101 protein-coding genes (1 of these 101 running past the window's edge) are annotated in these 115,343 nt (G+C 35.7%); 39 read left to right on the forward strand and 62 right to left on the reverse strand.

Annotated features, from left to right (window positions below; all coding sequences use genetic code 11):
• Positions 1–116 precede the first annotated feature (116 nt).
• The 10 genes from scpA to dnaA all read right to left on the reverse strand — a co-directional run bounded on the left by scpA (position 117) and on the right by dnaA (position 11,033).
• Complete coding sequence (scpA, locus tag B6A10_RS05310; RefSeq protein ID WP_188219999.1) at positions 117–2,273, reverse strand: methylmalonyl-CoA mutase; 2,157 nt, start codon at positions 2,271–2,273, stop codon at positions 117–119.
• A gap of 42 nt (positions 2,274–2,315) precedes the next feature.
• Entirely contained in the window at positions 2,316–3,683 is a 1,368-nt protein-coding gene (locus B6A10_RS05315) for a methylmalonyl-CoA mutase subunit beta (protein WP_188220000.1), read from the reverse strand.
• Positions 3,684–3,767: 84 nt separating this feature from the next.
• Positions 3,768–4,094 carry an FtsB family cell division protein gene (locus B6A10_RS05320; protein ID WP_188220001.1) on the reverse strand — a complete coding sequence of 109 codons (327 nt, stop codon included), beginning with the start codon at positions 4,092–4,094 and terminating at the stop codon, positions 3,768–3,770.
• Between the two features lie 137 nt (positions 4,095–4,231).
• A complete protein-coding gene (udk, locus tag B6A10_RS05325; RefSeq protein ID WP_188220002.1) occupies positions 4,232–4,840 on the reverse strand; it encodes a uridine kinase in 609 nt (202 codons plus the stop codon).
• A gap of 150 nt (positions 4,841–4,990) precedes the next feature.
• Positions 4,991–5,746: a hypothetical protein gene (locus B6A10_RS05330; RefSeq protein ID WP_188220003.1), complete on the reverse strand. Its 756-nt coding sequence runs from the start codon at positions 5,744–5,746 to the stop codon at positions 4,991–4,993.
• 197 nt (positions 5,747–5,943) lie between these two features.
• A complete protein-coding gene (locus tag B6A10_RS05335) occupies positions 5,944–6,825 on the reverse strand; it encodes an SDR family oxidoreductase (protein ID WP_188220004.1) in 882 nt (293 codons plus the stop codon).
• A gap of 176 nt (positions 6,826–7,001) precedes the next feature.
• Positions 7,002–8,129, reverse strand: coding sequence for a methionine aminotransferase (locus tag B6A10_RS05340; protein WP_188220005.1), 1,128 nt, complete (start codon positions 8,127–8,129; stop codon positions 7,002–7,004).
• Positions 8,130–8,378: 249 nt separating this feature from the next.
• Entirely contained in the window at positions 8,379–9,101 is a 723-nt protein-coding gene (locus B6A10_RS05345; RefSeq protein ID WP_188220006.1) for an SAM-dependent methyltransferase, read from the reverse strand.
• 29 nt (positions 9,102–9,130) lie between these two features.
• Positions 9,131–9,598, reverse strand: a complete 468-nt coding sequence (locus B6A10_RS05350) for a low molecular weight protein-tyrosine-phosphatase (RefSeq protein ID WP_188220007.1) — start codon at positions 9,596–9,598, stop codon at positions 9,131–9,133.
• A 7-nt stretch (positions 9,599–9,605) separates the two neighbouring features.
• On the reverse strand, positions 9,606–11,033 hold the full coding sequence (gene dnaA, locus B6A10_RS05355) for a chromosomal replication initiator protein DnaA (RefSeq protein ID WP_026713323.1): 1,428 nt from the start codon (positions 11,031–11,033) through the stop codon (positions 9,606–9,608).
• A 200-nt stretch (positions 11,034–11,233) separates the two neighbouring features.
• Between dnaA and B6A10_RS05360 the strand changes: the two genes are divergently transcribed.
• Positions 11,234–11,635 carry an acyl-CoA thioesterase gene (locus B6A10_RS05360; protein ID WP_188220008.1) on the forward strand — a complete coding sequence of 134 codons (402 nt, stop codon included), beginning with the start codon at positions 11,234–11,236 and terminating at the stop codon, positions 11,633–11,635.
• A 23-nt stretch (positions 11,636–11,658) separates the two neighbouring features.
• Here B6A10_RS05360 and B6A10_RS05365 read toward each other — a convergent pair whose 3' ends face one another.
• The 3 genes from B6A10_RS05365 to ribD form a co-directional block, all read right to left on the reverse strand.
• The gene (locus B6A10_RS05365) at positions 11,659–12,264 is read right to left on the reverse strand and encodes an IMPACT family protein (protein WP_188220009.1); all 606 of its coding nucleotides are present in this window, start codon (positions 12,262–12,264) and stop codon (positions 11,659–11,661) included.
• Between the two features lie 91 nt (positions 12,265–12,355).
• Entirely contained in the window at positions 12,356–12,967 is a 612-nt protein-coding gene (locus B6A10_RS05370; protein ID WP_188220010.1) for an HAD family hydrolase, read from the reverse strand.
• Positions 12,951–14,003 (reverse strand): bifunctional diaminohydroxyphosphoribosylaminopyrimidine deaminase/5-amino-6-(5-phosphoribosylamino)uracil reductase RibD, encoded by a 1,053-nt coding sequence (gene ribD / locus B6A10_RS05375; protein WP_188220011.1) that lies wholly within the window; start codon positions 14,001–14,003, stop codon positions 12,951–12,953. Before ribD ends, B6A10_RS05370 begins: the two co-directional genes overlap by 17 nt.
• A 103-nt stretch (positions 14,004–14,106) precedes the next feature.
• On the opposite strand from ribD, the gene prmC reads away from it, so the two are divergent.
• The gene (gene prmC / locus B6A10_RS05380; RefSeq protein ID WP_188220012.1) at positions 14,107–14,976 is read left to right on the forward strand and encodes a peptide chain release factor N(5)-glutamine methyltransferase; all 870 of its coding nucleotides are present in this window, start codon (positions 14,107–14,109) and stop codon (positions 14,974–14,976) included.
• A gap of 68 nt (positions 14,977–15,044) precedes the next feature.
• Here prmC and B6A10_RS05385 read toward each other — a convergent pair whose 3' ends face one another.
• Positions 15,045–16,286: an ABC transporter permease gene (locus tag B6A10_RS05385; RefSeq protein ID WP_188220013.1), complete on the reverse strand. Its 1,242-nt coding sequence runs from the start codon at positions 16,284–16,286 to the stop codon at positions 15,045–15,047.
• Positions 16,287–16,489: 203 nt separating this feature from the next.
• Here B6A10_RS05385 and hisS point away from each other — a divergent pair, with 203 nt between their 5' ends.
• From hisS to B6A10_RS05425, 8 genes are all read left to right on the forward strand, one after another.
• Complete coding sequence (hisS, locus tag B6A10_RS05390; protein WP_188220014.1) at positions 16,490–17,860, forward strand: histidine--tRNA ligase; 1,371 nt, start codon at positions 16,490–16,492, stop codon at positions 17,858–17,860.
• Positions 17,861–18,192: 332 nt separating this feature from the next.
• The gene (locus B6A10_RS05395; protein ID WP_026713331.1) at positions 18,193–18,771 is read left to right on the forward strand and encodes a nucleotide exchange factor GrpE; all 579 of its coding nucleotides are present in this window, start codon (positions 18,193–18,195) and stop codon (positions 18,769–18,771) included.
• Positions 18,772–18,824: 53 nt separating this feature from the next.
• Positions 18,825–19,940, forward strand: coding sequence for a molecular chaperone DnaJ (gene dnaJ / locus B6A10_RS05400; protein ID WP_188220015.1), 1,116 nt, complete (start codon positions 18,825–18,827; stop codon positions 19,938–19,940).
• 163 nt (positions 19,941–20,103) lie between these two features.
• Positions 20,104–21,033 carry an ABC transporter ATP-binding protein gene (locus B6A10_RS05405; protein ID WP_188220016.1) on the forward strand — a complete coding sequence of 310 codons (930 nt, stop codon included), beginning with the start codon at positions 20,104–20,106 and terminating at the stop codon, positions 21,031–21,033.
• Positions 21,034–21,097: 64 nt separating this feature from the next.
• A complete protein-coding gene (locus B6A10_RS05410; protein ID WP_188220017.1) occupies positions 21,098–22,414 on the forward strand; it encodes an ABC transporter permease in 1,317 nt (438 codons plus the stop codon).
• 73 nt (positions 22,415–22,487) lie between these two features.
• Complete coding sequence (locus tag B6A10_RS05415; protein WP_188220018.1) at positions 22,488–23,651, forward strand: sigma-54-dependent transcriptional regulator; 1,164 nt, start codon at positions 22,488–22,490, stop codon at positions 23,649–23,651.
• 86 nt (positions 23,652–23,737) lie between these two features.
• A complete protein-coding gene (locus B6A10_RS05420) occupies positions 23,738–24,397 on the forward strand; it encodes a DEAD/DEAH box helicase (protein ID WP_188220019.1) in 660 nt (219 codons plus the stop codon).
• Between the two features lie 6 nt (positions 24,398–24,403).
• Positions 24,404–25,201, forward strand: coding sequence for a Cof-type HAD-IIB family hydrolase (locus B6A10_RS05425; RefSeq protein ID WP_188220020.1), 798 nt, complete (start codon positions 24,404–24,406; stop codon positions 25,199–25,201).
• Between the two features lie 232 nt (positions 25,202–25,433).
• On the opposite strand, the gene B6A10_RS05430 is transcribed toward B6A10_RS05425, so the two are convergent.
• Both B6A10_RS05430 and B6A10_RS05435 read right to left on the reverse strand, forming a co-directional pair.
• Positions 25,434–25,925, reverse strand: a complete 492-nt coding sequence (locus tag B6A10_RS05430; RefSeq protein WP_188220021.1) for a YegJ family protein — start codon at positions 25,923–25,925, stop codon at positions 25,434–25,436.
• A gap of 25 nt (positions 25,926–25,950) precedes the next feature.
• Positions 25,951–26,382 (reverse strand): hypothetical protein, encoded by a 432-nt coding sequence (locus tag B6A10_RS05435; RefSeq protein WP_188220022.1) that lies wholly within the window; start codon positions 26,380–26,382, stop codon positions 25,951–25,953.
• 185 nt (positions 26,383–26,567) lie between these two features.
• On the opposite strand from B6A10_RS05435, the gene mtaB reads away from it, so the two are divergent.
• Positions 26,568–27,896: a tRNA (N(6)-L-threonylcarbamoyladenosine(37)-C(2))-methylthiotransferase MtaB gene (gene mtaB, locus B6A10_RS05440; RefSeq protein ID WP_188220023.1), complete on the forward strand. Its 1,329-nt coding sequence runs from the start codon at positions 26,568–26,570 to the stop codon at positions 27,894–27,896.
• 147 nt (positions 27,897–28,043) lie between these two features.
• Here mtaB and B6A10_RS05445 read toward each other — a convergent pair whose 3' ends face one another.
• Both B6A10_RS05445 and B6A10_RS05450 read right to left on the reverse strand, forming a co-directional pair.
• Entirely contained in the window at positions 28,044–28,760 is a 717-nt protein-coding gene (locus B6A10_RS05445; RefSeq protein ID WP_188220024.1) for a 3-ketoacyl-ACP reductase, read from the reverse strand.
• Positions 28,761–28,762: 2 nt separating this feature from the next.
• Entirely contained in the window at positions 28,763–29,599 is an 837-nt protein-coding gene (locus tag B6A10_RS05450) for a DUF6929 family protein (RefSeq protein WP_188220025.1), read from the reverse strand.
• Positions 29,600–29,761: 162 nt separating this feature from the next.
• Here B6A10_RS05450 and B6A10_RS05455 point away from each other — a divergent pair, with 162 nt between their 5' ends.
• A complete protein-coding gene (locus B6A10_RS05455; protein WP_188220026.1) occupies positions 29,762–30,640 on the forward strand; it encodes a PPK2 family polyphosphate kinase in 879 nt (292 codons plus the stop codon).
• Positions 30,641–30,703: 63 nt separating this feature from the next.
• On the opposite strand, the gene B6A10_RS05460 is transcribed toward B6A10_RS05455, so the two are convergent.
• The gene (locus B6A10_RS05460) at positions 30,704–31,246 is read right to left on the reverse strand and encodes a hypothetical protein (protein ID WP_188220027.1); all 543 of its coding nucleotides are present in this window, start codon (positions 31,244–31,246) and stop codon (positions 30,704–30,706) included.
• A gap of 565 nt (positions 31,247–31,811) precedes the next feature.
• On the opposite strand from B6A10_RS05460, the gene B6A10_RS05465 reads away from it, so the two are divergent.
• The 4 genes from B6A10_RS05465 (at position 31,812) to B6A10_RS05480 (ending at position 36,065) form a co-directional block, all read left to right on the forward strand.
• Positions 31,812–32,258 carry a protein-disulfide reductase DsbD domain-containing protein gene (locus B6A10_RS05465; protein WP_026713347.1) on the forward strand — a complete coding sequence of 149 codons (447 nt, stop codon included), beginning with the start codon at positions 31,812–31,814 and terminating at the stop codon, positions 32,256–32,258.
• 10 nt (positions 32,259–32,268) lie between these two features.
• Positions 32,269–34,239, forward strand: coding sequence for a protein-disulfide reductase DsbD family protein (locus B6A10_RS05470; RefSeq protein WP_188220028.1), 1,971 nt, complete (start codon positions 32,269–32,271; stop codon positions 34,237–34,239).
• A 188-nt stretch (positions 34,240–34,427) separates the two neighbouring features.
• A complete protein-coding gene (locus tag B6A10_RS05475; protein ID WP_188220029.1) occupies positions 34,428–35,804 on the forward strand; it encodes an MATE family efflux transporter in 1,377 nt (458 codons plus the stop codon).
• A 30-nt stretch (positions 35,805–35,834) separates the two neighbouring features.
• A complete protein-coding gene (locus B6A10_RS05480) occupies positions 35,835–36,065 on the forward strand; it encodes a hypothetical protein (RefSeq protein ID WP_026713350.1) in 231 nt (76 codons plus the stop codon).
• On the opposite strand, the gene meaB is transcribed toward B6A10_RS05480, so the two are convergent.
• Positions 36,062–37,129, reverse strand: a complete 1,068-nt coding sequence (meaB, locus tag B6A10_RS05485; RefSeq protein ID WP_238929365.1) for a methylmalonyl Co-A mutase-associated GTPase MeaB — start codon at positions 37,127–37,129, stop codon at positions 36,062–36,064. The two genes, B6A10_RS05480 and meaB, sit on opposite strands and share 4 nt — an antisense overlap.
• Positions 37,130–37,231: 102 nt before the next feature.
• Here meaB and B6A10_RS05490 point away from each other — a divergent pair, with 102 nt between their 5' ends.
• Both B6A10_RS05490 and B6A10_RS05495 read left to right on the forward strand, forming a co-directional pair.
• The gene (locus tag B6A10_RS05490; protein WP_188220030.1) at positions 37,232–38,143 is read left to right on the forward strand and encodes an AEC family transporter; all 912 of its coding nucleotides are present in this window, start codon (positions 37,232–37,234) and stop codon (positions 38,141–38,143) included.
• A 98-nt stretch (positions 38,144–38,241) separates the two neighbouring features.
• The gene (locus tag B6A10_RS05495; protein ID WP_188220031.1) at positions 38,242–38,880 is read left to right on the forward strand and encodes a peroxiredoxin; all 639 of its coding nucleotides are present in this window, start codon (positions 38,242–38,244) and stop codon (positions 38,878–38,880) included.
• A 104-nt stretch (positions 38,881–38,984) separates the two neighbouring features.
• Here the strand turns inward: B6A10_RS05495 and nudK are convergent, their stop codons facing one another.
• The 6 genes from nudK to B6A10_RS05525 form a co-directional block, all read right to left on the reverse strand.
• Positions 38,985–39,566 carry a GDP-mannose pyrophosphatase NudK gene (gene nudK, locus B6A10_RS05500; RefSeq protein WP_188220032.1) on the reverse strand — a complete coding sequence of 194 codons (582 nt, stop codon included), beginning with the start codon at positions 39,564–39,566 and terminating at the stop codon, positions 38,985–38,987.
• A 62-nt stretch (positions 39,567–39,628) separates the two neighbouring features.
• Positions 39,629–40,900, reverse strand: a complete 1,272-nt coding sequence (locus tag B6A10_RS05505; protein ID WP_055091433.1) for an adenylosuccinate synthase — start codon at positions 40,898–40,900, stop codon at positions 39,629–39,631.
• 70 nt (positions 40,901–40,970) lie between these two features.
• Positions 40,971–41,456 carry a Fur family transcriptional regulator gene (locus B6A10_RS05510; RefSeq protein ID WP_026713358.1) on the reverse strand — a complete coding sequence of 162 codons (486 nt, stop codon included), beginning with the start codon at positions 41,454–41,456 and terminating at the stop codon, positions 40,971–40,973.
• 125 nt (positions 41,457–41,581) lie between these two features.
• Positions 41,582–43,804 (reverse strand): RelA/SpoT family protein, encoded by a 2,223-nt coding sequence (locus B6A10_RS05515; RefSeq protein WP_188220033.1) that lies wholly within the window; start codon positions 43,802–43,804, stop codon positions 41,582–41,584.
• Between the two features lie 99 nt (positions 43,805–43,903).
• Positions 43,904–44,689 carry a TrmH family RNA methyltransferase gene (locus B6A10_RS05520; RefSeq protein ID WP_188220034.1) on the reverse strand — a complete coding sequence of 262 codons (786 nt, stop codon included), beginning with the start codon at positions 44,687–44,689 and terminating at the stop codon, positions 43,904–43,906.
• A 30-nt stretch (positions 44,690–44,719) separates the two neighbouring features.
• Entirely contained in the window at positions 44,720–45,403 is a 684-nt protein-coding gene (locus B6A10_RS05525; RefSeq protein ID WP_026713361.1) for a cell division ATP-binding protein FtsE, read from the reverse strand.
• Positions 45,404–45,568: 165 nt separating this feature from the next.
• Between B6A10_RS05525 and B6A10_RS05530 the strand changes: the two genes are divergently transcribed.
• The gene (locus tag B6A10_RS05530; protein WP_188220035.1) at positions 45,569–48,580 is read left to right on the forward strand and encodes a tetratricopeptide repeat protein; all 3,012 of its coding nucleotides are present in this window, start codon (positions 45,569–45,571) and stop codon (positions 48,578–48,580) included.
• Positions 48,581–48,704: 124 nt separating this feature from the next.
• Positions 48,705–50,459, forward strand: a complete 1,755-nt coding sequence (locus B6A10_RS05535) for a TonB-dependent receptor (RefSeq protein ID WP_188220036.1) — start codon at positions 48,705–48,707, stop codon at positions 50,457–50,459.
• A 174-nt stretch (positions 50,460–50,633) separates the two neighbouring features.
• Here the strand turns inward: B6A10_RS05535 and B6A10_RS05540 are convergent, their stop codons facing one another.
• Complete coding sequence (locus B6A10_RS05540; protein ID WP_188220037.1) at positions 50,634–51,179, reverse strand: DUF2911 domain-containing protein; 546 nt, start codon at positions 51,177–51,179, stop codon at positions 50,634–50,636.
• Positions 51,180–51,334: 155 nt separating this feature from the next.
• Between B6A10_RS05540 and B6A10_RS05545 the strand changes: the two genes are divergently transcribed.
• From B6A10_RS05545 to B6A10_RS05570, 6 genes are all read left to right on the forward strand, one after another.
• Positions 51,335–51,784 carry a hypothetical protein gene (locus B6A10_RS05545; RefSeq protein WP_188220038.1) on the forward strand — a complete coding sequence of 150 codons (450 nt, stop codon included), beginning with the start codon at positions 51,335–51,337 and terminating at the stop codon, positions 51,782–51,784.
• Positions 51,785–51,956: 172 nt separating this feature from the next.
• Positions 51,957–52,214: an Asp-tRNA(Asn)/Glu-tRNA(Gln) amidotransferase subunit GatC gene (locus tag B6A10_RS05550; protein ID WP_238929366.1), complete on the forward strand. Its 258-nt coding sequence runs from the start codon at positions 51,957–51,959 to the stop codon at positions 52,212–52,214.
• A gap of 1 nt (position 52,215) precedes the next feature.
• A complete protein-coding gene (locus B6A10_RS05555; RefSeq protein WP_188220040.1) occupies positions 52,216–53,613 on the forward strand; it encodes an amidase family protein in 1,398 nt (465 codons plus the stop codon).
• On the forward strand, positions 53,613–56,945 hold the full coding sequence (gatB/aspS, locus tag B6A10_RS05560) for a bifunctional amidotransferase subunit GatB/aspartate--tRNA ligase AspS (RefSeq protein ID WP_188220041.1): 3,333 nt from the start codon (positions 53,613–53,615) through the stop codon (positions 56,943–56,945). Before B6A10_RS05555 ends, gatB/aspS begins: the two co-directional genes overlap by 1 nt.
• Before the next feature lie 182 nt (positions 56,946–57,127).
• Positions 57,128–57,424, forward strand: a complete 297-nt coding sequence (locus tag B6A10_RS05565) for a type II toxin-antitoxin system HigB family toxin (protein WP_188220042.1) — start codon at positions 57,128–57,130, stop codon at positions 57,422–57,424.
• An 11-nt stretch (positions 57,425–57,435) separates the two neighbouring features.
• A complete protein-coding gene (locus B6A10_RS05570; RefSeq protein WP_188220043.1) occupies positions 57,436–57,804 on the forward strand; it encodes a helix-turn-helix domain-containing protein in 369 nt (122 codons plus the stop codon).
• Between the two features lie 126 nt (positions 57,805–57,930).
• Here B6A10_RS05570 and B6A10_RS05575 read toward each other — a convergent pair whose 3' ends face one another.
• A complete protein-coding gene (locus tag B6A10_RS05575; protein ID WP_188220104.1) occupies positions 57,931–58,389 on the reverse strand; it encodes an RNA methyltransferase in 459 nt (152 codons plus the stop codon).
• A 225-nt stretch (positions 58,390–58,614) separates the two neighbouring features.
• Here B6A10_RS05575 and gyrB point away from each other — a divergent pair, with 225 nt between their 5' ends.
• The 4 genes from gyrB to B6A10_RS05595 all read left to right on the forward strand — a co-directional run bounded on the left by gyrB (position 58,615) and on the right by B6A10_RS05595 (position 66,476).
• Positions 58,615–60,555, forward strand: coding sequence for a DNA topoisomerase (ATP-hydrolyzing) subunit B (gene gyrB / locus B6A10_RS05580; RefSeq protein ID WP_055091464.1), 1,941 nt, complete (start codon positions 58,615–58,617; stop codon positions 60,553–60,555).
• A gap of 90 nt (positions 60,556–60,645) precedes the next feature.
• Positions 60,646–61,581: a malate dehydrogenase gene (gene mdh / locus B6A10_RS05585; RefSeq protein WP_188220044.1), complete on the forward strand. Its 936-nt coding sequence runs from the start codon at positions 60,646–60,648 to the stop codon at positions 61,579–61,581.
• A 223-nt stretch (positions 61,582–61,804) separates the two neighbouring features.
• Entirely contained in the window at positions 61,805–64,783 is a 2,979-nt protein-coding gene (gene secDF, locus B6A10_RS05590; RefSeq protein ID WP_188220045.1) for a protein translocase subunit SecDF, read from the forward strand.
• 181 nt (positions 64,784–64,964) lie between these two features.
• Positions 64,965–66,476, forward strand: coding sequence for a T9SS type B sorting domain-containing protein (locus B6A10_RS05595; RefSeq protein ID WP_188220046.1), 1,512 nt, complete (start codon positions 64,965–64,967; stop codon positions 66,474–66,476).
• A 39-nt stretch (positions 66,477–66,515) separates the two neighbouring features.
• On the opposite strand, the gene B6A10_RS05600 is transcribed toward B6A10_RS05595, so the two are convergent.
• From B6A10_RS05600 to nhaA, 19 genes are all read right to left on the reverse strand, one after another.
• Positions 66,516–67,622: a hybrid sensor histidine kinase/response regulator gene (locus B6A10_RS05600; RefSeq protein WP_188220047.1), complete on the reverse strand. Its 1,107-nt coding sequence runs from the start codon at positions 67,620–67,622 to the stop codon at positions 66,516–66,518.
• Positions 67,600–68,172 (reverse strand): chemotaxis protein CheB, encoded by a 573-nt coding sequence (locus B6A10_RS05605; RefSeq protein ID WP_188220048.1) that lies wholly within the window; start codon positions 68,170–68,172, stop codon positions 67,600–67,602. The genes B6A10_RS05600 and B6A10_RS05605 overlap by 23 nt, the downstream gene beginning before the upstream one ends.
• Entirely contained in the window at positions 68,169–68,981 is an 813-nt protein-coding gene (locus tag B6A10_RS05610) for a CheR family methyltransferase (protein ID WP_188220049.1), read from the reverse strand. The genes B6A10_RS05605 and B6A10_RS05610 overlap by 4 nt, the downstream gene beginning before the upstream one ends.
• Positions 68,978–73,045 (reverse strand): response regulator, encoded by a 4,068-nt coding sequence (locus B6A10_RS05615; protein ID WP_188220050.1) that lies wholly within the window; start codon positions 73,043–73,045, stop codon positions 68,978–68,980. The genes B6A10_RS05610 and B6A10_RS05615 overlap by 4 nt, the downstream gene beginning before the upstream one ends.
• A 187-nt stretch (positions 73,046–73,232) precedes the next feature.
• Positions 73,233–73,943 carry a DUF4369 domain-containing protein gene (locus B6A10_RS05620; protein WP_188220051.1) on the reverse strand — a complete coding sequence of 237 codons (711 nt, stop codon included), beginning with the start codon at positions 73,941–73,943 and terminating at the stop codon, positions 73,233–73,235.
• A gap of 89 nt (positions 73,944–74,032) precedes the next feature.
• A complete protein-coding gene (locus tag B6A10_RS05625) occupies positions 74,033–75,889 on the reverse strand; it encodes a M61 family metallopeptidase (RefSeq protein WP_188220052.1) in 1,857 nt (618 codons plus the stop codon).
• A 94-nt stretch (positions 75,890–75,983) separates the two neighbouring features.
• Positions 75,984–76,262, reverse strand: coding sequence for a DUF2805 domain-containing protein (locus B6A10_RS05630; RefSeq protein WP_026713381.1), 279 nt, complete (start codon positions 76,260–76,262; stop codon positions 75,984–75,986).
• Between the two features lie 221 nt (positions 76,263–76,483).
• A complete protein-coding gene (gene aqpZ, locus B6A10_RS05635) occupies positions 76,484–77,191 on the reverse strand; it encodes an aquaporin Z (protein ID WP_188220053.1) in 708 nt (235 codons plus the stop codon).
• Between the two features lie 228 nt (positions 77,192–77,419).
• Positions 77,420–78,310, reverse strand: coding sequence for a DMT family transporter (locus B6A10_RS05640; protein WP_188220054.1), 891 nt, complete (start codon positions 78,308–78,310; stop codon positions 77,420–77,422).
• Between the two features lie 71 nt (positions 78,311–78,381).
• Positions 78,382–79,548: a DUF1501 domain-containing protein gene (locus tag B6A10_RS05645; RefSeq protein ID WP_188220055.1), complete on the reverse strand. Its 1,167-nt coding sequence runs from the start codon at positions 79,546–79,548 to the stop codon at positions 78,382–78,384.
• 26 nt (positions 79,549–79,574) lie between these two features.
• Positions 79,575–80,972, reverse strand: coding sequence for a DUF1800 domain-containing protein (locus B6A10_RS05650; protein WP_188220056.1), 1,398 nt, complete (start codon positions 80,970–80,972; stop codon positions 79,575–79,577).
• A gap of 275 nt (positions 80,973–81,247) precedes the next feature.
• Entirely contained in the window at positions 81,248–81,826 is a 579-nt protein-coding gene (locus tag B6A10_RS05655) for an REP-associated tyrosine transposase (protein WP_394354330.1), read from the reverse strand.
• 154 nt (positions 81,827–81,980) lie between these two features.
• Positions 81,981–82,733 (reverse strand): endonuclease NucS domain-containing protein, encoded by a 753-nt coding sequence (locus tag B6A10_RS05660; RefSeq protein ID WP_188220057.1) that lies wholly within the window; start codon positions 82,731–82,733, stop codon positions 81,981–81,983.
• Positions 82,734–82,896: 163 nt separating this feature from the next.
• Complete coding sequence (locus B6A10_RS05665) at positions 82,897–83,697, reverse strand: hypothetical protein (protein WP_188220058.1); 801 nt, start codon at positions 83,695–83,697, stop codon at positions 82,897–82,899.
• Between the two features lie 282 nt (positions 83,698–83,979).
• Complete coding sequence (gene hemN / locus B6A10_RS05670) at positions 83,980–85,344, reverse strand: oxygen-independent coproporphyrinogen III oxidase (protein ID WP_188220059.1); 1,365 nt, start codon at positions 85,342–85,344, stop codon at positions 83,980–83,982.
• Between the two features lie 228 nt (positions 85,345–85,572).
• Positions 85,573–87,549 carry a DUF349 domain-containing protein gene (locus B6A10_RS05675; RefSeq protein ID WP_188220060.1) on the reverse strand — a complete coding sequence of 659 codons (1,977 nt, stop codon included), beginning with the start codon at positions 87,547–87,549 and terminating at the stop codon, positions 85,573–85,575.
• A gap of 206 nt (positions 87,550–87,755) precedes the next feature.
• The gene (locus B6A10_RS05680; RefSeq protein WP_188220061.1) at positions 87,756–88,367 is read right to left on the reverse strand and encodes an alpha-ketoglutarate-dependent dioxygenase AlkB family protein; all 612 of its coding nucleotides are present in this window, start codon (positions 88,365–88,367) and stop codon (positions 87,756–87,758) included.
• Between the two features lie 18 nt (positions 88,368–88,385).
• On the reverse strand, positions 88,386–89,696 hold the full coding sequence (locus B6A10_RS05685) for a TIGR00341 family protein (RefSeq protein ID WP_188220062.1): 1,311 nt from the start codon (positions 89,694–89,696) through the stop codon (positions 88,386–88,388).
• The gene (nhaA, locus tag B6A10_RS05690; protein ID WP_055090856.1) at positions 89,680–90,858 is read right to left on the reverse strand and encodes a Na+/H+ antiporter NhaA; all 1,179 of its coding nucleotides are present in this window, start codon (positions 90,856–90,858) and stop codon (positions 89,680–89,682) included. The genes B6A10_RS05685 and nhaA overlap by 17 nt, the downstream gene beginning before the upstream one ends.
• A 381-nt stretch (positions 90,859–91,239) precedes the next feature.
• On the opposite strand from nhaA, the gene yaaA reads away from it, so the two are divergent.
• Positions 91,240–91,998: a peroxide stress protein YaaA gene (gene yaaA / locus B6A10_RS05695; RefSeq protein ID WP_188220063.1), complete on the forward strand. Its 759-nt coding sequence runs from the start codon at positions 91,240–91,242 to the stop codon at positions 91,996–91,998.
• A 112-nt stretch (positions 91,999–92,110) separates the two neighbouring features.
• Here the strand turns inward: yaaA and B6A10_RS05700 are convergent, their stop codons facing one another.
• Genes B6A10_RS05700 through B6A10_RS05715 form a run of 4 tightly spaced genes read right to left on the reverse strand, consistent with a single transcriptional unit; the run spans position 92,111 to position 96,730 of the window.
• A complete protein-coding gene (locus tag B6A10_RS05700; protein ID WP_188220064.1) occupies positions 92,111–93,688 on the reverse strand; it encodes an MDR family MFS transporter in 1,578 nt (525 codons plus the stop codon).
• A gap of 2 nt (positions 93,689–93,690) precedes the next feature.
• Entirely contained in the window at positions 93,691–94,770 is a 1,080-nt protein-coding gene (locus B6A10_RS05705; protein ID WP_188220065.1) for an HlyD family secretion protein, read from the reverse strand.
• Between the two features lie 12 nt (positions 94,771–94,782).
• Positions 94,783–96,114 carry a TolC family protein gene (locus B6A10_RS05710; protein WP_188220066.1) on the reverse strand — a complete coding sequence of 444 codons (1,332 nt, stop codon included), beginning with the start codon at positions 96,112–96,114 and terminating at the stop codon, positions 94,783–94,785.
• Entirely contained in the window at positions 96,104–96,730 is a 627-nt protein-coding gene (locus B6A10_RS05715; RefSeq protein ID WP_035141258.1) for a TetR/AcrR family transcriptional regulator, read from the reverse strand. Before B6A10_RS05715 ends, B6A10_RS05710 begins: the two co-directional genes overlap by 11 nt.
• A gap of 390 nt (positions 96,731–97,120) precedes the next feature.
• Here B6A10_RS05715 and B6A10_RS05720 point away from each other — a divergent pair, with 390 nt between their 5' ends.
• Positions 97,121–97,672 carry a DUF4494 domain-containing protein gene (locus tag B6A10_RS05720; RefSeq protein WP_055090850.1) on the forward strand — a complete coding sequence of 184 codons (552 nt, stop codon included), beginning with the start codon at positions 97,121–97,123 and terminating at the stop codon, positions 97,670–97,672.
• A 64-nt stretch (positions 97,673–97,736) separates the two neighbouring features.
• On the opposite strand, the gene B6A10_RS05725 is transcribed toward B6A10_RS05720, so the two are convergent.
• Entirely contained in the window at positions 97,737–98,465 is a 729-nt protein-coding gene (locus B6A10_RS05725; protein WP_188220067.1) for a sulfite exporter TauE/SafE family protein, read from the reverse strand.
• A gap of 133 nt (positions 98,466–98,598) precedes the next feature.
• Between B6A10_RS05725 and B6A10_RS05730 the strand changes: the two genes are divergently transcribed.
• On the forward strand, positions 98,599–99,063 hold the full coding sequence (locus B6A10_RS05730) for a hypothetical protein (RefSeq protein WP_188220068.1): 465 nt from the start codon (positions 98,599–98,601) through the stop codon (positions 99,061–99,063).
• A gap of 119 nt (positions 99,064–99,182) precedes the next feature.
• Here the strand turns inward: B6A10_RS05730 and B6A10_RS05735 are convergent, their stop codons facing one another.
• The 9 genes from B6A10_RS05735 to recF all read right to left on the reverse strand — a co-directional run bounded on the left by B6A10_RS05735 (position 99,183) and on the right by recF (position 108,500).
• Positions 99,183–100,574 carry an MFS transporter gene (locus tag B6A10_RS05735; RefSeq protein ID WP_188220069.1) on the reverse strand — a complete coding sequence of 464 codons (1,392 nt, stop codon included), beginning with the start codon at positions 100,572–100,574 and terminating at the stop codon, positions 99,183–99,185.
• Positions 100,575–101,094: 520 nt separating this feature from the next.
• Positions 101,095–101,916, reverse strand: coding sequence for a hypothetical protein (locus B6A10_RS05740; RefSeq protein ID WP_188220070.1), 822 nt, complete (start codon positions 101,914–101,916; stop codon positions 101,095–101,097).
• A gap of 198 nt (positions 101,917–102,114) precedes the next feature.
• Positions 102,115–102,666, reverse strand: coding sequence for an RNA polymerase sigma factor (locus B6A10_RS05745; protein WP_188220071.1), 552 nt, complete (start codon positions 102,664–102,666; stop codon positions 102,115–102,117).
• Positions 102,657–103,763 carry a glycosyltransferase gene (locus B6A10_RS05750; RefSeq protein ID WP_055090839.1) on the reverse strand — a complete coding sequence of 369 codons (1,107 nt, stop codon included), beginning with the start codon at positions 103,761–103,763 and terminating at the stop codon, positions 102,657–102,659. The genes B6A10_RS05745 and B6A10_RS05750 overlap by 10 nt, the downstream gene beginning before the upstream one ends.
• Before the next feature lie 123 nt (positions 103,764–103,886).
• Positions 103,887–104,900 carry a UDP-N-acetylmuramate dehydrogenase gene (murB, locus tag B6A10_RS05755; RefSeq protein WP_188220072.1) on the reverse strand — a complete coding sequence of 338 codons (1,014 nt, stop codon included), beginning with the start codon at positions 104,898–104,900 and terminating at the stop codon, positions 103,887–103,889.
• 145 nt (positions 104,901–105,045) lie between these two features.
• Positions 105,046–106,107, reverse strand: a complete 1,062-nt coding sequence (locus B6A10_RS05760; protein WP_188220073.1) for a glycosyltransferase family 4 protein — start codon at positions 106,105–106,107, stop codon at positions 105,046–105,048.
• Positions 106,108–106,113: 6 nt separating this feature from the next.
• Positions 106,114–106,791: a DUF2461 domain-containing protein gene (locus B6A10_RS05765; protein ID WP_055090834.1), complete on the reverse strand. Its 678-nt coding sequence runs from the start codon at positions 106,789–106,791 to the stop codon at positions 106,114–106,116.
• Between the two features lie 18 nt (positions 106,792–106,809).
• Positions 106,810–107,199 (reverse strand): rhodanese-like domain-containing protein, encoded by a 390-nt coding sequence (locus B6A10_RS05770; protein WP_055090832.1) that lies wholly within the window; start codon positions 107,197–107,199, stop codon positions 106,810–106,812.
• 221 nt (positions 107,200–107,420) lie between these two features.
• On the reverse strand, positions 107,421–108,500 hold the full coding sequence (recF, locus tag B6A10_RS05775) for a DNA replication/repair protein RecF (RefSeq protein ID WP_188220074.1): 1,080 nt from the start codon (positions 108,498–108,500) through the stop codon (positions 107,421–107,423).
• 245 nt (positions 108,501–108,745) lie between these two features.
• Here recF and B6A10_RS05780 point away from each other — a divergent pair, with 245 nt between their 5' ends.
• The 6 genes from B6A10_RS05780 to B6A10_RS05805 all read left to right on the forward strand — a co-directional run bounded on the left by B6A10_RS05780 (position 108,746) and on the right by B6A10_RS05805 (position 115,004).
• The gene (locus B6A10_RS05780; RefSeq protein WP_188220075.1) at positions 108,746–109,519 is read left to right on the forward strand and encodes a tetratricopeptide repeat protein; all 774 of its coding nucleotides are present in this window, start codon (positions 108,746–108,748) and stop codon (positions 109,517–109,519) included.
• Positions 109,520–109,618: 99 nt separating this feature from the next.
• Positions 109,619–110,194 (forward strand): 6,7-dimethyl-8-ribityllumazine synthase, encoded by a 576-nt coding sequence (gene ribH / locus B6A10_RS05785; protein ID WP_055090828.1) that lies wholly within the window; start codon positions 109,619–109,621, stop codon positions 110,192–110,194.
• Between the two features lie 175 nt (positions 110,195–110,369).
• Positions 110,370–112,259, forward strand: coding sequence for a DNA mismatch repair endonuclease MutL (gene mutL / locus B6A10_RS05790; protein ID WP_188220076.1), 1,890 nt, complete (start codon positions 110,370–110,372; stop codon positions 112,257–112,259).
• Positions 112,256–113,008 (forward strand): rhomboid family intramembrane serine protease, encoded by a 753-nt coding sequence (locus B6A10_RS05795; protein WP_188220077.1) that lies wholly within the window; start codon positions 112,256–112,258, stop codon positions 113,006–113,008. Before mutL ends, B6A10_RS05795 begins: the two co-directional genes overlap by 4 nt.
• 33 nt (positions 113,009–113,041) lie before the next feature.
• The gene (locus B6A10_RS05800; protein WP_188220078.1) at positions 113,042–113,914 is read left to right on the forward strand and encodes a rhomboid family intramembrane serine protease; all 873 of its coding nucleotides are present in this window, start codon (positions 113,042–113,044) and stop codon (positions 113,912–113,914) included.
• Between the two features lie 43 nt (positions 113,915–113,957).
• Positions 113,958–115,004, forward strand: a complete 1,047-nt coding sequence (locus B6A10_RS05805) for an endonuclease/exonuclease/phosphatase family protein (protein ID WP_055090821.1) — start codon at positions 113,958–113,960, stop codon at positions 115,002–115,004.
• 267 nt (positions 115,005–115,271) lie between these two features.
• Here the strand turns inward: B6A10_RS05805 and B6A10_RS05810 are convergent, their stop codons facing one another.
• Positions 115,272–115,343, reverse strand: the final stretch of a protein-coding gene (locus B6A10_RS05810) for a WbqC family protein (protein WP_188220079.1). Its footprint extends 552 nt past the window's final position; the window shows 72 of its 624 coding nt (coding positions 553–624); its start codon lies off the right edge, out of view — the gene reads right to left on this strand; the stop codon is at positions 115,272–115,274.

Genomic DNA, 115,343 nt, shown 5'->3' on the forward strand with positions numbered 1-115,343 from the left:
TCTTGTACACAACGAAGTTTAAATTCATAATTGTATTTGACTTTTCTTTCCATAAAAATGCCCCCAAATAGCGTCTAACTTTTTGGGGGCAGTTCATTTTAGTAATGACTCTTTTTTTATTCGTTTTTCTCTTCGATAAAAAAGCTTAAAATTTTTGAAGCAATTTTACTGATGTTTGTCCCCGGTCCAAATATGGCAGCCGTTCCAGAATCAAAAAGGAACTGATAATCCTGGGTAGGGATTACCCCGCCCACAACGACCATAATATCTTCCCGACCTAATTTTTTTAATTCTTCAATAAGCTGAGGAACTAAAGTTTTGTGAGCGGCGGCCAGTGAAGAAATGCCTAAAATGTGGACGTCATTTTCCATGGCTTGCTTGGCTGTTTCGGCGGGAGTTTGAAAAAGAGGTCCAATATCTACATCAAAACCAATATCGGCAAAGGCAGTTGCAACTACTTTTGCACCTCTGTCATGACCATCCTGTCCCATTTTGGCAATCATAATTCGCGGACGACGACCTTCCTGTTTGGCAAAAATATCGGCTAATTCTTTTGCTTTTTCAAAGCTCTTATTCTTTTTGATTGCTTTACTATACACGCCACTAAAAGATTTAATTGCTGCCTGATGTCTTCCGAATACTATTTCTAATGCCAGGCTAATTTCGCCTAAAGTTGCTCTTACTCTTGCTGCTTCAATAGCTAATTCCAGTAAATTACCATTTCCGCTTTGCGCACAAAGTGTAATTTTTTCTAAAGCTTCTTTTACTTTTAAACCGTTTCGGCTGGATTTTGCCTGATTTAATCGTTCGAGTTGTTGACTGCGAACTTTTTCGATATCAATATCCAGAATATTTAAAGGTACTTCTTTTTGGGCTTGAAATTGATTAACTCCCACAATTATATCTTGTTCGCTGTCAATTCTTGCCTGTTTTCGGGCGGCGGCTTCTTCAATACGTAATTTCGGAATTCCGCTGGCTAATGCTTTGGTCATACCACCAAGGGCTTCAATTTCTTCAATATGTTTCCAGGCTTTTTCGGCAATTTCGTTGGTTAAGCTTTCAATATAATAACTTCCGGCCCAGGGGTCAACGGTTTTGGTGATTTTCGTTTCTTCCAATAAATACAACTGCGTATTTCGGGCAATTCGTGCCGAAAAATCACTTGGTAAAGCAATGGCTTCATCCAAAGCATTCGTATGAAGGGATTGTGTGCCGCCAAAAACAGCTGCTGCGGCTTCAATACAAGTTCGGGTTACATTATTAAAAGGATCCTGAGCAGTTAAACTCCAACCGCTGGTTTGGCAATGTGTTCGTAATGTAGCAGATTTTGGATTTTGAGGATGAAATTGTTGCATTAGTTTGGTCCAAATCATTCTGGAGGCTCTCATTTTGGCAATTTCCATAAAATGATTCATTCCGATACCCCAAAAGAATGACAATCGGGGAGCAAAATCATCAATTTTAAGTCCTGCTGAAAGTCCGGTTCTTACATATTCTAAGCCGTCTGCCAAGGTGTATGCCAATTCAATATCGGCCGTTCCTCCGGCTTCCTGAATGTGGTAACCCGAAATAGAAATGGGATGGAATTTGGGCATATTTTTACTGGCATAGTCAAAAATAGCTGCAATAATTTTCATTGAAGTTTCTGGCGGATAAATATAGGTGTTGCGTACCATGAATTCTTTCAAAATGTCATTTTGAATGGTTCCTGAAAGTTGTTCCGATTTTACCCCCTGTTCCTCAGCTGCCACAATATAAAAAGCCATTATGGGTAAAACTGCTCCGTTCATGGTCATGGAAACCGACATTTTGTCTAACGGAATTTGGTCAAATAATATTTTGAAATCTTCAACGGTATCAATAGCAACTCCTGCTTTTCCAACATCCCCCACAACACGTTCATGATCGGAATCATAGCCGCGATGGGTAGCCAGATCAAAAGCAATAGAAAGTCCTTCCTGACCGGCTTTTAGATTTTTTCGGTAAAAAGCATTGCTCTCTTCTGCGGTTGAAAATCCTGAATATTGACGAATTGTCCAGGGTTTTTGCACATACATTGTGGTGTAAGGGCCACGTAGAAAAGGTGGAAAACCGGCTGCAAAATCCAAATGTTCCAAATCCTCAATATCCTTTTCGGAATAATTGGATTTGAGTTCGATACCTTCGGCTGTGACAAAATTTTCAGCAGTAGTATTTTCTTTGGCAAAAGAATATTCGAAACTGCTTACGGTTTCTGATTTTAGTTGAATATGTCGGAGGTCTTTTCGAATCATTTGGCTGTTTTTTACAAATGGATTTAGGCTTTTAGTCGTAGTTTATTTTTCGGCTGTCAGTCGTTCTTGTTCCGATTGCTCTGCCAGTCGTTTTTCAATTATAGGTGTAATCAGCGTTTTTCGTGGTTTTATTTTTACAAAAGGGTACAACTCAATGTTGTCCTTCATTTTGTCTTTTGAATTTTGGTATTTGTTGGTTCCAACTAGGATTTCTTTATTCGAATCAAATAATTGCTGTTCTTTATCGGCGCTTTCCTGAATTTTTCGTTTGATAATGCCTTCGTTCAGTTGTTTTAAAAAACCGCCGTTGGCTTCTATTTCTTTGAATAAAGCGAGTGCTTTTTCGGCTAGTTGATGGGTCAAAGTTTCGATGTAATAACTTCCATCAGCGGGGTTGTTCACCTTGTTAAAATAACTTTCATTTTTCAGAATTAACAATTGATTTCGAGCGATACGGTCGCTAAATTCATTGTTTTTATGGTAAATAGCATCATAAGGTAAATTAGCAATCGCATCGGCTCCGCCAATAATCGCCGACATAGATTCGGTAGTCGTGCGCAACATATTCATATTGTAATCGTATAGCGTTTTGTTACGTTTTGATGGTGTTACCAGTAAATAACAATCTTTATCGTGGTAATATTCTTTGGCAATGAGTTGAAAAAGTAATCGTAAAGCACGTAATTTGGCAATTTCAAAAAAATAATTGCTGGCAACGGCTACTTCAAAAACAATCGGCTGATGAATCGTAGGAATACGATTCAGGTATTCATTGGCATGCGCCAAGCCATAGGCTATTTGTTGCACCATATTGGCTCCGGCATTTTGATATAAAGCCATATTGATGCTTATCAATGAATGCTCACGTGTATTCTTTGATAGCAATTGCAGACTTTCAAAATTGTTTTTTTCTTTAGTAGTAAACCAATTTCCTTCTTTGGCTAATTGCCCTATAGGATCCAGATTGTAAAAAATACGGGCTTTTTTTGAAGCTACAATTTTGTTTACTTTTTCGATAAAATCCACCGAAAGAAATTTTAAATCAAAATAGATTGTGGTATTTTCTAAGGGTAAACTTTCAAGCAGTTTTTTGATGTCCAATGATTCGTTGTCAATGGTGAAGCGGAGACTTTCGGCACCTCTTTGCAGAGAATCTAGGGCTCTGTCAATTGATTTTTGAATGTCAAACACAAAGATATTTTGGCAAATTTTAAAGTCGGCCGCATAGGTTGGAGCGGTAGCTATCTGGCTAAAATCGTCTCCATGATAAAAAGGTTTTACTTTAATGTCTTCCGGTGAATTCCAAACTAAGTTTTCATTATAATCAGCGCCTTCCAATTCATACTGGATTCGTTGTTTCCATTGTTTGGAAGAAACAGGATCAAAATCTTCGAATAGATGAGTCGCCATTTTAGTTTGTTTTTTGAAGCGTTGTTTTTTTACCACAAATTACACAGATTTACACAAATTTTTAAGCTCTGTACGAACTCCGGGTTAGTTATTTTTTTCTATTGTGTCGCCTTCAAATTCAATAATATAAATATCCTCGCTGTCTTTTTTCATATAATATTTTTCGCGGGCATATTTTTCAACCTGATCCGGATTTTTAAGTTGCTTGATTTGAGCTTCGTCTTTTTTAATTTCTTCCTGATAATAGGTTTTATTGTCTTCCAGTTCCTCAATCTGATTGTTTAAAATCCTATGATCAAAATAAGAATAATTATCCAGAAATAACATCCAAACCGTGAAAAATAATAAGGACCAAATGTATTTATTGCTTAAAAATTTAAACCAGGTTTTTTCTTTATAGGGATTTGTCATGAGTTGTTGTTTGTTTAGGATTAAAAACGATTCCCGATATTTTTCTTAGATTATCCTGAAGCGTCAGTATAATCTGGTAAACACTCGAATTGATGTTTTTAATAGTCAGGTTTGGACGTTATAAAAATACAATAAAATTATCTGATTTTTTGATGAATTACTGTTCGTAACATATCTATAGCTACAGTATTGTAATTGTTGTTCGGGATAATAATATCTGCAAAAGCTTTAGTGGGTTCTATAAATTGTTCGTGCATCGGTTTTAATGTTTTCTGATAGCGGTTAAGTACTTCGTCCATATCGCGTCCACGTTCGGCGATGTCTCTTTTCAAACGGCGAATCAGGCGTTCATCGGCATCGGCATGCACGAAGATTTTGATGTCAAACAATTCTCTTAGTTCGGCATGCGCCAAAATCAAAATGCCTTCCACAATCATTACTTTTCGAGGATGCGTGCTTATGGTATCTTCTGTGCGGTTGTGAGTGACAAAAGAATAGACCGGTTGCTGAATGGTTTTGCCTTCTTTGAGCGCTTTCAAGTCGTTTACTAATAAATCAAAATCGATGGCTCTGGGATGGTCAAAATTAATTAAAGCACGCTCGTCATAACTGAGGTTTTCATTTTTTTTATAATAAGAATCCTGAGAAATTACGCCTACTTCGGCATCCGGTAATTGATTCATTATCTGGTGTACCACCGTTGTTTTTCCACTTCCGGTGCCGCCCGCGATTCCTATAATAAGCATAGTCTGTTTTTACTTTTATTATAAAACAAAAATAGGAATTTAATTGGGAGTTGATTTGAGTTTTTAGATGAAATGTTGGTTGGTTTTCAATAGAGGGGGACTGATTTTATTTATGCCACACGAAAGGATTCGTGCGGTAGCTGGGGTCTTTTAGTTATTACTTAATTGAAATCCATCTGAAGAATCCTTGTTTAAAATAAATGTTTTTTGGTTGTCCAGTGTGCTATATATGACCTTGTCACTAATAAAACCTATGAATTTTAAACATTTAGGATCATTTATTTGAGTTTTATTGTCTTTACTAATAATATCAAAATATCTAATTTCTTTTTTATTGTGATAAATTTTTAGACTTTCAATTTTGCCCACAGAAAAACAGCTTATGGGAAAAAATGTTAAAAAATGTCCTAAATAGAATCTAATGTATATGTTTGGGATGTATAATTTGACTGATGAAAAATTTACGAATTTGTATAATAAAAAATAAGAAAGAATTAAAGATGAAATTGACCAATAAAGTATGTTTTTTTCATGATTTGAAATTATTAATGGGAGGGAAAAAATAATTATAATTGGCCAAAGATCTTTAAGGGTTAAAAAAATTATTATTTTTTTCTTTTTAGGAGACCAATTCTCATTTATTTTGATAAAATTTTCTGTGTTGTTTTCTTGATTTATGAAAGATAATTGATGAAGTGATTGGCCTAACAGCATATTGATAAAATATGTTCCTTGAGAAATCATTAAAGGATATACAAAATTTTTAGGTATATCATATAGTGAAATTAAACTGAAAGCATCAATATTAAAAATACTCCAAAAACCAATTAGATAAAGTGATCCACAAACGAAAAGATAAGTTAATAAGATTGTAGTAACAGGGAAAAATTTTATTATTTCTCTCATGGGGTTTAAATGTTTTTACTAAATATTCTTAGTAGCTTTTTTTACTTTAGTTTATTTCTCAAATATATCAATAATTAGTTACAAATAATTTGTTTTTTGAGTTGTTTAAAATTTGAATGCTATAATGAGATTGCTTCGTCCCGAAGGCTCGGGACTCGCAATGACTAACGGGGAGGGGGAACGCCCCAAAATAAAAATCATTTATTCTTCTTCGCTTTAATCATGGATTCCAGTTGATCCCAAAGTTCCTCGGGAATGGCTTCCAGCATGTTGAATTGACCTGCGCCTTTGAGCCATTCGCCGCCATCAATGACAATAACTTCGCCATTGATATAAGCCGAGAAATCGGAAACCAAATATGCTGCCAGATTGGCTAACTCCTGATGGTCGCCCACTCGCTTAAGTGGAACTTTCTTGGCTAAATTAAATTTTTGAGCCAAATCTCCGGGAAGCAATCGATCCCAGGCGCCTTTGGTAGGGAAAGGTCCGGGAGCAATGGCATTGGTACGAATACCGTATTTTGCCCATTCTACGGCCAGACTTCGGGTCATGGCCAGCACACCTGCCTTGGCAGTCGCACTGGGCACCACATAAGCCGAACCGGTCCAGGCGTAAGTAGTGACAATATTCAGAACCGTAGCCGAGCTTTGCTTGCTGTCAATCCAGTGTTTTCCAAAAGCCAGCGTGCAGTTTTTAGTGCCTTTTAACACAATATCGATGATGGTATCAAAGGCATTGGCAGAAAGTCTTTCGGTAGGTGAGATGAAATTTCCGGCTGCGTTATTGAGCAATACATCAACTTTGCCAAAGGCTTTTAGAACCTGTTGTAGCATATTTTCGACTTCTTCATTATGACGAACATCACATTGCAACGGCAAGCAGGTTCCGCCGGTAAGACTTTCCAGTTCGCTTGCTGTATGGGTCAATTTGCTTAAATCACGGGAAGTAATGGCTACTTGGGCACCCAGTTCCAGAAAATATTGGGTCATGGCTCTTCCTAGTCCGCTACCGCCACCGGTTACTACAATTACTTTTCCTTGTAAGGCATCGTCGCGAAGCATTTTTTGGCTGAAGTTCATTTTGTTGAGGTTTTATGGTAAATATACGAAATACATTTTCTTTTTTGTTTGAGTGAGTCGTATAATGGGCCACGGATTAAACAGATTGAGCAGATAGAAACGGATTTTTTTGGGCTTTGCAAAACATAATCTGCGATAATCCGTAAAATCCGTGTAATCTGTGGCTAATAATAAATTTAGATTTTGCACAATCTTTTTGCGGCTTTTTCCAATGTCGCATTGTCCTTAGCGAAACAAAAACGAATCAGACGCAAGTCTTTACTGTTTTCGTAAAAAGTAGAAATCGGAATGGCGGCAACACTATGCTCGGTAATGAGTCGTTTGCAAAAATCCACATCATTTTCATTAGAAATCGCTTTGTAGGAAACCACCTGAAAGTATGTACCTTCGCAAGGCATTAATTCGAAACGGCTTTTACTTAGTAATGCTCTGAAATAATCTCTTTTTTGTTGATAGAAAGGACTGATTTCATCAACTGAAACAATATCTAAATACTCGCTGATTGCAGCTTGCGAAAGGCTATTTACACTGAAAACTAAAAATTGATGCACTTTTTTGATTTCGTACATTAGCTGTTCAGGAGCAATTAAATAACCTACTTTCCAACCGGTAACGTGAAATGTTTTGCCAAATGAAGAAGCGATGACGGCTCGGTTGCGAAGTAATTCTCTGGTGTTGACAGAAATGTGTTTTTGTTCAAAAGTGATGTATTCGTATACTTCATCCGAAAGTAAAATGATATTTGGGAATTTTTCTAAAATAGCTTCCAATTTTTCTATATCAGTAAGAGAAAGAATCTTTCCCGTAGGATTGTGCGGATTGGTAATGATAATCATTTTGGTGTTTTCATTGCAGGCTTTTTCTACCAAATCCCAATTGGTTGTATAGTCGTCATTTAATGGGATTCTGACTGGAATACCATTAGATAAAAGTACATTAGGTTCGTAGGAATCGTAACTTGGGTCTAATATAATAACTTCGTCTTTGTCCTTGACTATTGCCTGAATAGTGGTGAAAATTCCCTGAGTAGCCCCAGTAGTGACCAGAATTTCGGTTTCCGGATCTACGCTTCTTCCATAAGACTGAAGCGTGAGCTTGGCTATTTTGCTTATTAATGGCGGATAGCCGGCCATTGGGGTGTATTGATGCACGTCTTCCTTAGCTAATCGGGCCACAATTTCAGTTAGTCTTTCATCCACAGGGAAATTAGGAAAGCCCTGAGATAAATTAATTGCATTGTATTCTGCTGCCATTTTTGACATTATAGTAAAAATACTCGTGCCGATATGTGGGAGTTTTGACATCTTTTTGAAATTAAGAGTCTAAAAGTAAGGAAAGCTCTTGATTTTTGGAAGAAGAAAATTGAAGAAAGAGAAAAGAGGCAAGATTAGCCTTTTTTTAAAACATATAAGTCATATAAGGTTTAGATTAAGTTGCGTTCTTATGTCTTCTAAGTCCATATAAGATAAAAATGAAGCTTATATGGTCTGAAAATTTACTATTTAGAAAGTTTAGATGAACTTATATGACTTATATGTTTTAAAAAAAAGGAATTACATTTTGTGAATGATAAAAATCGTAGGACGTTTGTGTAAATCTACATTTTCTTTTTTCCAGGCCGAAATTTTCTTGGTTTTGATGTATTCCGTTGGTAATGTGATATCGGTGGCAATGCATAAATGTGTTTCCGGATTCAAAATACTGATTAAATCTTCTACTAATTTGTTGTTGCGATAAGGTGTTTCGATGAAAATTTGCGATTGGTTTTTTTCGAATGAAATACGTTCCAAAGCTTTAAGAGTAGCTCTTTTTTCATCTTTTTCAATCGGTAGATAACCGTGAAAAGTAAAACTTTGACCGTTCATTCCGGATGCCATCATGGCTAATAAAATAGAGGAAGGGCCAACTAGAGGCACTACCTGAATGCCTTTTTCATGGGCTAATTTTACAATTACAGCACCTGGATCGGCAACACCAGGACAGCCAGCTTCGCTCATCAAACCAACATTTTTTCCTTCTAATAAAGGTTGGATAAAGTCTTTATGTTCTTTTGAATCGGTGTGTTTGTTTAATGCAAAAAGCACCAAATCAGACTGTTTTTTCTCGGGATGAACTGCTTTGATCGATTTTCGGGCCGTTTTTTCGTTCTCTACAATATAATGGTCAATAAAATCAATTGTTCTTTTTACCGTCTGAGGTAAAACGTCCATTGGGTCGCATTCTCCCATGGTTGTTGGGATTAAATAGAGTTTTCCAAATTGTGGACTTGATTTCATATTGTGTTTTTTTGAGTATCTTGCTAAGATTAGCTGTGATTGGTTTTTAATTTTGTTGCGATGATTTCACAGGCCTCGTCAAGCATTTGGTATACCATTTCAAAACCATTGGTTATGCCGTAATAAGGATCCGGAACATCTACATTTTCATTCGGATATAATTCGTTCAGGATGATTTCAACTTTTTCTTTGTGTTCGTCTTTTTTGGCTAAACGAATTAGGTCTCTAAAGTTGGATTTGTCCATTACATAAATATAATCAAAAGTGTCAAAATCTTCTACTTTGAATTGTCTGGCTCTTTGATAAGAGATGTCTAAATTGTGACTTTTTGCAACGGCAATGGAACGGGAATCAGGTTGGTTTCCGGAATGCCATGCTCCTGTTCCTGCGGAGTCAACGAAGAATTTTTCTTTTGGTAGTTTAGATGCTAAAATACCTTCGGCCAAAGGCGAACGACAGATATTGCCCAAACATACCATTAAAATTTTGACAGACATAATGCTTTTATAGCGTTAGTTTTTTATGGATATCTTCGACAAATTTCTTGAATTGTTTGTCGGTTGCAACCAAATTATCTACGGTTTTACAGGCATGTAAAACGGTGGCGTGATCGCGATCTCCTATTTGTGAACCAATATTCGCTAAAGAGTTTTTAGTGAATTTTTTGGCGAAAAACATTGCCAATTGCCTCGCTTGAACCACATGTCTTTTCCTGGTTTTGGATTGCAGAGTTTCTACGTCTAATTGGAAATAATCAGAAACAATTTTTTGAATGTAATCGATAGAAATTTCTCGTTTTACATTTTTAACAAATTTTTCTACAACGCTTTTTGCCAGTTCGATAGTTACTTCTTTTTTGTTGAAAGAAGACTGCGCAATTAAGGAGATGATAGCACCTTCCAACTCACGAACATTTGATTTGATGTTACGGGCTACATATTCCACGATTTCATCCGGCATTTCTACTCCGTCACGGAACAGAATGTTTTTCAGAATTGAAACACGGGTGTCATAATCCGGTTGGTGTAACTCGGCAGATAATCCCCATTTGAAACGGGATAATAAGCGTTGCTCGATATCCTGCATATCCACAGGTGCCTTGTCGGAAGTCAGGATAACCTGTTTTCCGTTTTGGTGCAAATAGTTGAAAATGTGGAAAAATACGTCTTGCGTTCCTGATTTTCCGGATAGAAATTGTACGTCGTCAATGATTAAAACATCAATTAACTGATAGAAATGAATAAAATCATTTCGGGTGTTTTTTCTAACGGAATCAATATATTGTTGCGTGAAAATCTCGGCTGAAATATACAAAACCGTTTTTTCAGGGTATTTTTCTTTAATCTCTACCCCAATAGCGTGAGCCAAATGTGTTTTTCCTAAACCAACTCCTCCGAAGATTAACAATGGATTGAATGATGTTCCGCCCGGTTTATTGGCAACAGCCATACCAGCCGAACGAGCCAGTCGGTTAGAATCTCCTTCGAGGAAATTATCAAAACTGTAATTCGGGTTTAGTTGCGATTCAATCTTTAAATTTCTGATTCCCGGAATAACAAAAGGATTTTTTAATTCCGGATCTAAGTTTTTTAAAGGCGCATCTACATTTTGAGGTTTCATCGGAGAACGATTCGTACTTGGCAACTGTTCTGTAAACGGTTGTTTGTTGCCGTAAGTGTTCTCCATTTTGATTTTATAAAGTAACTTTGCGTTTTTTCCAAGTTCTTTAGTAAGGGCAACCTTCAATAATTTAACATAATGTTCTTCCAGCCATTCGTAAAAGAATTTGCTTGGAACCTGAATATATAATGCGTTATCGGTAAGTTCAACTGACTTGATTGGTTCAAACCAGGTTTTGTATGCCTGGTCCTGAATATTGTCTTTTATGAAAGACAAACAGTTATCCCATACTGATTGAGCAGTTTTGTTCATAAATTCTGTTAAATTATTATATTTTGTTATAGGTTGTCTGAAGTAAATAACAGCAAAAAAAGTTGTTATTTCTCGGGGTAACAAATATGTGAACAAATTTCGTTAAAAAAAAATTTTCAGGGGTTGATTTTGAAGAAATATTGTTGTAAGTATGAAGAAAAAGATTTCAAATTAATATTTAAAATAAGATAAAATTAGAGATGAAAACATACGAGTTTAATGTTAGGGTAAGGTATTCAGAAACGGATCAAATGGGGGTGGTGTATCACGGAAATTATGCCCAATATTTTGAGATGGGACGCGTGGAATGGCTTAGGAACATTGGGATTTCTTATAAATGGATGGAGGAAAACGGAGTGATGCTTCCAGTGGTTTCTTTGACAACAAATTATAAAAAACCGGCTCGTTATGACGATTTATTAAGAGTGAAAACTATCTTTAAAAGTCAGACTTCTGCTAAGATAGAATTCGATTATGAAATTTATAATGAACAGGATGAGTTATTAACAATCGGGAACTCAGTTTTGGTGTTTGTAAACATGAAAACAGGGCGTCCAATGGCAGCTCCGGACTATGTGAAAACGCAGCTTTTGCGAATATAAAAAATGAATGAAAAGGATATTGGTTATTCTTTAATTTTGATATCTATTTCGTATAAAGAATTAAAGATTTCGAACAGTATTTCGGCATTTTTTTTGCGGGTTTTAATTTCGATTTCGCAGCTCATTTCCATTTTTTGAGATACAATATCAATATTTTTTTCTTTAATCACCCGCATTACTTTATTCATATTTTTATAGTCAAAAGAGACTAAAAAATGAATGTCGATGGTTTTTTCGATTATTTCACAATTTTCCAGAGTAAGTTGGGCGGCAGTTTTATAAGCGGTAATTAATCCGCCAACGCCTAATTTAGTTCCTCCAAAAATACGGACAATAACAATAAGGGTGTTAGTGATGTCAAAAGACTGGATTTGTCCGTATATAGGAGTCCCTGCCGAATTACTGGGTTCGCCGTCATCATTGGCTCTGTAACTGATTTTTTCGGTGCCAATTTGGTAAGCGTAGCAGTAATGACAGGCCGTTGGATGTTTTTTTCTTAAAACTTCAATAATGGGTTTTACTTCTTCTTCGGAAGTTATAGGAAAAGCATAACCGAAAAATTTACTTCCCTTTTCTTTAAACAGAATTTCTTCGGGTGAAAAAGCAATGGTTTTGTAAGTGTCTTTCATTGTTTAATGGCAATGTCAAAAAACAATTTCAATGTCAAAAACAATTAATAAAAAAAATGCAATTGTTATTGATTTTTGAAATTGAAATTTTTTAAAGAATAACTTTTTCAAATAAGTCAATCACATCTTCTTTGCCTACCTGTAAATTCCAAACATGAATTCCTAAAGCGGCAGCGGCATCGGTATTTTCTTTTTTGTCATCTACAAATAAAGTGCGCTTGGCTTGCAGTTCGTGTTTATTTAAAACAGTTTGATAAATTTCGGCATCGGGTTTGCGCATCCCCATTTCAAAGGAAAAATAAACTTTTTCAAAACATTGGTAAAAATCACCATAAAAAGAAGAGCCAACTTTTTGTTCGAAAGTGTCAATATGAATAGAATCGGTATTGCTTAACAGAAACAATTTGTATTTTTTGGAAAGCATTTGTAAAAATTCCAATCGATAGAGTGGGAAATCGGCCAGAATGGCATTCCAAGCTTCTAAAATTTCCTCGATGCTGGCATTCGGCATTTGTTTTTGAAATCCGGCAAGAAATTCCTCGCGGGAAATATTTCCTTTTTCAAACTGAAAATTCAATTGGTCTAATTCATTGTTCCATTCTTTTAAACCTAATTTTTTAAAACCATCTATTGTGGCTTTTTTGTCCAGGTTGATGAAAATATCTCCAAAATCAAATATAATGGTGTTAATGGCGCTGGTCATGATTCTTTACTATTAGAAGTTCGTCTTCAAGGATGAACTGTTTTTTGGTTGTGTTTATTGTGAAAGTTGGTGCTTTTGTTCCGTTTTTAAAGTTGGATTTTCCTTTAAAAATGCGTGCTTCGTCCCAAAGGTTTTCGTCAATGAAAGCTTGCAGGGTTTGACGGCCTCCTTCAATTATAACAGACTGAATTTGATGCTGGTATAATTTGGTTAAGATTTGAGGGATTATATTTTGCTTAAAATCAATTACTTCAAAGATAAGATTTTCTTCGTTTGCTTTATCGTTTGACTGGCAAAAAACAATGGTTTTTAGTTTTTTATCGAATACAAAATGCGTTTTTGGAATGCGATTATTTTGGTCTAAAACGATTCTTACAGGCGAATTCCCGGTCCAGTCGCGCACGTCTAATTTTGGGTTGTCGTCAATAGCGGTTTGCGTGCCAATGAGAATTGCCTGTTCTTCACTGCGCCATTTGTGAACTAATTGTCTGGAATAAGGATTGCTAATCCAAACCGGTTTTTGCTCGTTTCTTTCACTCGGTGCAATAAAACCATCCTGACTTTCGGCCCATTTTAAAATAATATAAGGACGTTGTTTTTGATGAAATGTAAAAAAACGTTTGTTGAGTTCGTTGCATTCTTTTTCTAAAACGCCCACAGTAACGTTGATTCCGGCTTCAATCAGTTTTTTAATACCTCTTCCGGCCACTTTTTCGTTTGGATCGACGGTTCCAATAACCACATTCGGAATTTTGTTTTGAATAATTAAATCAGAGCAAGGCGGTGTTTTTCCAAAATGACTGCAAGGTTCTAAACTCACATAAATTGTCGCTTTTTCCAGCAAAGATTTATCTTTAACCGAATTTACGGCGTTTACTTCGGCGTGTCCTTCTCCGGCTTTTTTGTGCCAGCCTTCGCCTATGATACGGTCATCATAAACAATAACACTGCCTACCATCGGGTTAGGATAAGTGGTTCCTAAGCCGTTTTGAGCAAGTTGAATACAGCGTTTTAAGTATTTTTCATGTTTTTTCACAGGGCAAAAATAAAAATTTTTGAGTTTATGGTTTAGTTTTAAAAGCATTAAAAATAACCATAAAGTATTGTTATTTTTGCTTTTTTAAATTTTAGAAGGAAAAATGCAAGTCAAACAATACAGAAGTCAATTTATTCAGGAACTTTCATCGATTTACGATGCTGCCGAGGCGGAAAGCTTTTTCTATTTGATTTTAGAAACCAAAAAACAGTTGAAGCGAATTGATTTGGCTTTGCAGCCTGATTTGACTTTTACGGAAGAAGAAATTCAGGATTGGAATTTGATTTTTGAACAGTTGAAAAAGGAAATTCCGCTTCAGTATTTGTTGGGTAAAACGCAATTTTACGGATTGGAATTTGAAGTCAATGAGAATGTCTTAATTCCAAGACAGGAAACCGAAGAACTGGTAGATTGGATTATTGAAAGTCAGAAGTCCAAAGTCCCGATAGCTATCGGGAGAAGTCGGAAGTTAAGGATTTTGGATATTGGAACCGGAAGTGGTTGTATTGCAATTTCATTGGCTAAAAATATTCCGAACGCGCAGGTTTTTGCGATTGATGTTTCTGAAAAAGCTTTGGCTACAGCTCAAAAAAATGCTGTAAAAAATGCTGTAAATGTCACCTTTATTCATAAAAACATTCTGGAAACTGCTGATTTGGGGAAGGAATTTGATATTATTGTTTCTAATCCGCCTTATGTTCGTAATTTGGAAAAAGAGGAAATCAGGAAAAATGTTTTGGATTACGAACCGCATTTGGCACTTTTTGTAGAAGACGATAATGCTTTGGTTTTTTATCGAAAAATAGCTGAATTAGCTCAAAAGAATCTAAGTCCAAGCGGACAATTGTACTTCGAAATCAATCAATATTTAGGAAAAGAAATGATCGAAATGCTTGAGAAAATGAATTTCAAGAATATCGAATTGCGAAAAGATATTTACGGGAATGACAGGATGACGAAAAGCAGTGTTTAGTGAGCAGTATTCAGGTTACAGTGATTAGGTGCCGTGCGAACTGATCACTAAAAGCTGATCACTGAAAACTACTCATAACGCAACGCCTCAATCGGATCTAACATCGCAGCTTTGATAGCAGGATAAGAACCGGAAACGATGGCAACGACAAAACTAGTTAAAAAAGCTGCCATAATAGCTTGCCAGGGGATGACAAAAACAAAACTGAGCGCTGAGGCAATTCCGAAACCGATAAGAATTCCAAAAACAATTCCGGCGAGTCCGCCTAATTGACCAATAAGCAAAGTTTCAATAAAAAACTGAATGGCGATAGTTGAACGTTTAGCGCCTAAGGCTTTTCGAACGCCAATTTCTCTAGTGCGTTCGGTAACCGAAACAATCATAATATTCATCAAAGCAATCGAAGAGCCTAAAATGGTAATAATTCCGATAACCCAGGATGCCCAGCCTAAATATTGGGTGATACTGAGGATTCTATTGATTAAATCGTCACTTCTTACTACGGCAAAATTATTTTCTTTTACAGGGCTTAGTTTTCTAATGCGGCGCATGCTGCTGATGGCTTCGTCTATGGCGTGATCTAAAAAATCTTTGTTGTTAACCATGACACTGACGCTGTAATTGATGTTAGGGGAGGTGAATAAAGAGCGAGCCAACTGAATAGGGATTAAAACTCTTAAATCCTGGCTGTTGCCAAAAGTGGAGCCTTTTTCCTTTAAAACGCCAATGACTTTAAAACGTGCGCCACGAATGGAAATGATTTTGTTGATAGGGTTTACGTCTTTCAGAATTCCTTTCAAAAAGTCCGAACCTACGACACAAACATAGTTGTTATTGCTAATGTCGAAATTATTAAAGTTGCGTCCTGTGCTGGTTTCCAGGCCTGAATTGGTTACAAAATATTCATCCACTCCCAAAACGGAAATCTCCGGGTCAGTTTTTTCGTCTTCAAATTTTACTTCGGCAGTAGAAGTAGCTCTGAAGGAAAGGGAGGTTTGCGCCAGAGGAAAATTGTATTTGTTTTTGAAAGCAACTGCTTCGGGATAAGAAATTATCGGATTGATTACAGTGCGTTCCTCGCCGCCATGTCTTTTTATGGTATTTTCGTAGCGATTAATATTAAAAGTATTCGCGCCCATCGAGGCAAAATCAGAGGAAATAGTGTTTTCCAAAGCCGAAACTACAGTTAGAATTCCTACTAAGGCTGTAATTCCAATAGCAATAATGACGATGGTTAGTGTCGTTCTTAGAATTTGGGTTTTGATAGAGCCCAAGGCTATTTTGATATTTTCTTTTAAGAGGTTGCTCATCACGATAGTTTGATACGAAAATACAATTTTTGACAGAAGTTTGTTTTCGAGGCTGCTTATTTATTTTAAAAATAAGATATTTGCAGTCGAAATTTAAGATTTAAGTCCCGAAGTCTCGGGATTGATTTTAGATTTCCTGAATTAAAATGATTTTGGAATTATAAATCTAAAATCTGCAATCTAAAATCTGCAATTAAACAACAATGGCATCAAAACCAAGTATTCCTAAAGGAACCAGAGATTTTTCACCGGCTGAGGTGGCTAAACGTCAATATATTATTCAAACGATAAAAGTTAATTTTGAAAAATTTGGTTTCCAACCAATAGAAACGCCTTCGTTTGAAAATTCAGAAACCCTGATGGGAAAATACGGGGAAGAAGGAGATCGCTTGATTTTTAAAATATTGAATTCAGGGGATTATTTGGCGAAAGCCAATGCTGCTCATTTAGATGCTAAGGATAGTACAAAATTAACTTCCAGTATTTCCGAAAAAGCCTTGCGTTATGATTTAACCGTACCTTTTGCGCGTTATGTGGTGCAACATCAAAACGAAATTGAATTTCCTTTTAAAAGATATCAAATCCAACCGGTTTGGCGTGCTGATCGTCCGCAAAAAGGGCGTTTCAGAGAATTTTTTCAGTGTGATGCCGATGTGGTAGGTTCCAAGTCGTTATGGCAGGAAGTAGAATTGGTACAATTATATGATACTGTTTTTACGTCATTAGGTTTGAATGGAGTGACGGTAAAAATCAACAACCGTAAAATTTTATCCGGAATTGCTGAAGTAATCGGTGCTTCGGATAAACTGATTGATTTTACGGTGGCTTTAGATAAGTTGGACAAAATTGGTGAAGATGGTGTTAAAAAAGAAATGATTGAAAAAGGAATTTCGGAAGACGCTATTGTTAAAGTACAGCCACTTTTTAATTTTACGGGAAGTATTTCGGAGAAAATTGAAAAATTATCGCAGCTTTTAGCTACTTCTGAAGAAGGAATGAAAGGGGTAGAAGAGTTGCGTTTTATTTGTGACAAGGTGACTGATTTAGGTTTGTCAACGGCAATTTTAGATTTGGATGTGACTTTGGCACGCGGATTAAATTATTATACCGGAGCTATTTTTGAAGTTGCTGCCCCAAAAGGTGTAGCTATGGGATCTATTGGCGGCGGTGGAAGATACGACGATTTGACTAGTATTTTTGGGAAACCAGATACTAGTGGTGTTGGGATTTCTTTTGGATTAGACCGTATTTATCTGGTAATTGAAGAGTTAAATTTGTTCCCGGAAACAGTAACGGCAAGTTCTAAAGCTTTGTTTGTGAATTATGGAGATGCGGAAGCTTTTTATGCTTTGCAGGCTATTAAAAAATTAAGGGCAGCCGGAATAAAAGTGGAGCTGTATCCGGATAAAGCCAAGGTGGGAAAACAATTTCAATATGCTGATAAACGCAATATTCCTTTTGCAGTGGTAATTGGTGGTGAAGAGATGAATTCGAATACTTATTCGCTTAAAAATTTAGTTTCGGGTGAACAAATTAACCTGGATTTTGAAGGTTTAAAACAGGCTTTGAGCTAATTCTGGAAAGTAGAGAAATATAAAAAAAGCTTTGTCGGTAAGACAAAGCTTTTTTTAATATAAATAATCGCGAATTAATAATTGTTTAGAAATCAACCCTGATTTTGGTCTTAATTTGAGGTGAAAACCAGCGTTAGATTAGAACCTAATCGCAAACATATAGAAAGTATTTCAAATTTTCATTAAAAATTTATTAAAATTTTAATTTAAAGGTTGAAAAAATTAAATTCGGAAAAAATAAGGCTGGAAAAATAGCTATTAAGAAAAAGAGTGACAATTTGGCATTTAGTGCGCTTTGGCAGTACTTTTGCTATCCAAAGGAAAGTGTAAAAATGAAGTTTAAGAATATTTTTAAAAATAAAGGGAATATGAGTACTGAGAATACAGAAATCGATAAAGAAATGGATGAAGTAACGATGGAAAACAAGGCAGGCGAAGAGCAGGCAGTTACTGAGGAGTTAAGTGCCGAGGAGCAATTAGCAAAGGACTTAGCAGATGAAAAAGATAAATATTTACGATTATTTGCTGAATTTGAAAACTACAAAAGAAGAACTTCAAAAGAACGTGTAGAGTTGTTTAAAACTGCCAATCAGGAAGTTTTGTTAGCGATGTTGCCAATTTTAGATGATTTTGACAGAGCATTGGTTGAAATCGCAAAATTAGAAGACGAAACTTTTACAAAAGGAGTGGAGTTGATTCATGATAAATTAAAAAACACCTTGAATTCTAAAGGATTGGAATTAGTGGATGTGAAAGTAGGAGACGCTTTTGATGCTGATTTTGCGGAAGCAATTACTCAAATTCCGGCTCCATCGGATGATTTGAAAGGAAAAATTGTTGATGTTCTTGAAAAAGGATACAAACTAGGGGATAAAATTATTCGTTTTCCAAAGGTAGTTATTGGACAATAATTAAGTCGGTTTTGAGGCGATACAAAACAGCGCTTTTTTAAAAATAAATACAAATGAAAAAAGATTTTTACGAGATATTAGGTGTTTCGAAAAGTGCAGATGCTTCTGCAATTAAGAAAGCCTACAGAAAGAAAGCTATTGAATTTCATCCTGATAAAAATCCCGGAGATAAAGTTGCTGAAGAAAAATTTAAAGAAGCAGCTGAAGCTTATGAGGTTTTAGGAGATCCTGACAAAAAAGCAAAGTATGACCAATTTGGACATCAGGCTTTTGACGGTTCCGGAGGTTTTGGAGGAGGTCATCACATGAATATGGATGATATCTTTAGTCAGTTTGGCGATATTTTCGGTGGCGGTTTTGGCGGTTTCGGTGGCGGCGGAAGTCGTGGCGGAGTGCGTCGTCCAAAAGGAAGTAATTTGCGTATCAAAGTCAAATTGACTTTGGAGGAAATTGCCAATGGAGTAGAGAAAAAAGTAAAAGTAAAGCGTAAAGTTCAGGCTCCCGGAGTTTCATATAAAACCTGTTCTACCTGTAACGGACAGGGACAGGTAATGCGTGTTACCAATACGATTTTAGGAAGAATGCAATCGGCAACTACTTGTCCTTCTTGTGGTGGTAGCGGGCAAATTTTAGATAAAAAACCTTCTCATGCTGATGCGCAGGGAATGATTGTAGAAGACGAAACGGTTTCTATAAAAATTCCTGCCGGAGTTGTTGACGGAATGCAATTGAAAGTTTCTAATAAAGGAAACGATGCGCCGGGAAGTAATAGTGTTCCTGGTGATTTGATTGTAGCTATTGAAGAATTAGAACATGAATTCCTGAAACGCGAAGGAGAAAATCTGCACTACGATTTGTATATCAGTTTCCCGGAAGCAATTTTAGGAGTTTCTAAAGATATTGATGCGGTAAATGGTAAGGTGAGAATCAAATTAGAAGAAGGCATTCAATCCGGAAAAATTCTTCGTTTGAAAGGAAAAGGAATTCCAAGTATCAATGGTTACGGAAGCGGAGATTTGTTAGTGCATGTAAATGTTTGGACACCAAAAACATTGAATAAAGAGCAAAAACAATTCTTTGAGAAAAATCTTGAAGATGAAAATTTCTCGCCAAGTCCTGAAAAATCAGATAAATCATTTTTTGAAAAAGTTAAAGATATGTTTTCTTAAACTTTTTAAATAAGTTGAAAAATAGATTCAAAAACCCATCTTCTCATTTTGAAAGATGGGTTTTTTTATGATACAATTATCGTCTATTTCGCTCCTAATTATTTACTTTTACAGCCGCAAGGTCAAAATGACCTAACTGAAGAAGAAAATTCCAAAAATCAGTATGAATACCTTATTAGAAGTCAATAAAATAGTTAAGCAATACGGAGATTATGTGGCGCTTAACGAAGTTTCTTTGTCTGTTCCTAAAGGCAGTATTTACGGACTTTTAGGTCCTAATGGTGCCGGAAAAACTTCCCTTATTCGTATCATCAATCAAATTACGATGCCCGACAGCGGAGAGGTGATTTTGGATGGCGAAAAATTACAGCCTAAACACGTACAATATATTGGTTATTTGCCCGAAGAGCGAGGTTTGTACCAAAGTATGAAGGTGGGAGAACAATGTTTGTATTTGGCTCAAATGAAAGGTTTGTCAAAAGCTGAAGCCAAAAAACAACTGGAATATTGGTTTGACCGATTGGGAATTCAGGGTTGGTGGAACAAGAAAATTCAGGAGCTTTCTAAAGGGATGGCTCAGAAAATCCAATTTGTAGTTTGTGTTTTGCATAAACCAAAATTGCTGATTTTTGACGAACCTTTTTCTGGTTTTGATCCCGTAAATGCTAATATCATTAAAGATGAAATTCTGGCTTTGAAGGAACAGGGTTCTACCATTATTTTCTCGACACATCGTATGGAAAGTGTGGAAGAATTATGCGATCACATTGCTTTGATTCATAAATCCAATAAATTGATTGAAGGAAAACTGGAAGACGTCAAAAGACAGCATAAAAGCAATAGTTATGAAGTGGGAATTCTGACCGAAAATGTTGAAGGTTTGATGTATGATATTACACAAAAATTCAAGGTGAGTCCGGCGCATTTTAAATCGCTGAATAACGAATTAAAATTGGAAATTCAAATAGGAAATGCGTTGCCAAATGAATTGTTAAATGTTATTACACAACGCGGACAGTTGACTCATTTTGTAGAAAAAATTCCGAGTGTTCACGATATTTTTATTCAAACAGTAACTGAAAATAAAAATTAGATTTCAGAGTAAAAACCTAAAATCTATCCCGATAGCTATCGGGACTAAAATCTAAAATCAAGAAATGAGTATTATATCATTAATTATAAAAAGAGAATTTTTTGCCAAAGTGCGCAACAAATCTTTTATTGTAATGACTTTTTTAAGTCCGCTGCTGTTTGTGGCGATAGCGGTGATTGTGGGGTATTTAAGTTCTATAAAACCGGATGTAAAACGGGTAGCCATTCACGATGAAACCGGATTATTTGTTCATGATTTTATGGTCCAGAATAAAGAAGAGGAAAGCTATAAATATTTGGATTTATCGCAAATTGACAGTCAGTATTTAAAAGACAGTATTACAAATAACGGTTACGAAGGGATTCTAGTAATTCCTAAAACGGAGGATGTAAGCGAATTAGAGCATAAAATCGAGTTTATTTCAAACAGCAGTCCGAGTGTTTCTTTTATCGAAAATACTCAGGATATTATTGCTAAAAAGATAACCAAAATCAATCTGGAAAAGGCTCATTTGGATACTTTATCAATCAAAAAAGCGCAGGCACACGTAAATATTGCTATTGCTAAAACTTCCGGAGAACAGGGAGTAAAAGGCTTGAATGAAGCTAAAATAGCTATCGGAGGCGCTTTTGGTTACCTGATTATGATGTTTATTATCATTTATGGAAATATGGTCATGCGTTCGGTAATTGAAGAGAAAACCAATCGAATTATTGAGATTATTATTTCTTCGGTGAAACCTTTCCAACTGATGATTGGAAAAATTATCGGTACATCACTAGCCGGAATTTTACAATTTAGTATTTGGGTCGTTATCGGACTTTCGTTAATGTTTGCCAGTTCTGCTTTTTTTGGAGTAAATGTAGGAGCTACAACTCATTTACCTGCTGAAGTTATGGCACATTCGCAAACTGAAATTGTAGGAACAGCTCAAATGTATCTGCAGGAATTGTGGAATTTACCCATTGCGGCTATTTTGATTGGTTTTGTGGTTTATTTCATTGGAGGTTACTTTTTATACAGTTCGTTTTACGCGGCGATTGGTGCTGCGGTGGACAATCAAACCGATTCGCAACAGTTTCTCCTTCCGGTTATTATGCCTTTAATGCTGAGTGTTTATGTTGGTTTTTTTAGTGTGATTAATGATCCAAATAGTAGTATTGCAGTAGCTTTTTCCATATTTCCGCTTACTTCGCCTATTGTGATGCTTATGCGAATTCCTTTTGGTGTTCCCCTTTGGCAAATAGCCGTTTCGATGTTGTTACTTTTTGGAACTTTTTTATTGGTAGTTTGGTTTGCCGCTAAAATTTACCGGGTAGGAATTTTAATGTATGGAAAAAAACCAAGCTGGAAAGAGTTGTTCCGATGGTTAAAATATTGATAAAAAAGAATCTGTCTAAGTCAAAGCTTAAAAACTTTGTAACTTTGGATTTATCTCAAAAAAAAATAAAATTATGTCCAAAATATTATTAATCGAAGACGAAGCTGCTATTCGAAGAGTACTTTCAAAAATTCTTTCAGAAGAAAATGATAGTTATCAGGTGGAAGAGGCAGAGGATGGCGTTTCGGGTTTGGAAAAAATTAAAAATAACGATTACGACTTGGTAATTTGTGATATCAAAATGCCTAAAATGGATGGTGTCGAATTATTAGAAGAAGTCAAAAAAATAAAACCGGAAATTCCAATGGTCATGATTTCGGGTCATGGCGATATGGAAACGGCAATTCAGGCGATGCGTTTAGGGGCTTTTGATTATATATCGAAACCGCCGGATTTGAATCGTTTGCTGAATACGGTTCGCAATGCTTTGGACAGAAAACAATTGGTCGTTGAGAATAAAATTCTGAAGAAAAAAGTCAGTAAAAACTACGAGATGATTGGCGAAAGTGAAGCTATCAATCATATCAAAGTGATGATTGACAAAGTGGCGCAAACCGAAGCCCGTGTTTTGGTTACGGGACCCAACGGAACCGGGAAAGAATTAGTAGCCCATCAATTGCATGAAAAAAGCGAGCGCGCTGCTTTTCCTTTGATTGAAGTGAACTGTGCTGCGATTCCTTCGGAATTAATCGAAAGTGAATTGTTTGGTCACGTAAAAGGTGCTTTTACTTCGGCGGTGAAAGACCGCGCCGGTAAATTTGAAGCAGCCGATAAAGGAACTATTTTTCTGGATGAAATCGGGGATATGAGTCTTTCGGCTCAGGCCAAAGTGCTGCGTGCTTTACAGGAAAATATTATTACTCGTGTAGGAGCTGACAAAGACATCAAAGTCGATGTGCGTGTGGTAGCGGCGACCAACAAAGATTTGAAAAAAGAAATCGAAGAAGGACGTTTCCGTGAGGATTTGTACCATCGTTTGGCGGTGATTTTAATCAAAGTGCCACCGTTGAATGACAGACGCGAAGACATTCCGTTGTTAGTGAGTCATTTTGCCGAAAAAATTGCCTCGGAGCAAGGGACAGCCGTGAAGAAATTTACCGATGATGCCATCAAATTATTACAGGAGTACGACTGGACCGGAAATATTCGTGAATTGCGCAACGTGGTAGAACGTTTGATTATCCTTGGCGGAAGCCAGATTTCAGAGAATGATGTGAAGCTGTTTGCATCAAAGTAATTGAATAATTTAAAGATTAAATGATTTAAAAATTAGAAGAGCAATTTTTTAATTTTTCAATATTTAAATCTTTCAATCTAAAGTAAATGAAACTAAAAAAAATAAACGAAAAACTCCAACAGGCACTGGTTGAAAATGGATTAACCGAAGCTACTGAAGTGCAGCAGGAAACCTTTTCAACGATAAAAAGTGGTGCCGACTGTGTTATTTATGCCCCAAAAGGAAGCGGAAGAACAACAGCTATTGTGCTCAACGTGATTCAGAAATTAGCAGGAAGCAATGAAGAATCGCCACGTGCTTTGATTGTGGTGGAAGATAAGGAAAAGATGTTGGCCATGGAGGAACTTTTCGAGAAGTATAGTAAATATACCCATCTGGAAGTGTATGGCGTTCACGAAAAAGGAGACATGGATTATGATAAAAACTATGTTTCTACCGGAATTGATGTGTTGGTTGGGACACCAACGAAACTAAACGAAATGTTTTCAACGGCAGGCTATAATGTGAACCGATTGAAGATGTTTATCGTGGATGATTGTGATGCACTGTTAAAAATGCGTCACGAATCTAAGATCATGCGTATTTCCAATAGTATTGCAAAAACCCAACGCATTATTTTCTCGGATTTGTTTACCGAAAGAGTTGCAATTTTGGCTGATAAAATGTTGGTGGAGCCTTACGAATTTGATTTTGAAGAAACAGATGAAGAGGATGATGATTTTGAGGAAGATGAAGATTTAAACTAAAAAGTTATGAAATACAAAATGTTAGTTCTTGACATGGATGATACTTTGCTGAATGACAACCATGAAATCTCAGTTGAGAACAGAACAATGTTAGAAAAAGCTAAAGCAAAAGGCGTTCAGATAATTTTGGCTTCTGGAAGACCAACGCCTGCTATGATAGAATATGCCAGAGATTTAGGCTTAATGGATTCTTATATGATTTCCTTTAACGGAGCGGTAATTACTGATTTGAGTACCAATGAAGTGATTTTTGAACAAAGTTTGACTCAGGAACAAATTCATGCTTTGTACGATTACAGCAAAGCTAAAAATACTCATATTATTACTTATCTGGATGGAAAAGTAGTGAGTGAAACCCACTCGGAATATATTGATGTCGAAATAAATATTACAGGTTTGGAACATGAAGTGGTGCCTAATTTTAAAGAACGCGTGCAAACTTCTGCGATAAAATGTATTTTGCTGGAAGAACCTTCTTATTTGAAAGAAGTAGAAAATGATTTAAAGGCAGCGATGCCGCATTTAAGTGTGTGTATGTCGAAACCGTTCTTCCTGGAAGCAGCTCAAACAGGAATTGACAAAGGCGCCAGTGTGAAATTCTTGGCAGAAAAATTAAACATCGCTCAGGCAGAAGTTATCGCAGTGGGTAACGCCGGAAACGACCTTTCGATGATTGAATATGCCGGATTAGGCGTTTGGGTGGATAATGTGGATGCGCATTTGAGAGACAAAGGCAATGTGGTTGTCGCTTCCAATAACAATCACGGTGTGGCTGAGGTAATTGAACGATTTATTTTGGCTTAACGGTTTTTACCATTTTTTTGAACCATTAAGAAATTAAGGGAATTAAGAGTAGTTCTTAATCTTGATTTCTTGATGGTTTTTTGTTTATAAAATACCTCGTTGCAAACGCTTTAATTGGTATACAAAAAAGCTAGGTAGTAGATGCAATCGAGCACCAGAGGGGAATATCATAGTGGTAAACAGACATAAAAAAGAGATAATATTTACTTTAAAATAATACATCAAAAAAGGCTTAAAGTTTTATTCCACTATTTGTTTCAAAATCATTTCTTTCACTTTTGGACATTCTTTTTACTAGTAAACGAATAGTATAACCGCCATGTAATTTTGAATTTTTGAGATACATCCAATCACTAATTTCATTTTTATTTATTTCTACGGTGTCGCCTAGTTTTACATTTTTTATGATTTCTGGTAAATTGTCAATCACGCCTTTATATTTTTCGTCTTTAAAACCTTGAATATTGCCAATCCAAATATGTTCTATATTTCCGTTTTCTTCAAAACGTTTTTTTAAACTGAAAAATGTAAAAACACGACTGTTGTTTTTGAAAGCAATGTCAAAGCTATCCAAAGTTTTTTTGGCGTTTTCAATGGCTTGATTCATCTCCACATCTGAACTTTGAACTTCGTAAATGTCAGGTTCATTTTCACGTTCAATTTTTTTTGTATTACAACCAAAAAATATAATAAAAAAGGAAAGTAAAAGGATATTATTTTTCAAGTATTAATAGTATTTATATTGTTAGTTAATCAAATCCTACTTCAGAATAATACCATCTTTCTTCCAGTTTTTTAATGGTATAGGAAGCTTCAGGAATATCTTTTATTTTAAAGTCTTTTGGGATTTTATGGAAATCATAGATTATTCTTTTCTCTTTATCAAATGTGTTTTTTGCTTTTTTTATAAAAATAATCAGACTGTCATTTTCTTCTGTAAATCCAGAAAATGTTGGATTGTTTTTATTTCCGTTTTTAACTACTAAATCGATATCTAATTGCTTAATATCAGTTAAGATAAATTCATCGAATTCATCTGTATCATAAACCCCATCATTATATTTTTCAAATTTTGTAACTAAATTGTTTAGCTCTTTTTTATGTTTCAAAAATCTATTCTCACTAAATGGATTACAAGAAATAAAAACAAAAAAAATCAGAAATATTAGAAAATCTTTCATTTGAAAAGTACAATTTTGATTAGAGAACAAATTCTATCAGAAATTTATTTTTCTCAAATATATCAATAAATAACTACAAAATCGTTTAATGTAATAAAATATAAATAGATTGTACAATTCCCGTATTTGTTTGTAAATTTGCGCACGCTAATTTTTGACAACGATTTCATTATTAGCGATTACTTATGGAAAAACGCAAAAAAGTAGCCTTCTATACCTTAGGCTGTAAACTGAACTTTTCAGAAACTTCAACCATTGCCCGTAATTTACAGGACGAAGGTTTTGACCGAGTGGATTTTGAGGAAGTGGCTGATATGTATGTCATCAACACCTGCTCGGTAACCGAAAATGCCGATAAACAATTCAAACAAGTGGTTCGCAAAGCGATGAAGCTAAACGATAAAGCTTTTATTGCTGCGATGGGTTGCTATGCGCAATTGAAACCGGAAGAGTTGGCCAATGTGGATGGTGTGGATTTGGTGTTGGGTGCGACAGAGAAATTCAAACTGAACGATTACATCAATGATTTGTCTAAAAATGATATTGGCGAGGTGCATTCCTGCGAGATTTCCGAAGCCGATTTTTATGTAGGCAGTTATTCTATTGGTGACCGTACTCGTGCTTTCCTGAAAGTGCAAGATGGTTGCGATTATAAATGTACTTATTGTACCATTCCGCTGGCTCGTGGGATTTCACGAAGTGATGAATTGCAAAATGTCTTGAAAAATGCCTACGAAATTTCGCAGCAAGGCATCAAAGAAATTGTACTTACCGGTGTAAATATTGGCGATTACGGAAAAGGGGAATTTGGTAATAAAAAACACGAACATACTTTCTTGGAATTGGTTCAAGCATTGGATGAAGTTGAAGGAATAGAAAGGTTACGTATTTCATCTATTGAGCCGAATTTGTTGAAAAATGAAACCATAGATTTTGTTTCGAAAAGCAGAACTTTTGTGCCACATTTTCATATTCCGTTGCAATCAGGGAGCAATGACATTTTGAAATTGATGAAGCGTCGTTATTTACGTGAAGTGTATACCGAAAGAGTTTCTAAAATTCGTGAAGTGATGCCGCATGCTTGTATTGGTGTTGATGTGATTGTTGGTTTTCCGGGTGAAACCGATGAGCATTTCTTGGAAACCTACCATTTCCTGAATGATTTGGATATTTCGTATCTCCATGTTTTCACCTATTCAGAAAGAGATAATACTGAGGCAGCTGAGATGCCAGATGTTGTTCCGGGGAATGTACGTGCTAAACGCAGCAAAATGTTACGTAGTTTGTCAGTAAAAAAACGTCGTGCATTTTATGAAAGCCAGTTAGGAACGCAAAGAACAGTACTTTTTGAAGGAGAAAATAAAGAGGGATATATACACGGTTTTACCGAGAATTATGTGAAGGTAAAAGCTCCTTGGAATCCTGAACTGGTGAATACTTTACACGAAGTGAATTTATCACATATTGATGATGACGGAAGCGTGCGAATAGAATTCGTTTCGGCTTTAGTTTAGTCTTTTTAAAATATTTTTAAACCATTAAGGGATTAAGAAAATTAAGTGTTAGGCTTAAAAACTTAATTTCTTAATGGTTTTTGTTTTTTTATATTAGCCATGTAAGTTTCTTAAATGGACTTATATGACTTATATGGTTAGTTACAATTAAGGATTTGTAGACCAAATACTGCTGTTTTTGATAAACACGCGTCGATTGAGTTTTAGTTGCGCGATGATTAATTCGGCCATATCTTCGGCTTGCATCACTTTTTCAGGATTTCCATCGGTTAGATTTAATTCTTTAGCCATATCAGTAGCTACGGTGCTTGGCGTTAAAGCCGTTACACGAATGTTATGTTTACGCATTTCCTGCATTAAAGAATCCGTTAATCCCAAAACGGCAAATTTAGAAGCGCTGTAAGCACTGGTCATTGCATTTCCGGCTAATCCGGCTGTGGAAGAAATATTAATAATATCGCCCGTTTGTCTTTCTATCATATTTGGAACAACGGCGCGGGTCATATAGTAAGCTCCCATTAAATTTACCTTTATAATGCGCTCCCAGTCGGCAGGTTCCAGTTCTAAGAATTTACCAAAAGCGGCAATTCCGGCATTATTGATAAGAATATCAATGGTTTTGAATTCAGCTAAGGCTTTTTCTACCGCTGCGTTTACCGAATCCATGTCAGCTACATCAGCGGTTAAGGCTAAGGCTTTTACTCTTAACGAACGGGCTTTGGCAGCTACATTGTCAATTTCTTCCTGAGTTCTGGCCATTAAAATTACATTGACACCTTCTTTCGCTAAAGCTAAAGCAATGGCTTTTCCTATTCCTTTTCCGGCTCCTGTAATCAGAGCATTTTTATTTTTTAAATCGTTCATGTTTATTGTTTGTTTAAAGTGAGTTTGTAAATTGTACTTTGTAAGTTATCAGAATCACTGTCTTCGCAAAGTAAAAACTGAATTTTGTCTGGCGCTACATTGAAAACGGTTAGTCCTTCAAATTTATTGGTTGCACTGATTTTTTTTGTGAAATCAATTTTCATGGTTTCCAAGTCGATGCGTCCGATGATGCTTCCTAAGATTTCACCATCTTTATAGGTTGATTTGGTATTTTCGGCTGTGGCCAAAAAGTAAATTTTGTTTTCTACTAAAACAGCATCGGTAAAACTACAGCGAATACCTTTTATTTTAGGCAATTTGTAGTCGTTTGACATGAGTTTGAATTCCTCATTCAGTTTACGGGCTTCCACATGAAAGAGCGTATTTCTGGAATTTGGGCCATTGCCACGGTTCAGGAAATACCAGTTTTGACCATCGTAAATACTTCCTTCAATGTTAAAGTCTTCGGGAGCGATGGAAGCAAAATTTTGCATCACAGTATATAAATTTCCTAAATCGCTGGTTTGTGATTTTTTGTTTTGTTGTTTGTCAAATAGAATCATTTTGTTCCTTTTAGCAGAGGAGCCCGAACCAAAAACATAAATGCTGTCCTGAAATTCAGTGATGGATTCAAAATCGGCTTTGTCTTTTTTGGCTGTGTTTTCGGTTGGATTAGGGAGTAATTCGTGTTTTTTTAAATCTTTTGAATCCATTTGGTATTCATAGAGATAGCTGCTGTTGTCGCTTATAATGAAGAGTTTTTGGTCTTTGAAAATAAGTCCCGAAGCAGCTCCGATTCCGATGATGTGAAAAAGTATTTCCAGAGTGAATTTTTCCATAAATGATGTTGTTTACAGCTTTTGATTTTTAGCCCGGGTAGCAGCGGCATCCTTTGGCTACGTTTTTAAGTAGCCAAAGATATAGCGGATAACCGGAAACAGCTCCTTAAAAGTATGTTATTTATTTCTTATATTTGAGATTATAACGATAAAAGAATTCGTATGAAATCCATTGATCCGGCTGATTTTAAAGTAACAGCACCTATTCGACTTTCTGAAATTCCAACTAATTTATTCAATAAGGCCAGTGATGACGATAAAGAAGAAAAACTGGAAAAAGTGCAGGAAAAGTTAAGCGTATTGCAGGATGTAATGTATGCACACAACCGTTACGGAGTGTTGATTTGTCTGCAGGGAATGGATACTTCCGGAAAAGACAGTCTGATTCGCGAAGTTTTTAAGGAATTCAATCCGCGTGGGGTAGTGGTGCATAGTTTTAAAACGCCCAATTCAACCGAATTAGAACACGATTATTTGTGGCGCCATTATTTGGCTTTGCCGGAAAAAGGGAAATTTGCTGTTTTCAATCGCACGCATTATGAGAATGTTTTGGTGACCCGAGTGCATCCGGAATATATTTTAAACGAAAATTTGCCAGGAATAGAAAAGGTAGAAGATATTAAGCCTGATTTTTGGGAAAACCGCATGGAACAAATTCGGAATTTTGAAAAACATATTTATCAAAATGGGACGATTGTTTTGAAATTTTATTTTCATCTGAGTAAAGAAGAGCAAAGAAAACGTCTTTTACGCCGACTGGAAAATATGGAACACCATTGGAAATTTTCTCCGGGTGACCTGAAAGAACGCGAATTTTGGAATCAGTATATGGAATATTACGAGGAGGCAATCAATAAGACCGCTACTGAAAATGCGCCTTGGTACATTGTTCCTGCTGATGATAAGGAAATGGCGCGTTATATAGTTGCTAAGATTATTTGGGAAGAAATGCAAAAACTGACCGATATCAAAGTTCCGGATTTAGAAGAAAAAGTGAAAGCTAATTTTGCGATGTATAAGGAGCAATTGAGTAAAGAATAAAAAAAACACCTGACAGATTTCTAAAAAAATGTCAGGTGCTTTTTTTGAATGGATTATCCACTTTTATAATTTGAATCCGTACGCCAGACGAAGTCCAAACTGTCCGAAACCTTTCCCCTCAGTACCATCACTAAGCGTTTTTGGGAAATCAGAGTAATGTTCATAATGTACAGAAATATCAATGTATTTGGTTGCAAAACCAATAGTTGGCGCTAATAATAAGGAGGTTTTGTTGTAATTGTTAGTTACAGCAAATGCAGCTCCTGCTTCACCCATTACATAAAACTGGTTGTTCCACACAAAAGCTTTGAATCCGCCTTTGGCAGGAATAAAACCTAAATCCTGACCGTCATTTTCGCTTACAAATAAGCTGGTAAATCCTGTTGTTAAAGTGAAAGAATATCTTTTTGATAAGTCATATTGTAGTCGGACATCTCCTCCTAAAGTTAATTTATAAGGATCGTTGTTAGCATATCCGGTATTTAGGCCTAAACCGAGACGAAAACCCTGATCGTATTTAGGTGTTTCCTGTGCTTTAATTCCGTTGAAAGAGAATAGAGTCAGAGCCAGCATAAAAGCTGCGGTGATTTTTTTTGTTGTTTTCATGATTTGAGGGTTTTAATGTTTTTTAAAGAGATTATAAATTTTATAAACGAAGGTTGGATTTAAATGTTGTGATTGTTGGAATTTCAGTATGTTAAAAAAACTACAAATTTTAGGATGTTGTTGACTGTCTTTTTGTTATAAAAAAATAGGAAGAATAACTCTTTGTTTTGATTTGAAGTAAATAGTAAAGCTATGTCAAGCTAATTTTTTTTTAAAGATATTTTAGAGTTTAACAGTTCTTATAGTTTTGTTTTAAATTTTTTTTAAGATAAAAAAGTTATTTTTGCTAATAAGACACAAAAGTGAGTTGAGATAGTTTGAGTTTTTGGTTTGATGAGGAAAAAATGATTTGGTTTTGCTTAAAAGAATAAAAATAGTGCTAGAATCAGATTGTTTTAGTGTTTATTCTAACTGATTTAGTTGAAAAGTGGCATGATAAATGTTTTTTGATTATTACAGGTTCAGGAATTTCAGAAAATCAGGAAGAAGTAAAAATATAGCAGTTGATAATTTTAATTGAATAGGATTTAACCCAATATAAATATTGTAATTTAATAGAATAAGAATGAAAAAGATACTATTGCTTTTTGCCTTTATGATAGCTTTCATTGGTCAGGCACAGATATTAAAACCTGTAAAATGGTCCACTGCGGTGAAGAAAATTTCAGCAACCGAATATGAATTGATTGCTACGGCTACAATTGAAAAAGGATGGCATTTGTATTCTCAAGCGATTCCTGAAAACGGACCAAAACCAACAAAATTTGTTTTCCCTGCTAATCCAAAATTCCTTAAAAAAGGAAATACAATGGAAGAAAAAGGGCATACCGTACAAGATCCTATTTTTGAAATGCAAATTAAATATTTTGAAACCAAAGCTTCTTTCAAACAACGCATCCGTCTAAAAGGGAAAGCACCTTTTAAAGTAAAAGCGACAGTTGAATATATGGTTTGTGATGACAGCAGATGTTTGCCGCCAACAGAAGAAGATTTAGCATTTAGTATTAAATAAAAATAATTAGATGAAGAAGTTTCTTTTTGTATTCGCTTTCATTGTTTTTACAGCTCTGGGGTATTCTCAAAGTTCCGATCCGGTAAAATGGGCGACTTCTGTAGAGAAAATTTCGGATACCGAATACGATTTGGTTACCAAAGCGACTATCGAATCCGGCTGGCACTTGTACTCGCAGGTTATTCCTGAGGGAGGTCCTACCGCCACCAGTTTTATTTATGACGATAGTGAAGGAGGTTTTACCATAGTTGGAAATACAACCGAGGAAGAAGGAAAAACAGCAGAAGATCCTGTGTTTAAATTAAAAACAAAGTTTTTTGAGAACGAAGCTGTTTTTAAGCAAAGAGTAGAAGTTCAGGGAAAAGTAGCTTCTATACCTACTTTTATAGAATATGTTGCTGCAAATGCGACTCAAAGTTTAGAGGCAAAAGAGGTAGAGTTGACTTTTGATCTTGCTGCCGCGACAACTGCAACTGACACTAAAGCGGTTGAGGTACAAAAAGCAACCGCAGCTCCGAGTGATGTAAATACAACTGATACAGCTGCTAAAAAAGGACTTTGGTCGATCTTTTTTATTGCCTTTTTATCCGGTTTTGCAGCTTTGCTGACACCTTGCGTGTTCCCGATGATTCCCATGACAGTGAGTTTCTTTACGAAACAGAGTAAAAATAAAGCCGTTGGGATTAGAAATGCGATTATTTATGGTCTTTGTATCATTTTTATCTATGTTTTATTAGGAACAGCGGTAACGAGTATTTTTGGAGCTGATGCTTTGAATGCTTTGGCAACCAATGTTTGGTTTAATATCATTTTCTTTATCCTTTTAGTGGTATTTGCCGTATCATTTTTAGGAGCTTTTGAAATTATGTTACCCAATTCGTGGGCAAATAAAGTAGATTCTCAAGCCGACAGAGGAGGGATGATTGGAATCTTTTTTATGGCTTTGGCTTTAGCGATTGTATCTTTTTCCTGTACAGGACCTATTGTAGGAACCTTATTGGTAGAAGCCGCTTCTAAAGGAGGAATTGCTCCAATTATCGGGATGTTAGGATTTTCATTTGCGATAGCTTTACCCTTTGCCTTATTTGCTGCCTTCCCGGGCTGGTTAAACTCTTTACCAAAATCAGGAGGCTGGCTAAATACGGTAAAAGTTGTTTTGGGATTCTTAGAATTGGCTTTAGCATTCAAATTTTTATCTCAGGCCGATTTAGTATTGCAAACACATTTTTTGGAAAGAGAAGTGTTTTTAGCGATTTGGATTGCCATTTTTGGGGCTTTGGCATTTTATCTTTTTGGAAAAATCCAATTGCCGCATGATTCTCCGTTAACCCATATTTCGGTAGGAAGATTAGGTTTAGGATTGATTGTGATGTCATTTACCATTTATATGATTCCGGGATTATGGGGAGCGCCTTTAAATTTAATTAGTGCCTTCCCGCCACCTCAGGAATATAGCGAATCACCTTATGGAGTGGGTTATTCTAAAACCGGAGGAGCTTCCGAAGTGCCAACAGAATTGCCGGAAGGAGCTCATCTTTTAGCCCCGCATGATATTGTTGCTTTTGATGATTATGACAAAGGTTTGGCTTATGCTAAAGAAGTTGGTAAACCGGTGATGTTAGATTTTACAGGTTGGGCTTGCGTGAACTGCCGAAAGATGGAACAAAATGTTTGGCCCAAGCCGGAAATTTTGAAAATTCTGAAAAACGATGTGGTTTTAATTTCACTATATGTGGATGACAAGCGTCCGTTGGAAGCGGATGAAATTACCGAATCTAAATTGCAACCCGGTAAAAAGTTGAAATACATTGGTCAAAAATGGAGCGAATTACAAACACTGAAATATAAAGCTAATTCTCAGCCATTTTATGTGCTGATGGATCATAATGAAGAAAATCTTAATACTCCGGTTGGTTATACACCCGATGTAGAAGAATTTTACCAATGGCTTCAGGATGGGATTTTAAAATTTAAAAAATAAAATCGAATTTTTTGTTGATTTTGTAATATAGTAAAGCTGTAAAAAAATACTCTGTTTTTAATATTGAACAATCCTTTCTGTTTTCAGGAAGGATTTTTTTCTTTTAGGAATTTTACAAGAATATTAGCAGTATTGATGATTACTATCGCAGTACTTCTGCTTACCTTTGTCGCCCATAAAAAAGAAAAATGTCCTTAGCTACTTATACCAAAGAGTTCTCCTATAATTTACGATTAGCCTATCCTATTATTTTGGGAATGTTAGGTCATACTGTTGTGGGAATTGTCGATAATGTGATGGTGGGTAAATTAGGCCCTGCTGAATTGGCTGCCGTTTCTTTGGCTAACAGTTTTGTGTTTATAGCCATGTCTTTGGGAATTGGTTTTTCAACAGCCATTACACCTCTGGCTGCCGAAGCGGATGGCGAACAAAATATTGAAAAAGGCAGGAGTGTTTTTCATCATGGCTTGTATTTATGTACTTTTTTAGGTTTTTTTCTGTTTGTGTTGGTCTTTTTTGCCAAACAGTTGATTGTTTTTATGGGACAGCCTGCTCATGTGGTGGATTTGGCTAAACCGTATCTCGATATCGTCGCTTTTTCGTTGATTCCGCTGATTATGTTTCAGGGTTACAAACAATTTGCCGACGGCATGAGTGAAACCAAATATTCCATGTGGGCAACCATTTTAGGAAATGTGGTTAATGTGGTTTTGAATTATTTATTCATCTACGGAATTTGGTTTTTTCCCGCTTTAGGAATTGTGGGTGCTGCTATCGGAACGATTGTTTCCCGATTTGTAATGCTAGGTTATATGCATTACAAAATGCAGCGAAAACCGAAATTTCATCCTTTTTTTGAAGGTTTTTCAATTAAAGAATTAAAGAAGGAAATGAATCTTAAAATCATCCGATTGGGTGCCCCTTCTTCGATGCAAATGTTTTTTGAGGTAGCCTTATTTACCAGTGCGGTTTGGTTGTCGGGAACGATTGGGGTTGCTAATCAGGCGGCGAATCAGATTGCCTTGAGTCTGGCTTCGTTTACTTTTATGTTTGCGATGGGACTGAGTGTTGCGGCAACTATCAGAGTGGGCAATCAAAAAGGATTGGGCGATTATAAGAAAATGAAAATTGTAGCTTTTTCTATTTTTCTATTGGTGGTTTTGTTGGAAATATTCTTTGCGTTGTTTTTTATTTTGTTTCATCAGCAAATGCCTGAATTGTTTGTGAATATGAATGATGTTGCCAATTTAGCGGCCAATGCCGAAGTGGTAACGATAGCGGCTCAATTGCTTCTGGTAGCTGCAGTTTTTCAAATTTCCGATGGTATTCAGGTGGTGGTTTTAGGAGCTTTGCGTGGTTTGCAGGATGCTAAAATCCCGATGTTTATTACTTTTTTTGCCTATTGGGTTGTAGGTTTTCCGGTATCGGTTTATTTAGGATTATTTACTCAACTCAAAGCCGTGGGAATCTGGATAGGCTTATTGGCAGGTTTAACAACAGCAGCTTTATTTTTGTATCTTCGCTTCATCAGTTTAACAACCAAATTGATTCGGGAAAAACATTAGCAGCAAATAAAAAATCAAATTATAAATAAAATGGAATTACCAAAATTTGTACTCGGCGACAATACCGATTTTCCGGATGATATTTTTATCATTCATTTAGATTATCCAAGATTTATTATCAATTTAAAAGATGATGAAGTGGAAATTATGGAAGAACCTGAAGATTTGGATGAGGCCGAATTAAATGCCGAAATGGAGAGTTTAATTGAACAGGCGAATGCTTTTTATGACAGAGAAATGGAACGCTATGAGCAGGACTAAGTTCTGAGGTTTTTGTAGGTTTCTAATAATAACTGAGCGGCTGCAAAAGGTGAAGTTTCATTGTTTTGCACCGCTTTTTTAGTTTCTTTCAATACATTTTGAATTTGAGGATGGTTAAAAAAGTCCTGTTTTAATTGATCATTAATGGTTTCTGTTAGCCAATAGTCATTTTGTTCGGCTCTTTTACGGTTAAAATAACCATTGTTTTTGGTTGTTTCTACATAGTTTAAAATAATTTTTTCTACTTCCGGAATACCTTCCTGAGTTTTAGAACTACAGGTGGTTACTGTTGGAATCCAACCTGACTTTTTTGGTGGAAAATAATGTAAAGCTCGACTCAATTCGGTTTTTGTTAATGTAGTTTTGGGAATATTGTCTCCATCCGATTTTGTAATGACAATTGCGTCGGCCATTTCTATAATTCCTCTTTTGATGCCTTGCAATTCATCACCGGCTCCAGTAATTTGTAATAATAAAAAGAAATCGACCATGCTGTGAACGGCAATTTCACTTTGACCAACACCCACCGTTTCAATGATAATAGTATCAAATCCGGCGGCTTCACAAAGCGTAATGGTTTCTCTGGTTTTTCGGGCTACACCGCCCAGAGTTTCTCCTGAAGCCGAAGGACGCACATAAGCATTGGGATCTTTGGATAATTTTTCCATTCGGGTTTTGTCTCCTAAAATACTGCCGTGCGAAACGGCACTACTGGGATCAATTGTCAGAACGGCTACTTTTTTACCCTGATGAGTCAAATGTTTACCAAAAACTTCAATGAAACTGCTTTTTCCAACTCCGGGAACGCCCGTGATTCCTATTCGAATGGATGAATTGGCATGTGGTAAGCAGCCATTGATAACTGTATTTGCTTTAGCGAAATGATTCGGATTGTTGCTTTCGATTAAAGTAATCGCCCGACTCAATGCAGTGGTGTCTCCTGCAATAATTTGAGCAATAAGTTCTTCGGCTTCAGGTTGTACCATTCTGGCCTGACGAACTTTTTTTAAGACCGAAGGGTTGAAGTTCTCAGGGTTTTCGTGATGGTTTTTATCCTTTTTCAAAATACAGATGCTTTACGTAAAAATAATACAATAAAGATAAAAATTTTGATAATGCTATTAAGGTTATGATACTAGCAAATTAGTAAATATCTTTGCAGCACTATGATTAATATACTGCTGATTTTTGTCTATTTACTGCTGGGTGTTGCTTTGCAATACGTTAAATGGTTTCCTTCCGATAGCTATAAACTCATTAATAAGTTTGTCGTTTACATCTGTCTTCCGGCTTTAGCTTTATACTATATTCCAAAAGTGCATTGGGATAATCAATTGTTGTACTTGATAGGAGTTACCTGGATAGGTTTTAGTCTTGCTTTCTTTTTATTTCGCTTTCTGGGAAAAAAATACGGATGGTCGAAAAAATTAGTAGGTTGCTTGATTATTACCGCCGGTTTAGGAAATACGTCTTTTTTGGGCTATCCCATAGTGAATGCATTATATGGTTCCGAAGGATTAAAAATGGCTATTTTAGTTGACCAACCAGGAACTTTTGTAGTGCTTTCAACTCTTGCTGTTGTAGTAGCTACGCTGTATTCTAAAGAAGCAACCAGCGGTGCTGAAATAGTGAAGAAAGTCATGTTGTTTCCGCCTTTTATATGCTTTTTAGTGGCTGTTTTTGCTAATGTTTTGGATCTGGATTTTCATGATTATTTTCAATTGGCTTTCCAGAAATTAGGCAGTTTGCTCACGCCTTTAGCAATGATTTCAGTTGGTTTACAATTGCATTTTGACAGCCGAAGCCAACATTGGAAATTTCTTTGGATTGGTTTGGCTTATAAATTACTAATTACACCGGCGCTATTGTTTTTATTATATGTTGTTATCTTAAAACAACACGGTTTAATGATTCAGGTAGCATTGATTGAGGCAGCCATGGCGCCTATGATTATGGCAAGTATTCTGGCTACTTCTCACGGATTAAAACCAAGGCTGAGTAGTATGATGATTGGTTTTGGGATTCCTATTTCCTTTGTTACGCTCGCTTTTTGGTATTTTGTTTTGCAGTATATTTAAAACAAGTTTTTGTCTTTAACAAACATTTATCTCTGCAAAAAAACTAAGGTTAACTTTTTTTTGACTAATTTTATAGGACTTATATAAAATTAGAAACTATGGCAACAATACGATTAGGCGATATCGCTCCCGACTTTAAAGCAGAAACCACACAGGGAACTGTACAATTTCATGAATGGTTAGGGGATTCCTGGGGTGTTTTATTTTCACATCCTTCAGATTTTACTCCTGTTTGTACAACTGAATTAGGAACTGTGGCGAATTATTTCCCTGAATTTCAAAAAAGAAATACCAAAGTAATTGCTTTGAGTGTTGACGGATTAGAATCACACCTAAACTGGATTAAAGATATTGAGGAAACTCAAAATGTTACTTTGCAATACCCAATTATCGCAGACGAAAATAAAGAAGTAGCCAATTTGTATGATATGATTCATCCTAATGCAAATGATACTTTTACAGTTCGTTCAGTATTTATTATTGGAGCTGATAAAAAAGTGAAATTAATCCTGACGTACCCAGCTTCAACAGGACGTAATTTTGACGAATTATTACGTGTAATTGACAGTTTGCAATTAACGGCTAATTATAGTGTGGCAACGCCGGCTAACTGGAATGATGGTCAGGATGTGGTGATTTCGCCTTCCATTCCGGATGAAGATATTCCTGCAAAATTCCCAAAAGGATTTCAGCGTATTAAATATTATTTGAGAATGACGCCGCAGCCGAATAAGTAATTTTTAGGTTTTGAGAATAAAAAAGGAACTCTGTATTTTACTGAGTTCCTTTTTGCTTTGTATAGCTTTTAGTGAGATTGCTTCGCTGCGCTCGCAATGACTCATTAAAATCCTAAATTGATTTTTGCATACTGCAATAACATAATTGTTTTGGCATCTTTTAGCTCCCCACTGGCAATCATGTTGTAGGCTTCGTCAAAAGGCATTTCTAAGACTTCAATGTTTTCCTGTTCTTCTTCCAGTCCGCCACCTTCACTTACTTTCATAGAAGCGTTATATTCGCCTATAAAAAGATAAAGAATTTCAGTTATCGCTCCGGGAGACATATAAGTTTCCATAACTTTTTCCACTTTAGAAATGCGGTAACCGGTTTCTTCTTCGGTTTCTCGAATGATGCATTGTTCCGGTTCGTCCTGATCTAATAAGCCGGCACAAACTTCTACCATCATTCCGCTTGTGTTTCCGTTTAAATAAGTTGGTAAACGAAATTGACGGGTTAAGACGATGTTGCGGTTTTCTTTGTTGTACAGTAAGATAGCTGCTCCGTTTCCGCGGTCATACACCTCTCTTTTTTGGGTAATAATGCTGTTGTCGGCTTTGTGATAATCAAAAGTTACATTGTTGAGGATGTACCAGTTATCCGAAAGTAATTCTGTTTTTTGAATGTCTATTTTTGGGTTGTGCATAAAGGTGTGATAGTTTTGGATATAAAAAAACGCTCTGAATTTTCAGAGCGTTAGTTGTTGTCTTATTTTGTGATAGTTTGTTTTCTGTCCGGACCAACAGAAACAATCTTGATAGGCACTTCAAGCTCTTTTTCGATGTACTCGATATATTCTTTCAATTCAACCGGTAATTCATCATAAGTAGTCATTCCTGTTAAATCCTGTTTCCAACCTTTGAATTCTTTGTAAACCGGAGAAACATTCTCTTCTTCTACATTGTATGGGAAATGAGCAATATTTTTTCCTTTATAGTTGTATTCTGTGCAAACTTTTAAAGTATCGAAACCAGAAAGTACATCTGCTTTCATCATCATTAATTGGGTTACACCATTAACTTGTACTGCGTATTTCAAAGCAACTAAGTCTAACCATCCGCAACGTCTGGCTCTTCCGGTTACGGAACCAAATTCGTTTCCTACTTTAGCCATAGTAGCACCTACTTCGTCAAAAAGTTCTGTAGGGAATGGGCCGCTACCTACACGAGTCGTGTAAGCTTTGAAAATTCCGTAAACTTCTTTGATTTTGTTAGGAGCAATTCCTAAACCGGTACAAGCTCCGGCAGCTGTAGTGTTAGATGAAGTTACAAAAGGGTAAGTTCCAAAATCAACATCTAATAATGAACCCTGAGCTCCTTCGCATAAAATAGATTTTCCTGCTTTTTGAGCCTGATACATATATTCTTCACTGTCGATGAATTCTAATTTTTTGATTTCATCGATAGCTTCAAAAAATTCGGCTTCTAATTCAGCCAGATTGTATTGTAATTCTACACCGTAGAAAGCAATCATTGCTTCGTGTTTGTCAGCTAAAGAGCGGTATCTTTCTTTGAAATCTTCTAATTCGATGTCTCCTACACGCAATCCGTTTCTGCCTGTTTTGTCCATGTAAGTTGGACCAATACCTTTAAGAGTAGAACCAATTTTTGCTTTCCCTTTAGAAGCTTCAGAAGCAGCGTCTAATAAACGGTGAGTAGGTAAGATTAAGTGTGCTTTTCTGGAAATGATTAATTTCTTTTTGATATCCATATCAAATTTAGCCAATCCTTCGATTTCTTTTTGAAAAACTACAGGATCGATTACAACACCATTTCCAATAACATTTACCGCTGATTTATGGAAAATTCCGGAAGGAATGGTTCTAAGTACGTGTTTTATTCCGTCAAATTCTAAAGTGTGTCCGGCATTTGGACCTCCTTGAAAACGGGCGATAATATCGTAATTTGAGGTAAGAACGTCAACAATTTTTCCTTTTCCTTCATCTCCCCATTGTAATCCTAGTAATAAATCTACGGTCATTTTAATTTATTTATTAATCTTTAATTTGTTTTAGCAGACATTAATAAATCTGCGTTTTTAACTAAATGTGTTATTGATTTTCTTCTTTTTGTTCTTCTTTCTTAGATCCTTTTTTGGTGCCGTAAAAATACAAGGAATGATTGGAAATTTCTACATCAAAAATTTCTTCGATGGTTTTTTTGATGGTTTGTATTCTTGGATCACAAAATTCAATCACGTCACCGGTATCAGTCATAATAAGGTGATCGTGTTGTTTGTCAAAATAGGATTTTTCATAATGTGCCTGATTTTGTCCAAATTGATGTTTGCGAACCAAAGCACAGTCTAACAGTAACTCAATAGTGTTGTACAGCGTAGCTCTACTCACACGATAGTTTTTGTTTTTCATTTTGATATACAGATTTTCGATATCAAAATGCTCTTCGCTTTCATAGATTTCCTGAAGTATAGAGTAACGTTCAGGCGTTTTTCTATGCCCGTTTTTTTCAAGATACATTGTAAAAACATTTTTTACAATCTCCTGATTTTTGTCGTTATTTGTCGAAATAAGTGTCATATTCGGCAAAGATAAATTATTATTTTAATAGTTTTCAAGTTTAAGTGCTTATAAGAGAATAATTTTGTTCTTTTTGTTTAGAAATGCATTGGAGATTTCTGAAAGAATTAGAGAAAAACATCTGCTTAATTTTTATAAACTCTGGTTACACGGTCAATTCCGTCAATTTTTTTAATATTTTCAATTAATTTTTTCAGGATTGTAATGTTTTGTACAATCACGGTTAATTGTCCCTTGAAAAGTCCGGCTTCACCGCTCAAGGAGATACTTTGAATGTTAACATTCATGTTGTTTGAAATAACTTTGGTTAATTCATTAGTTAAACCAATAGTGTCCATTCCAGTAATATTCAAAGTAGCTTTGAATTCCTGTTGAGAAGAGTCAATCCATTTGGCCTGCATAATGCGGTAAGCGTAATTAGATTGTAAAGAAATAGCATTAGGACAATCTTTTTTGTGGACTTTAATTCCTTCGTTGATAGTTACAAAACCAAAAACCTGATCTCCTGGGATAGGATTACAGCAACTGGCCAATTTATAGTCTAATTTGTCCTGTTCTTTTCCAAAAACAAGTAAATCATAGTTGTTGTTGATTACCGGTTTATGAATGTCAGTGTCAGCGGTATTGCTGCCCGGACGCTTGATTTTGTTTTTAAAGAAATTAATTAAAGTGTTGCTTTTTTGAGCAGCAAAATCCTTTAATTGTTGGTTGTCAATGGTTCCCAGACCTACACGGTAAAATAAATCCAGACTGGTTTTTAAGTGGAAATAATTTACCAACTCATTGACCACCGTTTCGTTCATGTTGATTTTTAGGTGTTTTAATTTACGGGTTAAAACTTCTTTTCCTTCTTCGGCAATTTTCTTGGTATTTTCATTAAGAACGTTTTTGATTTTATTCTTAGCTCTCGAAGTGGTTACATAATCTAACCAGTTGGCGGTAGGTTTTTGATTAGGTGAGGTGATAATTTCTACCTGATCCCCGCTTTTTAATTCGTGATTTAATGGAACTAATTTTCCGTTAACTCTCGTTCCTCGGGTTTTGATACCAATTTCGGAGTGAATACTGAAGGCAAAATCTAGCGAAGTAGCACCTTTTGGTAACGATTTAATGTCTCCTTTTGGGGTAAACACATAGATTTCTTTAGAATACAAATTCATTTTGAAATCTTCGACAAAATCAATCGCATTAGTTTCCGAGTTTTCTAAGGCTTCTCTTAACAGATTTAGCCAAACATCTAAACCGCCTTCTTCCGAATCTCCATTTTTGTATTTGTAATGCGCCGCATATCCTTTTTCGGCAATTTCATCCATACGCTCAGAGCGAACCTGTACTTCAACCCAGCGTCCTTTTGGTCCCATTACAGTGATGTGCAGCGCTTCGTATCCTGTAGATTTAGGCGAAGAAATCCAGTCTCTTAATCGGCTAGGGCTGGGTCTGTAATGGTCGGTAACGATAGAGTAGATTTTCCAGGCAAGGAATTTCTCGTCATGAGGATCGGATTTATAAACGATTCGCAGCGCAAATTTATCGTAAACTTCATCGAAGCTTACGTTTTGAGCTTTCATTTTTCTTCGAATTGAATAAATGGATTTCGGACGTCCTTTGATAATATAGTCTAAACCTTCAGCATCCAGAGAGGCTTTTAAAACATCCGAGATGTCTTTGATGTAAGCATCCTGTTGTTCTTTGGTTTCTTTGATTTTGCTTACAATGTCTTCGTAAACGGCAGGTTCGGTGTATTTTAAACCTAAATCTTCCAGTTTGGTTTTGATGTTGTAAAGTCCCAAACGATGTGCTAAAGGCGCATAAATGTATAAGGTTTCCGAAGCAATTTTTACCTGTTTGTAATCGTCCATGGATTCCATGGTTTGCATGTTGTGTAATCTGTCGGCAATTTTTATCAGAATTACACGAACATCATCGTACAAAGTCAGCAACATTTTTCGGAAATTTTCCGCCTGCATCGACACATTCATGTCTTTTTGTACGATAGAAATTTTAGTTAAGCCCTCTACCAGTTGGGCAACTTTAGGATTGAACATACGTTCGATATCCTTAACCGTTGTAGGTGTGTCTTCAACTACATCGTGTAATAAGGCTGCGGCAATGGAAGTGGCTCCGAGTCCAATTTCGGAAGCTACAATTTTAGCAACGGCAATTGGATGGAAAATATAAGCTTCGCCTGATTTTCTTCTTTGGTCTTTATGTGCTTCAACAGCAACGTCAAATGCTTTGCGTATTAGTTTTTTGTCTTCCGTAGTTAAAGTTTGGTAACTGATACGTAGTAATTCTTTGTATTCCTGAGCAATTGCTTTGTTCTCTTTTTCGATATCTATTTCTGTCATAATTGCAGGGTTGATTTTCTAAAAATAGCGATAAGTTCGCATATATGCAATAGGTTAGTTTAGAAGGTAGATTTTAGATTTTGGAATGTAATCTGAGATCTAAAAACCTCTTTGTCTTTTGGCTTCAAAAATTAAGATGGCGGCAGCAACCGAAACGTTCATACTGTCGATTTCGCCTTGCATTGGGATAATGATGTTTTGAGTAGCGGCATCACGCCATTCCTGAGTGAGTCCGGTGGCTTCGGTACCAACAACCAAAGCGGTCGGTTCGGTGAAATTTTGAGTGTGGTAACTGGTTGAATTTTGCAAAGTAGCGCAGTAGAAATTAATGTTTTTTTCTTTTAAAAAAGCGATAATTTCAGAGGTGCTTGCTGTTGCAATTTGATTGGTGAATAGACAGCCCACACTGGAACGCACAATATTAGGGTTGTATAAATCGCTTTTTGGATTGGCAATAATTACGGCATCCAAATTGGCAGCATCGGCAGTTCTCAAAAGAGCACCGATGTTTCCTGGTTTTTCAGGAGCTTCGGCTACTAAAATTAACGGGTTTTCCGATAATTTTAAATCTGAAAGTTGTAAAGATTTGGATTGGGCTACAGCCAAAACACCTTCGGTGGTTTCGCGATAGCTTAGCTTTTGATAAACTTCTTTATTTATTTCTATAAAATCGGCATGAGGAGCTAATTTTTTAGCTTCGGTTTCGCTGCAAATTTCAGGGTAAAATAAAAGAGTCTGAATTTTGTAATGTCCTTTTATGGCTAATGAAATTTCGCGAACGCCTTCAATTAAAAAAGTGCCGGTTTGTTTTCTGTTTTTGGCTTTTTCCTGTAATAATACTAAAGATTTTATGAATGGATTTTGAATGGATGTAATTTGTTTCAAGAGATTCTAAATTTTAGTATTTACGGTATTTTAAACGGTTCTTTGAACGACTTCGAAAATTTTAGAATCTTCGCATTTTAGTGTTTTTGAAGGGAATTTCATTAATAGGGCATAGTCGTGAGTAGCCATAATGATGGTTTTTCCGTTAGCATTGATTTTTTTCAAAACATCCAAAACTTCCACGCTGGTTTGCGGATCTAAGTTTCCTGTAGGTTCGTCGGCTAAAATAAGTTCCGGGTCGTTTAATAAGGCTCTCGCAATGGCAACACGTTGTTGTTCTCCGCCGGAAATTTGGTGTGGCATTTTTTGAGCGTAATTTTTCATACCTACTTTGTCCAAAACTTCTTCAATCTTGCGATCCATTTCGTTTTTGTCAGTCCATCCGGTTGCTTTAAGTACAAAAAGCATATTGTCTTTGATGGAACGATCCGGTAAAAGTTTGAAATCCTGAAAAACTATCCCGATTTTACGTCTTAAAAACGGAATGTCGTTTTCTTTAAGGGTTTCTAAATCAAAGTCAACAATGTGTCCCTGGCCTTCTGTTAGTGGTAAATCGGCGTAAAGGGTTTTCATTAAACTACTTTTTCCGGAACCTGTTTTTCCAATGATGTAAAGGAACTCTCCGTGATTTACTTCGAGATTAACATTTGATAAAACTACTTTATCTTCCTGATAAATGGTTGCGTTTTTTAATGACAGTACAGCTTGAGACATAGTTAACATTTGTTTATGGTGTAAAAGTAATTATCAATTATGAAATAGCAATATCAATTGTTGGTTTTTTATGTCCTGTTAAAAGATTTGTTCATAATAAAAGCTGATTGTATAACGTTATAAAGCCTGTAATATGATATATTTGAAGAATAAAAAATAGAAAAAATGCGCAAATTTTCCTGGCTACTCTTTTTATTGGTTTTAGCCAAAACCAATTCGCTTTCGGCACAAGAATCATCCATATATACCAGTAAACTAAAAGAATTTGACAGAGCGGTTTCTTTGTACAAAGACAATCAGTACGCCTCGGCACAATATCTTTTTGAAAAAGTAAAAGCAACTACTCAGAACGAGGAAACCAGATCCGACTGCACCTATTATGATGCCAGTTGTGCGGTTCGTTTGGGTCATGCCAATGCGGATGTTTTGATGGAATCTTTTTTAGAAACTTACCCAACAAGTTCTAAAAGCAATCAGGCTTATACCGAAGTGGCACATTATTATTTCAATCAGGGAAATTATAAAGAAGCGCTGCGCTGGTTTGAAAAAACCGATGAAAGTCAGTTAAGTGCAAAAGATAAAGACCGTTTTAATTTTCAAAAAGGGTACAGTCTTTTTAATTCCAATGATAAAAAAGAGGCTTCGAAATATTTCAATAAGGTGCTGAACTCTGAAACTTATGGGCCTCAGGCTAAATATTATATGGGCTTTATGGCTTATGAAGGAGATAATTATCAGGAAGCTAATAAATATTTTGATCAGGTAGCCACTGATGAAAAATATGCTGAAAAGTTATCCTACTATCAGGCGGATATGAGTTTTAAATCCGGGAATTTTGAGAAAGCCATCGAGCAGGGACAAAAAGCAATGGCAAAATCAACTCCTGCTGAAAAATCAGAATTGAATAAAATTATAGGTGAAAGCTATTTTAACCTAAAAAAATACAACGAAGCGATTCCGTATTTGGTTGCCTACAAAGGCAAAAGAGGAAAATGGAATAATACCGATTATTACCAATTAGGTTACGCTTACTACAAGCAAAATGATTACGAAAATGCTATAGCACAGTTCAATAAAATCATTGGAGGGAAAGACGGCGTGGCACAAAATGCCTATTATCATTTGGGAGAAAGTTATTTGAAACTAAACCAAAAACAGCAGGCTTTGAATGCTTTTAAAAATGCTTCCGAAATGGCTTTTGATGCAGCTATTCAGGAAGATGCATATTTGAATTATGCCAAATTGAGTTATGAATTAGGAAATTCTTATCAAAGTGTGCCTTCGGTGTTGTTAGGTTTTATCAATAAATATCCAAATAATCCAAATCGTTCTGTAGTAGAAAAATTATTGATTGACTCTTATATTTCGTCTAAAAACTACAAAGAAGCTTTGACTTTGTTAGAAAAAAATAAAAGTCCTGAAAACAGACTGGCTTACCAAAAAGTGACGTTCTACAGAGGGTTGGAATTGTACACTGACAGAGATTATGATACGGCTTTGCAAATGTTTCAAAAATCGCTTGCTAATACAAGTGATGCACAGTTTACTGCCAGAGCTACTTTCTGGAAAGGAGAAACCGAGTATGTGTTGAATGATTATAATAAATCCTTGTTGAGTTTCAAACAATTTGTTGGAATGGCTGCAGCAGCATCGACTCCGGAATATAAAAACAGCAGTTATAATGTGGCTTATGCTTATTTTAAATTGAAAGAATACGATGCGGCCGGAGATGCTTTTCAAAAATTTATCGATAAGGTAAAAGATGATAAAGTTAGAATTACCGATGCTTATTTGCGTTTAGCTGATTGTCGATTTGTGACTTCGAAATACTGGCCGGCTATGGATGCTTACAATAAAGTTATCGAATTGAAAAGCGTTGATGCTGATTATGCTTATTATCAAAAAGCCTTGTGTTATGGTTTTGTTTCCAGAAACGACAGAAAAATTGAAGACCTGAACATTTTTATTCAAAACTATCCTAAATCAAGTTACCGTGATGATGCTTTGTTCGAATTAGGGAATACTTATGTGGCGACCGACAAGCAGGATTCAGCCTTGAAAACTTATGATAAATTAATAGCAGAATATAAAACTGGTGCTTTTACTTCGAGAGCTATTTTGCGTCAGGGATTGGTTTATTATAATTCCGACAGAAGTTCGGAAGCTTTGATGAAATTTAAAAAAGTAGCCGCCGAATATCCAAAAACACCGGAAGCCTTAGAAGCGGTGGCAACTGCAAGATTGATTTATGTGGATAGCGGAAAAGTAGGCGAATATGCTACCTGGGTAAAAACTTTAGATTTCGTTGCGGTTACCGATGCTGATTTGGACAACGATACTTTTGAATCGGCCATGAAACAATTTGATCAAAATAATACTACTCAGGCGATTTCAGGATTCAGAGCTTATATTTCGAGTTTTCCAAACGGAATTCACGCTTTGAAAGCTAATTTTTATTTGGCTCAGGCTTATTTTGCCGAAGGACAAAAAGACAAAGCGGTGCCTAATTACGAATATGTAGTTAATGAACCAAGAAATGAATTTACCGAACAATCCTTAACCCGATTAGGGCAAATTTTATTGAGCGGTAGTTCGAAAGAAAAGGCGATTCCGGTGTTATTGCGTTTGGAAAATGAAGCCGATTTGTATCAAAATAAGGTTTTTGCACAATCGAATTTGATGAAATGTTATTACGAGAAAAAGGATTTCTCAAATGCGGTGGTGTATGCTGATAAGGTTTTGTCAAATCCAAAAACAGATGATAATGTAAAAAGTGATGCGCAAATTATCATCGCGCGTTCGGCTATGCAAACCGGAGATGAATCTAAAGCTAAAGCGGCTTATGCCAAAGTACTTCCAATAGCCAAAGGGGAATTGGCAGCCGAAGCTTTGTATTACGATGCTTATTTTAAAAACAAAGAAGGAAAATTTGAGGCTTCGAATACTTCGGTTCAGAAATTAGCGAAGAGTTATGCTACTTATCGTTATTACGGTGCCAAAGGTTTGGTTTTGATGGCTAAAAACTTTTACGGATTGAAAGATAGTTTTCAGGCAACTTATATTTTGGATAGTGTGATTCAGAATTTTTCAGATTATCCGGATGTGGTTGCTGAGGCACAAACAGAGTTGAGTGCTATAAAAGCAGAAGAAGCTAAAACGAATTCGTCGGTTAGATAAAGTTAGAAAAAGAAAATAGAAGCTAGAAAATAGAAAAAAGAAGTAACAAAATATTGAATTGACGTTTAGTCTTTATTCTATATTCTTTTCTCTCTTTTCTTCTCAAATAAATAAAACAAGAAATATGAAATTCAATTTCCAAAATAAAATAATAACAAGTCTGTTTTTGATGGTTTTGCAATTTTCTTTTGCTCAAAAGAAAAATACAAACATTGGTTCAGAAGAAGTAAATATTGTTAAACCGTATACACCTACCGTTTCGGATGCATCCAAAATTCAGGAATCACCGGTTTTGGATGATGAAGGAAATGCGAAGAAAGAAACCATCAAGTATTCCATTTTTTCATTTCCGGTAGCTTCTACTTTTACACCTGCTAAAGGAAAAGCGGAAGATGTGGAGAAGGAGGCTAAAGAAAAGTTTTATAACAATTATGCGACTATTGCCGGAGGAAATTATGGTCATCTGAATGCCGAATTATTTGTTAATCAGGACTTGGAAAATAATGATTATGTAGGTGGAATGTTTCGTCATTTTTCTTCTCAGGGTGGTATCAATAATGTGACATTGGATAACTGGTTTTACGATACGGCTTTGGATGCTTTTTATGGTGCTAATTATGATAAAATGTCCTGGAATGTTGATTTAGGTTATCAAAATCAGGTGTACAATTGGTATGGTTTGCCAATGGATTTCGGGAGTTCGTTAAGTACAGCTGACAGAAATACTTTGATTGGGAATATTGATTCGAAACATTCGTATAACGGCATTTCTTTAGGAGGAAAAATGCAGTTTTATGAAGGTGCTTTTAAAGAGCTTTCTTTGAAATACAAACATTTTGCCGATAGTTTTGATTCGTCTGAGAATCGTTTTTATATCAAACCTTCTTTGCGATTTGATGTTTCGGACCAATTTGTGAAAACCGATATTATCGTGGATTATGTGGGCGGAAGTTTTGCTAAAAATTATGAAAATACGAATACGGAGAAGCTGAAATATGGTTTTACCAATATTGGAATCGCACCAAGTTTAAATTTACAGGAAAATGGTTGGGATGTAAATTTAGGAGTGAAATTATTTTATAGTATGGACAGAGAAGGGAGTGATAACCGATTTTTAATCTATCCAAATATTAATGTTTCTTATCCGGTTGTGGAGGATTTGATGATTTTTTATGCTGGTGCCGAAGGGAATTTGGAGCAAAACTCTTATAGTGATTTTGTAAGCGAAAATCCGTTTTTGTCTCCTGCTTTAGGTGTTTCTCCAACGGATAAACAATATGATATTTTTGCCGGGCTAAAAGGAAAATTAGCTTCCAGTGTGAGTTATAATTTACGTGGTTCTTATGTTAATGAACGCAATAAAGCCTTGTACAGAAGCAATGATTATACGGAGAATGTGGCTAATGAAGATTATGCTTTTGGAAATTCTTTTCAGGTGATTTATGACGATGTGCGTACTTTTAGATTTTCGGGAGATTTGAAAGCCGATTTTTCTCAAAATGTAAGTTTTGGAATTGGAGGGACTTTCAGCAGCTACAAGAACAGTGTGGAGCAGGAAGCCTGGAATTTACCAACAGTTGAAGTGAATTCGTCATTGGATTTTAATATTACGCCAAAATGGTATGCGGGTGCAAAGGTGTTTTATGTAGGTGAAAGAAAAGATATGCAAAGCAATACCGATTTAGTTTCCGAAGAAACTCCTGTGAAATTAGGAAGTTATTTTGATTTGAATTCGCATGTGGGTTATAAGTACAATTCGCAGTTAACCGGATTTTTGAAATTGAATAATATGACGAATAAATCCTATCAAAAATGGATGAATTATCCGGTTCAGGGATTTCAGGTTTTGGTGGGTGTGAATTATAAATTTGATTTTTAGTATTTTAGTTTTAAACGCAAAGTTTAAAAAGATTTAACCGCAAAGTTATTTAAGATAGCTTTGCGGTTATTTTTTTGCCACAGATTTATGATTTAAAAGATTATCTTTTTTGTTTTTAAGCTTAGTGAGCTTTGCGAAACCTTTGTGTTCTTTGCGGTTGAAAAAATGAAAGAATTACTCTGTAAACGGAATCGCAACTCGGGTTTTGTCCCAGCCTAAGTTTAAAATCATTCCGTTATCGGCTTTGGTGAAAACCATCGAAAAAGCTTCTAAAGCATCTTCTGCCTGGGTTACCGGAACGTTTAATCGGGCGACATCATTGGCTTCTTTATAGCTGTATGCTCCCCAAATATTAACGTCTTTGTTTATAATAACTGTCCATTCTTTTTCATTTGGAATGGTATATAAAGAATAAGTTCCCGTTTTAATTTTTGTTTTTCCAAGAGTAACATCTTTATTGAAAGTGATTTCGGTAGCTTCGTTAGCGCCGGTACGCCAAACTTTTCCGGCAGGAGCCAATTCGCTTAAAGAACGACCTTTTAATTGTGGGCGGCTATAAATCACTTTGGCTGTTTTTACAGGGATTTTGTAGTCGTTAGGGTAAGAAGCAATGTCCATTGGACTTTTATCTAAACCGGGGAATTTTTGTGCCTGAGTAGTTGTGGTCAAAAATAATAAAGCACCAAAAGCGATAGTGGAAATGAATTTTAATTTTTTCATAATACTTTTAAACGTTAGATTAATAATAGAATGTTTACGAAGTTAATTAAAAATGTGTTAGCTTTTTGGGTTCGAAATTTTAAATCCGACTGAAAAAGTGGAATATTGTGATAATGCATTAAATTTGCAGACGCTTGGCTAAAAAAAAACTTCAGATGACTTTCAAACAAAAAATACATCACTATTATTCCCGAATGGTAGAAGATCGGATTGATGCTTTTCGTGATATGATTTCGGCTTTAACTGAAGATTCTAAAAATGATGCTAAAGGTTCGGCTGGTGATAAACACGAAACGGCTTTGTCGATGATGCATCTGGAACAGGAAAAATTCAATACAAAACTGCGTGAAGTTCTCGAGCAAAAAGCAGTTTTAGACAAAATTGATGCTTCGATAAATGCAAAAACAATTGTTTTAGGAAGTTTGGTAAAAGCGAACGGGATTTTTTTATATGTTTCATTGGCTTTGCCAAAAATAAATATAGAAGGAATTAATGTGATTGCCTTGTCTCCGCAATCGCCATTGGGAAATAAATTGATGGGAAATGCAGTAGGATTTACTTTCGAAATTAACGGAACAAAGTATTTAATTGAGAGTGTGGACTGATAGGATGTGGTAAATCAATTGTTTTTCTAAGAAAGAATGTGAGAAACTTGAATTTTTCTTGCGAATTCTCACGGAAATCCTTAAGAAAAAAATAGGAATCCCTAATAAAACTTTTTAATTTAGCCGCCCTAAAAGTTTGACTTTAAAACGAATTAAAATTATGAGTAAAATAATGACAGTCGACGTCTTGTCGAGTATTAAAGGAGCGCAGCCTTCGGAGAGCGTGAACCAGTTGTTTGAGGTGATTAAAAATGCACAGCCATCAAATGAGAATTCCTTAAATAATGTCAATCATAATTGTATTTCGGTTGGAGATTTAAGAGAAGATGTGGTGGTAGAAAGTTCGGCTATTGAAAAACAAATTATTATCGAAAACTTCCCGAACAAGAAAAATGGATTTTTAGTGGTTGCTAAAGTTATAGAAGGATAAAATGGAATCTCAGATAAAAAAAATACACCAACAATTGCTGTCCAAACAAATAAGTTGTACGGCATTGGTACAGGAAAAATTAGATTTATTAAAACAAAATACATACAATTCAGTAAATTCTTTGCTTGAAAAACAGTCTTTAGAATTGGCTGCTAAAGTTGATGCCAAAATAGCAAAGGGTGAGGAAATCGGACTTTTGGAAGGAATTCCTTTTGGTATCAAAGATGTGTATATGGTTCAAGGAACTTACACTACTGCAAGTTCTGAATTACTTAAAAATTATAAATCGCCTTATACGGCAACGGCTATTCAAAAATTGCTGGATGCCGGTGCGATTCCATTGGTAAAGGAAAACTGCGATAGTTTTGGTCACGGTTCTTCCAGCGAAAATACCATTTTTGGTGCGGTAAAAAATGCAATCAATCCGGAATTAGTCGGTGGAGGATCGAGTGGAGGTTCAGCTGTGAATGTAGCCAAAGATTACACAGTGTTTTCTATTGGAGGAGATACAGGTGGGTCGATTCGTCAACCAGCCGGTTACAATCATATTTATGGTTTAAAACCAACCTACGGCAGAATTTCAAGATATGGTTTGATGGCTTATGCTTCTTCTACAGATTGCGTGGGCCCATTGGCAAAATCAATCGAAGATATCCGTATTGTATTAAATGTAATGAGCGGAAAAGATCCAAAAGATCAAACTTCGATTGTTTCTAAGGAAATTACCGAGGAAGCTATTGCTGCTTCATCCATTAAAACAGTTGGTTATTTTAAAAACTTCATCGAAAGCGAAGCAATCAATCCTCAGATAAAAGCTGATTTCTTAGCTGTTGTCGAAAAAATAAAAGCGAAAGGAATTGAGGTGAAGGAACTGGATTTCTTCAAATCGGATATTTTGGTTTCTACCTATTATACTTTGGCGATGGCCGAAACAGCATCCAATTTATCCCGATTAGACGGAACGAATTACGGAAACCGTATCGAAGGGGATAATTTGATTGATAGCTATGCGGTGACGCGTTCTGAAAATTTCTCTGAAGAAACCAAACGCAGAATCGTGGGAGGAAACCAAGTGTTGTCTCAAGGTTTTTCAGATGAAATTTATTTGAAAGGATTGGCTTTGAGAGATCAGATTTCTGAAAATTTTAGTGAGGATTTTAAAGAAGTTGATGTGGTTTTATCACCGGTTACACCAAGTACACCGCCTAAAATTGGTGATAGTTTAAAAGATCCTTTGGCAATGTATTTATCAGATGCTTATACCGTAGGATTTAGTTTGGGGCAATTACCAACCTTAACTGTGCCGCAAGGAACGGAGACAGGATTGCAAATTACTGCAGCAAAAAATAATGACGAATTAGTGATGCAATTTGCTAACTTCTTAAAAGATATTTTATAATGGAATTAGAACAATTAACCGCGGCATTAAAAGCCCACGATTTAGAATTGGTAATCGGACTGGAAACACACGTTCGATTAAATACCAAAACCAAGTTGTTTTGTTCTTGTCCAAATCAAGAAATTGAAACACCTAACCAAAATATATGTTCGGTTTGTACCGGACAAATGGGCGTTTTGCCTGCTGTGAACAAAGAAGCGGTTTTGAAAGCGATCTATTTTGGGAAAGCAGTAGATTCTTCCTTTAGTAACGAAGTGATTTCCTGGGATAGAAAACATTATGAATACCCGGATAACCCGAAAAATATTCAGATTACCCAATTTCATAATCCAATCATTCCTGACGGACATGTTTCTTGTTATAGAAATGACGGAACGCAATTCACTGTGAATTTAACTCAGGTTCATATTGAGGAGGATGCAGCTAAATTGATGCACGAAAAGAAAATTTCTTTGGTGGATTTCAATAAAGCAGGAGTGCCTTTGATTGAAATTGTAACAGAACCATGTATTCGAAACATTGAAGATGCTTCAACTTATGCGCAATACATTCAAAGAATCGTTCAAAATTTAGGAATTTCTGAAGCGAATTTGGAAAAAGGTGAATTCAAATCGGATGTTTCGGTTTCTTTACGTAAAAAGCATTCTTATGATTTGAATCCAAGAACAGAAATCAAAAACTTGAACTCGTTTAAGTTTATGGTGGAAGCTTTGAAAGAAGAGGTGGAGAAGCAATTCAATTATTTTATTGAGCATAAAGAATTTCGTCCGGATCAAACGACTGTGTTGTGGGATGCCGATTTGAAGCAAACCAAAACCATGCGTAAAAAGGAATTTGAAGCCGATTATCGTTTTATTTCGGAACCGGATTTACCTTTTGTAAATATCAAAAAAGAGGTTGAATCGATAAAAGTAGATACTGCTGCTCTACCATTTGCGGTGGAGTCTATTTTGATTGGTGGAGGTGTTTTACCGCAGGACGCGAAGTTTTTTACGGCTGATGCTATTCGTTCGAAAACATTTGTAACGATTAATCACGAAATCAACGATCCTTCATTTGTGGCCAAAACCTTGTCCAATAATATCAAGGCTGAGGATTACGATAAAATTCAAAATGTTCAGGATATTATCGAAATTTTCAAATTGTTCAAAGCAGAGAAAATTACTGCGGTTTTGGTGCAAAATGCCTTAGCGAGTTATTTGAAAGATGCCGCATTTGATTATAAAAAATATTTCGAAGAAAATACTATTTCTGAAGAAAAAATCCAGGAAGTTATTGCTAAAGTAATTGCTGAAAATGAGGTTGTAGCGGCAGCTATTGCTGCAGGAGATCAAGGAAAAGCAGGGATTTTAGTTGGTAAAGTGCTTGGAGTTCTTGGAAAAGGAGCGAATGGAAAAGTAATCCGTCAGATTATTTTGGATAGCTTAAGTTCCGGAGCAATTGTTGAGCAAAAAACAACTCAGGAAAAAGCGACTAAAGAAGTTTCTGCCGAGCAAAAAGAAGTTCAGGAAGAAGCCTTACCGGAAATTCCAATTATCGTAAAAGAAACCTACAGAACGCATAAAATCTCGCAATTATCTGAGGGAAATATTAATCAGGAAGTGCAGTTGTCTGGTTGGGTTGCGAGTGTTCGTGACCACGGAGAATTGATGTTTATTGACTTGCGTGATTCAAGTTATGAAGTATTTCAAGTTAATATCAGTAGAGAAACATTTCCTAATATCGATGAGTTGGTGAAGTTAAAGCCGGAATCGGTAATTTCTGTTAAAGGAAAAGTGGTTGGACGTAATGAAGATGATTTTAATGCAGGATTGCGTACAGGTAAAATCGAATTGGAAACTTCGGAGTTGGAGATTTTGAATTTGTCGAAAACATTGCCTTTTGAAATCAAAAGAGCGGCAAAAACCAACGAAGCAACCCGTTTTCAATATAAATTCTTAGATCACAGAAATGATGAGGTGCGTCGTGCGATTGTAAATCGTCATAAGGTGATTAAGTTGATTCGTGATATTCTGGACGAAGAAGAATTTTTAGAAATAGAAACGCCTATTTTAAGTGCCGGAACCGATGAGGGAGCACGTGAATTTATCGTGCCTACCCGTAAACAGGCTGGTTCTTTTTATACTTTACCACAGGCGCCACAACAGTTTAAACAAATGTTGATGGTGAGTGGTTATGAGAAATATTTCCAGGTAGCGCGTTGTTTTAGAGATGAGGATTCTCGTGGGGATCGTCAGCCGGAGTTCACGCAATTAGACATGGAAATGGCTTATGCCAGCATGCAGCAAATTATCGATTTGAATACCAAGTTGTTCAATGAAGTAGTTAAAAAAGTATATGGAAACAAATGGATTTTACGTCCGTTTGAAGTCTTGACGTACAAAGAAGCGATGGATTATTACGGTTGCGACCGTCCGGATTTGCGTTTTGGATTGAAAATGCAGGATATTACCGAAATTGTAAAAGAAACTACTTTCCAAGTTTTCTCTAAGCCAATTGAAGAAGGTGGAATTGTAAAATGTATCAAAGTTTCGGCTCAGGAGCAAGGTAATAAACGTATGTCGAAAGGGCAAATTGAAGCTTTGACGGCAATTGCGCAACAACATGGTTTAGGCGGATTGGCGTATATCATTGTGAATGAGGACGAATTGCAATCGCCAATAATTAAATTTTTAGGTGAAGAAATCGCAGCAGGAATAATTAAAGCAACTGATGCGCAAGTGGGTGATATTGTGTTCTTCTCGGCCGCTGATTATGCGACAGCCAACAAGGCTTTGGATGCCGTGCGTCAGGAAATGGGAAGAATGTTGCATTTGATTAATCCGAAGGAATTACGTCCGGCTTGGGTAGTTGATTTTCCAATGTTTGAAAAAACCGATGAAGGAAGATGGACATTTACACACAATCCATTCTCAATGCCGGCTGTTTATGATTTGCAAAAGCATATGGATGGTAAAGAAGAAGAAATCGGAACTATCATTGCTCAACAATACGACATCATTTTGAATGGTTACGAAATAGGAGGAGGTTCTGTTCGTGCACATAAATCGGAAATTCTGGAAGCAACTTATAGAAATATGGGTTACAACAAAGAAGAAATGATTAAAAGTGTGGGGACGATGTACAAGGCTTTCCAATACGGAGCGCCACCACACGGAGGAATTGCCTGGGGAATTGACCGTTTGATGATGATTTTGGAGAAAAAAACCTCTATTCGTGAAGTGATGGCTTTCCCTAAAACCGGAACCAGTGAAGATTTATTGTTTGGTGCACCTTCTGCTCTTTCGGATAAAAAAGTAGAAGAGATGAATGTGAGGATTATTAATAGATAATTTCAATATCAAAACTCAATTGCAATAACAATTGCAATCGCAAAAAAAACAAAATTTCCAAAACAGCATTTTTAAAATGATTGTTTTGGAAATTTTTGTTTAGGTTGTTTGTGAAAGTTTATCAGGTTGAAAGTTCTTGTATCAAGAACTTTTATTATCTTTGCTATGATATTTGAAACAATATGAAAAGAATTATTGCTAAAAAGACTTTGAAGGATTTTTGGGAAAAACATGCTGATGTAGAGCAGTATTTGAAAACTTGGTATGAAACAGCAAAAAATTCTGATTGGAATTCGCCAAATGATATCAAACAAACCTTTATTAATGCAAGTGTATTGAAAGATAGTAGGATTGTTTTTAATATTAAGGGAAATTCTTATCGGCTGATTGTGAAATTCAATTATGAAAGACAATGGGCATTCATTCGATTTATTGGTACCCATGCTGAATATGATAAAATTAATGCTGACACAATATAAAATTTAGAATTATGAAAATCGCACCTATTAAAAATGAAACTGATTACGAGAAAGCGCTTGAGCGACTTGAAATGATATTTGATGCGGCTCCTAATTCTATTGAGGGTGATGAAGCCGAAATTCTCTCTATGTTGATTGATAATTATGAAAATCAATATTTTCCTATTGAAGCGCCAGATCCCATTGAAGCAATTAAAATTAGAATGAAAGAAATGAATATCAAGCAGAAAGATTTGGTTGGAATTATTGGTGGAAAAAGCAGTGTTTCTGAAATTTTAAATAAGAAAAAAAGGCTAACAGTGGATATGATTAGAGAATTGGAAAGAGTTTTGAATATTTCTGCATCTGTATTGGTTGGTAGTTACCAATTGAGTAAGTAAGAAATTCAATTTCAATATCAAAAATCAAGAGCAATAGCAATAACAAATTCAAAATTTCCAAAGCAGCATTTTTAATGTTTGTTTTGGAAATTTGTGTTTTTATAAGTTTTTTAGATTTGATATTGCCTAAGATCTCGGTTTATTACGACTTCTGTCATAAAGCACAATACTTCCTGCAACCGATACATTTAGGCTCTTTTCGGATTTGAATTTTACTAAAAAATGGCATTTTTCAATGGCTTTTTTGGAAAGTCCGTTGTCTTCGGCGCCTAAAAGATACACGCAACGTCTTGGGTGTTCAAAAGTTTCTAAATCTTCGGCTTTGTCGTCTAATTCAACGCCCACTAATCGCGCTCCTTTTGGTAAATTATTAAAAAAATCTTCAAAAGTTTCATAATGAAAATAAGGCATTGACTTCACCGCATTGTGGGTGTCACAGGCTTGTTTGGCGTATCGGTTACCGATGGTGAAAATATAACTGGCTCCCATATTTTGGGCAGTTCTCCATAAAACGCCTAGGTTTTCTGGCGTTTTTCCGTTTTGAATTCCTATTCCGAAAAATTCGTTTGTAAAATTATCATTCATAGGGACAAAAGTACAAACAGTTGGTAGTACTGGCAAGTAGTATTTGCTTTTGAATTTTGTAATTGCAATTGCATTTTGATATTGCTATTGAAATTGATTTTTGCAGCCGAAATTCACAAATTTTGTTGATAACTTAAAGTGGTATAAGGGTAATTTTAACGCTATATAATTTGTGTTTTTATATATTTGCGTGTTAGACAAAAAATATATTTAGAATAAAAACATATGAGCGAAGAAATCAAGAACAATTATTCAGCAGATAGTATTCAGGCATTAGAAGGAATGGAGCACGTAAGAATGCGTCCATCGATGTATATTGGTGATGTTGGGGTTCGCGGACTTCATCATTTGGTTTATGAGGTAGTGGATAACTCCATCGATGAGGCGATGGGAGGTCACTGTGATACAATTAGTGTTTCTATCAATGAAGATGGTTCGATTACTGTAGAAGATAACGGGCGTGGTATCCCGGTAGGAATTCATAAAAAAGAAGGCGTTTCGGCACTTGAGGTTGTAATGACTAAAATTGGTGCGGGAGGTAAATTTGATAAGGATTCTTATAAAGTTTCCGGAGGTTTGCACGGGGTTGGAGTTTCCTGTGTGAATGCCTTGTCAACGCATTTAACAGCTACCGTTCATAGTAGTGATGGTAAGATTTACCAACAGGAATATGAAAGAGGTAAGGCTTTGTATCCGGTAAAACAAATTGGAGATACTTCTAAGAGAGGTACAATTGTTACTTTTTATCCTGATCCGGTAATTTTTACGCAAACAACGGAGTATTCTTATGATACTTTGTCAGCTCGTATGCGTGAGTTGGCTTTCCTGAACAAAGGGATTACTATTCATTTCTGTGATAAAAGACAAAAAGATGAAAACGGTGAGCCTGTAGGTGAAGTATTCCATTCGCAAGAAGGTTTGAAGGAGTATATTCGTTATTTAGATGGAAACCGTGAGCCAATTATTGGTCATGTGATTTCGATGGATAACCCAAATGCTGAAATTCCGGTTGAGGTTGCTTTGATTTACAATACCAGTTATTCAGAGAATATTTTTTCTTATGTAAATAATATCAATACCCACGAGGGAGGAACACATTTGCAAGGTTTCAGAATGGGGTTGACTCGTTCGCTTAAGAAATATGCCGATGCTTCCGGAATGTTGGAAAAATTAAAATTTGATATTTCAGGAGATGATTTCCGTGAAGGTTTAACTGCGATTATTTCGGTAAAAGTGGCTGAGCCTCAATTTGAAGGGCAAACCAAAACCAAATTGGGTAACCGTGAAGTGGTTTCTCCTGTGAGTCAGGCGGTAAGTGAAATGGTTGAAAATTATTTGGAAGAAAATCCAAATGATGCTAAAATCATTGTACAAAAAGTAATCCTTGCAGCTCAGGCACGTCATGCGGCTAAAAAAGCACGTGAAATGGTGCAACGTAAAACCGTTATGGGTGGCGGTGGATTACCGGGTAAATTATCGGATTGTTCAGAGCAGGATCCTGCAAAATGTGAGGTGTATCTTGTCGAGGGGGATTCGGCGGGTGGAACGGCTAAACAAGGTCGTGACCGTAATTTTCAGGCGATTTTACCATTGCGTGGTAAGATTTTGAATGTGGAAAAAGCGATGCACCACAAAGTTTTTGAAAATGAAGAAATTCGAAATATTTTCACGGCTTTAGGAGTAACGGTTGGAACTGAGGATGATAGTAAAGCTTTGAATATTTCCAAATTACGTTATCATAAAGTAATCATAATGTGTGATGCTGATGTCGATGGTAGTCATATTTCTACTTTGATCTTGACTTTCTTCTTCCGTTTTATGAAAGAATTAATTGAAGAAGGACACGTTTATATTGCTGCTCCACCTTTATACTTAGTTAAGAAAGGAAATAAAAAGGAGTATGCATGGAACGATGTGCAACGTGATCAGGCGAATGAAAGAATGGGTGGAAGCGCCAATATTCAGCGTTATAAAGGTCTTGGAGAGATGAATGCGGAGCAATTGTGGGAAACAACCATGGATCCTAATTTCAGAACGTTACGTCAGGTAACTATTGAGAGTTTGGCAGAGGCTGATCGTGTGTTTTCTATGTTAATGGGGGATGAAGTACCACCTCGTAGAGAATTTATCGAGAAAAATGCGGTTTATGCTAATATTGATGCATAAAAAGTAACTTTTTTGGTGGTTATTTTGGTTAATAAATTGTAGATTAGCGTTAATCAATCATTTTTTATTTAACCGAATAAACATTAAAATATGAAAGTTACTATTGTAGGAGCAGGGAATGTAGGAGCCACCTGTGCAGACGTTATTTCTTATAGAGGAATTGCCAGCGAAGTAGTTTTGTTAGATATCAAAGAGGGTTTTGCCGAGGGCAAAGCTTTGGATATTATGCAATGTGCTACCGATACCGGTTTTAATACCCGCGTAATAGGAGTTACCAATGATTATTCAAAAACAGCCAATAGTGATGTGGTGGTGGTGACTTCCGGAATTCCCAGAAAACCAGGAATGACTCGTGAGGAATTGATAGGAATTAATGCCGGAATAGTAAAATCAGTTGTTGAAAATATTTTAAAATATTCTCCAAATACGATTATTGTGATGGTTTCAAATCCAATGGATACAATGACGTATCTGGCTTTGAAATCCACAGGGTTGCCAAAAAACAGAATTATAGGAATGGGTGGTATTTTAGATAGTTCCCGTTTTAGAACCTATTTGTCACTGGCTTTGGATAAACCGGCTAATGATGTTTCGGGGATGGTTATTGGTGGTCATGGTGATACTACGATGATTCCTTTAACACGTTTGGCTTCTTATAATGGAATTCCGGTTTCGCAGTTTCTTTCAGAAGAAGTTTTGCAAAAAGTTGCTGCCGATACGATGGTGGGAGGTGCAACACTTACGGGGCTTTTGGGTACATCAGCCTGGTATGCGCCGGGAGCTTCAGTGGCTTTTTTGGTTGATAGTATTTTAAATGATCAAAAAAGAATGATAGCCTGTTCGGTATATGTCGAAGGTGAATATGGTCAGAATGATATTTGTATAGGAGTTCCTTGTATCATTGGGAAAAATGGAGTCGAGGAGATAATTGATATCAAGCTGGATGATAAAGAAAAAGTCTTGTTTGCTAAAAGTGCCGATGCGGTTAGAGCAATGAATGAGGCTTTGAAAAGTATTTTAGCTTAACTTTTTTCACATATAAAAGTGAAGACTGCAATTTTGCAGTCTTTTTTTTGAGATTAGTTAATAAATAAATTGGTTAATCTTAGCCAGAATTATATATTTGCTCGGTTTAAAAAAAGATTTGCCATTATCTGCTTTTTTGTTTAAAAAACGAAGGAGGTTAAAGTGTTGGTAATTAGGGTTTAATAAAAAAAAATAAATTTAAAATAATTAATTTTTAGTAATAATGCAGAATAAAGGACTTATTAAATTTTTTGCAATTCTATTTGCATTGGTAAGTATATACCAACTTTCATTCACTTTTGTCGCAAATAATGTAAAAAATGATGCGAAAATTTTTGCCAATGGTGATTCTAAAAAAGAGCTAAAATATTTAGACTCTATTGGTAAAGAAAAAGTATTTAGTCTAGGCTTTACCGATTTTACTTTTAACGAAGTAAGTGACAAGCAAATTAATAAAGGACTTGACTTAGAAGGAGGAATCAACGTGATTCTTCAAATTTCAGTTAAGGATATCCTGAAAGGTTTGGCTAATAATTCTAAAAACCCGGTTTTCAACAAATCGTTGGCTGATGCAACAGCAGATTTGCAAGGAAACAAACCTTATTTAGAAAAGTTTTTTGATGCTTTTGAAGCTAATTCAAAAGGAACTGTAAAATTAGCATCTCCTGAAATTTTTGCAAACAGAAATTTGCAGGGTGAAGGTGGTGTTGATTTTCAAATGACAGATGATCAGGTTAAAAAAGTAATCAGAAAAAAAGTTGACGAGTCTGTAGAAAGTGCTTTTGGAGTACTTAGAAAGCGTATTGATAAATTTGGTGTAACACAACCAAACATCCAAAAATTAGGAGAATCAGGAAGAATCTTAGTTGAACTTCCGGGTGCTAAAGACGTGGATCGTATTAAAAAATTATTACAAAGTACAGCTCAGTTAGAGTTTTGGGAAACTTTTAAAATTGATGAAGTAGGTAACTTCTTAATGGCTGCTAACGAAGCTTTGAAAAAAACAGAGGTTGCTAAAACTGAAGTAGCTAAACCGGTTGCTAAGGATTCCTTAAGTGCTTTATTGACTGATACTACAAAAGATTCTGCTGCCACTAAAAAAGGAAATAATCCTTTGTTGGATAAAATGATAGGTCAGGGCGGAGGACCAGTTTTGGCTCTTTTTGCTCCAAAAGATACTGCTGTTATCAACGGTTATTTTAAAAGAAATGAAATCAAAAGCTTATTACCGGCTGAGTTGCGTTATGCAAAATTTGTTTGGGGTGTAGTTGAGAAAAATACGGATAACAAAGGAAAAGAAATTGAGACAGTTGCTTTGTATGCTTTAAAAGGAAACAGAGACAACATTGCTTCTATGAGCGGAAATGTGGTTACAGGAGCTAATGCAACTTTTGATCAGTTAGGAAAACCATCGGTTTCTATCGAAATGAACGGTCAGGGAGCTAAAACCTGGGAAGAATTAACAGGAAGAGCTTATACTCAAAAATCAAATATTGCTATTGTTTTAGATAATGTGGTTTATTCAGCTCCTGGAGTTTCCAGCGGACCAATTGCTGGAGGAAGATCAGAGATTTCAGGTTCGTTTACTATTGACGAATCAACTGACTTAGCTAACGTTTTAAGAGCGGGTAAATTACCTGCAGCAGCTGATATCGTTCAGTCAGAAGTAGTAGGGCCATCGTTAGGACAGGAAGCTATCGATAACGGAACAACTTCTGCAATCGTAGGTTTATTATTAGTGTCTTTATGGATGTTAGTATATTATGGAAAAGCAGGTTGGTATGCTAACCTTGCATTGGCAGTAAACTTATTATTCTTATTCGGAATTTTAGCAAGTTTAGGTGCTGTATTAACCTTGCCAGGTATTGCCGGTATCGTTTTAACAATGGGTACTGCGGTAGATGCGAATATCATTATTTACGAAAGAGCGAAAGAAGAATTACGTGAAGGTAAATCATTGGATGAAGCGGTAAAAATTTCTTATAGCTGGACCGGAGCAATGCGTTCGATTGTGGATGCTAACGTAACACACATTTTAATTGGAGCAGTATTGTTTATTTTTGGTTCAGGACCAATTAAAGGTTTCGCAACTACTTTATTAATTGGTATTGTAACCTCTTTGTTTACTTCGATCTTTATCGCCAGAATTTTTATCGATAAAAATATTGCTAAGAAAGCCGATTTATCGTTTGTAACTAATTTTTCTAAAAACTTCTTTACAAACTTCCATTTTGATTTCTTGAAAGTAAAGAAAATCACTTATATCTTCTCTACAGTGGTCTTGATTGTTAGTATTTTTTCTCTTGCTACTAATGGATTAGATCAGGGAGTTGATTTTGTAGGAGGTAGAACTTTCCAAATTCGTTTTGATAAAGCGGTTAGTACAGAAGAAGTAAAAGCAGAATTAGCAAAAGTATTAGACGGAAGTGCGGAGGTGAAAATCTTTGGTAGTGATAACCAATTGAAAATTACCACTAAATATAAAGTAGAAGAGCACGGAACAAAAGCGGATGAAGAAGTAAACAAAATCATGTTTGAAACTTTGAAGCACCACTATCCTTCGGATATGACTTATGAGAAGTTTGTAAACGCTTATGATGGTAAGCAATTAGGTATTGTTCAGGCTTCTAAAGTTGGACCAACAGTAGCTGAGGATATTAAAACGAATGCTTACTGGGCTGTATTAGGAGCAATGGTAATTGTATTCTTGTATTTATTGATTAGTTTCAGAAAATGGCAGTATGGTTTAGGAGCTATCGCAGCGGTAGCGCATGACGTTGTTTTCGTATTAGGAATTTATTCATTATGTTATAAATTCATGCCTTTCGGTATGGAAATTGACCAACACTTTATCGCGGCAATACTTACGGTTATTGGGTATTCTATGAATGATACGGTAATTGTATTCGACAGGGTTCGTGAATATTTAGATGGAAAAACGAAAGGGAATTTTTCTGAAATTGTAAACAAATCGATTAACTCGACGATGTCAAGAACAATTAATACTTCTTTGACTATGATTTTAGTATTGTTAATCATGTTTGTTTTTGGAGGAGAATCTATCAGAGGATTTATTTTCGCCATGTTAGTAGGTATTGTAGTAGGAACTTATTCTTCTTTATTTGTGGCTACTCCGGTATTGGTAGATTGTATTTCAATGGATGAAAAGAAACAAATTGAAGAACAACATCAGGCAGCATAATTTATTTTGCAAATAGTAATAGACCCGGTTTTTTTGCCGGGTCTTTTTTTTTGGTACAAATTCAATGAATAAGTTTTTGGGGATTATATTTTCTTAAAATTTTATTAAAGCCTGCTTTTTTAATATATTTACCTGATAATAAGATTTCCCCCAAATTGAATCTTTTCTTAAAATTGGAACAATGAAAAAGAATCTACTTTTACTGGTCTTTGTCAGCTTTTTTACTTTGTTTTCTAACGCTGATTTGTTAGCGCAAACGCCTGCTCCACCATCGGTAACTTCTCCGATATATTATTGTCAGGGAAGTACAGCATCTCCATTAACAGCGACTGCTGATATTGGTTATACATTAGTTTGGTATGGAACAAATGCCACAGCAGGTACAGCCAGTACAATAGCGCCAACACCTTCGACTACTACAGTTAGTTCTACCTCTTATTATGTGAGTCAAACTAATGGAGTTAGTGAAAGTGTCAGAGCTAGAATTGTGGTGAATGTTGTAGCTGATAATGGTTCAAGTATTTTAGATCTTAAGTGTTTTAATTTAAGTGGAACTCCTCGAGCAGGATCACCAGCAATAGGTACTCAAAGTGGCTTTTCTTGGAATAATACATCTAGTGTTAGTAATCAATATTCTTATTTTTATACAATTAATGAAGGAGCTCCAATTGATGGGAGTACTCAACCAAGTCATTTATACATACCTGAACCACAATTACAACCTGGAAATGAGATTACATTAACATTATGGCATACTGCTTATCCTTGTGATCTATCAGTGCAAACTTGTTGGGTGCCTTGTCCAAATTCTTTTACTCCTACTTTTGATCCTGTTAATCCGATATGTGAAGGTGATCCAGCTCCTATTTTGCCTAACTATTCTAATGAAGGCGTTAGTGGAACTTGGGATCCGCCAACAGTAGATAATACAATAACAAAAAATTATGTTTTTACACCTTTTGGTGCTAATTGTAGTAGGGGCTCTTTGATAGTAGTTGTTAATCCTAAAGAACCTGATTTTAATGATATGATTGTTTGTGAAGGAACTCCAGCACCTACTTTAGATACTACTTCTCCTAATGGAGTTACCGGAAGCTGGGATAAAGCTGTAGATAATATGAACACGGCTACTTATACTTTTACTCCGGATCCTAATCAATGTGCTTCTCCACAAACTATTACTATTACAGTTGTACCTTCAAACACTTTGGTAGATTTTACTTGGACAGTAACAGAGGCTTTTGCAGATAATCAAAAAATTACGATTGCTCCGATTGCTGCCGGAGGGGATTATTTGTATCAGTTAGATGATGGGCCATTTCAATCCAGTCCTGTTTTCGAATATGTTGCTGCTGGTTCGCATTCGGTGACGGTTATGGATCAAACTGGTTGCAGCAGCCCAATTACCAAAACCGGTATTTTGGTGGTGAATTTCCCAAAATATTTTACGCCAAATAATGACGGCTATAATGATTTTTGGAACATTTCGGAGTTAAGTGACCAACCGTATGCTTATATCCGAATTTTTGATCGCTATGGAAAATTTTTGAAACAAATAAGTCCTAATGGTGGCGGATGGAACGGAACTTATAACGGACATTATTTACCGGCGGATGATTATTGGTTTGTAATTCATTATATAGAAAATGATGTAGTGAAAGAATTTAAATCTCATTTTTCATTAAAGAGATAAAAAAAAGGAATTGCTTTTGAGGCAATTCCTTTTTACTTTTTAAGCGGTTTTGAGTTCGGGTTTTAAATCGGAAATGATAAACTCAGAACCTTCTTTGTATTGTGGATTGTAATAGACTTTTACTTCGTTTCTTTCAGCGAGCTTTCGTACTAAATTAAGCCCAATTCCTGTGCCTGATTCCCCTCGGGAAGATTGTCCTAAGGTATAAAACATCTGGAATATTTTTTCAGCCTGATTTTCCGGAATTCCGGGACCATTGTCTCTAATGGCTATTTGTTGCGTATTTTCGTCGTAAATAATAGCAATTTCAGTGATTTCTTTGTCGTTGTACTTAATCGCATTTGATAATAAATTTTGAATAATTTGTTTGAATGCGACCGATTGAAAATGAATGATATGATTTAGATTTTCTTTCGTGATTTTGATATTGTTGTTAGGATTAATGAGTTTTATCACCGCATTCACTTCGTTGAGAATGTTAACGGACTCTTTTCCTTCGTTATTTTCAACATTTTTTGAATAATGTAATAAATCGTCAATTAATTTAGACATTGACTTAGCGGAAGATTTTACCATGTCAAACAAGTCGGTTGCTTCTTCTTTTAAATCTAAAATATGTTCTTCTTCAATAAATTCAATTAGAGAAGTAATATTGTTTAAAGGTGATTTTAAATCGTGGGCAATGATATTGGCAAATTGCTCCAATTCACCATTTTTAGCCACTAATTTTTCGTTTAGTTTTTGTAATTCCTGATCGTAATCCCAAATTTTCAGGAAGGAATCTACTTTTTTTCGGGTAATTTCGGTGACCAAAGGTTTGAACAAAAAATCAATAGCGCCTAAATCATAAGCCTTGTTAATGTATTGGGCTTCGTCACTGATGGCTGTTACAAAAATAGTAGGAATATTGGCAGTTGCCGGATGTTGTTTGGTGATTTCAACAAATTCATAACCGTCCATTTCCGGCATTTGAACATCTACTAAAATAAGCGAAATTTTTTCTTTGAGTAATAGTTGCAAACCTTCATTTCCGGAGTTGCAGCAAATGATTTCTCGGTTAGGCTTTTCTAACATGCTTTTTAGAGCAATTAAATTGGCCGGTTTGTCATCAATAAGCAATAGCTTATGTTTTATGGTGGTACTCATTGTTTAATACTTTAATTAGGGTTGTGGTATTTAATTCAATATGTTTGTTGCAAATTTTTTTTGCCGCTTTAGGCATAATTTCAAATTCGGCTTCGGAGCAATCCTGAATGAAGGTTTTACCGTTATTTTCGGCGATTGTTTTTAAACCGTTTGCACCGTCCTGATTCGAACCGGAGAGCAAAATTCCGCAGCATTTTTCTTCTAATAAAGTCGAAAATGATTCGAAAGTAACATCAATCGATGGCCGGCTAAAATTGACCATCTCAGATACATCTAAGGAAAAAGTAAGGTTTTCTTCCAATAAAACATGATAATCGGCAGGGGCAGTATAAATAAAACCTTTTTTCAATTCTTCTTTATCTTCAATTTCTTTTACCTGATAATGGCTATGTCGTTGTAAAATAGCTTCAAATGAAGAAACACTGTTTTTTAACCGATGTAAAACGATAATAATAGGCGTGTCGATACTTTTGTCTAAATTATTTAAAATAGACAGGATAACGTTGAAAGCGCCGGCCGAACCACCTATTAGAATTACGTCAGTTTTCATCTTATTTTTTGATAAATTTTTTCTTCACGGTCAATTTCCTTAAAATTATCATATATCGAGCTGAATCGCAAGGATTCTTTTTTTCCGATTGCCAAAAAACCATGAACAGGCAAACTTTCGTAAAAAAGTTCTAACGCTTTATTTTGCAATTCATTGTTAAAGTAAATTAATACATTTCGACAAAGAATTAGCTGGCATTCCTTAAAAACGCTGTCGGCTACCAAATTATGATTGGAAAACAATACATTTTGTTTTAGTTCCGACTGAATCATAGAATGCCTGTCGTCAGAAACAAAATAATTGTTTAAAGCTTCTTTTCCACCGCAATCATAATAATTTCGAGTGTAATCTTTAAAATTATTGTTGTCATAAATTCCTTTTCGGGCTCGCTCTATAGCATTGGCACTAATATCCGTGGCATAAATTCTTGTTTTAGAAAAGAGATTGTTCTCTTTTAAAAGAATGTTCAAAGAATAAGTTTCTTCGCCAAAGGAACAGCCGGCACTCCAGATATTGATTTTTGGATAACTGTTTAGATACGGGAAAACCTTTTCCCGGAGCGATTTAAAAAAACTCGGATCTCTGAAAAACTCACTGACATTCACTACAATTTCGTTGATAAAATTTTGAAAAATCGCAGGATTATTGATTAGTTCAAACTTTAAATCAACCGCGTTTTTCATATTGTTGATGTCCATAAAACGGTTGATTCTTCTCAGCATCGAAGCTTTTGAATAATCACAAAAATCGTAATCGAATTGTTTTTTTATCGTAAAAAGCAATTCGTCCAGTTCGTTTAATGTTATCATTTGTAAATCCAAATACTGATTAATGAAATAAGTTTTTGAATATCAATTGGTTTGGATTGATAGTCCGAAGCTCCCGCTTTTAGAATTTCGTCCCGATCGCCTTTCATAGCTTTGGCCGTAAGCGCAATAATGGGTAAATTTTTCCATTTTGCATTTTCCCTGATTTTTTTGGTGGCTTCAAAGCCGTCCATTTCCGGCATCATAATATCCATTAGTACAATGTCGAAATTTTGATGTTCTTCTAAGGCGTTCAAAGCTTCGATTCCGTTAAAAGCCGTTGTAATGATGGCGCCTTTACTGGTCAAAGCCGCCGAAAGCGCATAAATATTTCGAATATCGTCGTCAACAATTAAGATGTGTTTGTCTTTCAAAATTTCGCCTCCGGATAAATTAGGCGCTGTTTGGTACGCCGTATTTTCAGTGGTTTCTACTTTGTTAAGGAATAACAGAATTTCGTCTTTGAGTCGTTCGGTTACGTTATCGGTTTTAATTACAATACTATCGGCATTTTCTTCAAGTTCCAATTGTTCTTTGTCGGATAAATTTTTTCCGGTGTTGATAATGACTTTAATGTTCTTGTTTTTAGAAGCTTTTTTTAATTCCGAAATAGCCTTTACGTTGTCCGAATCCGGTAATCCCAGGTCGATTATCGCACAATCTACTTCTACATTACTCAGAATATTTTCGGCTTCCAAACGTGAATAAGCCTGCAAACAAATGGTATTTTTGTCATTGGCATGCAATAATTGTTTGATGGAGTAATTTAGTTTTTCATCATCTTCTAAAATCAATACTCTTTTAAACACTTTATTGATTTCTTCATCAATCGAAAGAAAGGCATTTTTAAGTTTTTCCGGTGTAATAGGTTTTACCAGAAAATCAAAAGCGCCCATTTCTTTGGCTAATTTTTCCCGTTTCATTCCTGACATCACGTGAACAGGAATGTGTTTTAATTCCGGATCTTCTTTAAGCCATTTTAAAACCGTCCAGCCGTCAATTCCCGGCAATTTCATGTCGAGAATAATGGCTTTCGGATTGTATTTTTTAGCATATTGGAATCCGGTTTCTCCCTGATGGGCAATGATTGCTTTAAAACCGTTGTTGTGAGCCACCTGAAGTAAAACTTCCGCAAAAGAAGGATCGTCTTCAATAATTAAAACGGTTTTGTCATCAATATCAGCCTGATTTCTGTCGTCATTGATATTAGCTGCTAAGTCAACCAGTTCTTCATTTGCTTTAGGATATTCCGATTCGATTTGTTCTTCTTTGGCAACAGTTTCGGGTACAGCAATAGTTTCCGAAACCGAAGTGTTGTTTTCAATTCCTTGGTACTGTATCGGAATCAAAACACCAAAAGTACTTCCCTGATTTAGCTGACTGTCAAAAAAGACTTCTCCATCGAGTAAATGAGCCAGTTGCTTGGAAATGTACAAACCTAGACCGGTTCCGCCGTATTTTCGGCTGGTAGAACTGTCGGCCTGCTGGAAACTCTGGAATAGTTTTTTCTTGTTTTCTTCCGAAATTCCAATTCCGTTGTCTTTGATGGCAATGCGCAAAATGTTGTGATTTTCCAGAGAGGCCAATTTAGGATTACTGAATTCCCAATTTTCGTCAGGAGTGTCAAAAGTCATGGAAACGGTTCCGCCGTTTGGTGTGAATTTTAAAGCATTGGAAAGGAAATTTTTCAGAATTTGTTCTACTTTGCCCACATCGGTAAAAAGATCGCTTGGACAATTTTCCGCGATTGTGGTTTTAAACTGGATTTCCTTTTTCTCCATCTGCGCTCTGAAAAGGCCATCCATATCTGAAAAAATACGTTCGGAAACGGTGTTCTCAGGATAAATTTCTACTTTACCGGCTTCTATTTTCGAAATGTCTAAAATATCGGTAATCAGGTTGAGTAAGTCTTTTCCGGAAGTGTTAATGACTGAAAGATTTTCCAGTTGCGACTGTGTCAGATTGCCTGCCGGATTGTCTTTTAATAAGTCTGAAAGTATTAAGATACTGTTTAACGGCGTTCTTAATTCGTGCGACATATTGGCTAAAAACTCCGATTTGTATTTGCTTGCCTGCGCAATTTCTTCCGATTTGATGTTTAATTCTTCCTGTGCAATTGTCAGGTCGTTGTTTTTTTTCTCAATCTCGTAGTTTTTCGTTTCCAGTTCTCGGCCTTTTTCTTCGAGATAAGCATTGGTTTGCTCCAATTCGGCAGCCTGGTTTTTAAGTTCTTCTTCCGATTGTTGCAGTAATAAAGTATGTTTGTTGAGTTCTTCGTTGTTTTGGCGCAATTCTTCTTCCTGAACCTGAAGAATATTGTTTTTTCTGTTGATTTCTTCCATAGAAAGTTTTAATTCTTCATTTCTGATGAAGACTTCGATGGCGCTGCCCAGAGATTCTTTTAAAGTGTTTACTAACTTTTGGTCGGTTTCATTGAAATTTTCCAACGAGCCAATTTCGATAACGCCAATGACTTCGTTTTTATGAGAAACAGGCGTGATTAAAATATTGTAAATAGCCGATTTTCCCAAAGAAGAAGAAAGGAATGAGTATTCTTTAGATAAATTGTTTAAACATTTTTGTTCGTTGAATTTGGCTGCTTCGCCAATTAAACCTTCTCCGAAAGCAATCTTTTTAGGACTATTATCGTTGTCGGCATAACTTCCGATTTTGATTAACTGTTCCTGATTTTCTATATAATCTTTGATGTAAAAAGTAGCCTGACAACCCTTAGTTTGCTGGCTTAAAACTTTACTGATATTGGTGCCAAAATCCTTGATGTTTTTAGAATCAATAATAGTTTTATTTACCTGAATGATGTTTTTTTCAAGCAAACTGTTGGCATGAGCTTCGTCATTTAATCGTTTTAATTCGGATGACATGGTATTGAGTGATTCATTCAGCGTATCCGAATCACTTCTTAATTCAATTGTATCTCCAAAATTTCCGGAGCTGATTTTTGTAGCCAGATTAATTTGTTCTTTGATGGCAGTGGTAAGTTTTTTTAATGATTCCCGGATGGAATCTAATTCGATATTGCCGGAAAGTACATGTCGAAATTCGGTTTGTCCCAGTGAAATCTGTTCAATTTTATGAGCAATAAGCTTAAGCGAACCGGAAGTTTTTTTGATTAATTTAAAAACAACGATTGCGGTTACGGCTAATAAAACCAAAAGCAATAAAAGCGAAAGAATGCTGCTGTTAAAGGTTTTGTTCTGCTCTTCTTTGGCTAATGCTGTAATGTAATTGAGTTTTTTATTTTTCAGTACATTGAGTTTGTTGTTAACCTCAGTTGATTGATTCCACCAGTTTTGAGCGGTTATTTTATGAGTATTGTTCAAAATAGCATCTGAATTTGCTAAAAAAGACTGAAACTCTTCGGATTTTTTAAATTGGATGATTTCATTATTTATTTTAGAATCGTTGTAGTTTTCTAATTTGAAATCAGTGTTTTTGTTTATGTTTTTAATGTTGATGTAAAAACCGTACAAATCGCTGTGGATGCTGTCATCGGTAAGTTTGTCAAATACAATTCCTCTAATCAGGTTCGCCGCCGATTTAGAATCGATATAAGACTTGATATTGTTAGCCATTTTGGCGATGTTAGCATTGTCACAATTGGCAATTTCTCTTTCTATCAAATTGTTAAAAAGATAATTTAGCGCAATATAATCGTTGAAAATCGCTATTGAGGTATCTGTTTTATTCTCGATTTGATGATGAATCCTGTTGATAATTTTTCGTGCCTCAGCGATGTTCTTTTGGATAACTGTATCTTTTGAGTTTTGTTTGGAAAACCATTCGAGTGTTTCATCCATTCTAAGTTTTAATTCCTCTTTTTTTTCCGAATCAAACTTAGCATATTCGCTTAAGGTTCTTTCGTTGTTAATCAGTGTTATTGCCTGCGAGAAATTGGTAATATTATCAATGTTTTTCAAGCTGTTTTCAAGACGGTTGAATTTTTGATAAGTAGTACTGATATCAATTATTGTAAAATAAAGCAGTCCCGAAATAGGTATTAAAAGAATGAAAACTAATTGCTTTTTAAAGGATAAATTTTTCCACATAACAGGAAGGGATTGTAGGTTAAAGAGCTGTTTGTTTGCTTTGGTTTTTAAGTTGTTGACTTTCAAATAGCTGATTTTGGGGCTTTTTAAAATCGGATACAAATTACAAAAAAAAACTTTTATCTATTAAGCAAAAAAGCATTTCAGGAATGATTTGAAATGCTTTTTTGAAGTAAATTTAAGAAGCTTAATTCGCCTTTTTTAAGGCTTCAATATAGTTTGTTAATTTTTTGCCATACATCGATTGAGCAACTTTTGGTGTCAAGGCGTTTTGTATGGTATCTAAATATTTGATGTTTATGTCATACACTTCGGCAAGAGCAATATAAGGCGCAATTTCGTGGTCTTTATTGTTCATGGCAAAATTTACGGCAAAAAGATACCTGCGCTTTAGGTTTAAATCCTGTAATTTGTTCAAACTGTCAACGGCTGTGGCGTCTTTTCGTTTAATAGCTTTGAATTTTTGTTCAATAAGATTCAGATTCTCATCCTTGTAGCGTTCTGTTGTTTTTTTGTATTCTTCGTACAATTCCTGATTTTTAGAACCCGTAATTTTTGCTCCGGAAAGGAAGCTGTCTAAATTGGTTTCGATATTCATGATACCCGGCTCGGCAAAAAACATCAGGTTGTTGTCTAATGAGTTTGTAACTCCTCTGTCTAAAAACAGGTAAAGCATTTCCGGTGATTTGATGTCAAGATCACTTTCAAAATGAGAGTTTCCGTCAATTTTAATGGTATCGATAGCTATCAGAGTAGTATCTACCACTTTTTGAATATACAAAGTTCCTTCTTTTAATCCTTTTACATTTCCTGTTAGGTGCAGGTTTCCTTTTGATTCTTTTTTGTTGCATGAAGCCATTAGTATCACGGCAGAGAATGCAAGAATTGATTTTTTCATTCGTAATTTTTATTTGGTGCAAAGTAAATAAAATTGTTGAAACCCCATAATGTCGGAGTTTGATTTCAAATACTTTCGTTGTTTTTTTATTAAGCCTTTAGCCAGGCTTCTCTTAATTGTTTTTTAGAATCATCAGTAACTTCAATATGTTCGGCATCTACATAAGGCAGTTTAACGGTTCCTTTAAGCGATTCTTCTTTTCCCTTTCGCTTTATTTTAATGCTAATCGACTCGTTTTCCTTCCATTTACTGCTTTGATTAATCATGTCGTAAATGTTTTCGTAAGAATAAGCAACATTGTTGATTGCCAAAATAACATCTCCGCCTTTTAACCCTAAAGAGTCAAAAAATACATTTAGTTCACTATTAGGAATTACACTAATTTCATTATTGTTCGGATTAACCGTAATATATGGTGTTTTGTTGTCTTTTAAGAAAACCGGAGCAGGTACTTTTATCATCGATTTGCTTAAACCTACTTTCGCCAAATAAACTTCATAAGGAATAGGAGTGGTGCCTGCTACATACGTTTTTAGAAAATCACCCACTTCCGGATAAGTAAGCTCGGTTATTTTACCAAAAAGTTCTTCGTCATTAAAGGCTTTGGAAACCCCGTATTCATTAGATAATTTTTGCATCAGGTCAAGAATTCCTCTCTCTCCGTTGCTTTTTTCGCGAATGATAATATCAATGCACATTCCGATTAAAGCTCCTTTTTGATACACATTCAAATATTGGGCTTTGTATGGTTCTTTTAAAACATTGGCACTCATTTTTGTGAATGACATCGTATCGTTCAAGGCTTTTGCTTCTTCTATTTTTTCGGCAATACGGTCGTAAAAATCAGCTTCGGAGATTAGCCCTTGGTTGATTTGAAAAAGATTAGCAAAATATTCGGTTACACCTTCATACATCCATAAATGTTCGGACATTTTAGGTGCATTATAGTCAAAATCCTGAATTTCTTTAGAATGAATAGTAAGCGGCGTTACAATATGGAAAAATTCATGTGAAACAACATCCATCATCGATTTGACTAATTCGTCTTTTTCCATCATTTCCGGCAACACAACGGTAGTTACCGTTGGGTGTTCCAGCGCTCCAAAACCATGAGCATCGTCTTCTTTTAAACTGGAAAGATAGAGTAGAACAGAATATTTTTTGGTCGCATTAATTTTGCCTAAAAAATGTTTTTGAGCCGTCATCATCGTTTTCATTTCCGGAGTAATGCTTTCGGCAGTGTATTTTCCGTTTGGAGAATACACACAAATCTGAATATCCATTCCGTCAACATTAAAAGTGGTATAATCAGGTTTGGAATACATAATTGGATTTTCGACCAATTCGGCATAACGCGAAGTAACAAAAAGATCGTTGGTATTACTGCTGTCCTGATCCGTCATTGAGGTAGCGCCCCAAAGCGATTCCGGATGTGTAACACTTAGTTGGTAAGGAACGGCCAAATAGTTGTCGAAATAGCCAATAAAACAATGGGTGTTTACTATGAAATTTTCACCGGCAATAATGTTAGAACCCGCAGGCGAAAAAACATCATCCTGTCCAAAACCGGTTCCTTTTTCGGTGTCAAAGGTATCGTTAACTAAATAAGTAATTTTGCTTAAAGATTTAGCTTTGCTAATTGTCCAGGAGTTTTCGTCTGTTTTTTTAACGGCTAACAGATTTCCTTTTTTGTCAAAAGCTTTAAAATCTTCAATATATTTTCCATAATTGTCTTCCGAATAAGTTCCTGGAACGGTTTTAGGAATGTGGTAATTAATTTCGTCAGCTGTAGTTTTAGGTGCATTTACCGTTACTAAAACCTGATCGTTTTTAACTTCGGTCAAATTGATATTGGCATGAATGATGTTTTTTTTGCTTTCGTTGTTTATACTTTTACAACTCCAAAACAGTGAAGTAAGGGCAAATACTATTAGTGTTTTTCTCATAAAGCTATGTTTTTTGTTTCCTGATTTTGTCGTTTTTGAAACTGACAAAAAAGATATAAAAAAAACACTCAGGAGTAAGAGTGTTTTTTAAAGATTAGTCAAATTTATTCTTGATATAATACTTTCCGTCTAAATCGTCATCAAAATCATCAATTTTAAGAGGTTTAGGTTTCGGTTTTCCAGCCAAAGCTTTCTTTTTCCACATTTCAAATTTTTCCAGAGGCATCTTTTTTTTCATGATTTCCAGAACTTCTTTTTCAGCCAATCCAAATTCTTTTTTTATAATTTCAAATGGATTTCTTTCTTCCAGTGCTAATGTAACAAGCTTCTCGGTTTGTTCGAAGCTTAGTTCTTTGCGGTTACTCTTTTTCATCAGATGAAAATTTATTCTAAATAGTTTTTTTAATTAAAAAATGATCTTGTAATAGGTTTCAATATTAATAAAAAAAACAATTACTTTACCGTTTCCCTGATTTTTTTTGTTGCTTTTTTTGAGGTTTGGATAGGGCTTATCAGAAATGATTCTTTTTTGAATAATTCTTTTTTACAGACTTGATTATTAAACTCTTTTCAAAAATAAGACAGCCATTTTGTTTAAACTTCATCGTTTTTTTGCAAAACAAATTTGTAAATAAATCCACCGCTTAGGGCTCCTGCAATTGGCGCTACCCAAAACAGCCATAATTGACCCAGTGGTTCACCGCCCACAAATACTGCCTGCGATAAAGAACGCGCCGGATTTACAGAAGTGTTAGTAATAGGAATGCTGATTAAATGAATTAAAGTCAGTCCAAGTCCAATGGCAATTCCGGCAAATTTTCCATTAGAAAATTTATCGGTTGCTCCCATAATGATTAATAAAAAGAAAAGAGTCAGAAAGAACTCGGCAATGAAACAGGCTGCTAAAGAATAGCCCGAAGGAGAAAAAGCGCCGTATCCATTGGAAGCAAAAGCACCTGCCTGGGTGTTATCAATCATAAATCCTGCTTTTCCCGACGCGATGGTGTATAATACCGATGCTGCTGCCACCGCACCCACACATTGAGAAATGATGTAAGGAATTAAATCCCGACCACTAAAGCGACCGCCAGCCCATAATCCGAAGGAAACTGCCGGATTAAAATGTCCGCCCGAAATGTGTCCCACCGCATAAGCCATTGTTAATACGGTTAAACCAAAAGCCAGCGCTACACCCATAAAACCAATTCCTAAATCGGGAATGCCGGCTGCAAAAACAGCGCTGCCGCAACCACCGAAAACTAACCAAAATGTTCCAAAGAATTCTGCAAATAATTTTTTCATAATCAATAATTTATATAATGGTTATTAGTAAAAATTCATTAAACAGCGGGTAATTTCGAACTGTATTCCGGGGGTAAGAACGTTTTTGTGTTAGAGAATACAGTAAAACAATGAATTTGAAGTTTTTACAAGTGCTTCAAATTCCAACTTGTTATACTAATGTATTGAAAATAAATGATTAATAAGAAAAAAAGTACTCTTTTTTTGTTTTTGAAAAAGAGAATTGCGCTATTTTTTGAGGCGAATATTCATAAAAACAATAGCGGCAATAATGATAAAAATCCCCATCCATTGTCCGAAAAGAACTTTTTCGCCCAATAAAAAATAAGCCATCATAACTGAAACAGGCAATTCTAAAGCCGAAACAATACTGCCGAGTCCGATACCGGTAAGCGGAAAACCAATATTGAGCAGGAGTGGAGGAATAATGGTTCCAAAAAGCGATAAAATAAGTCCCCATTTGAGGAAAATGGAAAAATGAAAAGGAGTATTTTGGGTGATTAACGTAAATAACAGCACAATAATTGCTCCGCCAATCAGCATGAATAAACTGCGTTGAGAAGACGGAATTTCAATCGCGATTCTGTTGCAGGCGTACATGTTAGCCGAGTAGGAGGCAGCGGCTAACAATCCCCAAAAGAAACCTTTCCATTCCATAACCAGATTGTCATGGAACAGATTCGTTGCTAAAACAGTTCCGGTTAGTGTGAGAATTACTGAGAGGATTTTTTGTATAGAAGGTAATTTTTTTTCTAAGAACATTTCGATGACAACGCCCATCCAAACTGTTTGCATCAATAATACGATAGCTACTGAAACTGGAACATATTTAACGGATAAATAATAGAAAATACTGGTAAAACCAATAGAGGTTCCCGCTATTATCAGTTGTCGTTTTTGGTATTTTGAGAAGGGGATTTTTTCGGTTCGTGGATTTTTTCTTTTAAAAAAGTTCAGGATTAAAAGGGCTATAAGTCCCAGAGCAAATTGCGAGCCACTCACTTCGGCGGTGGTATAGCCTTCCTGATAAGCCATTTTGACAAAGGTGGCGAGCATACCATAGCAACTCACTCCCAATCCTACTAAAAAAACTCCTTTTAAGGTACTGTTTTTAACCATTCCTGCTTTTTTTTTGCTTTGTAAAAATAGGAAATACAGCCCGGAAACAGACTTTAAAAGGAGTTAAAATATTAAAATAATCCTTGCAGAGGCGCATTTTTAATGCCTATTTTATGGTAATCAAAAGCCATTTTTTCTTTTAGCAAACTGGCATACACTGAACGGAAATCAATTTGATATTTTAAATCGCCATTAGATAAATCGCTAAGATTTGGGTTGTTGCCAATAACTTTTCCCTGATTTTGTCCGCCAATGACAAACATCGGCGCGGCAGTTCCGTGGTCGGTTCCGTTGCCGTTGTCTTTGACTCTTCGACCAAATTCGGAGAAAACGACAATGGTTACATTTTGTAGTAAATTAGCCTGTTTTAAATCCTGATAAAAACTAAACAAAGAGCTGTCTAATTCTTTGAATTTGTTATTTTGAATCACCAATTGGTTGTCGTGCGTATCATAACCACCCTGGGAAGTATAATAAACTTTCGAATTCAAATTTCCTTTAACCAATCGGGCAATCCATTCCAGGTTTTTACCCAAAGCCGTTTTTGGATAAGTCGTTTCGGCTGTTGATTTGGCTAATGCTTTTTGAATTTCTTCCGAACCTTCTACAACTGAACTGGCTATTTTTCGAACAAAATCCAAAGACGGATTTTCGGATAAAATTTCCGTTTCTTCTTTGGCTTTTTTAATTCTGAAACGATCCGGATCTTTCACGGTTATCGAATTCGGATTATCGCCTTTTAAGGAAAGATTGTCAATCGAATCGATGTTGATTCCGGCAGTCGGGGTGTGCGTCACACATTGTAAATCCAGATAACGTCCCAGCCAGCCTTCGTTGATGTATTGGTTCGAATCCGAAGCGGTTTGCCAGATTTCCTGACTTCTGAAATGCGAACGATTCGGCTCCGGATAACCCACATTTTGAATCACCGATAAATCACCATTTTGTTGCATTTGGGCAAAACCTTTTAATGAAGGATGAAATCCCATGCCTTTGGTGGTCGAAATGACTTCGTTTTTATTAAGGGCAATTTTTGGTCGGTATTCGTGGTACAAAGGATCGTCAAAAGGAATAAAAGTATTCAGACCGTCGTTTCCGCCGTTCAATTGTACAAAAACCAGACATTGTTCGCCAATAATCAGGTTTTTTTGCGAAGCATAAGAAAACAAAAAATTAGGAAGCAACAGGGATCCTCCTGTCAAAGTTCCGGTAAGCGATAGAAAATTTCTTCTGTTCATAATCAGATAATTTAAGGAGGTTGTGGCTAAATTAATTGAAATTCAGGTTCTTTGACCATCGCATTAAACAGTCGTAAAACCGCCTGATTGGCATTTTGAGCATGCGCATCAAAATCGTATTTTAAGATTTTTTCAAAATCTTTTTGGGCATCGGGATCCACCTGAAACAATAATCTTTGGGATAATTCGCTGATAATTTGTTTGTTCGTTCCAATATCCCAGTTTAGTTTAAGAAGCGTTTTTCTAAGGTTTGTACGGTTGTTCGTTTCTTCCATCATCATATTGGCCTGAGCTTTTTGATTGAAATTTTCTCTTCCGCTGCAATACAAATCAGCCAGATTGTTGCGTTGCAGGTAAATTTGCGAAGTGAGCCATGATTTTCCGCCTTCCCAGCCTTTTACATTGGGTTGGTTAAACAAATCCATGCCCTGACTTTTTATAAAAGCCACGATTGGGCGGTTTGTTCTGGGATTAATTTGCAATTCATGAAGTACTTGCAGGCTGTATTCCAAAGGATTTTTTATTTTAGAACCAGCGGTTTTTTTATCAAATTCCTCGGTGAAGATTTTTTCCAGCAAAGGTTTGATTTCAAAATTCTGTTTTCTGAAATAATCGCCGTAATAGGTAACTAATTTTTCGTCCGGATTATCATAAATAAACCATTCCAGAATTTTTCGGGTAAAAAGGTAGGGACTGTTTTTTTGTTTGAAGATAATATCCACAATATCATCGGCTTTAAAATGTCCTTTCTTGCCCAAATACACAATTTCTGAATCGTCCGAAATGCGGTCTCTGTAAATGCCGCCATCGTCTCCAACGCTCAATCCGGCAAGAGCTTTAGCGCCGTTTTTGATGTCATCTTCGCTGTAATTACCAATTCCTAAAGTAAAAAGTTCCAGTAATTCCCGGCTCAGGTTTTCGTTGATTTTTCCTTTTCGGTTGTCCACATTGTCCAGATAGCGCAGCATGGCATTGCTTTTAACAATGGCTTTGGTTAATTCTCTAAAGTTGCCAAAAGCGTGTTGACGCAGCAGTTGGTTGTGTTGAAAAATCCAGTAATTAACCTTTACTTTTTGATAAGTTGAAACAAAATGATTGTGCAATAACAAGGTCATTTTTTCCCGAAGCGGAAAATCTTCGTTTCGCATTTTATCAATCCACCAGGATTTCATTTCCAGTGAAGTTTGGACTTCCTGTTTTTGAAATTCCTTTTTTTTCTCCCGGTCTAATTTTCCGTTTTTTTGGCGTTGCTCTCTAAATTCAATCAGGGTTTTAGGACTGTCTTTGAGAAAATCAGGGATACTATTGTTGAAATCCGTTTTGAAAGAGGCATTGAGAAATTTAGCAATTCCCATTTTTTCAATCGAAGCGGCCTGTTGGTTAGAAAAACCTAAACGGAGCGACCAAAGCGAATTAGGATTCATAATCAGTAGGGTTTTGGGTTAATGGTTTTTTGTTGGTTGTTCTCTTTTAAGATGAATAACTACCCAAAAGGTTTAACGCGGTTCTTTTTTATTTGTTTTAAGAACTACTGGAAAAAGAAACCTTGCTATAAATTGGACATGGACTATGTATGGAGTATGTATGGAGTATGTATGGAGTATGTATGGAGTATCCCCTGCTAAAAATGGTTAAAAAAAGGTGAAGTCGGGAGATTTCCCCTCGCTGCCGCACGAATCCTTTCGTGTGGCTCGTCCTATTAAATATCAAACATTCTAAAAACAACTATATCATCAACCAATCCTTTTTGTCCCGAATAATCAATTGCACTGCTATAAACATAGTCTTCCGCTTTATAAACCAAACCAGATTCTACGGGATTATTGTGTACATAATCTATTTTTTGTTGAATCACTTTATTGCTCCATAATTCAATAGGTTTATTGTCGTGCCTCCAAAATTGATAATGCTTTACATTGGAACTCTTATCCGCTTCTTTTTTAAAAAAATCTAACAAAAAATCTTTTCTGCTTTCTCTAGGATTTTCTTTAATGCTTTTTACAATTGATTGACTTGTAAATCTTTTTAAATCTCCGATTAAGAGTTCCGGAGGTTGTCCATTTATACTTCTAAAAACCAAATGCACATGATTGGTCATTATGCACCAAGCGTGAATCTCTAAACCTTTATTCTTTTGACAAAACTCCAAACTTTCCAAAAATAAATCTTTATATTCATTTCTGGTAAATACATCTAACCAGCCTACAACCGCAAAACTGATAAAATACAATCCTTCCGGATTATGACTCGAGACGATAGTCGAACAGACGAAGTAAATTTATAATTTCTACTCATTTCTAAAGTATAAGATTCAAGAGTAAATATAAGAAATAACTGTTAAGATAGCCACACGAAAGGATTCGTGCGGCAGCGGGGGATGTTTATTGTATTATAGCTATTGAGCCAAACCGCTGTTAGCAGCAGGTATTTATTTATCGCTTATCTAAAAATGCTATATCGAATTTCATTTCATATTCGCACAAACTGACATTTGGAGTTACTTCAACGGCGTATTTAATTTTTTCATCCATTTTATTTGCAACAATAATTCCATAAACATTTTTCTCTTTTGCTAAGTTAATTTTTACCCAGCCCATATATCTTAAAAGTTGTCCAAGAGCTTTGTCCATTCCTCTTGATAATTTTGTTTCAAAAACATAAAAATCATTGTTGTCATCAATAGTTAAGATGTCAATAGGACCAACACTTGTTGGAAATTCTTTTCCTCGTCTTTCTCCATCATCATATAACTTCAAGTTATGTTTTTTGATTGTTGATAGATTTCGAATTAAAAAATCTTGTAAATGCTCTTCTAACGCAAATAAATATGATTCTGTATTGTCAATCAAATCATTTGTTTGACTTACTCCAAAAATTGATTTATCATCTTCATTTAACCCCAATTTTTCTTCATATAATCTAAATTCAATATATCTTTTGAAAGCATTAGAATCTTGCCTACGATTTTTTAAATCTCGCTCTCTAAATTCAGGTATATCGTACCAATGTTTGTATATAACTTCTAAGTCATTTGGATTTTTTATTTTGTACAACGTATCAGTTGGAATCATAGATTTTGCCTTTAATTTTTTTGATAGGTTATCTATTTTACCTGAATATGATTTAACTGTGTTTTCAGACCATTTATTAGTCATCCAATCGATAAAATTATTTTTTTCTGACATTTTTATATGTTCTGTTTTTATACTTGCTGCTAACGTTTCGCGGCTTCGCGACAGTTGTGAAGCCAGCGAACTGATTATTTTCTGTTAAAGATAAACGTTTTTCGTGAACACTTAAGAACAGAAACCAACAATTGCGCGAAACCGCTGTTGGCAGCTGGCTATTTTAAAAGGGTAAACCATTTTTTTTCGGATTTTCTTCTCCTTCTTCTTCTTCTAATGAATTTTCATAATCTTCTATTCTTTTAAGATATATATCTTTTGAGTATGTTAAGTATGAAAGTGTATTGTCGATATACTTTCTTAAACCGCCTGATGTGTTTATTCTTAATGCAGAAACAGATTTATATAAAATTTCAAATTCTTCAATGGTAAATGGGTCTGCAAAAAAAGTACCTGGTAAAATTGTATAATGTTTTGCGTAACCAGTTTTGAAAGGACAATTATATTCTATAACTGTTTCGTCTTCATAAAATTCATTTTCAAATTCCGCTGTTGGATGCGCTACAATTCCATATAGATTTAATTCTTCTTGAAGTAAGTATGCGTCAATCAAAGGTTGACCAAAGAAAATTGAATTTTCAAAATCTAATGTCATTTTTCCAAATGCAACTCCACCTTTGTGTGGAATTCCATCCTTGAATAAATCTTCTGACAATGCAGAAATACTTGCGATGAAATTCTCCTGACTACTTTCTGAATCATCACGTGAATATATCATTATACTATCAGAGTAAGTCATCATTATAATGTTTATATCAAAATTTTCAGATTCAGAATCAACAGCGAACACAGATTGGTTTACTCTCATCGCATGAGAAACTTTTTTCATCATTTGATATACAGTTTCGTGATCATTTCTTGCAACCAAATCTTTGAAACCCATAATGTCTATTATACCAACAAATCTATTTGTGGTTATTTCCCATGGAATATATTCTTTTTTGTTAGTCTTTTTTTTCGCCATATGTTAAGATTTCTTCAATTTTGCAGATTTCGTTTTAGCTTGCTGCCAACTTGTATATAAGCGAAATAAACCTTCGCATATACACCCAAAATCGGATAGATTGGCGAAAGTTTGTTTCGTTTTTGTTTTTAACAAATATATTTATTTTTTCTTACAAAACAGAATAGAAGAATTTCAATTTTGAACGTTTTGTTTTGGAAAACTCATGAATGAAGGCAGCGTCAGGAAAAAAATCCGAGCTGCGGGGGCAGATCGGATGGAATTGGTTCGTTTTTCTTAAAATTATATCGTCATAGAAAACAAAGCCGTTTCGGGGGCTTTTCGTTTTAAATGCAGGTCGAATGCCATGCAGATGTTTCTCACATGGGCTTTTCCTAAATCGGTTACCTGAATGCCGTTTTCTTTAAAAAGGAGTAAGCCGTCGGTTTCCATTTCCCGGAGTTGGGTTACAATTTCCGGAATTTCCTCAAAATAAGTCTCCGGACTGTCCCAGCGGGTTTCAAACTGGCACATCAGGTTGAGAATGTGTTTGCGGATGATGAGGTCTTCCTCTGTTAATAAATGTCCTCTGAAAACAGGCAATTTGTCCTCTTCTAACCATCGGTAATAATCGTCCAGATTTTTTTCGTTTTGGGCAAAACTGTACCAGCTGTCACTGATGGAAGAAACCCCCAGTCCTATCATTAATTGGGTTTTAGACGAACTGTAGCCCATAAAATTCCGGTGCAATTGACCGTTTTTAAAAGATTGGTACAAACTATCGGTAGGTAAGGCAAAATGATCCATCCCAATTTCGACATAGCCGTTTTTTTGCAATAATTCTTTGCCTACCTGATACAGAATTCTTTTTTCCTGATCTTTTGGGATGTCTTCGTCTTTAAAGCCGCGTTGTCCGTTGCCTTTAATCCAGGGCACATGGGCGTAGCTGTAAAAAGCGAGTCGGTCGGGTTGCAGGGATTTGGTTTTTTCGATGGTATCTACCACATTTTCGATAGTTTGAAACGGTAATCCAAAAATAATATCATGACCAATGGAGGTATAACCAATTTCTTTGGCCCAAAAAGTAACTTTGGCTACATTATGAAAAGGCTGTTCGCGATGAATGGCTTTTTGTACTTTTTCGGAATAATCCTGTACGCCAAAACTCACCCGGCGAAATCCTAAATCGTATAGTTTTTGCAAATGCGCATGGGTGGTATTATTAGGATGTCCTTCAAAACTGAATTCGTAATCTTCCGCTTTATTGGCATAGGCAAAAATTCCGTTGATTAAGTCTTCTAAGTTTTTGGTCGAAAAGAAAGTGGGTGTTCCGCCACCCAAATGAATTTCTTTGATAATGGGTTTTTCGTCCAACATTTTACTGTACAAACGCCATTCTTTTAAGACCGCCTGAATATAAGGTGATTCGACATCGTGGTTTTTGGTGATGCGTTTGTTGCAGCCGCAAAAAGTACACAGACTTTCGCAAAACGGAAGATGAATGTACAGGCTGATTCCTTCTTTGGTATTGCTTTCCTGAAACGATTTTTTAAAGGAAGTAATCCAATCCTGATAAGTAAACCCGGCTTCATTCCAGTAAGGAACGGTAGGGTAGCTGGTGTAGCGTGGACCGGGTACGTTGTATTTTTGAATCAAAGCTTTTTTCATAATCAATTATTTGCTGGTTCAAAAATACGGTGAATGTCAGGGTGTGGAAATGATAATTGTCATACTTTGTGAGTAGTGAGTAGTGAGTAGTAGGTATAAAAAAAGCGACTTTCAATTTGAAAATCGCTTTTTGCTATTCTTAATATCTGATTTCTTGTTTCTTGCTTCTTGCTTCTTGCTTCTGAAATCTAATATCTAAAATCTGCATTCTGTAATCTGCATTCTGAATTATTCTTCCTGTCCCAGATTTCTAAGCTGTTTTAGTTTTTCTTTCCAGGTGTCTAAGCTTTCTTTATGGATAGCAATGTTTTTACGAACTTCGGTCACAATAGAATTTTCTTTTTTCGAATTTTTGGTATTGGCAAAAAACTGAATGTTGTTTTCCAGTTGGAAAATTTCGTTTTGTACTTCTTCAATTTTACGAATGATAAAAATCTTTTCGTTCTCCAGTTTTCTGTTGTCATGGCTTTCAGATAGATTTTCCAGTTTGTTGGCAAAACGCATCATGTCGGAATCCTTCTTGCTCAGACTTAATTTGTCAAACAAAGCATCCAGAATTTTGTTGAATTTTCCTTCGATATGTCTTCTGGTAAATGGTACTTTTCCGATGCTTTTCCAGTTTTCAATATGCTGTTTGATTGCGTCCAAATCGGTTTTATGATCGCCAATAAGCTGAAATTCTTTGATGCTTTCCAAATAGGCTTTCTTTTTGTCAAAGGCTTCCATTTCTTCGGCCAAATGTTCATTTTTTTGTTCTTTTAAGCGATCAAAATAATGGTTGCAGGCGTCTTTGAATTCTGCCCAGACTTTGTCGGAATATTTTCTTGGCACATGCCCTATTTTTTTCCAGTCTTCCTGAATTTGCTTCATAATCGGCGTGGTAGCGGCAAAATCTTCGCTGTCTTTTAACTCGTTGGCTTTGGCTACCAGCGCATTTTTTTTATTCAGATTTTCGTTTTGCTCCTTTTTGATGTCTTTGTAAAAGGCATTTTTGAAAGCATTAAAATTTCTAACGGCTGTTTTAAATGCCGCCCAGGTAGCTTCGTTTACATCAGCAGGAACTTTTCCGGTAGAGAAGAAGGCCTCTCTTAAAGCTTCAACTTTTTCTATCTGAACCAGCCACTGCGAATGGGCATTCACTTTAATCGTTGCCAATTCTTCAATTTGTGCAATAATGGCGTTCTTTTTTTCCAGATTTTCCTGCTCGGTTCCTCTCATTTTTTCGAAAAGAACTTCGCGCTTATCGTGCATTTTTTTGGTTAAATCACTAAACTGATTCCAAATTTCATCACGGTATTCTTTAGAAACAGGACCAATTTCCTCTTTCCAGATGCGGTGTAAATCCTGTAATTCTCTAAAAGCTTTATTTACATCAACTTCCTGAAGTAATTCTTCTACACGGCTGATGATTTTTTGTTTTTGCTCTAAATTGTGTTTGAAGTCCAAATCACGGGCTTCACGGTCTAAATGCAGATAATCATAAAAATTTTCCACATGAAAATGATAGTTGTTCCAAACGTGGTTGTATTTGTCTTTCGGAATCGGGCCGGCATTTTTCCAGCGCTCTCTTAATTCATTAAAATGTTTGAGTGTGTCTTTAATATTCTCGTTTGGGTTGATTAATTCTTTGAGTTCTTCAACAATGGCCAAACGATTTTCCAAATTGGCTTTCAGACTGTTTTGTAAATTCTTGAAATGGACGTTTTTATTGTCTCTGTATAAGGTGTAAAATTGGTCGAATTTGTTTTTTAGCGGTAAATGATACTCGAATTCTTCGGTTGTGTTTGGATTGTCGGCAAGAAATTCTTCTCTTTTTTCTTCGATAAAATGATTGTATTTCGATAAAAATGCCTTTTTGATTTCTTCCACATGGTCACGAATAGACATGACTTTTTCGTTAAAAACCAGTTTTTGCAATTCCTCTACTAAGACTTCCATCGACAGAGTTTCGTAATCGCGCATCGGTATTTCATGACGGCCTTTTAAGGTTTCGTCTTCGTGTTCTTCAGCGTTCGAAGCTTCAATTTCGCTCAATGCTTTTTGCTTTTTAAGCGATTCAGCTGCTTCATCATTTTCTGCCGAAGGTGCGGCGTCATTTGTCTCAGGATTTGGGGTAGCCTGATTGTCCGCCTGAACATCAGTGGCTAAGTTTCCGTCTGTCTCATTGTTTTTTGGAGACAGGTTATCATTCATTTCTTCTAACATTTTTTAAATGTTTAAGGGGTTGTGTAATTGGTTAAATTGATGTGAAAGATACTAAAGGTCTGTTGAAAAACAAAATAATTCCTATGTTTATCGATGGTTTTGGCAAAGAAATTATTGAATTTGCGTATTTTTTGCAGTTTTGGCATTCTTTTTTAAGACAATCCACAAGGTTTTTCAGGACAAAAACAGTCGATGAAAATTTAAAATCAGGAAGTGATAATCGTTCGAAAGGTTAGATTTATTCGGGCTTTGTTGACTTTTTTTGATGGTGGCAGGCGGTGTAGCCAGTGCGTTTGGGTTTCGTCTTTCATTACTAAAAGACTGCCGTGTTCTAATAGTAAGGAAACGGTGGTTTTGTTGGTTTTGTGTTTGAAAGCAAATTTTCTTTGTGCACCAAAGCTTAGCGAAGCAATAGCGCCATTTTTTTTCAAATCTTTTTCGGCATCACTGTGCCAGGCCATGCCTTCGCTGCCATCGTGATACAGGTTTAACAAACAGGAATTGTAGCTTTCGCCTGTTTTTTCTTCGACTAATTGTTTTAGAATTAAGAGTTCCTCTGTCCAGGGAAGGGCTTCTTTGGTGGTTTTAGAATAGCTGTATTTGAAATTTGTGTCGCCATACCAGGCTACTTTTCTTTTGGTGGTGATTAATTGGCCAAAAATAATAGCTTCGTCATTTTTCCATTCAATGGCGTCTAAAAGTCTGCTGAAAAACCAATTGGCTTTTTCATAATCCATAATGCAGCCATAGTAATTTACGGTTCCGTCCTGCGGCAACAAATTACTTTGAGAGATGAATTCGGGATTGAATAAATCCATTTTTGGATAGGAATAAAATTATTGGTTTTGATGGTAAATTTCAAGTCGTTTTTTGTTCAAACGCTGTTTTAACCATTGCATTAATTTGTTTTTTTCGACCGATTCCAGTTGGTTTTTACTTTTATAAACCAATACCGGAACTATTTTTAAACTATCGGTATTTTCGTTGAAAGTGTGATTGGAAATGGAAATGTTCTCAATGTTTGGGAATAAAATTTTCATTTCGGCCAGTAATTCTTTGTTGCTATACTGATTGGCTGCCAGCTGTTTTTTCAGATTCAGGATGGTCACGTCTTTTTGACTAATCGTCGATTTGTTAAACTTGATTTCGTTTAAAATATCGCTTTTTAAATCGGTGGTGTCCTGTTTTACAATCAGTTTGGTGTTGTTTAATTCGTAGTCTTTCAAACTTTTGTTCAAATCTTTGATTTCGCTGTCACTAAAGCGTTTTGAAAGAAAACCGAGTTCTATTATTTTCGGATTTTTGTTGAATTGTGTTTTTTGATAGACAATAGTAATGCCTTTTTCGGTAAATTCTCTTTCGGTAAAAACGGCAATTTGCTGTTCGAATTTTTTCTCTTCAAATAACAAATAAGCAAAGTAAATACTTGGTAAAATAAAAATAGTTAAAAGCGTACTGATGTAATATTTTACCTTTTTTTGGGTAGGTTCATCCAATTGTTTTTTGGTTGGATAAGCCAAATATTTCACGATTAAGAAAGTCGAAATACAAATAAAAATACAGTTGATGGAGTACAAATACATGGCTCCAAAAAAGAATTTAAAACTTCCTGTTGCGAGTCCGTAACCGGCGGTACAAAGCGGCGGCATCAAGGCGGTGGCGATGGCAACACCCGGAATCGGATTTCCTTTTTCCACGCGCGTAATGGCGACAGCGCCTACAATTCCACCAAAAAAAGCGATAAGAATATCGTAAATATTAGGTGACGTTCGGGACAAAAGTTCCGGTTGTGCTTCTTTGAACGGACTGATATAAAAATAAACAGTAGAAACCAATAAACTTACAATGGTGGCGATAACCAGGTTTTTTAAGGATCTTTTGAGTAAATCAAAATCATAAGTTCCCAGTCCGAAACCAGCACCCACGATAGGTCCCATCAAAGGGGAAATTAACATGGCACCAATAATTACAGCGGTAGAATTGACGTTTAATCCTACCGAAGCTACTACAATGGCACAGGCCAAAATCCATAAATTAGAGCCCCTGAAAGAGATATTAGTTCTTACATTTTCCAGAACTTTGGTTTTGTCTTCTTCACCTTTGTTCAGGTTGATGTAAGCAAATAGTTTTCTAATTGGCGATTGCATGTTTTTTCTTTTTCTTTAAATTTTGCTTTAATGCCAAAAAGCCAATGCATCCTGCAGTTAACGAAGAAATCAGGATGATGAATTTAGCATTGTTAATGATGTGATGATCATCAAATGCTAATAAAGTTACAAAAATAGACATGGTAAAACCAATTCCGCCTAAAAATCCTATGCTTATGATTTTTTTCCAATTTAAATCGGAAGGTAATTTACACAGCCCGACCGAAACAGCTAAAAAGCTAAACAGGGAGATTCCTATTGGTTTACCTAACACTAAGCCCAGTATAATTCCCATACTGTAATTTAAATGCAATGCTTCGGCAATATCCGAGCCTAAAACGATAGCCGTATTTGCCAAAGCAAACAAAGGAAGGATAATAAAGGCTACCGGTTTGTGTAAAAAATGCTGCAACTTGTAAGAAATGGTGTTTTTACTTCCGTCGCCAAAAGGAATTACAAAGGCCAATAAAACTCCGGTAATTGTAGCATGAATTCCGGAATTAAGCATGAAATACCACATGATTACTCCACCAATCAGATACGGAATAAGATTGTGAACTTTTCTTCGGTTCAGGATAAATAAAAACAATAAAATACCCATTGCAACTCCTAAGTTTATCCAGGAAAGTGATTTGGTATAAAAAATAGCAATTACCAAAATAGCACCTAAATCGTCAATAACGGCTAAGGCTGTTAAGAATACTTTTAGCGACAAAGGCACCCGGTTTCCTAATAATGACAAAACACCTAAGGCAAATGCAATATCGGTAGCCATTGGGATTCCCGCACCGGAATGAGTGGGTGTACCGGCATTGAGCAGTAAATAAATCCCGGCAGGAACCAGCATACCGCCAAGTGCCGCAAAAATAGGTAATAAGGCTTCTTTTATGTTTGATAATTCGCCCTGATAGATTTCGCGTTCCAACTCTAATCCGATGAGTAAGAAGAAAATAGTCATTAAGCCGTCATTAATCCAATATTCCAGACTTTCGGTTCCAATTTTCATGTGCCAGGTATGCAAATATTCGTTGGAAAAAATAGAATTTGCAAGTAGTAAAGAAGCTATAGTACAGGCTATTAAAACCAATCCACTGGATTTTTCGTTTTCAAAAAATTCTTTAAATAAGTCGGAATTGTAAAGGCGCTTAATTGTTTTTTTCATATAACTGAGTTTGTTTTTGTCATTTAGTTAAAGAAATGATTCTTTTTGCTTCTATATTTAGAAAAAATGTAGAGATATGCAAAAATAACGAAATACTTAGTAAAAACCTGCTGTAAAAATGATAATATTAGGGAGTTTAAATCCGACTAAAATAACGAAACGGGAAATTGCCTTTGTTTTTTTTATTAATTTATTAAAGCAGGAAAAATATTTTTTAGACTTTCGAAAAGAAGTCAGGAGTTAAAACTTTTGAAATTAGGAAGTTAAAGAAGTATAGAATCTCTTTATCCTGCATTTGATTAAAACTATAACATTCGGTCTTTTAATTTGTTTCCAATGTAGTATTTTTGGAAAGCAAAAGAAAAAACGTCAATAATATTTATGAAAATAGTTATATCTCCGGCCAAATCCTTAAATTTTGAAAAAGAATTGCCTACAGCACAATTTACGCAGCCGACCTTTTTAAAAGAATCCCGACAAGTACACAAGGTTTTGAAACAGCAATCACCGAAAGATTTGTCTGATTTGATGTCGATTTCAGATAAATTAGCCGATTTGAACTGGCAACGTAATAAAGCGTGGAAAACACCTTTTTCGCCCGAAAATGCCCGTCCGGCGGTTTATACTTTTGACGGCGATGTTTATACAGGCTTAGATGCTTATACGATTCCGGTGGAGCAATTAGAAGTGCTTCAGGACAAACTTAGAATTTTATCCGGATTGTACGGAATTTTAAAACCTTTGGATTTGATACAGGCCTACCGCTTGGAAATGGGAACCAAATTACCTATTGATGATAAAAAGAATCTTTATGATTTTTGGAAAACAACCTTAACTAATGCACTTAATAAAGAACTTAAAAAAGATGAATTGTTTGTGAATTTAGCCAGTAACGAATATTTTTCTGCAATTGATACTAAGGCGTTAAAAGTGCCTGTTATTACACCGGATTTTAAAGATTATAAAGATGGTAAGTTGAAAATGATTAGTTTTTTTGCCAAAAAAGCCAGAGGAATGATGGTGCGTTATATCATCGATACGCAGGCCGAAACGATTGATGATTTAAAAGGTTTTAATTACGAAGGCTATCAGTTTGATGCTAATTTATCCAAAGGGAATCATTTGGTTTTTACGAGGTAGATTTTAGAAGTAAGAGAAAAGAGAAAAGCCGTTCCGATTATTCTTCAGGACGGCTTTTTCTATTCTCGAATTTCAGACTTCCAACTTCTAACTCCCCACTTCTAACTTTAAATTAGTGCATGGCATCGGCAGCGTTGATTTGTGTTTTTCCTTTCTTAATTAATAAGATAAAAGGGATGCAGCATAAAAATAACAATCCCAAATAAAGGAAAATATCCATGTAAGCCAATACGGTACTTTGTTTCATTACTGAAAAATCTAATACCTGATAGGCTTTATCCAGAGATTCATTTATCGAAAATCCTTTAGCCATAAAGCTTTTTTGCATTTGGGCGATTCGTTGTTGTACTTCAAACGAACTGCCGTCTAAATTGGCCACCAAATTCACACGATGCGATTGGGTTAATCGGGTGATGAAGGTGGTAATAATAGCAATCCCGAAAGAACCTCCCAATTGACGCATCATTCCCGTAAAAGCGGCGCCTTCTCCGATACTTTTCCCTTTAAGTGTTGAAAGTGATAAAGTGGTAATTGGAACGAATAATAATCCCAAACCAATTCCTCTTAAAATCAACGGCCAGTACATGTGTTCGACACCGGTATCCGGAGTCATGTTAAAATACATGGTCAGGGTGAAAATAAAGAAGATTAAGAAACCTACAGCGACCATATAGCCCTGCGGAACTCCTTTTTGAATCATTCTACCCACAAAAGGCATCATAAATGCGGTTGTTATCGAACCCGGAATTAGCAATAAACCGGCATCAGTAGCGGTCCATCCTAAAATAGACTGGGTGTAAATTGGAATAATCAATGTCGAACCGTACAACCCGAATCCCATGATGAAACTCATAATGGTACCAATTCTAAGATTTCCATCTTTTAATACTTTTAAGTTTACAATAGGATATTTGTACACTAATTGTCTCCAGATGAAAAGGATTAAACCAAACAATGAAACAATACTTAGTGTAACAATCAGATTATCGTTAAACCAATCGTCCTGTTGCCCGTGTTCCAAAACAAATTGTAGCGAACCGATAAAAGTGGCTAATAAGATAATTCCGTACCAGTCTACCTGATGGGATTTTAATTTTTCACCGTATTTCGGACTTCTTACAAAGCTAAGTGTTAAAAGCGTAGCAATAATTCCTAACGGAATATTGATGTAAAAAATGTAAGGCCAGGAATAATTATCTACTAAATAACCTCCTAATGGCGGACCCAATGTCGGTCCTACAATAACTCCCATTCCGTAAATTGCCTGCGCCATTCCACGTTTGGCTACCGGATAACTTTCGGTAATAATGGTTTGGGCTGTTACTAATAAAGCGCCACCACCTAAACCCTGTATGAATCGAAAGACAACCAATTCCCAAATGTTAGAGGCATTTCCGCATAAAAAGGAAGAAACCGTAAAAATAATGATCGATACAGCAAAATAATTACGTCTTCCAAATTGTTGCGAAAGCCAGCTCGTCATGGGGATTACGATAACGTTGGCAATAGCATAGGCAGTAATTACCCAGGCTACATCCGTTAAGGTAGCTCCTAGGCTTCCCCTCATGTCGGTCAAAGCCACATTGACAATAGTGGTATCTACAATTTCCAGCAGCGCACAAAGTACTGCGGTAATGGTAATGATAACCCTCCTAAAGCCATATTCTACTAAATCATCGTCTGCAATCATAATTATTTAATATGTACATCTACGTCCACATTCATTCCCGGACGCAATAATTTTACTTTTTCAATATCGTTTGATGAATCAATACTGATTTTTACTGGCAAACGCTGAATGGTTTTTACAAAGTTTCCGGTTGCATTATCCGGAGGTAAGATGGAAAAACGGGCTCCTGTTGCCGGTGAAAATGAAGTTATGGTTCCTGTAAATTCATAATCAGGATAGGCATCTACTTTTAAAGCTACTTTTTGTCCGGCAACCATTTTGTTCAATTGGGTTTCTTTAAAATTAGCAATTACCCAAGCTTCGTTGTTATTGATAATGTAGAACAAAGATTGTCCTGGTTGTACTAACTGTCCCGGTTGAATGTCAATTTTAGAAACCTGTCCGTCAATAGCAGCAGTAATTACCGTATAGCTTAAATTTAATTTTGCCGATTCTAATAAAGCCTGCGCTCTTTTGATATTGGCTGAAGCCACATCCGTTTCTTTGTTAGAAACAATTGATTTTGCCTGAATTACCGATTTTTGGAAAGCCGAAGCTTTTTGTTGTTGCTCTAAAATACGAACCTGATTTTCAGCTTCCTGTTTGGCAGCTAAAGCCTGCTCGTATTGTTGTTTAGTAATCGTATGATTTTTGTACAAATTACTGTAACGGTTAAAATCATTCGTCGCTAATCCTAATTTGATTTTAGCAGTTTGAATATTTCCTGTTGCCGATTTTACATTGGCATCCGAAACGGAAATGCTGGCTAAAATACTACCAATATCAGCTTTTGAAACTTCGAAGTTTCCTTCGGCTGCAGCCAAAGCGGCGTTAGCTTCGTCAATTTTTAACTGATAATCTTTTTGATCTATAGTAAACAAAGTGTCTCCTTTTTTTACAAAATCATTGTCTTTGATATAGACTTTCTTTACATAACCCGAAACTCTTGGGATAATCGGAGTCATGTATTTTTCAATTTGGGCATCATCAGTTCCTTCGTGAGATAAGGAGTGAATGTATTTGTAAGAACCATATACCACGCCTAACAGGATTAGAGAACCTATTATTGCGATGAATTTCTTATTTGTTTTTTTCTTTTCCATTTTGGGTATCGATTATATTTTAGAAAGATTGAAAGTTTGGTTTAATTGTCCTGTTACAGCTAATAAGTTGTAATATTTTTGAATCACATTTGTTTTGGCAACAGCCTTATTGATTTTGGCACTCAATTGCTCTACATCGGCCTCCAGTAAATCATTGGTGTCAGCCAGTCCGTTGTCGTATTTGTCTTTAATGATTCGGTAATTTTCAGTCGCCTGATCCACTGCCTGTGTGTACACTTGGTTTTGTTTTACAGATAAATCATAATCTTCTAAGGCTTTTTGAACCTGAATTTTGATATGATCGGTCAGCATGATTTCGGTATTTTGAATCTCAGCCGCTTTACTTTTGGCGATTTTAACCTCAGTTCCGTTTTTGAAAATATCACTGATATTATACGAAAGTCCGATTCCAAAATTCATCGCATTTTGAACGTTGACTACATTTTTCAAATCCAAAGTCGTGTATCCGCCAATCAGTGCCAAAGAAGGATAATAACCGCTTCGTGCTACTTTGATGTTCGCCAAACTGGCTTTTTCCTGATAGCGCAAGGCTTCTAAATCTTTACGGTTTTCCAAAGCCGGATTTTCGTTGGTCGGGATATTGTTCATTTCAAAAGTTGAAAAATCACTTTCGCTGACCACAATTTTTGTATTTGGATCCAGTTTTAACAAGCTTGCCAATTCGTAATTTACCACATTCAAATCGCTGTTCGCTTTATCCAGTGATAATTGAACTTTAGAAAGCTGCAATTGGGTTTTTAGCAAATCGTTTTTTGGGACGATTTCGTTTTTTTCCAATTCAGTGAAATCTTTCACACGCTGTTCGGCGCTTTTGTAATTTTCGTTCAGTAATTCTACCGTTTTTTCCGCCTGATACAAAGCCACATAATAATTGATGACTTTCATTGCGGTTTCTTCCTTAGTTTGTAGCGCATTGGCAGTTTCGGCCTGTAATAAGTTATCCGAAACTTTGATGCTGTTGTTTAGTTTAAAACCGGAAAAAACAGGCAAATTAGCTGTGATTTGTCCTAAAACCAATTGGTCCACATTAGGAGCTTTGGTGTCCGATTCGCTGTCCGAACTATTGCTTTTCAGGTCAATTTTAGCCTTAGTCAATCGTTGGTATTGAGCCGAAGCTTTTAAATCCGGATAACGGTGGTTTTTTACCGACTGCAATTCGAATTTTTTAGTCGTTACTTTAGCGTTGGCCAAGTTCACTTCGTTACTTTTTTCCCAGGCCAGATGAATGGCTTCATCGAGCGTTAAACTCTTTTTTTCCTGTGCTTCTGCGGAAGTAATTCCCAGAAATAAAACCCCAAAGAGTAGTAAATAATTAGCTTTCATATATCAGAAGTGCTTTGATTGTTTGTTGTATGTGCGTTTTAAACGTTGTTTGTATATAATTTTCAAAAGCTTCGTCAGTGTCAAGTTTCAAAAGTTTTTTGAAATAGGCTTTGTTCATCGAAAAGTGGAAGAAGGTTCCCATGATTGTTGGAGAAATCAGCGGAATATTGACATCTTTTCTAAAAATTCCTTTTGCCTGACCTTCATGAATAATCGTTTCGATTGATTTCAAATTCCGGTCTCTCACATCATTTAAAATTTTCATTTTTTCTTCCATTTCTTCAGAAGAAAATTCAAAATGTAAGATGCGGTAAATTCCTTTGTTGCATCGAATGCGGTTGATATAAAGCTCGATCAGTTTGTCAATTTTTTCGATTGGATCTAAATTTTCAACCGATAAATTTTCCATTTGAATTTTTAAATCAGAAGTGCGATAGACAATTAAGGCTTCCAATAATTTTTCTTTCGAACCAAAATAATAGGATACCATAGCAATATTAATATCGGCTTCCTTGGCAATGGTTCTAATCGAAGTTCCCTCGAATCCATTTTCTGCAAATAATTTTTCGGCTATCAGCAGAATTTGAATTTGTTTTTCATTAAAATCAGTTTTCACTTGGATTTATTTTTTAATTCGGATACAAAATTAAACAACCGTTTAAATTAAACAGTTGTTTAATTTTTCTTTAACAAAAAAATAACATTTGTTAAAGCTTTGGTTTTAGCGGGTTAGAAACTTGTGAAGTCTTGTTTTTACTAGTTTTTATCCCTTTTTTTATTCATTATGTGAAGCAATTGAGAATATTTAAGTTCCAGTCGGTTTGGGATAGTAGGTGATGGATTTATAAAGAAAAAGTCGGATTGTTTAAATTCGGCGATAATTAATTTGCAGTCATCTTACAGTGAGGGAAATAAGTTTTGGTCTTCAAAATTGTGAATATCTATTTCAATAATTTGCTGTTTTTTTAGTGCTAAAAATTATCTTTGGCATCCTTAAAAAAAACAAATTATGGCAACTTGGTACGAATGCAAAGTAAAATATAGAAAAACGGATGAAACCGGGAATCAAAAAATGGTAGGTGAAATTTATTTGGTGGACGCTATTTCTTTCACGGAAGCTGAGAGTCGGATTAATGAGGAAATGAAGGCTTATGTGAGTGAAGAATTTAAAATTGCCAACATAAAAGTGGCCAATTATGCCGAAATTCACCCGTTTGAAAATGCCGATCGCTGGTTTAAATCGAAGATTTCGTTACTGGCTTATGACGAAGAAAGCGGTAAGGAACGCAAGACCAATATGTATTTTTTGGTGCAAGCCAATGATGTAAAAGAGGCTTATGACAATACGGTGCATACGATGAAAGGAACGATGGGGGATTATACGATTCCAGCCATTTCTGAATCGGCAGTTTTAGATGTTTTTCCTTATTTCAGTGGTGATGAAGACGAATTAGAACAAGTAGAGCGTTTCAATGCGCTGAAAGCTTCCAAGCCGGTTGTTGCCGAAATTGAAGATCACATGGAATTTGTAACCGAGGAGGAAGAAGAAACCGTGTAATAATTTTTGCCATTTTATTACAATCGCAAATTAGAAGAAGAACGTTCTAATTTGCGATTTTTTTTTAGTTCCAAATCACTTTCGAAAGTGTCACGATCCCGGTGATTAAAATTAAAATTAAGACAATGGATTTGAATTGTTCTTCGGAAATGCGTTCGAGGATTTTTTTTCCAATATAAGTTCCAATAATACTAACTACCAGCAAAATAGGAATCAGGTACAAATCATGTTGGTGGACATAGCCGTTGTAGGTGTAAACAAAACTTCGGCTGGAATCAATAGCCAAATCGATAATGGCTGAGGTGGCAATAAAAACCTCCATTTTCAGGTTGTAAGCTGCCAGCGTCATGCCGCGAATAGCGCCTCCGGTTCCTAACAATCCGGCAATTAATCCGGATAAAGTTCCGCCCAATAGGGAATTGGAAACCGTAGGTTGGATGCTGAAATTTTTAAAAAACAAAAAAAACAAACTCGTCACGATAAGAAAACCAGCCAGAGCCATTTCCAGAGTTTCGCTGTCGATATATTTACTGATAAAAGCGCCAACAATCACAAAAACAACTGCGGGTACGCCGATAGTAAGCAATAGTTTTTTGTCGAAACCTTTTCGGAAGAAAGCAATTTTAGTAAGGTTGCTCGAAACATGAAACAAGGCGGTAATTCCTAAAACCGAATGAAAATCCAAAAAATAACTGGCAATAGGCACGAAAAACAACGAAGAACCAAAACCTCCCACCGTTCCTAAAATTTCGGCCAGCAGCGCCAATAAAATAAATAAGTATAAGTTTTCCAAAGCAATTAGTTTAGATAGGAATTTGCGCTTGTCTATGTAAAAATACACTAAAAATGATTAGCGCGGGTAGGGAAAACCGCTTTTAAGTTGTCTTACTGATAAAAGTAGTCTTTAACAACTAAATGATACGATTATGAAAACGATAAAAATTTTGTTTGCCTTATTCTTTTTAGGGACAGTTACTCATTTGCAGGCGCAGCAAACCGCTGTAAAAGCGGAAGCAAATGTAAATGCTTATGCGGAGAAAATGAGTTATTATGAAAAAAGAGGAGCGGAAGACGCTCAATTTGAGTTGGCTTTCGTGGCTAAAACCAAGGCGGAAGAAAAAGCCTTTTGGAAAGAGCAAAAAGCCTACGAGAAACAATTGAAAGCAAAGAACCGAAAAGCTTACCGCGCCTATATTGCGAGTAAAAAAGAGGTTTATGCCGAACATTATAACCACTGTGACGCTCATTGTCACCATGATGCCGGTTTTTATACCTATGCCGGTTATTATTACTACGGTTATGACAATCCCCGTTACCAAAGAAGCTACGCACCTTCATCGGTAAATACCCGAATAAGCGTGGGTACCCCAAGCCTGCGTTTAGGTCTTTAATTGATTTTAAAGACTAAAAAATCCGTCTCGCTTTTTAAATCGGGACGGATTTCTGTTTAAAATAAATGATAATCAAAACTTTAAATTTGTGTCTAAATACTCTTGGATTTAAAATTGTATTATTTTGATTTTACAAATGCGAAAGCAGGTTCTTTGCTATCTACATTGATAACTTCGTTTTCTTCTTTAGTTTTAACGGCAAATTTTACTGCTAAAACAATAACTCCGGTAATCAGAATGATAATTCCTAAGATGTAAAAAGCATTCGTATAATCAATTAAATCTTTAGTTTGTGCTACGCCTGTTTCGTTAATTACATCTCTGGAAAATTTAACTGCTTTTGCTTTGAATAAGAAAGCAATCAGCATCGCTCCGATATTTCCACCCGCTCCTACAATTCCGGCAACACTTCCTACAGCTTTTGGGTTTACGAATGGTACAAGACTATAAGTAGCACCGTTTGCCATTTTTAAACTTACTCCAAATAAGAACATTAAAAAGATAGCCACACCTAATTGATCAGTCATTCCAAAGAAAATAATTCCGATACCTTCTAATACAAGTAATAAGGCAAGCAATAAATTTTTACCTGAGAAACCATAGCTTTTACCCACTTTATCAGCAACAATTCCTCCCAGTGGTCTTGCAAAAAGATTGATTAATCCAAAAATTCCGGCGCAGATTCCTGCTGTTTTTAAACTGGCTCCAAAAGTGTCTGTGAAATAAATTGGAGCAAAATTATCAATAGTGATTTCAACACCAAAACAAGCAGCATAAGCAATAGTTAAAACCCAGGTACGGTAATCTTTAACCGCCAGCATAAAGGTGTTTTCTTTATTTTTATTTTCAATACCAAGTTCTTTGTAGTTCCCATTTGGTAAATCTTTGGTATATCTGAAATAGATAAAAGCAAAAAACAATAACATGAATCCCGGAACAATCATGGCATATCTCCAGCTGTCCTGTTCTGTGCAAAGTCCTAATCCTACACATCCTGCAGCAATAATTGGCATCATAATATTAGCTAATCCGGCACCAGCATTTCCAAATCCACCAGCTGTTGCATTAGCCGTTCCTTTGATTGATGGGGCAAACATTACCGAAGTATGAAATTGTGTGATAACAAAAGAAGCACCAATAACACCAATAGCTAATCTGAAAAGGAGGAAACTTTCATACGATTGTGAAGTACCGATTAAAAATACCGGTATGGAACAAACAACTAATAGCCAGGTGTAGGTTAATCTTGGTCCAAATTTATCCACTAATCTCCCGATTAATAATCTGGCGATGATCGTTGCAGATACAGCAGCAATTTGAATGTTACCTAATTGGTCTTTAGTAAGATGTAATTGCTCTTTAGCTAATGGCATAAGTGATGACATTCCAAACCATGCAAAAAAGGAAAAGAAAAAGGTTAACCAGGTAATATGGAACGTACGCATTTGAACGCCTTTAGCACTAAAAATATTTAATTTTGAAAGCGGTTGATTTGTTGAAATTGAACTCATTTTGCAAAAAATTAATTGTTATCATTATTTTTTTCTAAGTAGCGAACTTATGTCTAAGTGTTTTACTTATTTAAAAGACAAAATTAGTTGCATTGTTCGGATTAAAAGTTGCGAAAACACAGTTTTGGTAAAATAATTAAGTATTTATACGTAAGTATTGTGTCTAAGTGAGCTTAGGGAGCTACGTGAGAATACAAAAATCCACAGTTTACAAGGGATGCAAGGCTGTGGAGGCGGTAATCCTGAGAAGTTAGAAAATTTTCTAAGTATTGAGGATATTTTTAATTTTCTTTGTCGTTTGTGCGAAAAGACTTTTTTAAAGATATGGAACTATTAAGAGATTAAGTTGCCTTAAGGTTTTTGTTCTTGTTGCAAACGAGAACCAGAGTTTTTATAATTATTCTCAATCTTGTCATTCCGAAGAATGAGGAATCTCATCAAGTAATTCTATAAAGTAAAATGCCACACGAAAGGATTCGTGCGGCAGCGTGGGCACAGAATGCAAATCCTAGTTATCGAGTTAAAAATATTCATAAGTATATTTTCTGAAGTATTCTTCTTCAGCGCCATTCAACCTACCTTTTTGTTCAGTAATTAGACCTTTTTTATCGTATTTTGATTTGCTCCACATTGTTAAAATACCATCTTCAAAATATTGTTCGTCAATTTTGTTTCCTTGGTTATCATATTTGTATATCCAGATATTTGTTCTTCTGCTATTTTGGAATCTCGATATTTTGGTTGGATTATTATTGTTGTCATATTCGAATGTTTTATAGAAAAAGATAGTATTGTCAGGACGATATCTGACCATCTTTGTTATTAAATTTTGATTGTTGTATTCATACTTGTCCAAAAAGAATTTGTTGGATAAATTTTTACCACTATAATACCATTTTTCTTCAATAAGATTTCCCTTTTCATTATAAGTATATAGCCATGTTTTTAAACCTTCAGTTTTCTGTATTGTTTGACCGGATGTATTTATGTCATAAGATGATTTCTCAATTGATGGAGTACCAAATAAAAAATTCGTTTTTTCAATTAAATATTCTTTTGAATCATATTTATATTGATTTTTAATTTCCTTTTTTAATGGTGGAATGGAAGAAACGGATTCAATTAATAAGCCTTTAGGATTGTATTTCCATTGAAATAATAGATGACCATCACCTGTTTGTGTGTCATTTTTAAGTTTAAAATCAAATACTTTAATACATTTAATATTGTTGTTTTTACATAAATGTTTGTCAATGTTGTTTGTGTTATTTTCTTGTCCCTGAATAAATGAGGATGTAAAACCTAAAAGAGTTACTAGTAAATATTTAACTATAATATTCATATTCTGTTTTTATTTAAATTATATCTTACCAAAGATATACACTCCTAAATAGAATTATTTATATCATAAAAATGAAGAGGTGTGTATATGTTTCAAAAATATAAAAACTTTTCTTACTTGTAAAAGTGAATACAATACAAAATACAATTACATTAAAAAAAACTCTTAATGCAACTTAATCCCTTAATGGTAAAAAAACTATCGTTTATTATTAATAATCTCAGCCAAAAGTTTCTTGGCTCTTAGGAGTTTGATTTTGACGTTATTGAGGGGTTCGTCAATTTTATTGGCTATTTCCTGATAGCTCATTTCTTGAAAATAACGCAGTTGGATCACTTCCTGATAATGCGGTTTCAGTTCTTTAATGTATTGCAGTAATTGCGAGAGGTTTTGCTCGGTAATCAGTTCGTCTTCTTTAGACGGCGTGGTATCGGCAATGTTGTAGGCTTTCTGGTCTTCCTGTTCGGTAATTTCCACAAAAAGACTCGATTTTCTTTTGCGAAGCATGTCGATATAAACATTCTTGGCAATCGAAATCAACCAGGTGTTGAATTGGAATTCGGGATTGTAAGTAGCAATTTTGTCAAAAGCTTTCGAGAAGGTTTCTATGGTAATGTCTTCGGCGTTGGTTTCGTTTTCCGTGCGCTTGAGCATAAAACCATAGACCTCGTTCCAATACTGATTTAGCAGAAAAGTAAAGGCCGATTGATCTCCCCGTTTGGCTTTTTCGATTTGAGTACTTATTTCCAATTGACCGGTTTTGAAAAAATATTAGTTAAAAACACATTGAATTGGGTAAAAACCAATGCGAATTCAATGAAGGGAAACCAAAATTTGATGTCTTTTTCTTTGAGTTTCCCTGCCGAAAATCCTACGGCAATCCAGGCGCATAAATAACGTAAACCGATTAAAGCGGTTACCACAATCCATTGGAATTGGAAAGCCAGTAAAACTATTGCCAGAATAAAAAACAACAATTGGGAACTGTAAAAGAAAGCCAACTGAAACTGGTCAATTGCTTTGTAATGCTTGGCAGTCGCTACGTGGCGTCTTTTTTGGGTAAACCATTCTTTATAGGTTTTTTTGGGTGCCGAATACGTAAAACTTTCCGGACTGTAAGCCACAGTAGTATTTCCTCCGTTAGCTGCCTCGTTAATAAATAAATCATCATCACCGGAGCGCACCTGAATGTGGTTGATAAAACCGTTTACCCTGAAAAATTCTTCTTTTTTATAAGCCATATTGCGGCCTACGCCCATGTACGGATGTCCTAATTTTGCCCAGGAAAAATACTGAACCGCAGTAAGCACCGTTTCGTAACGAATGATTTTGTTCAGGAACGAATTGGCTATTTTTTCATAGCCTCCGTAGCCTAAAACAATCGTTTTATGTAAGGTAAATTGCGAACTCATAGCCGTAATCCAGTCTTTTGATGTTGGGTAACAATCCGCATCGGTAAATAGCAAATATTCTTTTTTAGCCGCTTTGATTCCTAAGGTCAATGCATATTTTTTATTGGCCCAAAATGCTTCATTGTTTTGAACCTTAACGAGACGAATGTTAGAATATTGTTTCTCGAAAGCTTCAAATAATTCTAAAGTGTTATCACTCGAAGCGTCGTCGATTAAAACAATCTCAAAATCAGGGTAGTTTTGTTCGGCTAGAAGCGGCACATATTTGGCCACATTTTCTTCTTCATTTTTGGCACAGACAATAACGGAAATCGGAATTCTTTTGGGTGTTATTTTTTGCGCTTTGGCGAAAGCAAATTTCCCAAAAACACCTAAATAATACGCAATTTGAATAGCAACAACAGCAATAAAAAAGTAAAGAATCAGTATAAGCATCGGTGTTTAATGGGTTATTAATCCCGAAAGCTTTCGGGAGTGTGCAAAGGTATGAATAGAATTAGGATTTGGAAATGATAGAATGTGAATTTTACAAGAAAAATTTGAGCCTTGATTTTCGGGCTAAATAATGTTGACTTCGGCTTCTATTTTTATTCCAAAAGTTTCTAAAACAGTTTGTTGTACTTTTTTAGCAACATCCAGAATTTCCTGTCCGGTTGCCTGTCCATAATTCACTAAAACCAGCGCCTGATTTTTATGAATTCCGGCATCGCCAAATCGTTTTCCTTTTAAACCGGCCTGTTCAATCAGCCAGCCAGCCGGAACTTTGACTTCCGTGTCAGATACTTCAAAGAATTTCATCTCCGGAAATTTAGCGTTAATCTTTTCAAATTCCGTTTTAGAAATAATTGGATTTTTAAAAAAACTACCGCTGTTTCCCAGTTCTTTCGGATCGGGTAATTTGCTCTGACGGATGGCAATCACGGCATTACTGACGTCTTTCAGTCCTGGGGTCGAAATGTTATTTTTAGCCAGTTCTCCCAGAATATCTCCGTAAGAAGTATTGATTTTATGGTTGCGTTTTGTTAGTTTGAATATAACCGAAGTAATAATGTATTCGCCTTTTACTTCGTTTTTAAAAATACTTTCGCGGTAACCAAATTTACATTCGGCATTGTTGAAAGTTTTCATTTCCTGAGTGGCAATATTCATAGCTTCGCAGGAAACAAAAGTATCTTTGATTTCGGTTCCGTAAGCACCAATATTTTGAACCGGAGTAGTTCCTACATTTCCCGGAATTAAAGACATGTTTTCCAATCCGCCGAAATTTTGGTCAATGGTCCAAAGCACCAATTCATGCCAGTTTTCACCCGCCTGACTTTCAATCCATACAAAATCCTCATCTTCTTTGATGATTTTTTTTCCTTTCAAATCAATATGAATCACCAAAGCATCTACGTTCTGAGTGAGTAACATATTGCTACCGCCGCCTAAAATGAATTTTTTCTCGTTTTCATTTTGTTCCAAAATGCTTTTTAATTCGGCTACAGAATGAACCGCAACAAATAATTTGGCTTTGGCTTCGATACCAAAAGTATTGTAGTTTTTTAAAGAAAAATTTTGTTGAATTTCCATAAAAGAAAGTACGTTTTAAGTAGTCAATTGAAGCTTCAAAAATAGGAATTATAATTTTTGGTTTTACCGCAAAGACACAAAGTTTCCGCAAAGTTCGCTAAGTTTTGTGTTCTTAGCGTAAATCTTAGAGAACTTTGCGGTTAAATTATTTTCTTGCATCAATCAATTCGTGGTATTTGTCTGCGATAATTTTCATGTTGGTTTGATAATTGGCATTTTCTTCCACAAAATTTCTATTTCGAATAACAGCTTGATTTCGGTATTCTCTATTCTCAAAAGCCCATAGTATTTCTTCTGCCAGCATTTCGAAATCGTCCAGGCTAATTAATTGTCCGTTTTCACGATGTTTTATCCAACTTTGATTTCCTTCGATATTGCTCACAATCGGATAACAGCCGCAAGCCATCGCCTCAAATAAAGAAGCCGAAACGCCTTCGGTTACAGGCATGCTGATGTAAAAAAGAGCTTGTTGCAGTCGTTTTGGAAGTTCGCTATTGGAAATTCTTCCTGTGAAAAGTACTTTGTCCTGAATTTGTAATTCCTGTGCCAAATTTTTAAGATTTTCAAGCAATGTGCCGTCTCCAATGATAGTTAAATGGAAATCAATTTCTTTTTGATGCAAAATGCCAAAAGCTTTTAAAATAATCTCGTGTCGGTATTCCGGTAATAGAGAACGGCTAACTATGGCGGTGATTTTTTCGGGATTTGCCAAATTGTTATTTTTGAATTTTTCTAAATCAATGCCTTTGGGTAAAAGGAGAATTTTGGATTCATCAACCTGAACACTTTTCATGTGTTTTGCCATAATGGGACCCCAGGCATGAATGAGTGTTGCTTTTTGGAAAGCATAATTTTGTAAAATTCGTTTCAGCGGAAGCGAAATAGCATTTTCAGGCCATAAATCGGTTTTTCCCTGTTGGGCGATTGCCGAAGGTTGTAAGCCGGACAAGGCCGCCAGAAAACCATAACTGGTAGTTCTTTCGGCGATAATCATATCGGGTTTTTCCTTGCGAATGATTTTTTGAATTGTAAAAGGCGCAAAAATGAATTCCAGCGTTCTCCCAATTCGATTCCAAAAAGTATCGTTGGACGTTTGCAGTTCCCAGTTGATGATTTTAAAATGCCCAAATTCCTTTAAACCGTTCATCCAGGTTTGGGCATCGGCGCGATAGGATTCTCCGAGAAAAAGGATTTTTCTTTGTTTCATTAATTTTTAAAATTCCTCCGTTTCTATGGCGCGATTCATGAACTCGTTTAGTGGTTTTAAAAGTTGGAGTTTCTGAGTCGTTTTCGAAACAAAATCTTTTTTAGTTACTTCAGAAATGTCAAACTTATGCATGGTTTCGAAGCTTTTTAGTTTTAAGAATTCAATGGCCGGATGCTCTTTTTCGTAACCTCTGGGTGGATTTTTGAGCAGGTATTTTTCATTGCGACAAAAATCGCCAAATTCTTTTTTGAAATTAGGTTCCGCTAAAATGGCTTCCAAATCTTCGTAGAAAAAAGCAATTTCTTTGCGTATTTTTTTTAAATCATCGGCTTCAGGAGCATAAAAACCACCGGCAATAAAAGAGCCGTTTGGATCGATGTGGACATAATAACCGGCTTTGTTCAGTCCTTTGGAACCGGAAGAAATCCAAATGCCCATGTGGGTTTTATAAGGTGATTTGTCTTTGGAAAAGCGAATGTCACGGTTGATTCTGAAGGTGCAGTCTTTGATTTCAAGCATTTCTAATGCCGAATCCCAAGGTTTCATCGCATCCAGAAAATCAGCAACCAGCTGGTGATAGTCTTTTTTATACGCTTCGTATCTTTTTTTGTTGTCCTGAAACCATTCGCGATTGTTGTTGGCTCTTAAGTCGTTTAAAAACTGTAAGGATTCTGTGTTAAGCATAAATGATTGTTTTGTTTTTTATTGCTTTTTATTGGATTCGGCAGTCCATTTTTGATAGCCGCCCTCCAGATTGTAGATTTTTTTAAACCCCATTTCTGCTAGTTTTTCCGAGGCTTTTAAACTTCGTTTTCCGCTTCGGCAATAGATATAAACGGCTTTGTTTTTGTTGAGTTTTTCGGCATCCTGTACAAAATGATCTCCCAGCCAGTCAATGTTTAAGGCTTTTTCAAGATGTCCCTGATTGAATTCTTCCGGAGTACGCACATCCAGAATTTGTGGCTTTTGAGTGGTTTTTATTTCTTTTGCGAAAGCGGGAACTTCAACAGTTTTAATATTTTTGGAAGTTTGTGCGTTGCAGGAAAGGAGCATTGATATAAGGCAAAATGTAAGTATGGATTTAAGTTTCATAATATTTGTTTTAAATTAAAACGATGGTACTAAGTTAAGTTTTTTATTTGTTTTCTTTACTGCACTTTGCGTTGAAAAAGTTAACCACAAATTACACGGATTTACACAAATTTTATTTTTTATTTGTGAAATAACTTAAAATGAACTTTTACTTTATTTATAGAACTTTGCAGAAAACTTGGTATCCCGATAGCTATAGGGATTGTGTTTAAAAACTAAAATCACAAATTAAAAATCTTATAAGATTGATGTGTCGATTTTACGATGGCTTCTGTGCGCTCCGGATGCGTATCTGAAATAAAAAGTTGTCCAAAAGTATCTGAATTCACCATTTCTACAATTTTAGCTACGCGCGTTTCGTCCAGTTTGTCAAAAATATCATCAAATAACAAGATGGGTTTTACACCGCTTTGTTTCTTCAGGAATTCAAATTGGGCAAGTTTCAAGGCAATCAAAAATGATTTTTGCTGACCTTGCGAACCAAATTTTTTAATAGGATGATTGTCGATTTCAAAAGATAAATCGTCTTTATGAATTCCGGTGCTGGTGTAATGCAATGCCCGGTCTTTGTTGATGTTTTTCTGTAAAAGTGTCAGTAAATCATTTTCAAACAAATGACTTTCGTAAACTAATTGTACGGATTCTTCCGAACCGGTAATCGCATGATGGTGTTTACTGAAAATCGGAATAAATTCGGCAATGAATGCTTTTCTTTTTTCAAAAATGTATTGTCCGAATTCGTTTAATTGTTCATTATATATAGATAAGGTGTCGTTGTCAAAAACATGATTCAATGCAAAATATTTCAACAAAGCATTGCGCTGACTCATTACTTTTTGGTACTGAATAAGTTGTTGTAAATAATAAGAATCCAGTTGCGAAATGATACTGTCTATGAATTTTCGGCGGGTTTCGCTGCCTTCAATAATCAAATCCCTGTCGGCGGGCGATATAATCACCAGCGGAATAAAGCCAATGTGATCCGAAAATTTATCGTAAGCTTTGCCGTTGCGTTTCAGGACTTTTTTTTGCCCTTTTTTCAGGCTGCAAACCAATTGCTCGGTTCGGTCGTTTTTGATAAATTCGGCATCAATTACAAAAAAATCTTCTCCGTGGCGGATGTTTTGAACCGCAAGCGGATTGAAGTAGCTTTTTCCATAAGACAGATGGTAAATAGCATCGAGAACATTGGTTTTTCCAATGCCGTTTTTGCCTACAAAACAGATTATTTTACCGTCAAATTCGAAGCTGGCTTCTGTGAAATTTTTATAATTGAATAACGAAATTTTTTTTAAATACATTGTTGTTTTTGCTGGTATTGAGGAATTTGCTGTTGTTGTAAAGGCTTTTAAACGAGGCTGCAAATTATTGAAAAATATCTAAATAACGGGTGTTTTAAGCGCTTTCAAAGTTAATTTTTTAAGTGCTGAACGGGAAGCCGATTTGCAGAAATAAAAATATTTTGGATTTAGGCATAAAATATGTGATTTTTTGCGTGAGTTTGAATAAAAATTTTATTTTTGCGGTTCACTAAATTAATTTTTAAATGGCTACATATAATAAAAGAGGATATAAAGCACCAAAAGCGAAAGAAGTTAAAGAGCAAGTAGAGGAAGTTGTAATTGATGAAAAAAACAGTACAACGGCTGAGGTTTTTTCTAAATTAGACGAAACTGCTTCAAAAACGGAAGACTGGGTTGCTAAAAACCAAAAAGTTATTATTGGAGTTGTAGGAGCAATTGCTTTGTTTACTGTGGGCTATTTGGGATACCAAAAATTTATCGCAGAGCCTAAAGAAGATGAAGCTGCCAGCGAAATGTTTGTAGCACAACAAAATTTCCAACAGGCAGTAGAAGGAGTAGCAAGTGATTCTTTGTATAAATTGTCATTAAACGGTTCGGAAGGTAAATTTGGTTTTATCAAAATTGCCGATGAATATTCAGGAACTGCAGCGGGTAATTTAGCGAATTATTATGCGGGTATTGCTTATTTGAACACTGGAAAATATACTGAAGCGATTGATTATTTAAGTAAATTCAAATCGGATGATGTTGTTTTGAGCGCTTTGGCTAAAGGAGCTATCGGGGATGCTTATTCTGAAAATAAACAACCAAAGGAAGCTTTAGAAAGTTATGTAAAAGCGGCTGAGTCTAATAAAAATGACTATACAACGCCACGTTTCTTGTTAAAAGCAGGAAAAACGGCTTTGGAATTAGGAAACAAAGAAGAGGCTTTAAAATATTTTACTGATATTAAAGAAAACTACGAAAACGCTCCTGAAGCTGCTGCCGTGGAAGCTTTGATTGGTTTATCTCAATAATAAAAGTTTAAGAATGATGAATTGGTGATTGCAAGTGCTTCAATGCTTGTAATCACCAATTTTTATTTATAAATTCAAGGTTTTAAAAATATAATTGATATGGCAACGATTAATAAAAATTTATCGGAATATGATAAAAATGCACTTCCGAATGCTAAAGAATTTCGTTTTGGAATTGTAGTTTCGGAGTGGAATGAAACGATTACAGAAGGTTTGTACAGCGGAGCGGAAGCCGCTTTGTTGGACAATGAAGTTCCAGCTGAAAATATTATCCGTTGGAATGTGCCGGGAAGTTTTGAGTTGATTTACGGTTCTAAAAAAATGTTGCAAACACAAAAAGTAGATGCGGTAATTGCCATTGGTTGTGTGATTCAGGGTGAAACCAAGCATTTTGATTTTGTTTGCGAAGGCGTGACTCAGGGAATTAAAGATTTAAATGTGCAAACGGATATTCCGGTTATTTTTTGTGTATTAACTGATAATACGATGCAGCAGTCTATTGAAAGAAGTGGTGGGATTCACGGAAACAAAGGGACTGAGGCGGCTATTGCGGCTATTAAAATGGCGTATATCCGTCAGCAGGCTACTTTAGCGCATGATTTTTCCAATCAAAATCTATTGACTTCCGGAGCAGCTCAGCTTGGAGAAGGTTCGCCTTTGGAATTAAAGGAGTAAAAACTAAATAATTCAGAATGAAACCTATACTGTTTGTTGAAAATAGTATGGGTTTTTTTGTTTTATTTATGATTGTGAAAGAGAGAAAACCCCATAGAATTTTATTAAATTTGCTGGGCTTAGTTGTCCCCTGAATACTAATCCCGATAACTATCGGGACTGAAAAACTGAAAAAATGTCGAGTATCATTCAATTACTTCCTGATCATGTTGCTAATCAAATCGCCGCCGGAGAAGTGGTTCAAAGGCCGGCTTCGGTAGTTAAAGAATTACTTGAAAATGCGGTAGATGCGAATGCAACGGATATCAAGCTGATTATAAAAGATGCCGGAAAATCACTCGTTCAGGTAATTGATAATGGAAAAGGGATGAGTGTTACCGACGCCCGATTGTGTTTTGAGCGTCATGCGACTTCCAAAATCCGTCATGCTGAAGATTTATTTAGTTTGCATACTAAAGGATTTCGGGGTGAAGCTTTGGCTTCTATCGCTGCGATTGCTCATGTGGAAATGAAAACTAAGCAGGAGCAGGACGAATTAGGAACGCAAATTGTTATCGAAGGCAGTAAATTTGTTTCTCAGGAATCGGCAGTTTTACCACAGGGAACTTCTTTTGCGATTAAAAATTTGTTTTTTAATATTCCCGCCCGACGCAATTTCCTGAAATCGGATACGGTGGAATACCGTCATGTTATTGACGAATTTCAACGTGTGGCATTGGCACATCCTAATATTCATTTTACATTTTATCATAATGGAAGCGAAATGTATAATTTGCCCATTTCGACTTTAAGACAGCGTGTGGTAAATGTTTTTTCGGGGAAAACCAATGAAAAGTTGGTTCCGGTTCAGGAAGAAACCGAAATTGTAACGATTCAGGGATTTGTCAGCAAACCTGAATTTGCTAAAAAGAGCAGGGGAGAACAGTTTTTTTTCGTCAATGATCGTTTTATTAAAAGCGGTTATTTGCATCATGCTGTGATGGCGGCGTATGACGGAATCCTGAAAGATGGCGCACAACCGAGTTATTTCCTGTATTTGACGGTTCCGGCCAATTCGATTGATATCAATATTCACCCTACGAAAACCGAAATTAAATTTGACGACGAAAGCGCTTTGTATGCGATTTTAAGAGCTTCCATCAAGCACAGTTTAGGACAGTTTAATATTGCGCCGGTTTTGGATTTTGAACGAGATGCTAATTTGGATACGCCTTATCATTACAAAGATTTGGAAGGAATAACGCCTACTATTCAGGTGGATCGTTCTTTTAATCCTTTTTCGGATGATAAAGAAACCAAGTCTTACAGTTCATCCGGTTCAGGTTCAGCTTCGTCATATTCTGGTTCGTCATACAAAAAACCGGCTGCTACAGCTAATTGGGAAAGTTTGTATGTAGGTTTGAAACAAGAACCAGATTTGGCAATAGAAAGTGCCGAAATTTCTTTTGAAAGCGAAGAGGTTACAGCTTCTTTGTTCAATGATGAAGAAGTGGAACAAAGTGTTCAGAATGTTTACCAAATTCATAAAAAATACATTGTTTCGCCAATAAAATCAGGAATGGTTATTGTGGATCAGCAACGCGCGCATCAAAGGGTTTTATATGAACAATTTTTAACCAATATGACGGTGCATCAGGCATCGAGTCAGCAGTTGTTGTTTCCGTTAGAATTGTATTTTTCGGCTGGCGAAATGGAATTAATCGACGAATTAAAATTTTCGCTGATTAATACCGGATTTGTTTTTGAAGAAACCAATGCTAATCATGTGGTTATTTCCGGAATTCCGGTAAACGTAACCGAAAGTGAAGTTTCAATCGTATTGGAACAATTATTAAGTGATTTACAGGAAGGAATTCCTGAGAATAGTTTTAGTCAAAACGATTCTATTGCTAAGTCGATGGCAAAAAGTTTAGCAGTAAAAACAGGAACCAGTTTAACGATAAAAGAACAGGAGAATTTAGTAAACGGACTTTTTGCCTGTAAAGATCCAAATGTGTCTCCGTTTCAAAAACCAACTTTCATCACCATGCGTGTGGAAGATATAGATAAAAAATTTGCAATATGATGAATATAACGCCTATAGTCAAACAATTAATAATCATTAACGTTCTGTTTTTTATTGGAACCTTATTTGTGGGAGATCCGGCTTACCAAATTCTGGCCATGTTTTTTCCTGAAAATAATGATTTTCATTTTTGGCAGCTTTTAACGCACATGTTTATGCACGGCGGATTTGCCCATATTGCTTTCAATATGTTTGCTTTGTATTCGTTTGGTTCTACCTTAGAGCATTTTTGGGGAAGTCAAAAGTTGTTGTTTTTTTACATTTCCTGTGGTTTAGGCGCTGTTTTGTTGCAAACCGGAGTTAATTATTATTATTTTAATGAAGCGGTTAACGTTTTAGGAGCTCATGGTTTTGAGAAAGCGGAGATTGTAAAAATATTGAACGAAGGCAAAATCAATACACAATGGGAATCGATATTAACAGCGACGCAATACCAACAGTTTTTAAGTTCTTTCCTGGGAACGATGGTGGGAGCTTCGGGAGCGATTTATGGGTTGTTAGTGGCTTTTGCGTTTATGTTTCCTAATGCCGAGTTGGGAATTATGTTTATTCCGGTTCCGGTTAAAGCTAAATATTTTGTTCCGGTTTACATGCTGCTTTTTGATGGATTCTTCGGTATTTTTGGTAATTCATTGATGGGTATAGATTCAGGAATTGCTCATTTTGCACACATTGGCGGTGCGATATCTGGTTTTTTGATTATGTGGTATTGGAAGAAAAATCAGTTTAATAACAACCGTTGGAACTAAAATTAAAGTAATAATCCTGATAAAGACGAATAAATGAATATCCTGGACGATTTAAAAATGCAATACAAACTGGGAGGAATTGTTAATAAGCTAATTTATTGGAATGTAGCCTGTTTTTTGATTTCGTTTGTTTTGCCGGGAATATTGCGCATTTTTAATGTTAATTTGAATGTGTTGCAATATGTGAGTTTGTCGTCTAATCCGTCCGATTTATTGTGGAAACCCTGGTCGCTTATCAGTTATGCTTTTTTTCATTTTGATTTCTTTCATATTTTATTCAATATGCTGGTGCTGAATTTTGCAAGCCAGTTGTTTTTGACTTTTTTTACTCAAAAACAGTTTTTAGGCTTGTATTTATTGGCGGCTGTTTTTGGCGGAGCCGTTTTTATGGGGACGTATTATTTGATGAATATGGATGCTCCTATTGTTGGGGCTTCGGCTGCTATTATGGCTGTTTTGATGGCGGTAACTAGTTATCAGCCACTAATAGAAGTGCGTTTGTTGTTGATAGGAAGAGTGAAATTATGGCATATTACGGCGGTGTTGTTGATACTAGATTTGATGCAGCTTCGTTTAGAGAATATGGGAGGACATATTTCGCATTTGGCGGGAGCGTTATTTGGTTTTGTTTTTATCAAAGCCTTGCAAAAGGGAACTGATATGAGTTTAATTGTCACTAAGTTTATTAGTTTTTTTGCCAATGGTTTCAGAACAACACCTTCAACACCTTTCAAGAAAGTCCATAAAAATTATACAAAACCCGTTGAACAGCGTACCGCATCTAGAATTATTACAAAAGATAAAACACAGCAACAGATTGATGAGATTTTAGATAAAATCAGTCAATCCGGTTATGATAGTTTAACAAAAGAGGAGAAGGATTTTTTATTCAAATCAGGTAAATAATGGTTTGAAGTTTGTGGAGACTTTGGACATTTAATTAGACAAAATGAAAAATCTTTCGTGGTTTAACAGAGTAATGTTTGTTTTAAACAGTATTCTTATAGTCGTTACTTTTATCGCTTATGTGTTGCCATTTCTGGCGCCTAAAATCTTCCCTTTATTGTCGGTAGTGACTTTGTTTATGCCTTTGTTTTTTGTTTTAAACGGACTTTTTTTTGTGTATTGGGGAATACAACTCAAAAAAAGAATGATGATGTCTGGTTTGGTTCTTTTAATCGGAATCACTTTTATCAATAAGTTTTATAAATTTTCAACTAAAGAATTTCCGGAGAGCGAAAAGGATTTTGTGGTGATGAGTTACAATGTTCGTTTGTTTAACTTGTTTAAATGGCAGGACAAAACGGATATTCCGGAATCAATATTGCATTTTATCAACGAAAAAAATCCGGATATTGTATGCATTCAGGAGTATTCTAATTCGGCTCATGTGGATTTAAAAGTATATCCGCATCGTGCGATTTTTATGGAAGGGAATCAAATTAAAACCGGCCAGGCTGTTTTTTCTAAGTTTCCCATTATTGAAGAAGGTAAAATTTCTTTCCCGAATTCGACCAATAATGTAGTTTATGCTGATATCAAGAAAGGAAAAGATATTATCAGGGTTTATAATATGCAATTGCAATCCATCAAAATATCGCCGGATGTAAACGAGATTTCCGAAAATATTGATGTGATTAATAAGGAGAAATCTCAGATGATGTTCATGCGTATCAGCAGAGCTTTTAAACAACAACAGCAACAGGCTGAAATTTTAAGGGACAATTTAAAAAACTGTCCGTATCCGGTTATAATTTGCGGAGACATGAATAACAGCGCTTTTTCGTATGTTTATCGCATTATTAAAGGAAGTTTGAAGGATGCTTTTGAAGAGACCGGAAAAGGTTTTGGTCAAACGTACAGATTTAAATATTATCCGGCCCGAATTGATTATATTTTTGCTGACAGAAATATGCAGGTGAAAATGTTTGAAACCTTCCCTGATTTTGATAATTCGGATCATTTTCCAATTATGGCCAAATTAGCTTTAGAGTAGTTTCCTAACTACGGTTAACCAATTTTAACCGCAAAGTTTTTTAGGTTTTCGCAAAGAAAAAAATCAGTTTAATCCGTTAAAGCTGTGGCTAAAAAACTAACCACATAAGTCATATAAGTTTTTAGTATTAGACAAACTATGGTTAAAGTCCATTTAAGTTGTTTTCATCAATGAAAAAGAAGGTAAATCTGTGTGAATTTGTCCGATTTCTAAAATCAGTGTTCCAGATTTTTTACTTTTGAAGTTATCTTAAAAGCAGAAAAAAAATTACACTAATAGTTTTTGAGATTTCAAATAATCCACGGTAAATTTTCCTTCGTTGAAAAGCAAATCCAAAAC

It is taken from the genome of Flavobacterium pokkalii (genome assembly GCF_014596575.1).
Taxonomy (GTDB): domain Bacteria; phylum Bacteroidota; class Bacteroidia; order Flavobacteriales; family Flavobacteriaceae; genus Flavobacterium; species Flavobacterium pokkalii.

Excerpts from the sequence above, each read along its gene's own strand:
- B6A10_RS05335 (WP_188220004.1), bottom strand. The coding sequence starts at position 6,825 with ATGAACTTCAGCCAAAAAATGCTTCGCGACGATGCCTTACAAGGAAAA.
- B6A10_RS05765 (WP_055090834.1), bottom strand. The coding sequence starts at position 106,791 with ATGCTTAACACAGAATCCTTACAGTTTTTAAACGACTTAAGAGCCAAC.
- B6A10_RS05760 (WP_188220073.1), bottom strand. The coding sequence starts at position 106,107 with ATGAAACAAAGAAAAATCCTTTTTCTCGGAGAATCCTATCGCGCCGAT.
- B6A10_RS05665 (WP_188220058.1), bottom strand. The coding sequence starts at position 83,697 with ATGGCGAAAAAAAAGACTAACAAAAAAGAATATATTCCATGGGAAATA.
- mtaB (WP_188220023.1), top strand. The coding sequence starts at position 26,568 with ATGGAAAAACGCAAAAAAGTAGCCTTCTATACCTTAGGCTGTAAACTG.
- udk (WP_188220002.1), bottom strand. The coding sequence starts at position 4,840 with ATGCTTATTATAGGAATCGCGGGCGGCACCGGAAGTGGAAAAACAACG.
- nudK (WP_188220032.1), bottom strand. The coding sequence starts at position 39,566 with ATGCACAACCCAAAAATAGACATTCAAAAAACAGAATTACTTTCGGAT.
- B6A10_RS05525 (WP_026713361.1), bottom strand. The coding sequence starts at position 45,403 with ATGTCTCAAGCTGTACTGTCATTAAAAAACGCAACCATTTATCAGGAA.
- B6A10_RS05330 (WP_188220003.1), bottom strand. The coding sequence starts at position 5,746 with ATGAGAGAAATAATAAAATTTTTCCCTGTTACTACAATCTTATTAACT.
- hisS (WP_188220014.1), top strand. The coding sequence starts at position 16,490 with ATGGCATCAAAACCAAGTATTCCTAAAGGAACCAGAGATTTTTCACCG.
- B6A10_RS05420 (WP_188220019.1), top strand. The coding sequence starts at position 23,738 with ATGAAACTAAAAAAAATAAACGAAAAACTCCAACAGGCACTGGTTGAA.
- B6A10_RS05550 (WP_238929366.1), top strand. The coding sequence starts at position 51,957 with ATGACAGTCGACGTCTTGTCGAGTATTAAAGGAGCGCAGCCTTCGGAG.
- B6A10_RS05750 (WP_055090839.1), bottom strand. The coding sequence starts at position 103,763 with ATGCTTATACTGATTCTTTACTTTTTTATTGCTGTTGTTGCTATTCAA.
- B6A10_RS05800 (WP_188220078.1), top strand. The coding sequence starts at position 113,042 with ATGAATATCCTGGACGATTTAAAAATGCAATACAAACTGGGAGGAATT.
- mdh (WP_188220044.1), top strand. The coding sequence starts at position 60,646 with ATGAAAGTTACTATTGTAGGAGCAGGGAATGTAGGAGCCACCTGTGCA.
- dnaJ (WP_188220015.1), top strand. The coding sequence starts at position 18,825 with ATGAAAAAAGATTTTTACGAGATATTAGGTGTTTCGAAAAGTGCAGAT.
- B6A10_RS05675 (WP_188220060.1), bottom strand. The coding sequence starts at position 87,549 with ATGTTAGAAGAAATGAATGATAACCTGTCTCCAAAAAACAATGAGACA.
- B6A10_RS05600 (WP_188220047.1), bottom strand. The coding sequence starts at position 67,622 with ATGAGTACCACCATAAAACATAAGCTATTGCTTATTGATGACAAACCG.
- B6A10_RS05415 (WP_188220018.1), top strand. The coding sequence starts at position 22,488 with ATGTCCAAAATATTATTAATCGAAGACGAAGCTGCTATTCGAAGAGTA.
- B6A10_RS05700 (WP_188220064.1), bottom strand. The coding sequence starts at position 93,688 with ATGATTGCAGACGATGATTTAGTAGAATATGGCTTTAGGAGGGTTATC.
- B6A10_RS05460 (WP_188220027.1), bottom strand. The coding sequence starts at position 31,246 with ATGAAAACAACAAAAAAAATCACCGCAGCTTTTATGCTGGCTCTGACT.
- B6A10_RS05645 (WP_188220055.1), bottom strand. The coding sequence starts at position 79,548 with ATGAACAGAAGAAATTTTCTATCGCTTACCGGAACTTTGACAGGAGGA.
- hemN (WP_188220059.1), bottom strand. The coding sequence starts at position 85,344 with ATGAAAAAAGCTTTGATTCAAAAATACAACGTACCCGGTCCACGCTAC.
- B6A10_RS05340 (WP_188220005.1), bottom strand. The coding sequence starts at position 8,129 with ATGTCAAAACTCCCACATATCGGCACGAGTATTTTTACTATAATGTCA.
- B6A10_RS05735 (WP_188220069.1), bottom strand. The coding sequence starts at position 100,574 with ATGAGTTCAATTTCAACAAATCAACCGCTTTCAAAATTAAATATTTTT.
- mutL (WP_188220076.1), top strand. The coding sequence starts at position 110,370 with ATGTCGAGTATCATTCAATTACTTCCTGATCATGTTGCTAATCAAATC.
- B6A10_RS05405 (WP_188220016.1), top strand. The coding sequence starts at position 20,104 with ATGAATACCTTATTAGAAGTCAATAAAATAGTTAAGCAATACGGAGAT.
- dnaA (WP_026713323.1), bottom strand. The coding sequence starts at position 11,033 with ATGAACAAAACTGCTCAATCAGTATGGGATAACTGTTTGTCTTTCATA.
- B6A10_RS05465 (WP_026713347.1), top strand. The coding sequence starts at position 31,812 with ATGAAAAAGATACTATTGCTTTTTGCCTTTATGATAGCTTTCATTGGT.
- B6A10_RS05570 (WP_188220043.1), top strand. The coding sequence starts at position 57,436 with ATGAAAATCGCACCTATTAAAAATGAAACTGATTACGAGAAAGCGCTT.
- B6A10_RS05545 (WP_188220038.1), top strand. The coding sequence starts at position 51,335 with ATGACTTTCAAACAAAAAATACATCACTATTATTCCCGAATGGTAGAA.
- B6A10_RS05620 (WP_188220051.1), bottom strand. The coding sequence starts at position 73,943 with ATGAAAAAATCAATTCTTGCATTCTCTGCCGTGATACTAATGGCTTCA.
- B6A10_RS05795 (WP_188220077.1), top strand. The coding sequence starts at position 112,256 with ATGATGAATATAACGCCTATAGTCAAACAATTAATAATCATTAACGTT.
- B6A10_RS05360 (WP_188220008.1), top strand. The coding sequence starts at position 11,234 with ATGAAAACATACGAGTTTAATGTTAGGGTAAGGTATTCAGAAACGGAT.
- B6A10_RS05370 (WP_188220010.1), bottom strand. The coding sequence starts at position 12,967 with ATGACCAGCGCCATTAACACCATTATATTTGATTTTGGAGATATTTTC.
- B6A10_RS05730 (WP_188220068.1), top strand. The coding sequence starts at position 98,599 with ATGAAAACGATAAAAATTTTGTTTGCCTTATTCTTTTTAGGGACAGTT.
- B6A10_RS05740 (WP_188220070.1), bottom strand. The coding sequence starts at position 101,916 with ATGAATATTATAGTTAAATATTTACTAGTAACTCTTTTAGGTTTTACA.
- B6A10_RS05770 (WP_055090832.1), bottom strand. The coding sequence starts at position 107,199 with ATGAAACTTAAATCCATACTTACATTTTGCCTTATATCAATGCTCCTT.
- B6A10_RS05530 (WP_188220035.1), top strand. The coding sequence starts at position 45,569 with ATGCGCAAATTTTCCTGGCTACTCTTTTTATTGGTTTTAGCCAAAACC.
- gatB/aspS (WP_188220041.1), top strand. The coding sequence starts at position 53,613 with ATGGAATTAGAACAATTAACCGCGGCATTAAAAGCCCACGATTTAGAA.
- B6A10_RS05435 (WP_188220022.1), bottom strand. The coding sequence starts at position 26,382 with ATGAAAGATTTTCTAATATTTCTGATTTTTTTTGTTTTTATTTCTTGT.
- B6A10_RS05320 (WP_188220001.1), bottom strand. The coding sequence starts at position 4,094 with ATGACAAATCCCTATAAAGAAAAAACCTGGTTTAAATTTTTAAGCAAT.
- B6A10_RS05640 (WP_188220054.1), bottom strand. The coding sequence starts at position 78,310 with ATGGTTAAAAACAGTACCTTAAAAGGAGTTTTTTTAGTAGGATTGGGA.
- B6A10_RS05660 (WP_188220057.1), bottom strand. The coding sequence starts at position 82,733 with ATGTCAGAAAAAAATAATTTTATCGATTGGATGACTAATAAATGGTCT.
- B6A10_RS05610 (WP_188220049.1), bottom strand. The coding sequence starts at position 68,981 with ATGATAACATTAAACGAACTGGACGAATTGCTTTTTACGATAAAAAAA.
- B6A10_RS05510 (WP_026713358.1), bottom strand. The coding sequence starts at position 41,456 with ATGACACTTATTTCGACAAATAACGACAAAAATCAGGAGATTGTAAAA.
- B6A10_RS05680 (WP_188220061.1), bottom strand. The coding sequence starts at position 88,367 with ATGGATTTATTCAATCCCGAATTCATCTCTCAAAGTAATTTGTTGCCG.
- B6A10_RS05710 (WP_188220066.1), bottom strand. The coding sequence starts at position 96,114 with ATGAAAGCTAATTATTTACTACTCTTTGGGGTTTTATTTCTGGGAATT.
- B6A10_RS05505 (WP_055091433.1), bottom strand. The coding sequence starts at position 40,900 with ATGACCGTAGATTTATTACTAGGATTACAATGGGGAGATGAAGGAAAA.
- secDF (WP_188220045.1), top strand. The coding sequence starts at position 61,805 with ATGCAGAATAAAGGACTTATTAAATTTTTTGCAATTCTATTTGCATTG.
- B6A10_RS05475 (WP_188220029.1), top strand. The coding sequence starts at position 34,428 with ATGTCCTTAGCTACTTATACCAAAGAGTTCTCCTATAATTTACGATTA.
- B6A10_RS05630 (WP_026713381.1), bottom strand. The coding sequence starts at position 76,262 with ATGAAAAAGAGTAACCGCAAAGAACTAAGCTTCGAACAAACCGAGAAG.
- aqpZ (WP_188220053.1), bottom strand. The coding sequence starts at position 77,191 with ATGAAAAAATTATTTGCAGAATTCTTTGGAACATTTTGGTTAGTTTTC.
- murB (WP_188220072.1), bottom strand. The coding sequence starts at position 104,900 with ATGGAAATTCAACAAAATTTTTCTTTAAAAAACTACAATACTTTTGGT.
- B6A10_RS05805 (WP_055090821.1), top strand. The coding sequence starts at position 113,958 with ATGAAAAATCTTTCGTGGTTTAACAGAGTAATGTTTGTTTTAAACAGT.
- B6A10_RS05490 (WP_188220030.1), top strand. The coding sequence starts at position 37,232 with ATGATTAATATACTGCTGATTTTTGTCTATTTACTGCTGGGTGTTGCT.
- B6A10_RS05425 (WP_188220020.1), top strand. The coding sequence starts at position 24,404 with ATGAAATACAAAATGTTAGTTCTTGACATGGATGATACTTTGCTGAAT.
- nhaA (WP_055090856.1), bottom strand. The coding sequence starts at position 90,858 with ATGAAAAAAACAATTAAGCGCCTTTACAATTCCGACTTATTTAAAGAA.
- B6A10_RS05410 (WP_188220017.1), top strand. The coding sequence starts at position 21,098 with ATGAGTATTATATCATTAATTATAAAAAGAGAATTTTTTGCCAAAGTG.
- B6A10_RS05535 (WP_188220036.1), top strand. The coding sequence starts at position 48,705 with ATGAAATTCAATTTCCAAAATAAAATAATAACAAGTCTGTTTTTGATG.
- B6A10_RS05385 (WP_188220013.1), bottom strand. The coding sequence starts at position 16,286 with ATGAGCAACCTCTTAAAAGAAAATATCAAAATAGCCTTGGGCTCTATC.
- ribH (WP_055090828.1), top strand. The coding sequence starts at position 109,619 with ATGGCAACGATTAATAAAAATTTATCGGAATATGATAAAAATGCACTT.
- B6A10_RS05575 (WP_188220104.1), bottom strand. The coding sequence starts at position 58,389 with ATGAATGATAATTTTACAAACGAATTTTTCGGAATAGGAATTCAAAAC.
- B6A10_RS05705 (WP_188220065.1), bottom strand. The coding sequence starts at position 94,770 with ATGGAAAAGAAAAAAACAAATAAGAAATTCATCGCAATAATAGGTTCT.
- scpA (WP_188219999.1), bottom strand. The coding sequence starts at position 2,273 with ATGATTCGAAAAGACCTCCGACATATTCAACTAAAATCAGAAACCGTA.
- B6A10_RS05495 (WP_188220031.1), top strand. The coding sequence starts at position 38,242 with ATGGCAACAATACGATTAGGCGATATCGCTCCCGACTTTAAAGCAGAA.
- B6A10_RS05625 (WP_188220052.1), bottom strand. The coding sequence starts at position 75,889 with ATGAGAAAAACACTAATAGTATTTGCCCTTACTTCACTGTTTTGGAGT.
- B6A10_RS05450 (WP_188220025.1), bottom strand. The coding sequence starts at position 29,599 with ATGGAAAAATTCACTCTGGAAATACTTTTTCACATCATCGGAATCGGA.
- B6A10_RS05480 (WP_026713350.1), top strand. The coding sequence starts at position 35,835 with ATGGAATTACCAAAATTTGTACTCGGCGACAATACCGATTTTCCGGAT.
- B6A10_RS05650 (WP_188220056.1), bottom strand. The coding sequence starts at position 80,972 with ATGAATCCTAATTCGCTTTGGTCGCTCCGTTTAGGTTTTTCTAACCAA.
- B6A10_RS05445 (WP_188220024.1), bottom strand. The coding sequence starts at position 28,760 with ATGAACGATTTAAAAAATAAAAATGCTCTGATTACAGGAGCCGGAAAA.
- B6A10_RS05470 (WP_188220028.1), top strand. The coding sequence starts at position 32,269 with ATGAAGAAGTTTCTTTTTGTATTCGCTTTCATTGTTTTTACAGCTCTG.
- B6A10_RS05540 (WP_188220037.1), bottom strand. The coding sequence starts at position 51,179 with ATGAAAAAATTAAAATTCATTTCCACTATCGCTTTTGGTGCTTTATTA.
- B6A10_RS05595 (WP_188220046.1), top strand. The coding sequence starts at position 64,965 with ATGAAAAAGAATCTACTTTTACTGGTCTTTGTCAGCTTTTTTACTTTG.
- B6A10_RS05555 (WP_188220040.1), top strand. The coding sequence starts at position 52,216 with ATGGAATCTCAGATAAAAAAAATACACCAACAATTGCTGTCCAAACAA.
- B6A10_RS05685 (WP_188220062.1), bottom strand. The coding sequence starts at position 89,696 with ATGCAATCGCCAATTAGAAAACTATTTGCTTACATCAACCTGAACAAA.
- B6A10_RS05315 (WP_188220000.1), bottom strand. The coding sequence starts at position 3,683 with ATGGCGACTCATCTATTCGAAGATTTTGATCCTGTTTCTTCCAAACAA.
- recF (WP_188220074.1), bottom strand. The coding sequence starts at position 108,500 with ATGTATTTAAAAAAAATTTCGTTATTCAATTATAAAAATTTCACAGAA.
- B6A10_RS05350 (WP_188220007.1), bottom strand. The coding sequence starts at position 9,598 with ATGTCTGTCAAAATTTTAATGGTATGTTTGGGCAATATCTGTCGTTCG.
- B6A10_RS05395 (WP_026713331.1), top strand. The coding sequence starts at position 18,193 with ATGAAGTTTAAGAATATTTTTAAAAATAAAGGGAATATGAGTACTGAG.
- gyrB (WP_055091464.1), top strand. The coding sequence starts at position 58,615 with ATGAGCGAAGAAATCAAGAACAATTATTCAGCAGATAGTATTCAGGCA.
- B6A10_RS05455 (WP_188220026.1), top strand. The coding sequence starts at position 29,762 with ATGAAATCCATTGATCCGGCTGATTTTAAAGTAACAGCACCTATTCGA.
- B6A10_RS05780 (WP_188220075.1), top strand. The coding sequence starts at position 108,746 with ATGGCTACATATAATAAAAGAGGATATAAAGCACCAAAAGCGAAAGAA.
- yaaA (WP_188220063.1), top strand. The coding sequence starts at position 91,240 with ATGAAAATAGTTATATCTCCGGCCAAATCCTTAAATTTTGAAAAAGAA.
- B6A10_RS05515 (WP_188220033.1), bottom strand. The coding sequence starts at position 43,804 with ATGACAGAAATAGATATCGAAAAAGAGAACAAAGCAATTGCTCAGGAA.
- B6A10_RS05605 (WP_188220048.1), bottom strand. The coding sequence starts at position 68,172 with ATGAAAACTGACGTAATTCTAATAGGTGGTTCGGCCGGCGCTTTCAAC.
- B6A10_RS05345 (WP_188220006.1), bottom strand. The coding sequence starts at position 9,101 with ATGAAATCAAGTCCACAATTTGGAAAACTCTATTTAATCCCAACAACC.
- B6A10_RS05615 (WP_188220050.1), bottom strand. The coding sequence starts at position 73,045 with ATGTGGAAAAATTTATCCTTTAAAAAGCAATTAGTTTTCATTCTTTTA.
- B6A10_RS05365 (WP_188220009.1), bottom strand. The coding sequence starts at position 12,264 with ATGAAAGACACTTACAAAACCATTGCTTTTTCACCCGAAGAAATTCTG.
- prmC (WP_188220012.1), top strand. The coding sequence starts at position 14,107 with ATGCAAGTCAAACAATACAGAAGTCAATTTATTCAGGAACTTTCATCG.
- B6A10_RS05565 (WP_188220042.1), top strand. The coding sequence starts at position 57,128 with ATGAAAAGAATTATTGCTAAAAAGACTTTGAAGGATTTTTGGGAAAAA.